Raw genomic sequence first — 115,343 nt, forward strand, 5'->3', positions numbered from 1 at the left:
CCCATGGGTCAGCGGTTCTCGTCGACCCACTGGTCGATGGCCTTGGCGGCGTCGGCCGGGCTCGCTCCGGTGTAGAGGCTCTGCGCGACCTCGGTGAACTTCGGGTTGAAGCCCGTCACGGGCAGCCGGACGTTGCCCTGTCCCTCACCGACGGCGACCAGCTCGGGGGCGTCGTTGAGGATGGCCTGGATCTGGGAGTCGACGGCGGTCTGCTCGCGGTCGGCGTCCTTGCGGAACACCCCGTCGGAGCCGAGCTGTGCCTCGATGGCCGCCGGGTCGGTGACCAGGAACTCCACCAGCTGCTTGGCGCCGTCCGCGTCGGCGGCACCCTGGTGGACCATGTAGGGGTTGGCCATGGTGGCGCCCTGCGGCCCCGGGTAGGACGTGCCGTCCGCCGCCGGCGGCGAGAACACGCCCACCTCGAAGGGGAGGTCCTTGACCTGGTTCAGCGTGGCGGCGAACCAGCTGCCGTTGGTGTACAGACCCACCTTGCCCGCGGTGAAGTTGCCGTCCGCCTGGGAGGGGCTGAGACCGACGTCGCTCTTGGTGATGTAGCCCTTGTCGATCCAGTCCGCGTACATCTGGAACGCCGGCTCGTACGCCTCACCGACCGTGAGCTTGTCGTCGGCCACCGAGGTCTGCCACTCGGGGTGCAGCTGGTTCAGTGTCGGGTGGTAGATCTGCTGGAGCTGGAGGCCGGTCTGGAAGTCCCCGGCGGTCTGCAGGGGGGTGAAGCCGGCCTGCTTCAACTTGGCCAGGCCGTCCGCGAGTTCCGCCCACGTCGTGGGGGGCTCGGCTATGCCGGCCTTCTCGAACGCGCTCTTGTTGTAGTAGATCAGCGACTGGGTCTGGGTGCCGACGCCGACCGCGTAGTGCTTGTCGCCCATGGCGTACTCGTCGAACATCGGGGTGCCCTTGGCCCAGGGCTCGTCGCTGAGGTCGACCAGCTCGGGTGCCGTGTCGTCGTCCGGGAAGATGGACTGGATGACGTCGGGCGCGGTGCCCGCGGCCAGTTGCTGGGGGAAGGACTCGGCGACGGACTTGCCGGTCGGGCCCTCGATCTTCACCTTCAGACCGGTCTTGTCCTCGAACGGCTTGACCAGCTTCTCCCAGTAGGCCTGGTCGAGGTTGTCGGTGAGATTGACCATCATCCGGATCTCGCCGTCCTCGCCACCGGCCGAGCCGGCGCCCGACGAGCAGGCGGCGACGAGCATCAGCGGGACCGCGGCGGCGAACGCGGCACCGCGCGCCCGCCTCCCTCTGTGGGCTGACATCATTGTCGTCTCTCTTTTCCTCGATCGTGTCCTCGATGGGGAAAGCCTCACAGCCGCCCCCGGTAGGGCAGGGGGCCGACGGCCGTGATGTCGGTGGGTGCCTTGCCGCGGTCGACGCGGTAGATGCCGTCGTCCGCGACGAAGAACTCGGGAACGTCCGGGTAGCGCAGCTCCTCGGGCAGCGGCTCCCGGTCGGTCCAGGCGAAGAACTCCCGGGCGAAGGTGTCCCGGTCCTTGCGGCCGTAGAGGTGCAGGTCCCCCGCGGTCAGCGGGCTGCGTACGCACCAGTGGGCACCGGACTCGGCCCAGTAGGCGCGGTCGCTGACCAGGACCGACTGCCGTTCGTAGGGCGCCGTGACCCGGTCCCAGAAGGCGTCGCCCGGGCCCAGCCTGGCCATCAGGAACATCAGGTCGTGGGCGTGCCAGGCGGTGCTGGGCGCGATGTCCGCCTCGTTGTGCCAGCCGCTCGCGGAGGCGAAGTAGCCGGCCGGCGTCTGATAGCCGGCGTAGGTGGCGAGACAGGCCTCGGTGAAGGCCTCCAACTCGGCGTCCGGACCTTCCGCCAGCACCTCGTGGATGCCGTACAGGGTCAGGCCCATGCCGGCGATCAGCATGGGTGTGTCCGTCTTGAGGGCGCGGTCGCCCCGGACGTACCAGTAGCGGTGGAAGCGGGTGGCGCCGGTGTCGTCGGTCCAGGCCGAGCGGGCCACGTGCCGGCACAGCCGCCGCGCCTCGGCGAGCAGCTCCGGGTCGCCCTGGGCGCGGTGGCCGAGCACCAGGGGGACGATCATGAGGCCGTAGTACTCGGCCGGCTCCAGGATGCCGCCCTCGGTGCGGTCCCGCACGGTGCGGAAGGTGCCGGCGCTGTCCTGGTCGGGCACACCCCGGTGGTGGAAGAGCCGGATCAGTTCGGCCAGGTCCTCGGGGATCTCGTCCGCGTAGGTCTTGTCGTCGCTCAGCTCGGTGTAGAGCTGCTTGACCCAGACGCGGGCGTACTCCTGGTTGCAGGTACCGTCCTCGCCGGGTCGCCCTCCGCCGTAGATCTCGCAGGCGTCCAGGTTGCGCCGCACGGCGGCCAGGACGCGGGCCACCTCGTCGGCGGGCAGCAGATGGCCGGCGTGGCGCACGGCGAGCAGCATGCCGAGGCTCGCGACGGCGTTGTGGATGAGGCCGTGGGTCGCGGACTCGCCGACCTGGAAGCCGATGTGACGGTACTGGCCGTCGGGCTGCGTCTCGGTGGACTGGTAGCGCAGCAGCCGGCGCAGCAGGGCGATGCCCCGCTCGTCGGGCTGCGCGGCCAGGGCCTGGGCCCAGGCGCCGACGGCCGGGCCCGCGAAGGTGGTGTGCCCGCTGGTGAAGTCCAGGAAGGTGGCCGGGTTGGTGCCCCACACGCTGTGGTTGTGGAAGCCGTTGATCGCCCCTTCGTCCGTCACCCAGCTGTGCAGCCAGCCGGCCAGCGCGGCGGTGTCGGGCGTGACGGTGTCCGGCGTGGTGGTGTGGTGTTCCATGGCGTTCGGCGTTCCTTCCGGATCGGGTCACACGGCCGTGTCGCGAGCGGCGTTCAGCAGGGTGGGGTCGATGCGGTAGAAGCGGGCGGCCGTGCCGCCGAGCACGGCGGCGCGGTCGTCGGGGTCCAGTGGGGAGAGCAGCTCCAGACAGGCCTCCCAGGTGCGTGCGTAGCCTCCGGCCAGCAGCGAGACCGGCCAGTCGCCGCCGTACATGAGCCGGTCGGGGCCGAACAGCTCCAGCGCGTCCTCGACGAACGGGCGCACCTCGTCGGTGGTCCACGAGTCGAGGGCACCGCAGGCCGAGTAGAGCCCGGACACCTTGGCGTGGACCTTGGGGTGCCGCGCGGCGGCGGCGATCAGCTTGTGCCAGTCGGCCCGGTCTCCGGGGGCGCCGCCGACCGGGGGCTTGCCGAGGTGGTCGACGACCAGGCGCAGTCCGGGGTGCCGGGCCGCCAGTTCCGGTACATGGGCCAGGGCTGCGGGCGAGGAGGTGACGTAGTCGAAGGTCAGTCCTGCCTCGGCGAGCAGGGCGAGTCCCTCGCCGACGTCGGGGCGCAGGATCCAGTCCGGGTCGGTCATCTCGTGGACGAGGGCGCGTACGCCCACCACGTGCGGGTCACGGCGCAGTACGGCGAGGCGGGCCCGGGCGCGGTCCGGGTCGTCCAGCGGGACCCAGGCGACGACAGCCACGACCTGCGGGTGTGCGGCGGCGGTGGCCAGCATGTGGTCGGTGTCCGCGTCGTGGTCGGCGGCCTGTACGAGAACCGTCGCGGTGACCCCGGCCGCGGCGAGCGCCGGGCGGACGTCGTCGAACCGCATGGCACGGTCGACGGGCGCCATCGCGGGCCCCAGCCAGTCGTACGGGGCGAGTGCGGGGTCCCAGACGTGCTGGTGGGCGTCTATGACGGTCATGACCGCTCCCCTCCGGTCCCCGACGTGGCGGGTGACGCGCAGCCGTCGGGTATCAGGCCGAGGCGGGCCAGTTCGGCCCAGAGCGCGTCGGGTACGCCGGCCGCGAGACGGCGCGCGTTCGTGCGGGCCTGGTGGGCGTCGCGGGCGCCGAGCACCACCGACCCGACCGCGGGGTGCCGCAGGGGGTAGGCGACGGCGGCTTCCGGCAGGGTGGTGCCGTGGCGCTCGCAGACCTCCGCGAGGGCGGCGGCACGGTCGGTCAGCTCGCGGGAGGCGGGTACGTAGTCGTAGGTGGCGTCGGCCAGGGGGCGGGCCGTCGCGAGCAGGCCGGAGTTGTAGACACCGGCGGCGACGACACCCACCCCGCGCTCCTGGGCGAGCGGCAGCAACTCCTCCTGCGCGGACCGGTCGAGCAGGGTGTGGCGGCCGGCCACCATGACGAGGTCGACGTCGCAGCGGCGGACGAACTCGGTGAGCATCGCGGCCTGGTTCATGCCGACGCCCACCGCCTTCACCAGCCCCTGGTCGCGCAGTTCGACGAGCGTGTCGATGCCGGTGGTGGACGCCTGTTCCCAGTGGTCGTCGGGATCGTGGAGGTAGAGGACGTCCACGTGGTCGAGGCCGAGGCGGTCGAGGCTGTCCTCGAGGGAGCGGATGATCCCGTCCCTGCCGAAGTCCCAGCTGCGGCGGAACGCGGCCGGCACCGCGAACCCCTCGTCGTCCGTGAGGTGCGCGGTCCCCGGGCTGGGCACCAGCAGCCGGCCCACCTTGGTGGACACGGTGTACTCGGCCCGCGGGCGCCGCGCGAGAGCGGCACCGAGCCGGCGTTCCGACAGTCCGAGGCCGTAGTGCGGAGCCGTGTCGAAGTAGCGCACGCCGCTGTCCCAGGCCGCGTCGACGGCACCCAGGGCGTCCTCTTCGCTGACCGGTCCGGCGAGATTGCCCAACTGGGCAGTACCCAGACCGAGTTCGGTCAGTGCGGGGGTGTGGGAGCGCATCGGTCTCACCCCACCCTCGTACCGGTACGGGCCGCCAGCGCCTCCGGGTGGGCGAACGGCCGGCCCGCCGCGAACCGCTCGACCTCTTCGGTGACGGCATCGCCGATGCGATGCAGCTCACCCCCGAGAGAACCGGCCAGGTGCGGGGTGAGCACGACGTTCTCCAGCGTCCACAGCTCACTGTCGGCCGACGGGGGCTCCGGGTCCGTGACGTCGAGCACGGCGTCGATGCGGCCGGTGCGCACCTGTGCGATCAGGGCGTCCTGGTCGACGACGGCGCCTCGCGCGGTGTTCACCAGGGTCGCGCCGTCCCGCATCAGGGCGAGCCGCCCCGCGTCGATCTGACCGCGGGTCTCGGGAGTCAGCGGCTGGTGCAGGGAGACCACCTGACTGTTCGCCATCAGTTCGTCGAGCGGTACCAGGCGCGCGCCGAGGCCGGCGGCCTGCTCCGGTGTGACCGTGGGGTCGTACAGGAGGACGTCCAGATCGAAGGGGCGCAGCAGCGCGAGCACGGCGCGGCCCACGGTGGAGGCGCCGACGATGCCCACCGTCTGACGGTAGTTGCCCTGCCCCGTGTGGGTGGTGACGTGGTCCGGGAGGGTCCTGGAGGCGCGGTAGCGCCGCTCGCCCACGAGGACCCGCTTGTTGGCGAGCAGGATCATCGCCAGGGTGTACTCGGCCACGGGCCCGGAGTTCGCGGCGCGGGCGTTGGCCGCGACCACCCCGCGCGAGGCGAGCTCCGCCGGGTCCTCCAGGCAGGTCGCGGCGACCCCGCCGGCGTAGACCACGGCCCGCAGCCGCGAGGTGTACGGCAGATGCGCGGCCCGGACGACGGGCGCGTCCCAGCCGGCGATGAGGATCTCGGCGTCGGCCAGCGCGTCCCGGGACCGCTCGGAGTCCAGTTCGCCGAGGACGAGTTCGGTGTCGATGTCGGCGGCGCGGCGCAGCCGGGCCAGCGCGTCGTCGTCGAAGAGGGCGCGGGTCAGCCGCCGGGGGTTCATGGCGAAGACGGCGCGGGGTCGCGTCACGGCGTGCTCTGCCTCTCTGTGCGCTCGCTGGTCGCAAGGCGGTCGACGGAGCCGGGGCCGTCCGGTGCGGCACCGCCGGCGGGAGACGCCCGGCCGGGCTCCGGTACGAGCCGCAGACCGGCGACTCTGGGACGTACGTGGGGACCGTCGGGGTGGGACCAGCCGGTGGCCCCGGCCAGCTCCGCGACGGCGGCCTCGTCGACCGTGATGCCGAGACCGGGGGTGTCGCCCAGGACGATGCCGCCGTCCGCGATCACCTGGTCCACGGTGAGCCCGACCGGGAACCCCGTGTCCTGTACCTCGGTGACCAGGTGGTTGGGGGTGGCGGCGGCAGCGTGCGCCAGGGGGTTGGCTTCGTAGCCGACCGGGCTGACCGGCAGGTCGTGGCCGTGGGCGAGGGTGGCGACCCGCAGGAAGTGGGTGATGCCCCAGACGCCGGCGGTCTGCACCACCTGCACGGCGTCGGCGGCCAGCAGGGGCCGGAACTGTTCGAGTCCGGTCAGGTTCTCGCCGGAGGCGACGGCGGTGCGGGACGCCCGGCCCACGGCCCGGTTGCCCTTCACGTCCCAGCGGCGCACCGGCTCCTCGATCCAGGCCAGCTCGACCCGGTCCTCGATCCGGGCGAGCAGCCGCACGGCCTGGTGCCTGCCCCAGGTCTCGTTGACGTCGAGCATCAGGGCGGGAGAGCGGGAGTTGCGGCGCAGCACCTCCGCGACCGCGCCCAGGCGCCGGACGTCGCGTTCGGTGTCCAGACCGCCCTTGATCTTGGCGCCGGTGAAGCCGCGCTCGGCCCAGCCGGAGTACAGCGTCACCAACTCCTCGTCGTCCAGTGCGATGTCGAGCCCCGAGGCGTAGCCGGGCACGAAGCGGTCCGCCGCGCCGAGGGTGCGCCACAGTGGTTCGTCGGCCATTTTCGCCTTGAGGTCCCACAGCGCCATGTCGAAGGCGCCGATGGTGCCGAAGGTCGCACCGGCGTGGCCGCTCTTGAAGGTGTGGGCCAGCATCCGGTCGTACAACGCGGTGACGGCGCGCGGGTCCTGGCCGTCGACGGCGGGAAAGATCCGGTGGGCGTCCGCGTGGGCGCCGAGGCCAACTCCGGTGAGACCGCCGTCGGTCTCGAGCAGCAGCACCGGGACCTCTGTGACTCCGCCGGCGACGAAGCCGTTGGCGTCTCCGACGGGGCGGCCCCAGTGGTGCACCGTCCGCAGGGTCCGGTAGCCGGTGATCTTCATCTGCTCCCCCTCATTGTGCTGGTGCCACCGCTTCCTGACCCCGCGCCAGGTGTTCGGGAGGCGCAGAGGGTGAGTGGGTCGGGGCGCGCGTCGTGCGGACGGGGAACGGCGCTGTGCGGCCGCCAGGGGAGGCCCCGAACCGCGCCCTCAACTAGTCGTAACGTATCATACAAGTGATGAGTTGACAGGGGTCGGCGGTAAGCGGTTGCGGCGAAAGCCAAGAGGCGCCGAGCGGACGGAGGGTCACCACTCCGCGATCCGCCCGTCGGGGTGGCGCCACTGCGCATCGGGGTGCCGCCAGCCGGTGTCCTTGTGCCGTACGGCCGCCTCGTCGACCTCGACACCGATGCCCTGCCCGGCGGGCACCGCGAGGGCCCCGTCCACGGGAACGAGCGGTGCGGGATCCAGCAGGTAGTCGGCCATCTCGCCCCGGGGCAACCCCGCGTATCCGGTGTTGTAGTGCAGGCCGAGGCTCTGCTCGTGCAGCGGCACGTTCAGACACGCGGCGGCCACCTGCAGCGAGGCGGCCAGCGAGACGGGCCCGTTGGGGCAGTGCGGGACGACGGCGACGTCGTAGGCCTCGGCGAGGTGGCAGATCTTCGCGAGTTCGCCGAGGCCGGTCACCGACACGTCGGGCTGGAGGATGTCGACCCCGCCGCGCTGCAACAGGGTGCGGAACTCCCAGCGCGAGGTGAGGCGTTCGCCCGTGGCGAGGCGGGTCGCGCCGGCCGCGCGGGCCACCTCGGGCAGCAGGTCCTCGTGGCCCGGCGACAGAGGTTCCTCGACCCACAGCAGCCGGAACTGCTCCAGCTCCCGCAGCAGCGGACGCACCATCGACCGGTGCACCCGGCCGTGGAAGTCCAGCGCGACGTCCAGGCCGGTGCCGAACTCCTCACGCAGGGCCGCGACCCGGGCGACGACCGCGTCCACCTCCGCCGCGCCCGCGATGTGGTCCAGCTCGGCCGTCGCGTTCATCTTCACCGCGGTGAACCCCTGCGCGACCCGGGCGCGGGCCCCGGCGACCACGTCGCCCGGCCGGTCACCGCCGATCCAGGCGTACACCCGGGTGCGGTCGCGCACCGGACCGCCGAGCAGTTCGTGCACGGGGACGCCGAGCGTGCGCCCCTTGATGTCCCACAGGGCCTGCTCGATCGCCGCCGCCGCGGTGGCCAGCACCGGTCCGCCGCGGAAGAAGGCTCCCCGCCGCATCCGGTGCCACAGCTCCTCGATCCGGCCGGCGGGCGCGCCGACGAGGTTGTCGGCCAGGTCCGCGACGGCACCGAGGACGGCCCGCCGCCGCTTGGACAGCAGGGCCTCGCCCCAGCCGCTGACGCCGGTGTCGGTGGTGACCCGGACCATGACCCAGCGGGGCGGCACGCTGTACGCGGTGATGTCACTGATCAGCAAGGCGTTTCCCTTCTGCCCGCAGCAGTCCGCGGACTACTTCCAGTCGGCGACGGCGTCCCGGACCTGCCGGCGGCGCGCCTCGTCGAGGGGGTGGGACGGGGGACGCACATCGCTGCGGCACAGACCGAGCTGGGCCAGCGCCTCCTTGACGACGGCGACGTTGTCCGCGGACCTGCGGTGCGCGCGGAGCTCCTCGAAGGGCCGGATCCGCTCCCACAGCGTCATGGCCGTACGGCCGTCCCCGTCCCGCAGGGCCGTGAGCAGCTCCAGGGACAGGCGCGGCGCGACGTTCACCAGACCGGAGGTGAAACCGGTCGCGCCCATCGCCCAGTAGGCGGGCGCGTACAGCTCGGCCAGGCCCGCGACCCAGACGAACCGCTCGAGCCCGGCGTCGCGGGCCACGGCGGCGAAGCGCGCGGCATCGGGCACCGCGTACTTCACCCCGACCACGTTGGGACACAGCTCGCCGAGGCGCCCGATCAACCGGGCGTCGAGCAACGGATCGCGGACATAGGGCACCACACCCAACTCCGGCACGGCCTCGGCGACCGCGCGGTGATAGGCCATCCAGCCGTCGTCGGACACGTAGGGGTGAACCGGCTGGTGCACCATGACCAGGTGGGCGCCCGCGGTGCGGGCGTGACGGGCCTGGCGTACGGCGGTCGCCACGTCGTGGCCGACGCCCGCCACGACGTGCGCGGACGTGCCGGACGCGACAGACGCGACGGACGCGGCGGTTTCCGCGACGGTCAGTTCCACGACGAGTCGGCGCTCGGACTCGTCCAGGCTGTAGAACTCGCCGGTGTTCCCGCCCGGCGTCACGGTCCGGACTCCCTCGTCCAGCATGCGTCGCACGATCCTCCGGTATGCCGCCTGATCGACCCGGTCCTGGGCGTCGAAGGGGGTCACCGGGATCGCGACGACCCCCGCAAGTGCCTGCCTGAGATCCACCTGTGCTCTGTGCATGTTCGCTCCCGCCCGGGGCTGGTCGGCCGTTTCCGTCTGCGCTGTGCTCATGCATGGCATACCAGGGGAATGCCATGCACAGGCTAGCAGCGCCCCGGCGCACGGGGCACTGGGCGGGAGCGCCTCGTCGTGCGTTCACCGCTCGCGGCCGGCCGACCGGTCAGGGCCCGAGCGGGACCAGGGAGTCGGTGGCCACGGGGGCGCCGGTGACGAACGACTCGTTGGCGGCGAGGCCGGTGACCAGAGCCAGCGCACCGTCGCGCGCGGTGGCCGGGGCGTCCGTGGACTCCGGGCCCTCCCCGGGTGGGGCGTCGGCGGGACCGTAGAGCGCCCGCAGCATGCGCTCGTCGCCGCCGCCGTGGCCCGCGTGGTCGTAGCCGGGCAGCGGGACGTCGTAGGGCTCCTGCCACAGCGGGCGCACCTGGATCCGGGGACCGCCCGCGTTCGCCATCGCCTTGTCGCCGTGGATGGCGCCCCTGCCGGAGACGGAGCGCAGGCGTGCCGGCTGCCAGCGGCTCTCCTCGACCTCCAACTCCAGGCGACCGCCGGTTCCGTTGAACATCACCCGGTATCCCTCCCACGGGGCGTAGGCGGTCAGGTGGTACGTCATGGTGGCCCCGGTGTCGTAGCGGACCAGCACGGCCATGTCGTCCTCGATGGTGATGCCGTCACCGAAGACGTTGCGGTCCCGCACATAGCCGTCGTGCTGCTCGGCGTCGAGGTAGAGGGAGCGCAGGGCCTCGTTCTCGGCGAGCCGCAGCGCGAACGGGTCGCCGGCGGCCCGGGGGTCGCCGTGCGCGCGCTCGTAGTCGCGGCGGTTGCCGTGGCGTTCGCCCGCCTCGCGGCCGTAGAAGCCCAGCCGTCCGTACCCGAAGACCTCCTCGGGCCGTGCGTCCAGCCACCAGTTGACCAGGTCGAAGTGGTGACTCGACTTGTGCACCATCAGGCCGCCGCTGGACTGCTTCTCGCGGTGCCAGCGGCGGAAGTAGTCCGCGCCGTGCCGCACGTCGAGGAGCCACTCGAAGTGCACGGAGAGGACGTCGCCGACCGCACCGCCGGCCAGCAGTTCGCGTACGCGCGCGTGCACCGGGTTGTAGCGGTAGTTGAAGGCGACGGCGAGTGCGCCGCCGGTGGCCTCGACCGTGCGCAGGATGGTGCGGCAGCGGGCCGCATCGGTCGTCATCGGCTTCTCCGTCACCACCCGGCAGCCGGCCCGGAGCGCCGGCACGATGTACGCGTCGTGCTGGGCGTCCACCGTGGTGACCACCACTTCGTCGATGCCGTCGGTGCGCAGCCGTCGCTCGAAGTCGCCGGGGCGCCAGGCCGCCGCCTCCGGCTCGCCCGCCTGGCCGAGCAGCCGCTGGTGATGGGCGATCCGCGCCGGGTTCGGGTCGCACAGGGCGGCCACCCGCAGGTGCGGACGCCTGGCCAGGGCGGTGGTGAACAACTGGGCGCGGGAGCCGGTGCCGACCACGACGGCACGGGCCGGACGGTCCGTCGTCATGCGGCACCTCCCACCGGCCGGCCGTTGACCGTCACGCGGTGCACCGACAGGTCCCCGACGGACTGGAGCAGCATGTCCTGCGCGGCGTCCCTGAAGGCGAGCCGGTCGAGGCGGATGTCGGTGACCGGTGCCTCGGGGAGCGCACGGACGCGTACCGGGTACTCGCAGCGGCCGCCCACCGACCAGCGCTCCGCCGACAGCCGGGACACCTCGGCCGGCTGATCCCCGTCCGTGCCGCCCGCGTACTGGAAGGTCACCTCGAAGGGGACGTACGTCCAGGCCGGCGCATCGACGTCCGTGACGCGGATGTCCCGTACGTAACCGCCCCGGGTGGGGGTGGACTTGACGTTGAGGACCTGGGCGACGGAGGCCTCGCCCAGGTCCGGGTCGGCCGGCAGGTACAGCCGCCGGGCGACCACGTCCGAGACGCCGCCGCTCATCTCGCTGCCGATCGCCACCGCGGCTCCGCCGCTGAGGTAGACGCAGTCCTGGATGCGGATGTGCCGGGAGGGCACCCCGACCCGTCGGCCGTCCTCGTCACGGCCGGACTTGACGGCGATGCAGTCGTCGTGGGTGGCGAAGGTGACGCGTTCGATGGTGACGTTCTCGCACGAGTCGGGGTCGCAGCCGTCGCTGTTGGGGCCCTCGCACTCGACCCGCACGTCGCGCACGGTGATGTCGCGGCTCAGCACCGGGTGGATGTTCCAGAACGGGGAGTTGCGCAGGGTGACGCCCTCGATCAGGACGTTCCGGCAGGCGTAGGGCTGGATGAAGCTCGGCCGCAGGTAGTGCCCGGCGCCCAGGACGCGTTCGGCCACCGGGACCCCCTGGGCGCCCCACTGCTCCAGGGTCGCCCAGTCCGTACGCTCGTGGGGCATGCCGGGCTTCCAGCCGTACTGACCGGAGCCCTTCCACGGCCACCAGTGCGCGTTGTCGGCGCGCGCGTCCAGGGTCCCGCGGCCGGTGACCGCGATGTCGTGCTGCCGGTAGGCGTAGATCAGGGGAGAGTAGTTGTGGACCTCGATGCCCTGCCAGCGGGTCCGCACGACCGGCAGGTAGGCGGCCGGGTCGGTGCTGAACAGCACGGTCGCGCCCTCGGCCACGTGCAGGTCGACACCGCTGAGCAGATGGATCGCGCCGGTCGCCCAGCGGCCCGCGGGGATCAGGACGTGCCCGCCGCCGGCGGCGTGGCAGGCCCGGACGGCATCCCGGATGGCGGCCGTGCAGTCGGTGGTGCCGTCGCCGACGGCCCCGTGGTCGGTGACGGGGAACCAGGCGTCGGGGAAGTGCGGGCGGCCCCGCCCGGCCGCGGCCGCGCCGGTGGCGTGGGCCAGGGGGACGGCGGCGGCCGCGAGGGCGCCGAGGCGGAGAAGCTGTCTGCGTGCCGGATCACTCATGCTGGTGCCCCTCGGTGAGGTGGTGCGCAGGTGGTGGTCGGTCGCTTCACTGCCCGGGCGGAGTGCCGGTCCCGGACTGGTCGGGCAGGTAGCGTGCTGCCTCGCCCGCGGCGTGGTCGGCGAACATCGGACCGGCGACGTCGGGGTCGCCGGAGCGCAGGACGTCCAGCAGTTCCGCGTGGTGCTCGGCCATCGCACCCCAGCCGCCGGCGTAGCGCGGGTCGCCCAGGACGTGCAGGTCCCACAGGCTGGACTCGATCATGCGCCACAGGCGGATCAGCGCCGCGTTCCGGGCAGCCTCGCACACATGGCGGTGAAATGACATGTCGGCGTCGCGGAAAGCGCCGATGTCGTCCTTGGCCGCCGCCCGGCGCAGTCGCGTCACGTCCTCGGTGAGCAGCCGGGTGTGCTCGGCGTCCAGGCGGCCGGCCACCCGGCGGGCCGCGTACTCCTCGAACATCACCCGGATGTCCCGGACGTCCTGCGCCTGCCGCTCGGAGACACGCGCGACATAGGTCCCACGATGGGGCTGGGAGATGACGAGGCCCTCGTACGCCAGCCGTTTGATCGCCTCGCGGCAGGGAGCCTGGCTGGTGCCGAAGTCCCGCGCGATCTCCGACTCCACCAGGCGCTGCCCCGGTGCGAGTTGGGCGCCGACGATCCAGTCGCGGAGCTGGGTGTACACGTGGTCGGACAGCAACTGGCGGGGCATGCGGGCGGCGCCCGGCAGGGGGCCGCCGTCGGCCCGGCCGGCCTCCTGGCGGGGTCGGCGGCTCCGCGGTTCCGGCGGCTCGGGCAGTCTGGCCCGCTGCTCCCGCCAGATCCGGGCGACCGTGGACTGCGACAGGCCCAGGGTGTCCGACAGGGCGCGGGTGGAGGGCACGGGGGAGCCGTCCCGGGCCTGTGCGAGCACGGCCGCCACGTGGGCCTCCGCCTCCTGCCGTACGTCGCTGCGCGGTCGCCCCGAGCGGGGGGCGTCGCGCAGGCCGGCGACGCCCCGGCGCAGATATCGGTCCCGCCACTTGGCCACCGTGGCGGGACTGACCCCGATTCGCTGGGCGATCTCGGCGTTGCTCAGCCCCTCGGCGCAGGCCAGGACGATGCGGCTGCGCAGCCGGAGCGCGCCGGGCGGCTGCTGCGAGAAGCCGGTCAGGGCGGCCCGGTCCTCCGCGCTCAGCCGGACGAACGCCGGGGGATCGGGAACGGTCATGCGCCGCACCTCCTGGGATGCGCGAACTTGTGACTCGGACTCTGTGGGAAACGCCGTGGCCGCCGTCATCAACTTCAGGTTCACGTTCGCGTATTGACGGCACATCGGCACGAACATATTAACTATCGTTGCTCGATCAGTGACCCACTAGACGGTGCGCACGCCCGGGGTCCACGACACGTCCGCGTCCCGCGCGGGCTCCCGAGTGACGCCGGCACCGCCGCACTCGGGCACGAGCCGGTACGTCACGTCCCCCACCTGGTACGTCCCACGTCGTCGACCGGCCCCACGGACCCCCACAACGACATCACGCATCCCGCCCGGCAAGGAGGCCTCGTGCCAACCACCCAGGTACGACCCGTGAGACGAAGGACAAGACTTCCGCTGCTGCTGGCGGCCGGAGCCCTGCTGGTCAGCGGGGCGATGCTGGACGCCCCGGACGCCAAGGCGGAGCCGGCCGGCTGCAAGGCCACCCAGATCTTCGTCTCACCCGACGGAAGCGACAAGGCCAGGGGCACCGAGAAGCAGCCCTTCAAGACCATCGAGAAAGCCCGCGACCACATCCGCGACAAGGGCCTGAACCGCCCCGGCAGGATGCGCTGCGACATCAACGTCAACCTGCGCGCGGGCGACTACCCGCTGGACCGCACCGTCGCGCTCGACGACCGGGACTCGGGCAGCGACGGACACCGGGTCGTCTACCGCTCCTACGACGGCCCCGGCAAGGCCCGCGTGATGGGTGCCAAGCCCGTGACGGGCTGGGAGGAGTACAAGGACGGCATCTACCGCGCCGACGTCGGCACCGACAGTCCCTTCTACACCCTCTTCGAGGACGGCAAGCGCGCCACCACGGCCCGCTACCCCAACCGCAAGTCCGACGACGAGTGGGCCCCGTACATGACCTCCGTGCTCAGTGAGCCCGAGAAGGAGGCCGTACGCCAGTGGCTCTACTCCAACCCCGGTGACTGGCACGCGAGCTGGGACCTCAGCAACGCCCAGGCGGTCGTCTGGTCGGGCGGCAGCTGGAGCTGGTTCACCGACACGGTCCCGATCCGGGACTGGAACGCCGCCAAGAACCAGATGACACTGAAGCACTGGACCCGCTACGCGCTCATCAACTCCCGCGGCGGCTCACGCTACTTCCTGCAGAACTCCCTGGACTTCCTGGACCAGGCGGGCGAGTACTACCTGGACTTCAAGAAGGGCCAGCTCTACTACAAGCCCCGCGGCGACATCGACGACGTCACCGTGCTGCGCCCCACGGTCAAGACGCTGTTCAACCTGGCCGGCGCCGACCCGGACCGGCGCGTGCAGGGCATCACCCTCGACGGGCTCGCCCTGCAGTACACCGACTTCGTCGACTGGTACCGCAACGGCTGGATCAGCGACGGCGACTCCGGAGACCGGCACAAGTACCCGGAGTACGACCGGCAGATCGAGATGCCGCGCAACCGCTTCGGCGCCGTCGGCGTGACCAACAGCGCGGACGTCACCCTCTCCCGGCTGCGCATGTCCGACACCGGATACCACGCCGTCTACGCGCTCGCCGCCAACGACCACCTGACGGTCCGCGACAGCCTGCTGGAGAACATCGGCGCCGACGGAATCAAGGTGGAGGGCCCCTACCCGGGGGAGGGGAACACCTCCAACGGCCACCTGCTGACCAACAACTACATCACCCACGTGGGTGAGCTGGTGCCGGGCGACGCCTCCGGCATCGAGCTGATGAACACCGGGAACAACACGGTCAGCCACAGCCACATCAAGCACAGCGCCCGCTACGGCGTGAGCCTCGAGGTGCGCCCGGAGGTGGCCATCGAGGACAACTACGCCCGCAACAACACCTTCGAGTACCTGCGCATCGACGAAGCCGGCCTGGACAGCGGCGACATGGGCGCCTTCTACACGTACGGCGTCAACAACGTCGAGCCGTACCCGATGGACAACCACGTCCGCCAGATGGTCATCGGTGACGTGATCCCGGACGGTTCGATGCCGGACAGCGGCACGCGGGGTGTCCACATGGACGCCGGTGGCTGCGGGTTCACCTTCGAGGACATCGAGGTCGGCAAGACCACCGACCAGTCGTACCAGAGCTACCAGTGCAACGACGTCAAGAACGGCAACTGGGAGGAAGGCTTCGACAAGTCGAAGATGGAGTACGACAAGATCGGCGTCAACGCCGACTTCCCGTACGAGCTGCCCGATGGCGCCACCCGGTGAGCGGATGCTGACCGACCACATCCGATGAGTTCCCCCGGGCAGTGTGGGTCACGGACCGCTGCCCGGGGACGCGGTGGGCGCGGGACGCGCCGCCGCGCGACTGCCGCACGAAGCCCGGGCGTGGGCGGGGCCCGGGCCGGACCCCGCCCATGCCCGGGCGCGAGTACCTCACAGCCCTCACGACGTACCTGGAGGCCACCCCCATGTCCGAGTTGTCCCGACGACACGTCCTGGCAGCGGCCGGAGCATCCGCGGCGGCGGTCGCGCTGGAAGCCGGTACCGCGCACGCCGCACCGGACGCGGTGGACCCCGCACCGGCCGCAGCGGGAGCCGGTCACGGCTCCCACCCGTTGCGGCTGTGGTATCGGGCCCCGGCCGAGGAGTGGCTGGAGGCGCTGCCGGTCGGCTGCGGTCGGCTCGGCGCCATGGTCTTCGGCGGAGTGGCCACCGAGCGCCTCCAGTTGAACGAGGACAGCGTGTGGGCCGGCGGACCGCACGACTACAACCCGCCGGGTGCGCTTCAGGCGCTGCCGGAGATCAGGCGGCTGGTCTTCGACGACCAGTGGGGTGCGGCGCAGCGGCTGGCCGACAAGGCTTTCATGGGCGTCCCGAGCGAACAGGCGCCCTATCAGCCGGTGGGCGACCTGCGGCTGGTGTTCCCGGGGACGGGGGAGTACACGGAATATCACCGGGAGCTGGACCTGACCACGGCGATCACTACGGTGACCTACGTCAGGGACGGGGTGCGTCACACCCGTGAGGTGTTCGCCGGCCTGCCCGACCAGGTCATCGTCATGCGGCTGAGTGCCGACCGGCGTGCCTCGGTCTCGTTCGAGGCGGAGTTCTCCAGCCCGCAGGACAGCACGACGGGATCCGCCGGCGCCGCCACCATCCGGCTCGACGGCATCAGCACCGCCTGGCAGGGACGCCCGGGCGCCGTGCGCTTCCAGGCCCGTGCCCGGGCGGAGGCCGACGGCGGAACGGTGCGCACCGAGTCAGGCCGGCTGATCGTCGACGGCGCCGACGCGGTGACCCTGCTGATCTCGATGGGGACGAGCTACCGCAGCTACCGCGACGCGGACGGCGACCAGGAGACGCCCGCGGGACGCCATCTCCAGCGCGCCTCGGCCAAACCGTACCGGGTGCTGCGCGAGGCGCACGTCAAGGACTACGCGGCGCTCTTCGGCCGGGTCGACATCGACCTCGGCACCTCCGAGGCCGCCCTGCTGCCCACCGACGAGCGCATCGCGCGCAAGCAGCCGGACACCGATCCGCAGCTGGCCGCCCTGTACTTCCAGTACGGTCGCTACCTGCTGATCTCCAGCTCGCGCAGCCCGGGGTACGCGGCGAACCTGCAGGGCATCTGGAACGACAGCCTGAACCCCGCCTGGGAGTCGAAGTACACGCTCAACATCAATCTCGAGATGAACTACTGGCCCGCCGGGCCGGCCAACCTCGCGGAGTGCTGGGACCCGCTGTTCGACCTCGTCTCCGACCTGTCCGAGACCGGAGCCGAGACCGCGCGGAAGATGTACGGCGCCAAGGGCTGGATGGTGCACCACAACACCGACGGCTGGCGCGGCACCGCGCCGGTCGACTTCGCCTTCTACGGGGTGTGGCCCACCGGTGGTGCCTGGCTGGCGGGCATCATCTGGGAGCGCTACCTCTACACCGGCGACAAGCGCACACTGCGGCAGCACTACCCGATGCTGAAGGGTGCCGTCGAGTTCTTCCTCGACACGCTGCAGGAAGACCCCAAGTCCGGCCACCTGGTGACCAATCCGTCGCACTCGCCCGAGGTGGGCCACCACGAGGTCGACGGCGAGAACGTCAGCATGTGCGCCGGCCCGACGATGGACCTGCAGATCCTGCGGCAGCTCTTCACCGCGTTCGAGGGCGCGTCCGAGGCCCTGGGCGAGGACCCGGACATGCGGCGTACCGCCGCCGTCACCCGCGGGCGGCTCGCCCCCACCCAGGTCGGTCACCTCGGTCAGATCCAGGAGTGGCTGGAGGACTACGAAGGGGACGCCGCCCTCTCGCGCAGCCGGCACATCTCGCACCTGTGGGGCCTGTTCCCCGGTGAGGAGATCAACCCGCGTACCCGTCCCGAACTGGCCGCGGCGGCACGGCGTACGCTCGAGCTGCGCGGTGAGGCCGGTGCGGGATGGTCACTCGCCTGGAAGATCAACTTCTGGGCGCGGCTGCTCGACGGCGCCGAGGCGTACAAGCGGCTGACCAACCTGCTGGTCCCGGCCCGCACCGCACCCAACATGTTCGACCTGCACCCGCCGTTCCAGATCGACGGCAACTTCGGCGGCACCTCCGGGATCACCGAGATGCTCCTGCAGAGCCATGCCGGCGAGGTCTCCCTGCTGCCCGCACTGCCCGACGCGTGGCCCGCCGGTTCGTTCCGGGGACTGCGGGCCCGCGGCGGCTTCGAGGTCGACCTGGAGTGGGCCGAGGGCCGTGTCGTACACGCCGAGGTGCGGTCCCTGCTCGGCAACCCGCTGCGGATCCGCACCCCGCACCCGGTGGACGTCGAGGGCGCCGATGCCGACCGCCCCGAGAAGGACGTGGTCTCCTTCGCCACGCGCCGGGGCGGCCGGTACCGGCTGCGCTCAGCCTCGTAGCGGCATCCACACCCGCATCGCGCCGTCGCCGCGGTTGTCCCACTGGAAGTAGGGCACCGCGGTGGCGGTGACGGGACGGCCGGTGTCCGCGGCGTGCGGGCCGCCGGCCGTGCGGTAGGGCAGCCCCGCCTCGTGCGCGCCCGTGACGGCCGCCGCCCGGGTCCGCAGCGCCACGGTGGGGCCGACGCCGTCCAGATCGGTGTGCGCGACCTCCTCGAACACGGCGTCCCGGGGGAGCGCCAGCTCGTCGACCGGGACGCCGTCCTCCTGGTCGGCCTGCTCGAAGCAGTAGACCAGCGGCCCGCGTTCGACGGCCGCGCAGCCGCGGACGGCGTCGATGCGCGGGTGCGGCAGGGTCAGCCGGGGTGTCAGGTCCAGGTGCAGTACGACGGTGTCGCCGGGCCGCCACGACCGGCGCAGCACGGCGTACCCCTGCTCGTCGGCGGTGACCGCCATGCCCTTCTCGTCCGGCGTGTCCACCCGGGTCCGCGTGCTCCACGGCGGGATGCGCAGCGCGAGCGCCCACGGCCCGGAGGGGGCCGCGGTGACGGTGATCTCCACGCGCCCCTGCCAGGGATAGTCCGTCTCCACCCGCAGCCCCAGCCGGCCGTCGGCGAAGGGGCAGGCCAGCGTGATCGAGGTGTACTGATGCAGGTGGAGCGTGGGCACACCGGCGTGCTCGGACGTGGTCGCGGCGTAGTGCTCCAGCGACCCGACCAGGCGGGTGACGGCCGGCGGGCAGCAGGCGGAGAAGAACCACTCGTCGCGGCAGCGCGGATCACCCACCGCCTCGGCGTGGTCGGGGCGCCGCTGCAACGGGTTGCCCTTGTAGTACGTCCTGCCGTCGGCGGAGCGGGCAGCGGCGAACGCGTTGTAGAGCGTGCGCTCGACGAGGTCGGCGTAGCGGGCGTCTCCGGTGGCGAGCAGCAGCCGCCAGCTCCACTGGATGCTCGCCGCCGACGCGCACGTCTCGTTGTACGACAGGTCCGGCGGCAGCTCGTACCGCTCGCCGAACACCTCGCCCACCTGGCGCGAGCCGAGGCCGCCGGTCAGCGAGGTCCTGGTGGCCACCATGTCCTGCCAGCGGCGCGCGGACGCCGCGAGGAGGGAGGCGTCGCCCGTCTCCACGGCGACGTCGACGATCCCGGCCTCGAGATAGAGCGCGCGTACGGCGTGGCCGGTGACCGCGGGCGCCTCGCGCACCGGGAGGTGGTCCTGGCGGTGCCGGGCCCCGTGCTTGTGCGGGCCGACGAGTCCCCGGCCGCGGCGCTCGATCAGGGTGGAGGCCAGCACGAGGAAGCGCTCCTCGCCGGTCACCCGGTACAGCTCGACCAGGGCCGTCTCGACCTCGGGATGGCCGTCCAGCCCCGGGCCCGCACTGTCCAGGAAGACATCGACGAGATGGTCGGCGAGGCGGCGCGCCACCGTGAGCAGCCGAGCGTCCGGGGTACTTCGGTGAGCGGCCACCGCGGCCTGGAACAGGTGGCCGGCGCAGTACAGCTCGTGGCTGTCGACCAGCTTGGTGTAGCGCCCGCCCGGATTCGCCACCTGGTAGTGGGAGTTCAGGTAACCGTCGTCCTGCTGGGCGCGCTCCAGCAGACCGGCGGTCCGGTCGACGAAGTCCGCCAGACCGGGGTCGCCGCCGTGCTGCAGCTCCCAGGCGGCGGACTCCAGCACCTTGTACACGTCCGAGTCCATGTAGACAGGCCCCCGGTACCGGCCCTCGTCCTCACCCGCGGCGATGCGGAGGTTGGCCAGGTTGCCGGCCTGCTCCAGCCACCGCTGGGCGAGCGGCAGGCTGACCGTGCGGTTGACGTCCCGCCATCGGCGCCACAGGCCGCCGGTCAGCGTGGTGTGCTCCAGGTGCAGCGGACGGTGCTCGGTGTGGGCGGTGCGGGTGGGTACCGCGGGTCCCGACATGGTCTCCCCTGGGTTCCGGGGCCGGGCCCTAGATCCTGGGCCGGGCCAGAAAGGCGATGGTCTGGTCGCGGACCCGCAGGATGTGGGCCTCCAGCAGGTCCCGGGCCGCCTGGCGGTCGCCGCGCTCCAGCGCGTCGACCACGGCGCGGTGCTCCGCGACCGCGGTGTTCAGCCTCGACGCGGTGATCGGGGCTTCCATTCCGGTGCGGGTCACATGAATGCTCAGGTGCAGGTCGTCGTGGAGCTCCAGGAGCCGTGGCAGGCCCCCCAGCTCCACCATGGCGCGGTGGAAGCGGCTGTCGTTCTCCCGGAAGTCGATGTACCGACTGTGGTCCTCGACCGACTCCCGGGCCAGCTCGTCGGCTTCGTCCACCAGCTCGCGCAGCCTGGCCGGGGGCTCCCGGTCGGTACGCTCGGCGAACAGGCGCAGCGCGTGCGACTCCAGCATCAGGCGCAGCTCGAACAGCTCGTAGATGCTGGACAGCGACGGGATGGCGACGGTGAACCCGGCCACCGGATCGTAGGCCAGCAGCCCGCGCTCGTACAGACGGCCGACGGCACTGCGCACCGGGGTACGGCTCATGCCCAGCCGCCTGGCGAACTCCCGCACGGGGACGGGCTGGCCGGGAGCGGGGTGCTCCTTCGTCAACCAGTCCACCAGCGCCTGACGCGCCCGGCTCTCCAGACTCTCCTCGGACGTCGACGAGGTCGACGACGAGGCCGGCTCCTGCCGGGCCGATGCCGCTTTCGGTGGGGTCATGCCGTCCTCCTGGCACTGAGCGACTGCTGTCCGGGCCACCGTATCGTCCGGCCACCGCGCCCGGGGACATGGTATGCCACTGGTAGGCGGATCGTCTGCGGTTCGGGCGACCCGGGTCGGAGCGGGCGGCGCAGTGAACTGGCGTCGGTGGATGAAGGGTTCACAGTGACAAGGGGGTGTTCAGTGAGTGGCTCCTGTGCTTCCATCGCTGGCATGCCATAGGTATGCCGGGATGAGGAGTCGTTCCCATGCGATCGATGTTCCATCAGCTCGTTTCCCGAGTGCGCCCGATCCTGCGCGCCGGTCCCGTCCTCGCCGTCCTGCTCGCTCCGGTGGCCGTCGTCCCCTCCGCCACGGCGGACGCGGCCGTTACCCCGGCCGGCCGGCCGGTGTCGCTCGCGCCGAACGGCACGGCGGAAGCCGTCTGCGCCGACACACCCCTCCGCCTCACCTTCGACTCGGCCGTTCAGCTCGGCACCGAAGGACGTCTGACCGTGCACCGCGCCGACGGCAGCGCCGTGGACACCGTCGACCTCGCCGACCCCGCGACGTACCAGCGCCTCATCGGCGACGCACGCTCCGACTACGGCGAACCGCACCGCTGGACCTACGAGCCGGTCGTCGTCACCGGCCGCACCGCCACCGTCCTGCTGCACCGCACCCTCGAGCCCGGACAGCGCTACCACGTCACCGTGGACCCCGGCTTCTTCCGCGGCCACCGGGGCATCACCTCACCGCACGCATGGCGCTTCCGCACCGCGGAGGCCCCGCGCCCCGGCACCCGGAACCTGCGCGTCGACGCGCGGGGCGGCGGTGACTTCTGCACCGTCCAGGGCGCCGTCGACTTCGTGCCGGAGGGAAACCGCAGCGAGGTCCGCATCGACGTGGCGCCCGGCACGTACCGGGAGATCGTCTACGTCGGTCCGTCGCGGCCCCACCTGCGGGTGCGCGGCGCCGGGGCCCGCCGCACCGTGATCGGCTACCCGAACAACAACCTGCTCAACGGCGACTCCGCCATGGCCGACGTGCCGCCCGAGCAGAGCTACTGCCCGCGCCGGGTGCTGCCGCAGCCCGACAGGTTCAACTGCTGGCGCGCCGCCTTCGGAGTCGACGCGGACGACTTCAGGCTGAGTGACCTCACCGTCCACAACCTCACCCCCAAGGGCGGCTCCCAGGCCGAGGCCTTCCGGGGGAACGGCGACCGCATCGTGCTCGACCGGGTCCGCGTGGTCAGCTTCCAGGACAGCCTCCGCATCCAGGGCCGCGCGTTCGTCACCGACTCCTACGTCGAGGGCAACGTCGACTTCTTCTGGGGGACCGGAGGCGTCTACGTCCGGGACTCCGAGCTCAAGTCCCTGGACATCGGCTACATCAGCCAGATCCGCAACCAGCCGGACGCGCCCGGCGCCGTGTTCGTCGACACCCGCCTCACCCGCGCGGACTCGGTGGCCGACGGCAGCGTGCTGCTCAGCCGGATCGACAGCCGCTTCCCCGCCAGCCAGGCCGTCTTCATCGACACCGCCATGGACTCCCACGTGGCGCCCGAGGGCTGGGGTCTGACCGGCTTCGACTGCACGACCGGGCAGCAGCTGCGCTTCTGGGAGTACGGCAGCAAGGACCTGTCCGGGGCACCGGTGGACACCGGCGAGCGGCTGTCCTGCTCGCGGCAGCTGTCCGCCGACGAAGCGCGCACGTGGCGCGACCCGGCCCGTCTGCTGGACGGCTGGGACCCGTCCGCCGAGTCCGGCCACAGCCACACCGACTGAGAGGCCCGCCATGTCAACTGTCAGCCGCAGAGCCCTGCTGGGAACCGCGGGTGCCGTCGCCGCGACCGCCGCCACGCTCGGCAGCCCCGGCCCGAACGGCACCGCGTCGGCGCAGGGGGCGTCATCCCCGAACGGACGCCCGTCCCCCCGGCCGCGGCCGGTCGCACCCGTCAATCAGGAGGTGGCCGCGGCCCACAGCCTCGACTACCGGGCCCTGCCCCAGGAAGTCGTCGGCGTCGACGTCGAGCAGCTGATGACCGTCCACACCGAGGCGGACACCGAACGCCTGCGACAGCTTCTCGTCGCCGAGGTCTGGAAGTCCGCCGACGGACGGCTGCCGGACACCCTTCCCGACGTGGAACGCGGCGTCACCGCCCCCGAACTGCCCGCCTTCACCGGCGTACGGCGCATCGACCGGCTCACCGTCAGCATGCCCTACGGCCTGCGCTCCGTCGTCCACCTGCTGCTGCCGCGCCGAGCCGGCGCCCACGGACGCTTCGCCCTCTACCACAACGGCCACGGCGAGACGCCCGAGACCATGCAGCGCACCGCCCAGGCACTCCTCGACGCCGGGTACGGCGTGCTGCTGTGCGCGATGCCGCTGTACCACTGGAACCCGAAGCAGCTGCAGAGCCCCACCGATCCGGACACGCTGGTGACCCCCGAGTCCCACAACGACCTGGGGCCCTGGGAGACCGCGACGTTCTCCACCCTCCGGTTCTTCCTGGAGCCGCTCGCGGTGGCGGTCAATCACGTCCAGCGCACCTACCGCCCCTCGTCCCTGCAGATGATCGGCCTCTCCGGAGGCGGCTGGACCGCCACCGTGTACCCGGCGCTCGACCCCCGCATCACCCGCAGCTACCCGACGGCCGGCTCCCTGCCGTTCTTCCTGCGCTCGGCACCGCCCAAGCCCCGACCGACCACCGGCGACTGGGAACAACGCCTGGACAGGCACCCGGTCTTCTACGGCATCTGCGACTTCCCGGACCTGTACGCGCTCGCGTCGGTGGGCCCTCACCGACGCCAGATGCAGATCCTCAACCGCTTCGACGACTGCTGCTTCAACGGCGTCGGGCACCGCAGCTACGCGCCGGTGGTGAGCCACCGCATCCAGGTCATCGGCAAGGGCCACTGGGAGCTCCTGGAGGACGCCACCCACGGCGACCACACCATCAGCCCGCACGCCCTCGACGTGATCCTGTGGGACCTCGATGTGAACTGCGTCGACGAGCCGTGAGCAACCCGCCGAACCACCCCCGATTCCCCCGGAGGAGAACCACGTCATGAACCCACTGAACGGCCACGACCACGGCACCGGCACCGGCATCGGCGCGGGCGCCGGGACGAGCGACGACACCGACAGACGCCTGGGACGCCGCGCCTTCGTCGTCGGCGCCGGAGCGCTGATCGGTACCGCGGCCCTGCGGATGCCGTCCGCGCAGGCCGCCGACAAGCTCGCCGCGGCCGCCGACGCCGCCGGCGGTGTCCTCGCCTTCCCCGGCGCCGAGGGCGGCGGCCGCTACGCCACGGGCGGCCGCGGCGGCTCGGTCTACGAGGTCACCACCCTCGCCGACTCCGGCCCCGGTTCCCTGCGCGACGCCGTCTCCGGCAGCGACCGCACCATCGTCTTCCGGGTCTCGGGGAACATCGAGCTCAAGGGCGGCCTGGACATCACCGGGTCCAACCTCACGATCGCGGGCCAGACCGCGCCCGGCGACGGCATCTGCGTCGTCGGCAACGAGACGAAGGCCGAGAACGTCGAGAACATCATCCTGCGGCATCTGCGGTTCCGCGGCACGGACACCCTCGGCACCCCCATCGACACCTTCGGCATGGAGCGCTGCCGCAACGTCATCGTCGACCACTGCTCGTTCAGCTGGGCGGTCGACGAGTGCTGCTCCTGCTACGGCAACGAGAACTTCACGATGCAGTGGTGCATCATCTCCGAGGGCCTGGCGATGTCCGCCCACGAGAAGGGCCGGCACGGCTACGGCGGGCTGTGGGGCGGCGACAACGCGACCTACCACCACAACCTGCTGGTCCACCAGGGCGGCCGCAACCCGCGCTTCAGCTTCGTCGAGGACGTGCCCCAGCGGGCCGACCACCGCAACAACGTCATCTACAACTACGGCTACACCTCCTGCTACGGAGGCGAGTGGGCCGACGGCGTCAACATGGTCGCCAACTACTACAAGCCGGGACCCAACACCCTCGCCGACATCGCGCCGGTCATCGTCGCCCCCAACCGCGGCGGCATCTGGCACGTCGGCGGCAATGTCATCGAGGGGCACTCCGACATCACCGCGGACAACACCCGCGGTGTCGACTTCCCCGTCGGCGGGGCCACCCTGCGCGCGAAGCCGCTCAAGGTCCGCGACCCGATCGAGGAGCAGTCGGCCAAGGACGCGTACGAGGCGGTGCTGGCGAACGCCGGTGCGACCCTGCCGCGCCGCGACGCCGTGGACGCACGCGTGGTCAACGATGCGCGGCGGGGCACCGGACGGGCGATCAACTCGCAGAAGGAGGTCGGCGGCGTTGTCCCGTTCCCCTCGGTGAAGGCACCCGAGGACAGCGACCACGACGGCATTCCCGACGCCTGGGAGGCCAAGCACGGCCTCACGGACGGCAGCGCCATCGACCCGGCCACCGGCTACAGCAACCTGGAGCTGTACCTCAACTCCCTGCGCCCCGCCGGCGCGGCGAACCCCACGGTCGAGCTGACCGCCCCGGCCGTCGACACCGTCCTCGCCTCCGCGGCCGGCACCCACGACCTCACCCTGCGCGCCGACGCCGCGGCCCAGGACGGCGCGACCATCGCCTCGGTGGCCTTCTACGCCGACGACCGGAAGGTCGGAGAGGTGACCTCGGCGCCGTACGAGGTCGTCTGGACGAACGCCCCCGAGGGCACCCACCACCTCACCGCCCGCGCCACGGACAGCACCGGCACCGCGACGACGTCCAGCATGGTGCCCGTGCACGTCAACCGCGTGACGAAACTGGGGAAGTGGCAGACCAAGGACATCGGCAAGGTGCCCGTCGAAGGCGCCTCCGCCCTGGCCGGCGGCGTGTTCACCCTGCGTGGTGCGGGCAAGCTCAAGGGCCGCAAGGACTCCTGCCGCTTCGTGTACCAGGCCATCGACGCGCCCGCGGGCGAGGTCGTGGAGCTGATCGCCCGCATCGACTCGCTCAGCGCCGTCTACCAGGACGTCCTCGCCGGCATCATGATCCGCGAGAACCTCACCCCTGACTCGCCCTTCAACGCCCTCGGCCTCTACATCGCCGAGGGAGGTTTCAAGGCCGCCGTGAAACGCATCCACGCCAACGGCACCGAGATGAGCGCGGGCACCTACCCGTACGAAGAGGACGAGATGCTCGACGACAAGCCGTACTGGCTGCGCATCACCCTGCGCGGCGACGAGTTCACCTCGGAGATCTCCCCGGACTCCCTGCAGTGGACACGCGTCGGCTACGAGCGGATCCCGATGCGCAAGAGGGTCTACGCGGGACTCTTCGTGGACGGCAACCAGGAGGCCAACGCCGTCCACCACTACGTGACCGCGAAGTTCAGCCTGGTGAGGATCAACCACTAGCCGGGCACCACGACACTCCGTCAGTTCCGACCGCCGGCGCCCTGGTATGCCGCAGGTGGGCCGGAGTTGACGCGAGCTCACATGCGACGCCCATTGCCCGTGTCGCAGGGGTTGACGGCCACCCGGGCACTCAACAGACTCATGGCATACCACCGACATGCCGCGAGGTATTCATGCCGAGACACGCGCTCCACGGGATCATCGCACCGACCGTGCTACCCATGAACGCCGAGGGCTCCCTGGACCGCTCCTCGCTCGAACGCCACCTGACCGCACTGATCGACGCCGGAGTCCACGGGCTCTGGATCAACGGGACGACCGGGGAGTTCCACGCCCTGGACGACGACGAGCGCGCGCTCGCCGTGACCGTCGCCGCCAAGACCGCCGACGGCCGGCTGCCCGTGATCGCGCATGTCGGCGACGCCGCCACCGCGTCCACCGTGCGCCATGCCCTGGCCGCGGCGGACGCCGGCGCCGACGAGATCGCCGTCATCGCCCCCTACTTCGCCGGATACGGCCGTGAGGAGCTCCGCGACCACTACCGGGCCGTGGCCCGGGCCGTGGGCTTCCCGGTCCTCGCCTACCACATGCCCCAGCTCACCCGGTCCGCCCTGACCATCGACTGCGTCCTCGAACTCACCCGTGAGGGAGTGCTCTGCGGGATCAAGGACAGCGCGGGCGACATGACCTGGCAGCGGCAGTTGCTGCGCCGGGCGGACCGGCTCGGCGTCCCCGTGCGCTGCTTCACCGGCGGCAGCAGTCTCACCGACCTGTCCCTGTACGCGGGCGCCGCCGGCGCCACCTCCTCACTCGCCAACGTGACCCCCCGCCAGCTCGTCGCCCTGTACGAGGCGGCCCGAGCGGGGGACTGGCCGCGGGCCCGGGTGCTCCAGGAGCAGCTGGAGGATCTGCTCGACCTGATGCGCGCGGCCCGCCGCGAACCCACCCTCTCCGCGATCGTCAGCACCTTCAAATTCGTCCTGGCGGCCCTGGGCCGCATCGATGACGCCCATGCCGCCGAACCGCTGGCCCGGCTCGACACCGAGGAGCGGCGCAACCTGACCGCGACCGTGGTTCCCCGGGTCCGCGAGCTGGAGGCGGCAGCTCACGCAAAGGAGCGTGGACATGACTCCTGACCGCACGCCATCCCCGTCGCAACGCGGCGTGCTCGACCGGCGCACGCTGCTGCGCGCGGGCGGCGGCCTCCTGGTGGCCACGTCGCTGGCCGGCTGCGGGTTCTTCGACACCGACCCCGACGACGGCAGCAGCGGCGGCGGGGGAGCCAAGGGCAAGGAAGCGCCGTCACTGAAGGAGCAGGCGGACGCCGGCAAGCTGCCCAAGGTCGAGGACCGTCTCCCCGCCACCCCCCTGGTGGTCAAGCCCCTCAAGGAGACCGGTGTCTACGGCGGCACCTGGCACTCCGCGATGATCACGCAGGAGGACATCGGCTGGCTGAGGTTCAGCCTGGGCTACGAGCCGCTGGTGCGCTGGGCGCCCGAGTGGGAGGGCGTCACCAAGACGGAACTCCTGCCGGGCGTCTGCGAGAAGTACGAGGTCGTCGACGGCGGCAAGGAGTTCGTCTTCCATCTGCGCAAGGGCCTGAAGTGGTCCGACGGCAAGCCGGTCACCGTGGAGGACTTCGCCTTCGCCTTCACCGACTACAACACCGACAAGCAGCTGCACCAGTACGGCATGTACGAGCTGTGGCTGTCCGCGTCCGGAAAGCCCGCCCGCTTCGAGATCGTGGACGACCTCACCGTGAAGTACGTCTTCGAGGAGCCCAAGCCGGGCTTCCTGGAGGAGATCGCGGGCACCACGGGCGTCCACATGGTGCTGCCCAAGCACTACTTCGAGAAGTTCCACATCAAGTACAACAAGGACGCGAACGCGGTGGCGAAGAAGGCCGGCTCCGCCGACTGGATCAACCACATGGAGATCATCGCCGAGCCGTGGAACAACCCGGCGATGCCCACCCTCAACGCGTGGCTCCCCAGGAACGCGGCCACCAAGGGCAGCCAGGTCGTCTGCGAGCGCAACCCCTACTACTGGAAGACCGACCCGGACGGCAGCCAGCTCCCGTACATCGACAAGGTCATCGTGCAGATCCTCGAGGAGGTGGAGGTCGAGGTCCTCAAGATCTCCAACGGCGACCTGGACATGCAGCTCTACCAGTTCGGCACGGTGCGCAACAAGCCGGTCATCTCCCGCAACCGCACCAAGGGCGGCTACCGCCTCGTCGACGTCGAGCCCGACTCCGCCAACACGATGATCATCGGGTTCAACCGGACCCACAAGGACAAGAAGAAGCGTGCCCTCTACGGGAACAAGGACTTCCGTGTCGGGCTCTCCCACGCCATCAACCGGCAGAAGATCATCGACACCGTCTTCGCCGGACAGGGCAAGCCCTGGCAGGCGGGCCCCAACGAGGGCAACGAGCTCTACAACGAGGAACTCGGCACCCAGTTCACCGAGTACTCCGTGGCCAAGGCCAACGAGTACCTGGACCGGGCCGGCCTGACCAGGCGCAACGGCGACGGCATCCGCCTCACCAAGGACGGTGACCCGGTCGCCTTCCGGGTCTTCGTCGTCTCCGAGGCGGCCGACCTGGTCGACGCCCTGGACATGGTGCGCAGCGACTGGCGCGAGGTCGGCGTGGACGCCACGATCTCGCGCATGGCCGAGACGCTGTACTGGGAACGGGTCGAGGCCGGCGAGTCCGAGGCGGCCGTCTGGGACTGCAACAACTTCGACATCCGCACCGGCACCGGCGGCAACCACTACTACCTCCCCACCAACCCGCGCGGCTCCTCCCGTTTCGGCGGCGAATGGGCCAAGTGGTACGTCAGGGAGGGCGACGACGGCGAGGAGCCGCCGGCCCGGATCAAGGAGCAGCTGGAGCTCTTCGACCGGATGCGCGCCACCTTCGACCCCGACGAGGCCCTCGGGCTCGCCCGGCAGATCCTGGAGATCACCAAGGAGGAGCTCTACTACATCGGCATCTCCACGCCGCCCAAGGACTACGGGATCGTCAGGACGCACATGGTCAACGTCCCCACGTCGTTCAACGCCAGCGGCTTCCACCAGGCGCCGGGCCCCAGCAATCCCAGCACCTACTTCTTCAAGGGCAAGGCCTGACGGCCGGACGGGAGTGACGCCGCATGCTCTCGTTCGTCACCCGCCGCCTCGGCTGGATGGTCCTCACCCTGGGGGCCATCTCGCTGGCGACGTTCTTCATCATCCAGCTGCCGCCGGGCGACTACGTCTCCACGCTCCAGGCCAACGCCGAGGAGCGCGGCGAGGTGATGGGCCCGGCCGAGGCGGCGGCACTGCGCGACCGCTACGGGCTGGACCAGCCGTTCCTGACCCAGTACTGGAAGTGGATCAGCAACATCGTCCTCCACGGCGACTTCGGGCAGGCCTTCGCGTACAACAGCCAGCCGGTCTCGGACCTGATCTGGGACCGGGTGGCGCTCTCCTTCACCCTCTCCGTCGCCACCATGCTGCTGATCTGGGCGATCGCCTACCCGATCGGCATCTACTCGGCCGTCCGGCAGTACTCCACCGGCGACTACATCGCCACGTTCTTCGGCTTCGTCGGCATGGCCGTGCCGGAGTTCATGCTGGCGCTGGTGCTGATGTGGGTCGGCATGCGCTACTTCGGGATGAGTCCCGGCGGGCTGTTCTCACCCGAGTACCAGGACGCCGCCTGGAACCTCGGCAAGGTGCTCGACCTGGCCTCGCACATCTGGCTGCCCATCGTGATCATCGCGGTGTCGGGCACCGCCGGCGCCATCCGCATCGCGCGTGCCAACCTCCTCGACGAGTTGTACAAGCCGTACGTCATGGCGGCCCGCGCCAAGGGTCTCCCCGAGTGGAAGCTGCTGCTGAAGTATCCGTTCCGGATGTCCATGAGCCCGTTCTTCTCCACCGTCGGCTGGCTGCTGCCCGGCCTGATCAGCGGCGAGACGATCATCTCGATCGTGATGAACCTGCCGACGACCGGGCCCCTGATGCTGGGCGGCGTCACCAACCAGGACATGTACCTGGTGGGCAGCTTCATCCTGATTCTGTCCACCCTCACCGTCATCGGCACCCTGATCAGCGACCTGGCCCTCGCCTGGTGGGACCCCAGGATCAGACACAGCTACGAGGGAGGGTGAGCGGCCCATGCTGACCAAGACACCGCAGCCCGAGGAGGCGGCGGCGCTCGCCGACGACGCACCCGTCGCCGGCGGGCAGGCCAGCCCCTGGCGGCTGGTGTGGCGCAGGTTCCGCAAGCACAGGCTCGCCATGGCCGGCGCGGTGATCGTGGTGATCGCCTACTTCGTGGTCGTCTTCGCCGAGATCCTCGCCCCCGGCTCGCCCAGCGCCACCGACGAGAAGCACACCTACGCGCCACCGCAGACGGTCAAGATGGACGTCAGCTGGGACGACGGCCTGCGGTTCTACACCAACGGCTACACCACCCGACGCGACCCGGAGACCTTCGAGCAGATCCACACCGTCGACCCCGACCGGCGGATCCCGCTGAAGTTCTTCGCCGAGGGCGACTCCTACGAGATGTGGGGGCTGATCTCCTGGGACCGGCACCTGTTCGGCGCGGCCGACCGGGACACCAAGGTGTACTTCCTGGGCGCCGACCGCTCCGGCCGCGACATGCTCTCCCGGATCATCCACGGGGCGCGGGTCTCGCTGTCCATCGGCCTCGTCGGGGTCGCCGTCAGCTTCTTCCTCGGACTGCTCTTCGGCGGCATCTCCGGGTACTTCGGCGGCACACCCGACCTGCTGATCCAACGCGTCATCGAGTTCCTGATGTCGATCCCGACGCTGCCGCTGTGGCTGTCGCTCTCCGCGGCCGTCCCCGACCAGTGGGGGCCACTGTCGCGGTACCTCGCCATCACCACCATCCTGTCGGTGATCGGCTGGACCGGACTGGCACGGGTGGTGCGCGGACGCTTCTTCTCCCTGCGCGAGGAGGACTTCGTCGTCGCCGCCCGCCTCGACGGCTGCGGGCGCCGGCGGATCATCTTCGGGCACATGGTGCCCTCCATGTCCAGCCATGTGATCGCCTCGCTCAGCATGGCCGTCCCCGGCATGATCCTCGGCGAGACCGCGATGAGCTTCCTCGGCCTCGGCCTGCAGTCGCCCGCCGTCAGCTGGGGCGTGCTGTTGCAGGAGGCGCAGAACGTCCGCACGGTGGAGACCGCGCCCTGGCTGCTGATCCCGGGCCTCGCGGTGTTCGTCACCGTGCTGGCCATGAACTTCGTCGGCGACGGGCTGCGGGACTCCGCAGACCCGTACAAGTAGGGGGCTTCGCGTGGACCCAGTGGACAGCGCGGGCGGCGGTCAGCGGCCCGGTCTCACCAAGGTCGGCACCTCCGTCGCCGACCGCCCGCTCCTCGAAGTGGAGGGCCTGCACACGCAGTTCCGGACGGACGACGGCCTGGTCCGGGCCGTGGACGGCGTCGACCTGACCATCCGGCGCGGCGAGGTCCTCGCCGTGGTGGGCGAGTCGGGATGCGGCAAGAGCATCATGGCCCGCTCGATCCTGCGCCTGATCGACAAGCCGGGGAGGATCACCGGCGGACACATCCGCGTGCACACGGACGACACGGTCGTCGACATGGCGACCGCCGAGGGGCCGGCCGTACGCACCGTGCGCGGCAGGAAGGTCGCCATGGTCTTCCAGGAGCCCATCGCCGCGATGAGCCCCATGCACACCCTCGGCAACCAGCTCGGCGAAGCCGTCAGGCTGCACGAGGGCGTCGACAAGAAGGAGGCGCGGAAGCGTTCCATCGAGCTGCTGCGCCGCGTCGGCATCCCCGCCCCCGAGCGGCGCGTCGACGAGTATCCGTTCCAGATGAGCGGCGGCATGCTGCAGCGTGTCATGATCGCCATGGCGCTCTCCTGCGGCCCGGAGCTGCTCATCGCCGACGAACCGACGACGGCCCTCGACGTCACCACCCAGGCCCAGATCCTCGACCTGCTCCGCTCCCTCCAGCAGGAGACCGGCATGGCGGTCATGCTCATCACCCACGACCTCGGCGTCGCCGCCCAGATGGCCGACCGGGTCGCCGTGATGTATCTGGGAAGGGTGGTCGAGGACGGTCCCCTCGACGACGTGTTCCGCGCGCCACGCCACCCGTACACCAAGGCGCTGCTGGGTTCCGTGCCCAAACTGGGCTCCGGATCGCGTGAGCGGCTCACACCCGTGCGGGGCATGGTGCCGAACGCCTACCGGCGACCGTCCGGCTGCCCCTTCCACCCGCGCTGCGACGCGTTCATGGCCGGTCGCTGCGACGTGACGGTCCCGTCACCGGTGCGGGAGCCGGACCGTCCCGGCGCGGTGAGCTGCCTGCTGTACGAGGAGGACTCCGCATGACCGCGCCACCTTCGGCCGCCCCGGCCGCGCAGGCGGCCCGCACCCAGGACCCGCTGCTGCGGACGCACGCCCTGACCAAGCACTTCCCCATCCGCCGCGGCATGCTGGGCCGCACCGTCGGACACGTGCGCGCCGTCGACGGCGTGGACCTGACCGTCCCCGCCGGCCGCACCGTGGCCCTGGTCGGCGAGTCGGGCTGCGGCAAGAGCACCCTGGGCCGCTGCCTGATGCGGGTCTTCCCGCCGACCTCCGGCGAGATCTCCTACCGCCGCACCGACGGCACCGTGGTCGACCTCGCCACGCTCGACGAACGGGCCCTCAAGCCGTACCGCAGCGAGATCCGCCTCGTCTTCCAGGACCCGTTCGCCTCGCTCAACCCGCGCATGACGCTGCTGCAGATCGTCGGCGAGCCGCTCCGCGTCAACCTGGGCCTCGGCGCCGCCGAGACCGAGGCACGCGTCGCGGAGCTGCTGCGCCGGGTCGGCCTGCGCCCGGAGTACCTGCGGCGCTACCCGAACGCCTTCAGCGGCGGCCAGCGCCAGCGCGTCGGCATCGCCCGCGCCCTGGCGCTCGAGCCGCGCCTCGTCGTCGCCGACGAGGCCGTCAGCGCCCTCGACGTGTCGGTGCGCGCCCAGATCCTCAACCTGCTGAAAGACCTCCAGGAGGAGTCCGACCTGACGTACCTGTTCATCTCGCACGACCTGGGTGTCGTGGAGTACATGGCCGACGAGATCGCGGTCATGTACGTGGGCCGGGTCGTGGAGACCGGCGCGACCGCCGACCTGTACGGGCAGCCCTTGCACCCCTACACCGAGGCGCTGCTGTCCGCCGTGCCCGACCCCGACCCGCGCGCCCGGCGCCGGGAGCGCGTGGTGCTGCGCGGCGAGGTGGCCGACGCCTCCAACGTGCCCCCGGGCTGCCCGTTCCACCCGCGCTGCGCCTACGCGCGCGACCGCTGCCGTACCGAGGTGCCGGCCCTGCGGCAGCTCGCCCCGGGCCGGACCGCGGCCTGCCACTTCGCCGGAGAACTGGATCTGAAGGGAGTCGACGGAACATGACCGGACAAGAACCCGGCAGCGGTCGGACGGAGGGCGGCCCGGCGGCACACGACCCGCGGTTCGATGGTGTCCTGCGCCCCCGCGCCGACGACCCCGCCGTCCACGAGGCGCTGCTGCCCGTCCTGCACCCGGGCGACAGCCACGCCGCGAGCCTGGTCGAGCTCGACGACGGCGACCTGCTGTGCGCCTGGTTCAACGGGCCCGAGGAGGGAGACCGCGACACCAACGTCGTCCTGTCCCGGCTGCCGCTGGGCACGGACCGCTGGACGGCTCCCGTGGCGCTGTCCGCCGACCCCGACCGCTCCGAGCAGAACCCGGTCCTCGCGCAGCGGCCAGACGGGACCGTGTGGCTCTTCCACCCCTCGAACGAGCCGCACGACCAGACGACGGCCCGGCTGGTCACCCGCACCTCGCAGGACGGCGGCCGCACCTGGAGCCCTCCGCGGGTCGCCCACGACGGGCCGGGCGTCTTCGTCCGCAACCCGCCCTTCGACCCCGGGGACGGTTCCTGGCTGCTGCCGGCCTACCGCTGCCGCCGCGGCGCAGAGCACAGCACCGTCCTGATCAGCGAGGACGAGGGCGCCGGCTGGAAGGAGTACGACGTCGCCGGCACCGATCACCTGGTCCAGCTCACCGCCGTGCCCCGCGTGGACGGCTCGCTGCTCGGCCTGCTGCGCAGCCGCGCGGCCGACCGCGTCCACGCCGTCGCGTCCACCGACGCCGGCCGCACCTGGAGCCCGGCGGTCCCCACCGAACTGCCCAACAACAACTCGGCGGTGCAGCTCACCAGGCTGCGCAGCGGCGCCCTGGCGCTGATCTACAACCACGCGAGCCTGGAACGCGGCGAGTTCCGCTGGGTGGGGCAGGGCGCAGGCCGCCGCAAGAAGGCGCTGCGCACGCCGCTCACCCTGGCGCTGTCCGACGACGACGGCCGCACCTGGCCCTGGCGCCGCGACCTGCAGACCGCCGACGAGGAGTACTGGGACACCGAGTTCGGCTACTCGTACCCGTGCATCACGCAGGGACGGCGCGACGGCGTGCTGCACGTCGCGTACTCCTACCTCCGCAAGACGATCAAGCACGTGACGGTGACCGAGGAGTGGGTCAGGCAGGGCCGCTCGTGACCCGCACCGCCACCGTGGAGCGATGGGGCACCTTCGAACTGACCCTGCGCGGCGGCCCGGGCACCGGCAACCCCTACCGGGACGTGGAGTTCGGCGCCGACTTCCGCCACGGCCACCGCGTGGTGCCCGCCGACGGCTTCCACGACGGCGACGGCGTGTACCGGGTGCGGTTGATGCCGGACCGGGAGGGCGCGTGGACGTACACCACGCGCTCCACCGCCCCCGAACTGGACGCGGTGGAGGGCGGGTTCCACTGCACGCCGCCCGGGCCCGGCAACCACGGCCCGGTCCGGGTCGCAGGGCCCCGCACCTTCCGGTACGCGGACGGCACCCCGTACCTGCCCTTCGGCACCACCTGCTACCACTGGACCCACGACGAGGACGAGAAGCTGGAGGAGGACACGCTGCGCACGCTCGCCGCGTCCCCCTTCAACAAGGTCCGCATGTGCCTGCTGCCGACCCGCGCGATGAACCCGCCCCGGCTCCCCTTCCCGGGCGCCACCCCGGGCCCGCCCCGGCCGCGGGACCTCGACACGACCCGCTTCGACCCGGCCTTCTTCGCCCACTTCGAGCGTCGGGTACGCGATCTGCGCGACCTCGGCGTCGAGGCGGACGTCATCCTCTTCCACCCCTACGACCAGGGGCACTGGGGCGTCGACGACATGAGCCGGGACGAGGACCTGTTCCTGGTCCGCCACGTCGTCGCACGCCTCGCCGCGTACCGCAACGTGTGGTGGTCGATCGCGAACGAGTACGACTTCAACACCGCCAAGACGGTCGAGGACTGGAACCGCATCGGACAGTACGTCCAGCGCTCGGACCCCTACCAGCACCTGAGGTCCATCCACAACGGCACCCGCATGTACGAGTACGAACGGATCTACGACTTCCGCACCCCCTGGACGACCCACCAGTCCATCCAGCACTGGGACGCGGAACTCGCCCCGAGGTGGCTGGAGCGGGTCGCCAAGCCGGTGGTGATCGACGAGATCGGCTACGAGGGGATCCTCGGCCGCCGCTGGGGCAACCTGACGGGCCGGGCGCTGCTGCGGCAGTTCTGGCACGGCATGGCAGCGGGCGCCTACGTCGGCCACGGCGAGTGCTATCCGGAGCAGGACGAGGACGACTCCGCCTGGATCTCCCGGGGCGGCCGGCTGCACGGCGAGAGCACGCCCCGCATCGCGTTCCTGCGCCGCCTGTGGGAGGAGTCCCCCGACGACGTGTTCGTCCACTTCGGCGACCGGCGCCACCGACACCGGGACGTGCCGCTGCCGAAGGACGGCGGTCCCTGGGCCCTCGACCTGATCGACACCTGGAACATGACGGTGACGCCGCTGCCCGGCCGGCCGAGCGGCGGTACGGCCCGGGTGCCGCTGGACCACCGTCCGGACCTGGCGCTGCGCATCCGGAAGGCGACATGACACACCAAGGCGACATGACCCACCACCCCCGGCCCCGCGACCACGGGCCCGTCCGGGTCCACGGCACCCGGTTCCGGTACGCGGACGGCACCCCGTTCCACCCCTGGACCACCAGCGTCCCGCAGGCCGACGACGACACCCTGCGCGCGCTGGCCGGCTCGCCCTTCACCAAGGTGCGCCTGCTCTCCGCCACGCTCCCGCTGGACCGGCTGGACCACCAGGTCCGGGCGCTGGGAGCCATGGGCGTGCAGGCGGAGGTCATGCTGCACGGCCGGGATATCCCCGAGACCGTCACCCGTCTCGCCGGCCACTCCAACGTGTGGTGGTGCGCCCCGCCCGACCCGGAGGCGCAGACCGACATCCAGGAACACGACCACGGCCACCACCCGCTCACCGTGCACGGCCCGCCGGACACCGACTTCGGCGCGCCCTGGATCACCCACGCCTCCGTGCGCCACCCGCAGACCCGTGCGGTGTCCGGCCTCGTCCAGGACCTGTGCAAGCCGGTCCTCGTCGACGACTGCGGTGCCGAGGGGGACGACCCCGCCGACTCCGAGCACGCGCTGCCCGGAGCCGAACTGGTCTCCCGGATCTGGGAGGCGGTGTGCCGGGGCGGCTACGCCGCACACGCCGAGTCGTGGGGCCCGCGTCCCTGGAGCGCGGGCGGCGGGCGCCTGGACGGCACCGCGGTCGCGCGTGTCGCCTTCCTGCGCGCGGTGCTGGACGCCGCCCCGCCCGACCTCGCGCACACCCCTCAGACGTACGACGCCTCGACGCTGGAGGCGCCCGGCCACGTCCTGCAGTACCTGGGCCCGCACCGCTACCCCCGCCGTCCCTTCGACCTGCCCGAAGGGACCTGGCGGGTGGAGGTCCTCGACACCTGGAACATGACGGTCCGGGCGCTGGACGACGCGTGCGCCACCGGCACCGGCACCGGCGCCGTCGTCGAGCTGCCTGCGGAGCCGTACCTCGCGATACGGCTCCGCAGGCGGTGAGTCACCAGTCGAATCCCCGCTCGACCTGCGACTTGATGTACGCCGGGATGTCGACCTTCTCGGTGACCTCCAGCGCGGACGACACCCGCAGGCCGTCCTTCAGCACGTGCTGCCGGAAGACCATGTACAGGGGAAGGTCCCAGTACTCGGTGTTCCGGTAGTCCGTGACGACGGCGTTGTCCCCCCAGAAGACGCCCGAGGTGTCGATCCCCTTCAGCTCCGGGATCGCGGCACCGAAGGCCGCCTCGACGGCGCGGGAGCGCAGCGCGGGCTTCATGCCGTGCCGGGAGAGCTCGACCTGGGCCTCCTGCGACACCAGCCACTTGAGGACCTGGAGGGCCTGCGCCTTCTTCTTCGACTGCGGGGGCAGGAACGCGGCCATGGTGTTGGGCTGGTACACGGCGTTCTCGCCCCTGCCCAGTACCGGTACCGAGGTGACGCCCAGCTCGATCTTCTTGGCCATCTCGCGCCATTCGGCGGCGTCGTCCTCCTGGAGGTACAGGGGACTGAGGGCGTAGGCGTTCAGCTTCCAGAGGCTGTCCACGGCCATCGCCACGGACCCCTTCGTGAAGTACTCGTCGACGCTGGTGAAGATGTTGTGGGGGTGCAGCAGGAAGCGCTCCATGTTGCTGCCGAGACGCTGCCAGCCCGCCGAGGTGATGTCCACCTCGATGTCCTCGGGCGCCGGGGACTCGCTCGTTCCCGGGACGAACGGGTACAGCCCCAGCTGGTTGAACTCCAGGTAGAGGTCCGGGTGCTGCAGGTAGCCCTTGTAGGCGACCAGGTCCCGCTCGAAGGTCAGCTTCTTGGCGAGGCGGAACGCCTCGTCGTACGTGACACCGTTCGCCGGCGGCCTCAGTCCCTTCATGTCGAAGATCTTCTTGTTGTGGAACAGTACGAACTCGTCGACGAACAGCGGCACACCGTACAGCCCGCCGTCCGAGCGGGCTCTGACCTGCTCGACGGCGGCCTGGTTGAGCGAGCCGAGGTCGATGCCGGCGGTGCGGATCTCGTCGGTGAGGTCGCGCAGCCAGCCGCGCGGTTCCAGGTCGCGGTCGATGCGCCGCCGGGGGTCCTCGATGATGAGGTCGGGCACGACGCCGGCTTTGTCGAGATCCTCGTAGCGGATCGGCATGTCCCAGGCCGTGGCCTTGATCTTGAGGCCGGGGAAGGCGGCGCGCAGAGCGTCCCCGACGACCTTGTCGAAGAAGCCGGGGTTCTCGAACGGCTTGTAGTTGGCCATGAAGACGAACAGTTCGTCGTCGCAGACCTCGAACGGCTCGTCGTACCTGTTGGGGATGGTGGTGCACACGGCCCCCGCCGACCGGGCCGCCGTCGCCCGCCCGGTCGCGGTGCGTGCCTGAGCGGGAGCGGGCGCGGCGAGTGACGCGCCGGTCAGTGCCGCCGCGCCCACCGCTGCCGAGGCGGCGACGAACTTCCGGCGGCTCGGGGCGGGCGACGGCTGCGGTTCGCTGTCCTTCGGGTGTGCGGTCATACGGGTGTGCCTCTCTCTCGGAGGGGGAGGATCGCCGGCTGTCGCGGGCAGGAAATCCATGACGGAACGCCACTGGTATGCCAGCCGAATGCCACAATGGTTCCGCTGACCTCTCGTGCGGTCAACACTCGCTACAGAGTTGGGAGTTGTAAATGTTCCGAATCGGTGGCGGAGACAGGTTCGCAGAGTTCACCCGGGAGGGCCGCGGCGCGCCGCGCCTGGTCCTCGGACACCACGCGCCCGAGGGCGTCACCCTCCTGCGGGTCGCACTGGACGACCTGTTCGTCGCGTCCACCGGGCGGCCCTGGGCTCCGACCCGTCCCGGCGTGCGCACCTGCTCGTTCACGCGCACCGAGGACGGCATCCGGGCGCACTGCACCCTCGCCGGCCTGCCCGGACTGGAGGTGCTCCTGGACCTGGCCTTCGCCGGGGACCTGCTGCACCTGCGGACCACCTGGCGCAACGCGGGCGGCGCCGCCCGCACCGACGCCGTGCTGGGGATCGCGCTCCCGTTGCCGGCCCGTGCCCCCGAAGCGGTCACCCTGCCCCAGGTCCTGTACCGGGGCAACCCCTCGGCCGACCCGGCACGCACCGTGCCGCGCCTCGCCGCGGGCCCGGGCGGCGGCCTCGTCGTCGAGGAGCACCGGCTGCCCGTGCCCTGCGCCCACGCGGAGTGGAGCACCGACAAGGAGCCCCGGTACGCCACCCTCTACGCCGCCCGGCCCGGACCGGGCTCCCTCGGTGCGACCCACGACACCACCGGCGTCACCCTGCTGGGCCTCAGCGGCGCGCTGCTGTTCAACGGACGACCCGACACGGCCTACGTGCACAAGGGACGCACCGCGCCCTACGCCGGGGGATACCTCGACCTCCTTCCGGGCGCCGAGTTCCGCAGCCACCACGCCCTGGACTGGGGACGCCCCGCACGCCCGGGGCACGGCTTCCGGGCGCTCGTGCACCGGGGTCTGGGCCTGTACCGGCCACGCGGCGCGAGCCCCCTGTCACTGGACGAGATCGTGCGGCTCAAGACGGCCGCCCTCGACCGGCGCCGGCACGACCGCGAGGACGTCGCCGGCTACCTGAAGTTCACCGGCACCGGCCACACCGCCGGATTCATGTACGGATGGACCGGACAGTGCCTCAAACTCGCATGGTGCGACGCGCGCATCGGCCTCGAGCACGGCGAGACCTGGCGCGTCGAACACTGCCGCCGGGCGGTCAACTTCTACCTCGCGGGCAGCACCGTCCCCAAAGCCCCCGGCCTGCGCCTGAGCTTCTACGCCACCGAGGACCGGACCTGGTCCGGTTTCACCGGGGAGGACGGGCCGTTCGTCTCGGCCCGCGCCCTCGGCGACACCCTGTGCGACCTGGCCGACGTCATCGACCTGTTCCGCGGACACGGACACGCCGTCCCGTACGGATGGGTGCGGGCGCTCGTCGAAGGAGTGAGGGCGGCCTGCGACGACGGCCCACCGCCGTTCGGCTGGCGCCTGGACGGCTCCCGCCTGGCCGGCGAGCCGGGGACGGCCGGACTGCCCTGCGTGCTGGCCGTGCTGAAGGCGTTCCGTGTTACCGGGGAGCGGGACCTGCTCCGCAGGGCCGAGGCCCTCGTGGAGGAGTACCACCAGCGGTTCGCCCACGACTACGCGACGCCCTTCGCGCGCGCCACCCTCGACGCGGCCTGCGAGGACAAGGAGGGCGGCATCGCGTACTTCCTGTGCGCGTACGAGCTCCTGCTGCTCACCGGCAAGAAGCGCTGGGCGGCCCGGGCCCAGGAAGCGGCCGACTGGCTGCTCACCTGGGTCTACCAGTGGGACCCGCCCTTCCGGGACGGCAGGTTCGCCACCACCGGCTGGCCCGGAGTCAGCGTCCAGAACCACCACGTCGACGTGTTCTTCCCGGCGTACGAGCTCGCCCGGCTCGGGGACCTGGTGGGCCGGCCCGTCTACCGCGAGCTGGGCGAGCTGGTCCTGAACGCCTTCGGGCAGGGCATCTGCACCCGTCCGGGGGAGTGGGGCTTCGCCGAAACCGGTGAGCAGGCGGAGGGGTTCTTCCCCACCAACTGGCAGGAGCGGGGAACCAGCAACACCTGGAACCCGTCCTGGGTGACGGCCCAGGTGCTGTCCCAGGCCCTGCGCATGCGGGCCGACCCGGCCGGTCAGGCGACGCCCGTGCGGGCGGGCTCGGGCCGGTGCACGCCCCGGGGGCGGTAGCCGAGCGCCTCGCCGGCCCCGAGGTGGTCGGCGAGGAGCCAGGTGACGGCCAGCCACATCTCCGTGCTCTGGAGCCCCGCGACGCGGTCCGGGCGGTCGCCCGGCTCCAGCGCGAAGGAGAACCCCGCCCCGTCCTGCCACCGGCCGAGGACCCGCTCCAGCTGTCCCCGTGCCCAGTCCCGGCCCTCGGTGAGACGGTGCTCCGTGCGCCGGGCGCACAGCCACAGCGGATGGATGACGTCGAGGACGTCACAGGCCGTGCCCCGGTCCGGGCCGAACCACGCCGGGTTCCGGCTGTGCGTGAGTACCGTGTCCACGGTCCGCTCCGGATACGGCACGGGAAGCCCGAACTGCGCGAACGAGCCGCGCACCGTCCGGTAGAAGCCGTTCACGGGCTGCCGCCAGCCCTCCTTCGCATCCGGGGCGCCCCACAGGCCGTGCCCCGGATCGGCCCGCGTCAGCAGCCATCCGAACAGCGCCTCGACCTGGGGCGAGGAGGCGGGGGAGGCGGGGGAGTCCGGCGAGTCGGCGGAGGCGAAGTGGAGCGCGGTCGCGACCCCGTCCACCCAGTGCCCGCTGCGCCACGCCCGCGTGGACCACGGCAGGCCGTCCAGGCGCTCCACCAGCTGCGCGGCCGGCAGCTCGGTGACCGCCCGCACCGGGTGCGCGAAGCGCGAGCCGAGCAGGTCGAGCGCGTAACCGACGCTGAGGATGTGGTACAGCGCGGCGTCGTCGTCGAGGCCGGGCGCCTCGCATCCGAACTCGGGCACCAGACCCGTCGCGGGGTCCTGCCACCCGCGCAGGCGCTCGACGAGTCCGGCGCCGTCCGCACCGGGCGGCGGCCCGCCCAGCAGCAGCGCCGCGATCTCCACGGCGTCGCACGTCGCGCGCACGGTGGGCGGGACACCGGGCCGGTCGGTCCACGCGTCGCCCGTGCGGCAGCGTTCGAGCACGTCGCCCGCCTGCTCGCGGGCGCGCCGTGCGAAGCGTTCGAGCCGGCCGTCGAGGCTGCCCCCCGGCCGGGGAGCGCCGCCCGGCGAGCGCTGCGGAGCCGCGTCCCGCCTGTCCTTGAGGCGGCGTGCCGGATTGCCCGCCGCCACCGACCAGGCGGGCAGGTCCTTGGTGACGACCGCGCCCGCCCCGACGACACAGTGGTCGCCGATGGTCACCCCGTCCACGACGACGACGTGGGAGCCGATCCACACGTCGTCGCCGATGACGATGCCCTTCGAGGTGAGGGGCTGGCGGTGGACCGGTTCCCCGGGCTCGAAGCCGTGGTTGAAGCCGAGCAGCGAGGTGTGGGCGCCCACGCGGACGCCGTCACCCGCCGTCACCCGGCCGCGTGCCGTGGAGAAGGGATTGAGGGTGCAGTTGCGGCCCATGCGCACCTCGTCGGTGACCACGGCGTGGGCGCCGATGTACGAGCGGTCGCCCAACAGCAGCGTGTCGGCCTGGACGCCCGCCCACGGCGACACGAACACCCGCTCCCCGAACCCGGCCGAGCCCCCGCCCGCCCGGATCTCCTCCACCAGCCCTGCCTGGTACGCCAGTTGCGCGGCACGCTGCTCCTCGTCGCTCCCGCTCCAGAACTCCCACGGGCAGTAGTCGAACCGCCCGGGCCTCGTCTCACCCTCCACCGAACCCACCGGTCACCTTCTCCCTCACGAATCCGTCCACGCACTCGACGACGTCCGCGTCCGTCAGGATGCCGAAGTGGCAGTCCTCGAGGCGCAGTTCCCGGATCGGCGCATGCGCGTACCCACGCGCCAGGACGGCCCGGCGCGCCCGGTCCACCGTGGCACGACTGACGCTGATGCCGCCCACCCGTGGCGGGAACGCGCCGGTGTCACCTTCGCCCCGGTGGAAGTCGCAGGTGATGAACTCCTTGGTCAGGTGGGTGACCGTCAGGTCCGCCAGGTGGATGTTCTCGGCGAAGCCGCCGCGCACCGAGTTGGTCTTGATGTAGAGGCCGAAGTAGAGTCCGGGGCCGCCGATGAGGCAGCGGCGCACGTACACGTTCCGGATGCCTCCGGTCATGTCGCTGCCCAGGGTGACGGCCCCGTAGCGGTGGCGCAGCGCGCAGTCCTCGATGACGATGTTCTCGCTGGGCGTCGCGACCCGGCGCCCGTCGGCCTCCCGTCCCGACTTGATGGCGATGCAGTCGTCCCCCGCGGTGATGTCGCAGCGCCGGATCACCACGTCGCGGCAGGACTCGGGGTCGATCCCGTCGTTGTTGGGCCCGATGCTGTCGATGGTGACGTCCTGGACGAGGACGTTGCTGCACAGCACCGGGTGGATCTCCCACATCGGGGAGCGGATGATCGTCACTCCCTCGACGAGGACGCCGCGGCACCGCTGGAACTCGATGAAGTTGGGGCGGAAGCGCCGGCCGTCGGCATACACCCGCCGCTCGACCGGGTCACCGTCCTCCGCCTGCCGCCACAGCTGCGGCCAGTCCTCCTCCTGGTGCCGGATACCCGGGCGCCAGCCGAACTCCGCCTGCCCGGACCACGGCCACCAGTGCTCCTCGTCGGCCTGGCCGTCCAGCACTCCGCGGCCGGTCACCGCGATGTCGCGTTCGTCGAGGGCGTAGACGAGCGGCGAGTAGCCGTAGCACTCGACGCCCTGGAAGCGGGTGAGCACGGGCGGGAGGTAGTCGGCCGGGTTCTGGCTGAAGCGCAGCGTGGCGCCCTCTTCGAGGTGCAGCTCGACATGGCTGAGCAGCCGGACGGGGCCGGTGAGGAAGATGCCCGGCGGCACGGTGACCCGCCCGCCGCCCGCCGTGTGGCAGGCGACGACGGCGCGGCGCAGGGCGAGGGTGCAGTCGGTCCGGGCGTCGCCGCGCGCCCCGAACCGGGTCACGGGGAAGGTGCGGTCGGGGAAACGGGGCGGCACGACACGGGCGACGACGGCGTCGGCCTCGCTCCAGGGATCGGCGGCCGACGCCGGGCCCGGTCTGTCCGGCGCTGCCATCAGGCCGAGACCTCCTCGCCGTTGATGGTGACGCGGCGCAGGACCAGGCCCTCGATGTTGCGCTGCTCGTTCGGGCCCGTCATGCCGTCGAAGGAGCAGTCGCTCAGCAGCACGTCGCGAATCGGGTTGGCGTCGTTGCCGATGAACGTCCAGGCACGCGGCCCCGAGCGCGTGGTGAGCCGGTGCACCTCGATGCCGCGCACGTCGGGGTAGAAGTCGCCGCTTTCCAGGCGTTCGTAGTTCAGCGCGATCTCCACGACCGCCTCTCCGACCTCGCCGACCGTGATGTCGTGGCAGAGGACGTCGCGTACGTAACCGCCGCGCATCGGACTGGACTTGATGCGGATGGCCCGGTCCAGGTTCGGGCTGTCCATGCGGCAGTGCCGGGCGACGATGTCGCGGACGCCGCCGGAGGTCTCGCTGCCGATGGTGACCCCGCCGTGTCCGTCCGCCATCTCGCACCGCTCGACCAGGGCGTGCTCCATGGGCACCCCGACGCGCCGTCCGTCCGCGTTCTTGCCCGCCTTGAACGCGATGCAGTCGTCGCCCGTGTCGAACACGCAGTCCTGGATGAGGACGTAGGAGCAGGACTCGGGGTTGCAGCCGTCGTTGTTGGGGCCGACCGGGCTGTCCACGGTGACGCCGCGGACGGTGACGTTGCGGCACAGCACCGGATGGATGTTCCACATGGGGGAGTTGCGCACGGTGACGCCTTCGATGAGCACGTCACGGCAGCGGTAGAACTGGATCATGTTCGGCCGCAGATGGTGCCCCGCGCCGAACTTCCGCTCGGCCACCGGCACGCCCGCCTCCCCCCAGGCGATCAGCTGCTGGATGTCGGGGGTCTGCGGCGCGGGTCCGCCGTCGACCCCCTTCGTCCAGTGCCACCAGTGGGTCGCGTCGGCCTGTCCGTCCAGGGTGCCGCGTCCGGTGAGCGCCACGGTGTGGCAGTCGTACGCGTACACGAAGGGCGAGTAGTTGTAGCACTCGATGCCCTCGTAGCGGGTGTGGACGGCCGGCAGATAGGCGGCCGGATCCTGGCGAAACCGCAGGGTGGCACCCTCCTCCAGGTGGAGGTCGATCCGGTCGCGCAGGTGGATGGCGCCGGTCAGCCACTCCCCGGGCGGTACGACCACATGGCCGCCGCCCGCCCGCGCACACGCCTCGACGGCCGAGCGGATGGCCTGTGTGCAGTCGTGCTCGCCGTCGCCGACGGCGCCGTGGTCGGTGATCAGGACACGGCGGCGGGGGAAGCGCGGGGCGCGCACCCCGGCGAGGATCCGGGCGGCCCGGCGCTGCGCACCGGTCACGCCGGGCTCTGCCGCGTGCGCGGCCGGGCTGCCCGCGACACCGGCCGCGGCGACGCCCGCCGCGGCGAGGAAGGCCCTGCGGCCCGGGGCGCTCACCAGGACCACTCCTCGGCGGGCACCTGAAGGGTGTGCTCGCGCAGGGGTGCCTGCGGAGCGGGGGTACGGGTCGGGTACATGGGACGGATCCTGCCTTCCGGTTCGATGCCGATGACGTCGTCGCCCCGCCAGCGCACGCGGTAGTCGCGTCCGGCGGCGCTCTCGTCCGTGACGGTTTCAGGGAGGGGGAACGTGACGGTGACACGCTCGCCGGCGCGCGGTGCGGCGACGCTCAGCGTGCCGTCCGGCGCCCACAGGCCCACCTCGCTCCCGTGGTGGGTGCGCTCGGGGCGGCCGGGGGCGGTGCGGGTGACGCGCAGGTGGGCGTACCCGGCCCACTCCGGTACGCGCAGGCGCAGCTCGCGGCAGTCCTGGCGGATGTCGAGGTCGACGCGTCCGGTGTGGGGGAGGTGGCTGAGGACGTTCACGAACCTGCTGCCACGGTTGAGCAGCAGGTTGACCCGGATGAGCCGCTCGTCGCCCGTCACCGCGAGGGTCCAGCCGGTGAACAGGCCGCGCACCCCCGAACCCACGCAGCAGGCCTGCACGTCCGCGGTGTGGCCCCGGCCCAGCACGGAGTCCGACACGTAGTCGTTGGGGGCGCCGTATCCGGCGAACGCGCCGCGGACCCGTTCGCCGACCCGGTGGCGTGTGAGCCAGCCAGGTTCGTCGGCTCCGCGGTCGGGTGCCGAGCGGACCCAGGAGACGTCCTGGAGCTGTGCGGATGTGAGGTGGCCGCGCAGGAACCGTTCCAGGACCGTCCAGTAGGCGCCGTGGCCCGCCCCGGCGAGGGTACCGGCGATGGCGATGAGGTCGACGAGGGAGCAGGTCTCGTGCTCGAACCGCTGACCGGCCAGGTCTCCCGGCGTCCAGCCGAAGGCGGTGCACTGGCCTAGCGCCCAGTCGAAGCTGCGGCGCACGAACTCGGTCAGCGCGTGGTCGCCCGAGGCCACCGCGTACTTGGCGAGCCCGTCCAGCGTGCCGAGACGGGTGTGGAAGTGCCCGCTGCGGTAGGCGAGCGCCGGGTTGAACGAGCCGTCGGGCAGGAACACACCGCTGTACTCGGTGATCAGCCGGGTGAACCAGCCGCACAGCTCCCACGCCTGTTCGTTGCCGGTCAGCCAGTGCCAGCGCAGCAGCGGCATGATGAGCCGTCCGCAGAACGAGGCCGGGTCGGGCGCCAGGTGCAACTGCACCGCGTTCGCCGACGGCCAGCCGCGGTCCGTGTACTCCGACGCGGGGAAGTACCAGACGTCGCGCTCCTTGACCGCGATCCGGTGCAGCGCGGCCACCAGCCGGTCGGCCGCCGCGCCCGCCTCCTTGTCGCCGCTGTCCTGGTACCAGCTGGTCAGGGCGAGCAGGGTGGCGCGCTGGTCGATGAGGTTGGCGTGGGGCTCCCAGTGCCCGCGCGGATGGCTCCGCCGCCGGGTGAGCCCGTCCTCGCCGATGAGGGCGAGCAGCGTCTTCTTGTACCCCGCCTCGACGTCGGTCCACGACGAGTCGCCGGTCATGTGGCGGGCCAGGACGCAGGCGTCGGTGAGCCGGCCGTGGCTCGATCCGTAGTCCCAGTCGCCGTGGCGCAGTTCGGCGGGGTCGGCGAGGAGGTCGGCGCCGAAGAAGGGGATGCCGTCGAGGTCGTCGTCGGCCAGGCCGGCGACCGCGTTCATCGCCAGCGCGGCTCGTTCTTCCAGAAGGAGGGTGGCTGGTATGCCAGTCATGTATGTCACGCCGTCTCGGAGTCCGAAGGAGCAGTGATGCGGGCGAACGACCAGAACGCTAAGCGTGGTGGTGAGGGGCGTCAAGGGGCCGCGAAAGCGCAGGAAATGGCCGTCTGTCGGGAGAGTGCGGGGTGTTGACGCGCCCGTTCGGGCGGTTCTACGGTTCCCGTCGTCCGGCTCTCTCAAGTGGCATGCCAGTATCGGCGGAGAGAGACGGGTGACGCGATCGGAGGGCTGATGCGCACGGCCGTACTGAGACAGGTCGCCAGGATCGAGATCGAGGAGTGCGCCGTTCCGCGACCCGGCGACGGTGAGGCGCTCGTCGAGATGCGCGCGGTGGGCCTGTGCGGCAGCGACGTGGCGGCATTCCGCGGTCGGCACCCCTTCCGCGCGCCCCCGGTGGTGCTCGGGCACGAAGGAGCGGGCCGGGTGGTGGAGGCCGCGGCGGACGCGGCGATCCCGGCCGGCACGAGGGTGGCCGTCCTGCCACTGGTGTCCTGTCGGGGGTGCGGACGCTGCGAGCAGGGGTTGTCGCACCTGTGCGCGCACCGGCGGCTGCCCGGCGCCGGCCTGCCCGGGCTGCTCAGCCGGTACGTGGCGGTCCCACAGCGCGCCCTGGTGCCGCTCGCCGACGGCCTGCCGTACGCGGAGGGCGCCCTGGTGGAACCCGCCGCGGTGGCCTGGCACACGGTGCGCGCGGCGGGCGTGCGCCACGGCACCCGCCTGGCCGTGCTCGGCGCCGGCCCCATCGGCCACCTCACCGCGGCGGCGGCACGGCTGCACGGGGCGGGAGAACTGCTCGTCAGCGACGTACGGGAGCAGGCCCTCGGGCTCGTCACGCGGGCGACGGGGTGCCGCACGGTGAACGCGCGGGACGGGTCGGTGCACGGAGCCGGGCGGACCGACGCCTTCGACGCGGTCGTCGTCGCGTCCGGCCACCCGTCCTGCCTGGACGAGGCGCTGGCCCTGTGCCGCCCTCGCGGCACGGTGGTCGTGCTGCCGATGTTCGCCGACGCGGTGCGGGCGGGACTGAACCCGCTGGTGCTGAAGGAGGTGCGGATCAAGGGCTCCTCCCTGTACGGCCCCGACGACTTCCGCGCGGCGGCGGACGCCGTCGCACGCCGCGTACTCGACGTCCGACCGCTGGTCGGGGAGGAGCCGGCACCGCTGGCCGCGGCCCAGTCGGCCTTCGAGGCGCTCGACAAGGGGAGCGACGTCCTGAAGTTCTTCCTGGACCCGGCGCGCTGACCCCACAGGACCCGGCAGGAGTGAGGCAGGCATGACGGACGAGCAGGTCGTGGCGGCATACGACATCGAGAGCTGGCTGCCGCCCCTGCGGGCCGCCGAGGTACTGGCGAACGAGCAGTCCACCGGCACCTTCGTACGGGTGCCCGGCGAGAGCGACGCACTGCGCAGGCGGTTCGGGGCGACGGTCGTGGAGGTGACCGAGCTGCCCGAGGGGCGCCACCCGCCGCTGCCCGGGGCGCACAGGCCAGCCGGATCCGGCGCGCGCCCGCACCGCGCGCGGGTCAGGATCGCCTTCCCGCTGCGCAACTTCGGCCCCTCGATGCCGAATCTGCTGGCCGCCGTCGCCGGCAACCTCTTCGAACTCCGCGAACTGGCCGCCGTACGCCTGGTCGACCTCGAACTGCCCGACGCGTTCGCCGAGCGCTACCCCGGCCCGGCCTTCGGCGTGGACGGCACCCGGCGCCTGATGGGCGCGCCCGACGGCGCGCTGATCGGCACGATCATCAAGCCGGGAGTCGGCCTCCACCTCGACGCGCTGCGCGGCCTGGTACGCGAACTCGCCGAAGCAGGCATCGACTTCATCAAGGACGACGAGCTCAACGGCAATCCGCCGCACGCCCCGCTGCGCGACCGCGTCGCCGCGGTCACGGAGGAACTCGACCGGGCCGCCGACCGCACCGGGCGCCGCACCATGTACGCCTTCAACATCACCGACGACATCGGCCGCCTGGAGGCCAACCACGACCTGGTGCTCGCCGCGGGCGGCACCTGCGTCATGGTGTGCGTGCAGACGGTGGGGCTCGCGGGCGTCGCGCACCTGCGCGAGCGGGCCGCGCTGCCCGTACACGGCCACCGGGCCATGAGCGGGGCGCTGCTGCGCAGCCCGCAGATCGGTCTCGGCCCGCTGGTCTTCCAGAAACTCGCCCGTCTGGCCGGCGTCGACCAGCTGCACGTCGGGGGCATCGCGAGCAAGTTCTACGAGACCGACGAGGACGTCGTCGCCTCGGTCCGCGCCCTGCGCGAGCCCTTCCTCGGCGGATACCAGGTGCTGCCGGTGCTGTCCTCGGGGCAGTGGCCGGGGCTGGCCCACCGCACCCTGGACCTGACCGGCACCACGGACCTGCTGGTCCTCGCGGGCGGAGGCATCCACGCCCACCCGGAGGGCCCCGCGGCAGGCGTCGCCGCGATGCGCGCGGCATGGCGGGCCGCCGCCGAGGGCGAGCCCCTGGCCGAACGGGCCGCCCGGGACCGGCACCTCGCCCTGGCGCTGGAACGCTTCGGCGAGGCCCGCACATGACGGGCCGGGGCATGGATGCGACGGGCTGCGGCGCGGGGTCGACGGGCCGGGGCATGGATGCGACGGGCTGCGGCGCGGGGTCCAAGGGGTCCGGCAGGGGTTCGACAGGCTCCGATGCGGCTTCGGCGGGTTCCGGCACCGGCCCGACGGGCGTGCGCACAAGCCCACCAGGCCCCGGCACGGGGCGTCCGGTGGACCCCCGCACGCGTTCCGCCGGCCCCGCCACGACGGCCCCCCGCGTGGCCTTCTACGGTGACGACGTCACCGGATCCACCGATGCCCTCGCCCAGTTCCACCGGGCCGGACTGCGCGGCCTGCTGCTGTTCGGGCAGGAGGGGCGGGCGCCGGACGACGACGGCGCCGGGACCGGGGGCGGTCACGACGTGATCGGCATGGCCGGAGTCGCCCGCTCACTGCCCACCGCGCACATGGCCGACGAGGTCGGGCCGGCGCTGGAACGGCTGCGGTCCACCGGAGCCGGGTTCGTGCAGTACAAGATGTGTTCCACCGCCGACTCGTCGCCCCACCGGGGCAGCCTGGGGTGCGCCGCGGAGCTCGGCAGGGACGTCTTCGGCACCGCGACCGTCCCGGTGCTGGCCGCCCAGCCGGACCTCGGCCGCTACACGGCCTTCGGCCACCACTTCGCCCAGGACGACGACGGCCGCGTACACCGCCTGGACCGGCAGCCCACCATGTCCCGCCACCCCGTGACCCCGATGGGCGAGTCGGACCTGCGCCTGCACCTGGCCGCACAGACCGCACTGCCCGTCACCTCCTTCGACCTGCGCGCCTACGAACTGCCCTACCAGCAGGCCCGCATGCGCTACGAACAAATGGCCGCCGCCGGACCCGGCCTCGTCGTCCTCGACGCCCTGACGCACGCACACGCGCGGTACGCGGCGCGATTGGCCCTGACCTGCGGGACCGCACCCGGGTTCGCGCTCGGCTCCGGCGGTCTCAGCCTCGCGGTCGGCCAGGTGCTCGGCGGCTCGGAAACGACGGTGCCCCACCGTCTGCCGGAGCCCGGCCGCGCGATCGTCGTGTCGGGCAGCCGCGCCGCCCGGACCGGCGCCCAGCTCCGGCACGCGGCGGCGCGGGGATGGGGGACGGTGCCCGTTCCCGTGGACCCGCACCACGGCTGCGACACCTCGCCCGCCGCGCTGACCCGGCTGCGGGACGCGGTGCTGCGCGCCCTGGACGGCCCCGCACCCGGCGTCGTCGTCCACGCCCAGCCGGCGGGCCCCCGGGACACACCCGGCGCGGACCCCCTCCACACGCTCGGCGACGCCCTCGCCCACGCCGTCCGCGCCGCCGTCGCCGGCGCCGGGGTGCGCCGCGTGGTCGTGGCGGGCGGCGACACGGCGGGCCGGGTGGTGCGCCGGCTGGGCGCCCGCAGCGCCGAGATCGACACCCTGCTCGCCCCCGGCGCGGCCCTGTGCCTCCTGAACTGCGACGACCCACTCATCGACGGCGTGTCGCTCGTCCTCAAGGGCGGGCAGGCAGGCCCGGTCGACCTCTTCGACCGGGTCACCGGACGGACCTGCGCCACCGCCGAAACCACCGACCCATCCAGGGAGCCCGGGACGTGACCACCGCACCGCACACCCTGCGCACCGCCCACCTCACCGAACCGCTCGGCATCGACGACCAGCACCCCGACCTCTCCTGGCGGCTCGGCCGCGGGAGCCAGCAGGCCTACCAGGTCCAAGCGGCCACCGGTCCCGCCCTGCTCGACTCCGGCGCGTGCGATCTGTGGGACAGCGGACGCGTGGCCGGATCCCGCAGCACCGGGATCCGCTTCGACGGCAAGCCGCCCGGCGCCCGGCAACGCGTCTGGTGGCGGGTGCGCACCTGGTGCGACGACCGGCCCTCACCCTGGAGCGCCGCCGCGACCTGGGAGACCGGCCTGCCCACGGAGTCCGACTGGGCCGGAGCCCAGTGGATCACGGCAGAGCGGACCGACCCGCCCGCCCGGCTGCCGCTGCTGGTGAAGGACTTCCACCTGCCGCACGCCCCGCTCTCGGCCCGCCTGTACGCGACGGCCCTCGGCACCTACGAGGCGACCGTCAACGGCATCGGCGCCGGCCCCGCCCTCCTCGAACCCGGCTACACCGCCTACGACAAGCGCCTGTTGTACGCCACGTACGACATCACCGAGGCACTGCGCGCGGGTGACAACACCGTGGGGGTGAGCCTGGGCAACGGCATCGCGCACGCCCCCCGGGTGCCGGGACGGTACGCCAAACTGCACCTCGACCACGGCGTGCCCCGGGCCCGCGCGCTGCTGTACGTCGTCCACGAGGACGGCACCTCCACCACGCTCGTCACCGACCCGACCTGGCGCACCGCCGAGGGCCCGATCACGCTGTCCGCCTGGTTCGGCGGCGAGGAACACGACGCCCGCCTCGAACCGCACGGCTGGGACAGCCCCGGCCACGACCGCCGGGCCTGGAGCACCGCCGTGCCCGCACCGCTCGACGGCGTGCGGCTGACCGCCCGCACCCACCCGCCCGTCGAGGTCGTCGACAGCATCACGCCGGTCTCGACGAGCGAACCGCGACCCGGCGTCCACGTCTTCGACCTCGGCGTGAACATCGCCGGCCGGCCGCGCCTGAAGGTCACCGGCCCCGCGGGAACCTCCGTCGTGATCCGCCCCGCCGAACTCCTCACCGCCGACGGCACGGTGAACCAGCGCTTCACCGGCAGCCCCTGCTACGACCGCTACACCCTGCGCGGGGATCCGGGAGGCGAGGAATGGGCCCCGGCGACGGTCTACCACGGCTTCCGCTACCTCCAGGTCGAGCACCTGCCCGGCCCGCCCGCCCCGGACACCGTGCGCGGCGAGGTGATGCGCGCCGCCAATCCCCGGGCCGGCGGCTTCAGCTGCTCCTCCGATCTGCTGAGCGGCATCCACCGGCTCATCGACCGTGCCGTGCAGGGCAACATGTTCAGCGTCCTCACCGACTGCCCGCACCGCGAGAAACTCGGCTGGCTGGAGCAGACCCACCTGGTCTTCCCCGCCGTGGCGGGCGGCTACGACGTCGCCGCCTACTACCGCAAACTCGTGCGCGACATGTCCGACGCGCAGACCGAGTCGGGACTCGTTCCGGGGACCGCCCCCGAATACAAGGTGTTCGAGGACAAGTTCCGCGACGACCCCAACTGGGGCGGCGCCCTGGTCCTCGCCTCCTGGCACCTGTACCGGACGTACGGCGACACGACGACCCTGCGCACCCACTACCAGGCCATGATGCGCTACCTCGAGCACCTGCACTCCCGTTCCGACGACGGACTGCTGCTGCGCCACGGCCTCGGCGACTGGATCACCTTCGACGACTCCACCCCCAAGGCCGTCACCGCGACCTACGCCCACCACCGCATCGCCACCGCGCTCGGCGACATCGCCGAGGCGATCGGGCGGACCGGCGACGCCGCCGCCCACCGGCGGCTCGCGCGCCGGATCGCCGAAGCCTTCCACGCGGAGTTCTTCGACCCGGACCGCCACACCTACGGCAGCGGCAGCCAGGCATGCGACGCGCTCGCCCTGGAGACGGGCGCGGTCCCGCCCGGGGAACGGCCGGCGGTGCTGGCGCATCTGATCGAGTCGATCCGCGCGGCCGGCGACCACGTCACCGTCGGCGAGATCGCCCTCCCCGCACTGCTGCGCGTCCTGTCCGCACACGGCCGCGACGACGTCGTCTGGGACCTGCTCAGCCGCACCGACAGCCCGAGCTACGGGTACCAGCTCGCCCACGGGGCTACGGCCCTGACGGAACGCTGGGACGGGCCCACCCGCGGCTCCTCGCAGAACCACTTCATGCTCGGCGCCGCCGCCGAGTGGCTCACCGCGTCCCTGGTGGGCCTGCGGCAGGCCGCGGACTCGGTCGCGTACGACCACATCGTCGTCCGGCCCGCCCCGGTGGGCGACCTCACCTGGGCGAGCGCCTGGTACGAGACACCTCGCGGCCGGGCCGGCGTGACCTGGCACCGGGGCACGGACGAGTTCCGGCTGACCGTCGCACTGCCGCCGGGGGCGCCCTCGCGGGTGGAGCTGCCCCTGCCGGACGGCGGACGCGACGTACGCGAGGTGCCGCCCGGCACCTGGGAGTTCACGGTGCCGGGCGTGTGGTCGCGTGAGGAGTGAACGGGTCGGATCAGGACGGCGCGCGGACCGGGAAGTAGACCGCGTACCGCTCGTCGGTCACCTCGTGCAGCGGGACGAACCGCAGCCCGTGCCGCTGCCCGCGGGCCCGCCAGGAGCCGCTCCAGCGAAACGGCTCGCGCTCCTCGTCCGCGGCGAGCAGCGTTTCGGGACGCCCGGCGTCCCCGGTCAGCTCGCGCTCCTCGTCGCACAGCCCCGCCAGGACCACGGGCCCGTCGAGGAACGCCACGGTGCCGGGCCGGTCGGGCAGCGGTTCGGCGCGCAGCCGTGCCGGCAGCTCGACGCGCACGGTGTTGCGGTGCCAGACGCGCCGCACCGGCAGCAGGCCCGGCCCGGTGGTGTCCGGCCCCGGCTGCGGCTCGGGCACGCCGTCGACGGTGAGCGTCACGGGCCGGGCCGCCCACTCCGGTACGCGCAGTGCCAGCGTGAACTCGACCGGCCGCTCGGCGCGCACCTCGACGTCGACGGCCCAGCGCCCGGGCCGGTGCACCGCTCCCGCACCGCCCCCCGCGGCGATGTGCGTACCGATCCCGGTGTCCGGCCGCTGCGTCAGTTCGACGGTCACGCCGTCGTGTTCGTGCCGCAGCGCGGACGGGATGTACTGGCCGATCGTGACCCCGTCCTCGGCGGTGTACCAGGCGTGGGCGGTGTGCAGCGTGTGGGCCTGGACCATCGTGCCGTGGCAGCACCAGAAGCTGTCGGTGGGCGTGCCCCACTTCTTGGCCGAGCCCGGACGCAGGGGCAGGTAGTAGGCGGGCATCCCGGTGCGCGGGTGCTGCTGGGCGAGGACGCCGTTGTACAGGTTGCGCTCGATGTAGTCGGCGTAGGTGAGGTCACCGCTCCACCGCAGCAGGGTGTGGGCGAGACGGATCATGTTGTGGACCACACAGTGTTCCTGAGTGCGCGGACCCAGACGGGCCGCGAACGCGTGCGGAGGGGTCCACACCTCCTCGCTGGTCTGCCCGCCCGTGGCGAAGTGCCCACGCTCGCTCACCGCGCACCGCCAGTACGCCTCGACGACCCGGCGCCACCGCTCCTCGCCGGTCACTTCGAACGCCCGGGCCGCACCGAGCACTTCGGGCACCGTGGTGTTCGCGTGCCGGTTGGTCAGCGGGTCGGCCCCCGCGAGCAGCGGCTCGAACAGCCGCGGCCGGTCGTAGCGGCGGACCAGCTCCAGATGGGCCTTGTCGGCGGTGACGGCGTACAGCTGTGCCCACACCTCCAGCATGCCGCCCGTCTCGTGGTCGAGGAGGTCGTCGAGCCCGGTGCGGTCGAATCCGTCCGTGAAGCGGTGGAACCACCGCGCCGCGCTCACCACCGTGTCGAGGGCGGTGTCGCTGCCCAGCCAGCGGTGCGCGTCGAGGAGCCCCATCAAGGTCTTGTGCACGGTGTAGTGCGGGGCCCACACCGGCCGGCCCGCGGCGATGCGGTGCAGGTATTTCTCGGGGATGGAGAACACCCACTCGCCGCCGTTCTCCCGCTGCAGCAGGGAGAGCCGGGTGACGACCGCCTCCGCCCGTGCGCGCAGTTCCGGGTCGCCGTCCGCGGCCGTGGCACAGATCCGTGCGGCGGCCGACAGCCAGTGCCCGAGGAAGTGGCCGCGCAGCTGCGACTCCAGCGACTCCCAGCCGCCGTGCCAGGCGGCGGACGGCACCGGTTCGCCGGGTGCGAAGACCCCGGCCTCGAAGCGGAAGGCGCGCAGCAGACACGCCGGGTCCAGGCTCATCAGATAGGCCCGGACCAGGCCGAGGCGCTGCGCGAAGGGGTTGGGGACGTCCAGGTAGTCGATCCTGCCGAGATGCGACAAGAGGTGCACGTTTTCCGCGGGTACCTCCGTGTATCGATGCATTGCACCAAGACATCCGTGTACAAACCGAATTGTCAAGAGGTGAGGGGCAGTTGACGAACCCGGACGAGACAGCGCAGCAGCCCGCGCACGGCGAGCCGCCGGAGACGGGAGGCACGGGGACGGTGCCGTACTGGGCCGACCTCGCCCCCGGCACCGGGCGCCGCCCGCCCCGCGCCCGCTTCACCTCCGGCGCGGCCCGGCTCGACCTGAACGGCACCTGGTCCTTCCGCCTGTCGCCGACCGCCGACGCGCCCCTGGACTTCCTCGGCCCCGGCGGCCCCGGCGCCGACGACGGCACCTGGTCGCCCCTGCCCGTCCCCTCGCACTGGGTCCTGCACGGCCACGGCGTCCCCCGCTACACCAACACCGCCTACCCGTTCCCCATCGACCCGCCGCACGTCCCCGACGCCAACCCGACCGGCGACCACCACCGCACCTTCCACCTGCCCGACGGCTGGCGGACGGCCGGCAGCGTGCTGCGCTTCGACGGCGTCGACTCCTGCTTCAAGGTGTGGCTCAACGGCCGCGAACTGGGCACCTCCAAGGGCAGCCGGCTGCCCGCCGAGTTCGACGCCGGCCGGGCGCTGCGCCCCGGCCGCAACGACCTCGCCGTCCGGGTCCACCGCTGGTCCTCCGGCAGCTACCTGGAGGACCAGGACATGTGGTGGCTGCCGGGCATCTTCCGCGACGTGACGCTGCTCGAAGTCCCCGACGGATCCCTGGGCGACTGCTTCGTGCACGCCTCCTACGACCACGAACGGGGGAGCGGGACCCTGCGCGTCGACACCGACGTGCCCGCGCACCTGTCCCTGCCGGAGCTCGGTGTCCACGGCCACCCCGCCGACCGCCCCCTCACCCTCCCGGGCATCGAACCGTGGAGCGCCGAGCACCCCCGCCTCTACGCCGGGCAACTCGTCCCCCTCACCGGCGCCGAGCCGGTCGGCCTGCGCATCGGCTTCCGCAGCGTGGCGATCCGGGACGGCGTCTTCACCGTCAACGGCGCCCCCGTCCTGCTGCGCGGCGTCAACCGCCACGAACACGACCCCGACCACGGGCGCGCCCTCACCGTCGACACGATGCGCCACGACCTGCTCCTGATGAAGCAGAACAACATCAACGCCGTGCGCACCGCCCACTACCCCCCGCACCCCGCCTTCCTCGACCTCTGCGACGAGCTGGGCCTGTGGGTGATCGACGAGTGCGACATCGAGACGCACGGGTTCATCCACGCCGACTGGGCGGGCAACCCCGCCGACGACCCCCGCTGGCGGCCGATGCTCCTGGACCGGATGCGCCGCATGGTCGAACGGGACAAGAACCACCCCAGCGTCGTCATCTGGTCCCTGGGCAACGAGAGCCATCACGGCGCGAACCTCGCCGCCCTCGCCGACTGGACCCGCGAGCGCGACCCGTCCCGGCCGCTGCACTACGAGCGTGACCGCACCTACCGTCACTCAGACTTCTACAGCCTCATGTATGCCTCCGTGGCCGAGGTCGACCGCATCGGCCGCCACGAGGAACCCGCCCCCGACGAGACCGCCGCCGAGCCCGACCTGGAGCGGCGCCGGCGCGGCCTGCCCTTCCTGCTGTGCGAGTACGCCCACGCCATGGGCAACGGCCCCGGCTCCCTCACCGAGTACCAGCGCACCCTGGAACGGCACCCGCGCTGCGCCGGGGCCTTCGTCTGGGAGTGGATCGACCACGGCCTGCGCCGCACCGACGACGAGGGTCGCGCGTACTTCGCGTACGGCGGCGACTTCGGGGACAGCCCGCACGGCGGCACCTTCTGCATCGACGGGCTGCTGTTCCCCGACCGCACCCCTTCGCCCGGCCTCGCGGCGTACAAGAAGGCCATCGAGCCGGTCGGCATCGGCATCGACGTCGGCGCCGGACGGATACGGGTGCACAACCGGTACGACGTGCGGGACCTGGCGCACCTGCGGTTCGCATGGACCCTCGAGACGGACGGGGTCGAGGTCGCGCGGGGCGAGGTGAAGGTGCCGCACGTGGGGGCGCGCCGGGAGACGGAGGTGGCGCTGCCCGTCCCGCCGCCCCGGCTCGCGGGGGAGACGTGGCTGACGGTCCGCGCGGTCCTGGCCGCCGACGAGCCGTGGGCACCGGCCGGGCACGAGGTGGCGTGGGCGCAGGCCCGCGTCCCGGCGAGCCCGGCCCGACAGGGTACCCGCGGGCGCCGGCCGACCCTGGCCGACGCCGTCTTCGACGCGCCCACCGGATTGCTGCGTGCCCTGGGCGGGCTCGCCCTGGACGGTCCCCACCTCGACATATGGCGTGCCCCCACCGAGAACGACCGCGGCATGGGCGACAACTCGGTACTGCGGGAGTGGCGAGCCGCGGGACTGGACCGGCTGGTCACCCGCACGGAAGGCGTCGAGCGACGGCCGGAACGGCTGGTGGTCCGGGCCCGCATGGCGCCGGACGGTCTGCCCCACGGCCTGCGCGTGCGGCACACCTGGACCCCACACGGCGACGCGCTGCTCCTGACCGTCGACATCGTCCCGGACGGCCCCTGGGACGGCCTGACCCTGCCACGGGCGGGCATACGCTTCACGCTGCCCGCCCGCCACGACCGGATCCGCTGGTACGGCAAGGGCCCGGGGGAGGCGTACCCCGACAGCGAACAGGCCGCCCGTATCGGCCTGTTCACCGCCGACGTGGCGGAGCTCCAGACCCCTTACGTCGTCCCGCAGGAGAACGGACGGCGCGCGGCGGTCCGCTGGGCCGAGCTCGTCGACCCGGCGACCGGAACGGGGCTGCGCGTCGAGGCGGCCGACCGCGGACGACCCTTCGGTCTGACGGTCCGGCCGTGGAGCACCGAGGAGCTCGAAGCGGCCGCGCACCCGCACGACCTGACAGCCGGTGACCGCCTCCACCTCCACCTGGACGCCGCCCAGTACGGCCTCGGCAGCGCCTCCTGCGGGCCGGGCCCGCTGGAGCGCCACCGGCTGCGTCCTCAGGCGTGGCGCCTCGCGCTGCTGCTGCGGTCGCTCGCGTCCGGCGAGGCAGGATGAGCACCGTCCGCGCGGAGCACCCGTACGTCCCACGCCCCCAGACCCAGCCCGTCCCCGGCGCCGAGCCGCTCCTCGCCGAGGACGTCGCGGACCGCCTCGGGAACGGCGACCCGTACCGGCTCCCACGCCCAGTTGTGCACGAACCACAGCCGCTGCCCGTGCGCGTTGCGCGCCGACGTCACGGTCACCGTCGCGGGCAGCGGCGCCCAGCGGGCCGCTGCCGTCGCGCGACCGGTGGCGTGCCGGGCCAGCGCCTCGGCGAACGCGGAGTCGGGCAGCGTCCCGACGTAGGTCACCCGGCCCCGCCCGTGGTCCCGGGCGGTCGCGGCGGGCCACCGTCCGAAGTGGGGGTGCCGGTAGTGGGCGAGCACCTGGGCGTCGTCCACTTCCACGCCGTCCGCCCACTCCAGGGCCTGCGCACCGGGGGCGAGTCGCAGCGACGACCCCGCGGTCGCCGTGACCTCCAAGGGGCCGGGCAGGTTCGCGTACTCCAGGTAGTGGATCCCGGCGGCCGCCCGCAGAGCGGCCCCCGGCGCCACCTCGGCCCGGGCCCGTGCCTCGACGTCGGCGTAACCGGTCCGGAACGTGAGCATCAGGTGCCCGCCCGCATGCGCGTACGCGTCGAGGAGGGAGAGCGTCTCGTCGTCGCAGACGTAGAGCGCGGGCACGACCAGGGTGCCGGTGAGTGCGGCGGGGTCGGCCGCGAGCCGGCGCAGAGCCGTCGCCAGCTGCCCCGGGGACATGATCCGGGCCTGTGCCCCGGCGTCGAAGAGCCCCTTGTAGAACGCCCCGAAGACACGCGCGTACGCCCTCGGGTCGGGATCGGACGTGCCCGGGCGGGACAGCGGCGGCTGGCACTGCATCGCCCAGTCGCTCTCCACCGACCGGACGAGCACGGCGTCCGCGTCCGGGACCAGGCCCGTCAGCGCCTCCCCGGCCGCCTCGAACTCCTCGGCCACCCGTCGCACCTCGCGCTGTGTCCGGCCCGGTTCGAGGGCGTGCCCGAGGATGCCGCCCCAGTAGGTTTCCGCCCCGTACGGCAGCGTGTGCCAGTGCCAGTACTGCACCAGGCGTGCCCCGCGCGCGGCCAGCGCCCAGGCGGCCTGCCGCAACTGGCCGTCGTATCCCGGCCGGTTGGTGTGCGACCCGCCGATCGAGGCGGCGTTCGTCTCCGTGACCAGGAACGGCTCCTGACGCGCGCCCCACAGCCGGTCCGCCGACTGGTACAGCTGCCACACCCCCTGGCCGAACCAGCCGCCCTCGTGCCGCCGGTCCGCGTCGGGCAGGGCGAGCTCGTCCTGCGCCACGTAGTAGACGTTGCCGGCCGTCACGTCCAGGGTGCGGGTCACCGCCTCCTCGTCGACCGCGGGGCGGGTCACCGCCAGGCAGGTGGTCACGTACTGGTCGTCACGGGCCGACTCGCGGACGATCGCCGCCTGCCAGGCGATGAACTCGGCCGTCAGATCGGCCTGGTGGCGGCGCCAGGCCAGGTCGTACGAGGGGGTGGTGTTGCCCCGAGGGGTCCACAGCTCGTCCCACGACGACAGGCGGTGCGACCAGTAGGTCAGCCCCCACGCCTCGTTGAGCGCGTCCACGTCCCCGTAGCGTTCCCGCAGCCGCGCCACGAAGCCCTCGAACACCCCCCGGTTGTGCAGCAGGAGCAGTCCGGGCTCGTTGTCGACCTGGAATCCCACCACGGCAGGATGGCCGGCGTGCGCGGAGACGATGCGGCGCACCACCCGCTCCGCGTACCGCAGGAACACCGGGTGTGTGAAGTCCACCTCCTGCCGGGCGCCCCAGGGCACCCGGCTGCCGTCCGCGCGCTCCGCGGCGATCTCCGGGTGGGCCCGTTGCAGCCAGGGCGGGACGGCGTAGGTGGGCGTGCCGAGCAGCACACCGATGCCGCGTTCGTGCGCCCCGTCCAGGACGGGGGCCGGCCAGTCCAGGTCGAAGACGCCGTCGCGCGGCTCCCAGGTGGACCACACCGATTCACCGACCCTGATCAGGGAGATCCCCGTCGCGGCCATGAGATCGAGGTCCGTCTCCAGCCGGTCCGTGGGCTGGTACTCGTGGTAGTACGCGGTTCCCACCCGGACCCGGTCGTTCGTGCCCGCCGATGTTCGCCTCAGGTAATCCGACATGCCCAGAAGGTGGCATGCCACCTGAATGCCGTCAATGGAAAGGGAGTTGCGTGAACACTCACCACGACCGGAAGGCAACCCCGTACGAGCCCGACTGGGCCTCCCTGCGCGAGCACCGCGTCCCGGACTGGTTCCGAGACGCCAAGCTCGGCATCTGGGCGCACTGGGGCCCGCAGTCCGCGGCCCGCAGGGGAGACTGGTACGCCCGCCACCTCTACGGCCCCTACGAGGGCACCGAGGGCTTCGAACGGGAGCGGACCGCCCGGCAGACGGAGCACCACCGCCGGCACTTCGGGCACCCGTCCCGCTTCGGTCACAAGGACCTGTGCCACGCCTGGCGGGCCGAGCGGTTCGACCCGGAGGCGCTGATGGACCGCTTCCGCCGCACCGGCGCCCGCTACTTCGTGTCCCTCGCCGCCCACTGCGACAACTTCGACCTGTGGGACTCCGCCCACCAGCCGTGGAACTCCGTCAACGTCGGTCCGCGCACCGACATCGTCGCCCGCTGGGCCGACGCCGCCCGCGCGGCGGGGCTCCGCTTCGGGGTGAGCATGCACGCCGGCTCCTGGACCTGGCGCTGGCTCGACGCCGCCTTCGGTCAGGACACGGACGGCCCGTACGCGGGCGTCCCGTACGACGGGCACCTCACGACCGCCGACGGGCGCGGGACCTGGTGGGAGGGGCTCGACCCGCGTGCCCTCTACGGCCGTCCGCGCCGGCCCGGCGAGAAACCGGACGTCGCCTTCGTCGACGACTTCTACGCCCGGCTGCGGGACGTCACCTTCCGCCACGACGCGGACCTCGTCTACCTGGACGACGCGCGGATGCCCTTCGACGAGGGCAGCGTGTGCCCGGCCGCCCCGCCCAGCCGCCGCGGCCTGGAGTTCCTCGCCGACTACTACGGCCGACGCCCCCAGGGAACCGTCAGCATCAAGACGATCCCCGACGAGGACCGCGGCGCCGTGCTGCTGGACGTCGAACGCGGCCAGCTCGGCGGCCTCGACCCGCACCCGTGGCAGTACGACACCAGCATCGGCGACTGGTTCTACCGGGACGGCGAACGCTACAAGACGGCCTCCGAGATCGTGCACCTGCTGATCGACACCGTCAGCAAGAACGGCTGCCTGCTGCTCAACGTCCCCCAGCTGCCCGACGGCACCATCGACGAGGAGACGGGCACCGTGCTCGACTCCCTCGGCGCCTGGACCGAGCGCTGCGGCGAGGCCGTCTTCGGCACCCGGCCCTGGACGGTGTACGGGGAGGGCCCGACCAACGTCACCGGCGACCGCGCCCGGGAGAAGGCGCTCACCTACACACCCCGCGACATCCGCTTCACCCGCTCCACCGGGGACGGCGGCGCCCTCTACGCCTTCCTCATGGCATGGCCGGACGACCGCACCGCCCGCATCCGCAGCCTGGGCACCGCACGCGGCCTCGTCACGGGACCGCCCCGCCGGGTCACCCTGCTCGGCACCGACGCCCCGGTCCGGTGGACCGCCGGCCGCGACGCCCTGGAGGTGCAGTTGCCCGACCGGCCGCCCACCCCGTACGCGCAGGTACTGCGGATCGAGCTGGACTGAGGAGGACCCACCGTGACCCCCGTGCCGTATCCCATGACGGTGACCGCCCCCGTCTTCGAGCACCACCGAGAGGCGCTCGGCATCGGCGAGCCCGCACCGCGCCTGAGCTGGCGCACTGAGACCGACGAGCCCGACTGGAGCCAGCGCGCCCACCGCGTGAGGATCACAGCCGCCGACGGCACCACGATCACCGACACCGGCCGCACCCCGGGCGCCGACAGCGTGCTGGTGCCCTGGCCGGGCCCGCCGCTCACCTCCCGCCAACGCGTCACCGTCCAGGTACGGGTGTGGGGCGCGGACGACACCCCCAGCCCGTGGTCCGAACCCGCCACCGTCGAGGCGGGTCTGCTGCACCGCGCCGACTGGTCGGCCCACCCCGTCACGCCGGACGGCGACGACGGACCGGAGGACGCCCTGCCGGTGGCCCTGCTGCGCCGCGACTTCCAGGTCGACGGCGACGTCACGTCGGCGCGCCTGTACACCACCGCCTACGGCGTGTACGAGACCGAGATCAACGGCGTCCGCGTCGGCGACGAGGTCCTGGAACCCGGCTGGACCTCCTACCGGCACCGGCTGCGCTACCGCACGCACGACGTCACCGCCCTGCTGCGCCCCGGCCCCAACACCATCGGTGCCCTGCTCGGCGAGGGCTGGTACACCGGCCGCCTCGGCTGGGACGGCGGCCGGCGCCACCACTACGGCCGCCGGCGCGCCCTGCTGGCCCAGCTGGAGATCCACCACGCCGACGGAACGATCCGGACCGTCACCAGCGACGACCACTGGCGCTGGACCACCGGACCGCTGCTGCGCTCCGAGCTCTACGACGGCGAGACCTACGACGCCCGCCGGGAGCGGGACGGCTGGTCCCGCCCGGGCCACGCCACCCACGACTGGGCACGGGTACGCGAACTGCCCGCGCCCACCGCCGAACTGACCGCACCCACCGGCCCGCCGGTGCGCCGCACCCGTACCGTCCCCGTCCAGGAGGTGCTCACCACACCCGGCGGACGCACCGTCGTCGACTTCGGGCAGAACCTGGTGGGACGCCTGCGCCTGCGGGTCACCGGACCGGCCGGACACACCCTCACGCTGCGCCATGCGGAGGCCCTGGAGAACGGCGAGCTCGCCCTGCGCCCGCTGCGTCAGGCCGCCGCCACCGACATGTACGTCCTGCGCGGCACGGGCGCACCCGAGACCTACGAGCCCCGCTTCACCTTCCACGGCTTCCGGTACGCCGAGGTCGACGGCTGGCCCGGAGTCTTCGACCCCACCGCCGTCGAGGCGGTCGTGCTCCACACCGACCTGGAGCGCACGGGCTGGTTCGACAGCTCCGACCCGCTGCTGAACCGGCTGCACGAGAACGTCGTACAGTCCCTGTGCGGCAACTTCGTCGACATCCCCACCGACTGTCCGCAACGCGACGAACGCCTCGGCTGGACCGGCGACATCGCCGTCTTCGCCCCCACGGCCGCCTTCCTCCACGACTGCTCCGGCATGCTGGGCGGCTGGCTCCGCGACCTCGCCGCCGAGCAACTGGCCCGGCCCGACGGTTCCGTCCCCCTCGTCGTCCCCGACATCCTCGACCCACCCACGGGCGACCATCCGCACGCCCTGTGGGGCGACGCCGCCGTCCTGGTGCCGTGGGCCCTGTACCGCGACAGCGGCGACCTCGGCCTGCTGCGCACCCAGTACCCGTCCATGACGGCCTGGTTGGGTCTCACGGCCGGGCTCGCCGAGGCGGACGGCGGACTCCGGCGGGACCCCGACCAGCTCGGTGACTGGCTCGACCCCGCCGCCCCGCCCGACGACCCCGCCGCCGCCCGCACCGACGCCGAACTCGTGGCCGCCGCCCACCTCGTCCACTCGGCGGACCTGCTGGCCCGGATCGCGGACCTGCTCGACGAGAAGGACGACGCCGACCGGCACCGCGCCCTCGCGGCCCGCCTGCGCACCGCCTTCGCCCGTGAGTACGTCACCCCGGCGGGCAGGCTGGCCTCCGACTCGCAGACCGCCTACGCACTGGCCCTCTGCTTCGGCCTGCTGCCGGGGGAGCGGCAACGCCGGAGGGCCGGGGAACGCCTGGCACAGCTGGTGCGCCGGGCGGGCTTCCACATCGCCACCGGCTTCGCCGGCACCCCGCTGATCTGCGACGCGCTGGACGAGGCCGGCCACGCCCGGCTCGCTCACCGCATGCTCGCCGAGCGGCACTGTCCCTCGTGGCTGTACCCCGTGACGATGGGCGCGACCACCGTGTGGGAGCGCTGGGACTCGATGCTGCCCGACGGCAGGGTCAACCCGGGCCAGATGACGTCCTTCAACCACTACGCCCTGGGTTCGGTCGCCGACTGGCTCCACCGCAGGGTCGCCGGTCTCGCCGCCGCCGAACCGGGGTGGCGACGCATCCGGGTGGCGCCGTGCCCCGGCGGCACGCTCACCCGGGCCTGGGCCGCCCATCGCACGCCCTACGGACGGGCGGAGGCGGGCTGGCGCATCGAGGGGACGCGGCTGGTGGTCGAGGTCCTGGTGCCGCCCGGCGCGGTGGCCGACATCCGTCTCCCGGGCGGCACCGCCCCGTTGACGCGAGGCGCGGGACGGCACGTCCTCGAGGCCCCGTACGCCGCCGGGGACGCGCCGGTCACGGCGCTGGGCCATCCGTTCGTGGCGAAGGACGACTGCGGGTGCGGCTGAGGCGCGCGGCAGCCTCGGACGCCCCGGGAGACGAGGTCAGCGGTGGTACGCGGGCATGGGTCCGCGCAGGTCCGCCCCCACCTCGTCGCACGCCGCCAGTACGTCGTCCGGCAGCGGACCGGCCGCGGCCGCCTCCAGGTTGGCGCGCAACTGGTCCGCGGCGGAACAGCCGATCAGCACCGCGTCGGTCGACTCGCGGTACAGCAGCCAGCGCAGCGCGAGCGCGGCGAGCGGTATCCCGGCACCGTCGGCGACGGCCCGCAGCCGGGTCACGGCGGCGAACAGGCCGTCGTGCCAGTACCGGTCCTGATAGGCGGCGGCGAGCCGCGAGGTCCCGAACCGCCCGGCGCCGGGCGCCCGCCCCTCGCGGTAGCGCCCGGTGAGCAGGCCGCCGGCCAGCGCGTTGTAGGCCATGGTGCGCAGCCCGTGGGAGGCCGGATGCGCGGCGTACCCGGTGTACTCCTCCTCGATGCGCCGGGCCAGCAGATTGTGCAGCTGCTGGGCGATCACCGGACGCGGGGCGCCCAGCTCGTCGGCGAGGCGCATGAGATCGGCGATGCGCCAGGCGGCGTGATTGGACACCCCGAGCGCCAGGATCCGCCCCTCGGCGGCGAACTCCGCCACGGCGGCCATGGTGTCCGCGGGCGGGGTGACGTGGTCGGGCTGGTGCAGATAGAAGAGATCGACGTGGTCGGTGCCGAGCCGCTTCAGGCTCCCCTCGAGGGCGGCGCGCAGCCCGGCCCGCGACAGCGGCGCGTGCTCGCCCTGGTCGGGGTGCGGGATCCCCGCCTTGGTGGCCAGGACGACGCGATCGCGCCGGGTCGGGAGCAGTCCGGCGAGCATGCGCTCCGTCTCGCCGCCCGCGTACACGTTGGCCGTGTCCACGCCCGTGACACCGGCGTCGAGGGCCATGTCCAGGAGCCCGGCGGCCTGAGCGCGGTCGACGGTGTCGCCGAAGGTCATGGTGCCGAGCACGAGGGGGGACAGCGGGACGGGGACGTTCGGTATGCCGACGGCGGCGGGTGCGGTGGCCATGGGTGATTCCCTTCCACGGAGGCGGGAGTGCGCCGGTTTCGCCGGGCCCGACGGACCTCGGGGTACAGGCTCGTGGACGCCCGCACGACGGTGGCAGGACTGCGCGGTCCGCGCAAGACTCTCGCGCGGATCGCGCAGATGCTGGCATGCTGGGGCGCCGAAGGACGCGTCCGGAGAGGGAGGGGACCGCCGCGCATGTCGCTCAACTCGCCGGAGCAACCCGTCGGTTCTTCTCTCCTGGTCATCGCGGACGACCTCTCCGGCGCCGCCGAGTGCGCGGCCGTGCTCCCCGGCTGTCGCAGGATCCTGCTCGACCCGGCCGAACAGGTGGTCCCGGGAGAGACCCAGGTGATCGACCTGGACTCGCGTCGGCGCACCCGGGCCGGCGCCGCCCGGCTCGTCGCACAGGCGGTACGGCGACACGCACCGACCGGTGCCCGGCTGCTGAAGAAGGCCGACTCCCTGCTCCGGGGCCATCTGTCCGCCGAGACACGGGAGTTCACGACCGGCGCGAGCGGTCTCGTCGTGGCGCCCGCGGTGCCCGCCGCCGGACGGACGGTACGCGACGGCGTCGTACGGCTCGACGGCGTACCCCTGCACCACACCGACGCCTGGCGTGCGGAGCCGGGGCCGGCGCCGCGTTCGGTGACCGAGGCGCTGGGCGGCGCGGCCACGACCGTCCTGGCCCTGGACCGGGTGCGGGCGGGAGCAACGCACCTGGACCGGTGCCTGCGTTCGGCCCTCGCCCGCGCGACGACCGTGGTGTGCGACGCCGAGACGGACGCGGACCTGGACGCCGTCGCGGCGGCGGTGCTTCGCCTGCCGCACACCGTACGGCTGGCGGGAGCCGGTGGCCTCGCGGCGGCGCTCGGACGACTGTCCGGGCCGGCGGCGTCCCGCACGGACCTGGGCCGGGCCCCCGCCGCGCCGCGCCCGGTCGTGGTCGTCGTCGGCACCGCGCACCCGGGCGCCCTTGCGCAGATCGCGCACCTGACGCGCCACGGCGCCCGGCACACCGCCCTGTCCGCCGAGTCGCTGCTCGGTCCCGGCGACGACGCACGTCCGACCGCCACCGTGCGTGCCGCCCTGCGAGCGGCCCCGGTCTCGGTCCTCAGCATCGCCGCGACCCGGGCCGGGGACCCGACTGCCGCGCCCCACCTGGCCCGTGCCCTCGCCCGCAGCGTCGCCGCCGTACTGCCCGAGCAGGCGGACCTCGTGCTCACCGGCGGGGAGACGGCCCGCCGCGTCCTGGACGAGCTGGCGGTCACCCGTCTGCTGCCGGTCGCCCAGGTGCATCACGGCGCCGTGCACTGCCGTACCGACGACGGCCGCGGGGTCGTCACCCGTCCCGGCGGCTTCGGCGGACCGGACTCGCTGCTGCGCATGGTGGGCGCACTGCGCACAGCCCCGGGCCGGGCACCTCAGGAACCGTACGCATCCGACGGAGGACCGCGATGAACCCCGCAGAGCACGCCCCCGACCGCCCCCGTACGACCGCGCCGCCCGCGGACCGCCGCCCGGTCGTCGCGGTGACCATGGGCGACGGCGCGGGCGTCGGCCCCGAGGTCGTCATGGCCGCACTCGCGCACCAGGACACCGCCGGGCGCTGCCGACCCCTGGTCATCGGCGACGCCCGCAGACTGCGGCAGGCCGCCGGGATCGTCGGCAGCGACGACGTCGTCGTGCCCGTGACGGGCCCCGAACGGGCCGAGTGGACACCCGGACGCGTCAACGTCGTGGACCTGGACCTGCTCCCCGACGACCTGCCCTGGGGGCGCCTGTCGGCCGCGGCGGGCGAGGCCGCCTACCGGTACGTCGAGGAGGCGGCACGACTCGCCGTGCGCGCGGACGTCGACGCCATCTGCACCGCCCCCCTCAACAAGGAGGCGCTGCGCCTCGCCGGCCACCCCTACGCCGGACACACCGAACTCCTCGCCCGGCTGACCGGCGTGGACGAGGTGTCGATGATGCTGACCACCCCCGGCCTCAAGGTCATCCACGTCACCACCCACCTCGGCCTGCTCGACGCCGTACGCCGGATCGACCCGCCGCTCGTCGAACGCACCGTGCGCCGCGGCCACGAGGCCCTGGTCCGGTCCGGGACCCCCGCCCCCGTCATCGGCGTGTGCGGCATCAACCCGCACGCGGGCGAGAACGGACTCTTCGGCCACGGCGAGGAGGAGTCGAAGATCGCCCCCGCCCTCACCGCACTGCGCGCCGACGGCATCGACGTCCACGGTCCGCTCCCCGCCGACACGGCCTTCTTCCTCGCGGCACGCGGGGACTACGACCTGATCGTGGCGATGTACCACGACCAGGGACACGCCCCCGTCAAGGTCCTCGGCATCGAGAACGGCGTCAACGTGACCGTGGGGCTCCCCGTCGTCCGCACCTCCGTCGACCACGGCACCGCCTTCGACATCGCGGGCACCGGAACCGCCCGCGCGGACAGCATGGTCGAGGCGCTCCGGCAGGCGGTGGCCCTCGCCACCGAGAGGCAGCGATGACCGGCGCCGCCGCCCGCGCCCGCCGCGAGCGCATCGTCACCCTGGCCGAGGACACCGGCCTCACCGGAGTCGACGAGCTCAGCGCACGGCTCGCGGTGAGCCCCTCCACGATCCGCCGGGACCTCGCGAAACTCACCGCCGACGGACGCCTCGCCCGCACCTACGGCGGCGCCATGGCGCTCACCACCGCACCCGCCGAGACCCCGCTCCACCGGCGCACCGCCGAGGCCGGTGACGCGAAGCGGGCCATCGCGGCCCTCGCCGCCACGCATGTCGCAGCGGGGCAGACGATCCTGCTCGACGCGGGCTCCACCGTGGCGGCACTCGCCCGCGGACTGCGTGGCACCCGGGGCGACCTGACCGTCGTGACGCCGAGCCTGACGGCGGTGGTCGAACTCGGCGGCGCCGACGGTGTGCACGTCACCTGCCTGGGCGGCGCCTACCGGCCGGTCAGCCACGCGTTCGTGGGCCCGCTCACCGAGGCCGCCCTGGAACGCATGACGTTCGACGCGGCCTTCCTCGGCACCGACGGCGTCTCGCCCGAACTCGGCATCTGCGAGGCGGGCGCGGAACAGATCAGGCTCAAGGAACTCATGGCCCGGCGAGCGCACCGGGTGTACGTGCTCGCCCACGCGGCGAAACTCGGAGCGGCCCCGTTCCACGCCTGGGCCCCCTGGCAGCCCGGCTGGACCCTGGTGACCGACGCGGCGGCGGACCTGGCCCAGGTCCGCGCCCTGCGCGCACGGGGAGTCGAGGTCCTGCTCGCCGAACCGGCCGTCCGATGACACACCGGGCCGCCACCAAACCCCCGGGGCGGGGGAGACGCCCCCTCGGGTCACTCCTCCGTGAGCAGGCGCTCCGCCGCCGCGGTGAACAGGCCCAGCGCCCGACCCGCGAGGCGGGCGGCGCACAGGGCGGAGACGTCGCGCACGGAGCGGCCAGAAAGGTGGACGAGGGCCCGAGTCGGGCCGGGTGGTGGTCAGTCGCAGATGCGGGCGGTCGTGAGGGCGCCGCCCGCATTCTCGTCGTCCGTGCCGAGGACCGCGACGCCCGTACCGGGGACGCAGTCCACGGCCTCGACCTTGTGACCCTTGAACTTCCGCAGAACGTCGGGGGACTTGGCCATCGCGAGCCGCACGCGGCCGGAGCGGTCGAGTGACACCCGGCCCGCGTCGCTCACCGCCGAGTCGAACGGTCCGTCGTCACCCTCGTCCGACGCCGAGGCGATCAGCAGCCGGCCCGCATCGGTGACGGTGAGGTCGGATGCGTGCCGGACGTTTCCTGCGGGATACGGCGCGTGGAAGACGGCCTTCGTCACAGCGCCGAACACCGACTCCCCGTACGTGTTGAACGACAGCGGTGCCGCGTAGAGTGTCGCCGGCCGGTCGTCGCCCTCGCCCCGGTCGGCCCAGACGGCCGCGAGCCTGCCGTGCCGCGAAACGAGCGTGAAGCTCTCGAAGTTGTCGCCCTCGCCGATCGCCGGGAGCGGCGAGAGGTCCCGGACCTCGACCGCGGTCCCGTCGTCGGTGACCTCGAGGTGGTGGACGAGGCCCCGGCTCGCGACGGCCAGGTACTCGTCGGAGGTGCCCGGCACCGCTTCGAGCGCCTCCAGGTCGATCGGCTCGGCACCGCCCCTCCACTCGAGTGGCCGCACGGGAGTCGTCCGCCCGGACCCGTCGGCGCGGTGGGTGAGTTGTGCGATGCGGTTCTCCCCGGGGCGCTTGTTGTCCAGGGCGATCAGGGCCTGGTAGGTGCCGCCCGAGTGCGAGGTGACGGCGAGTCCGCTGATGCCGCTGCTCATGTCGCGTCCCACCTGGTGCCATCCGGTGGCCGCGCGCGCCGGCGCGTCGCTGGTCCGGGCCGCGGTCACTCCCGGGGTGGCGGCCACGGCAGGTGCCGTACCGAGCAGGGCGATGGTGGTCAGGGCGGCCTTGCGCATGCTCATGGAGCTCTCCCTGGGACGTGACGCGCGTAGATGATCGAGTTGGCCGGGAACGTAACGGCCCGCCCGGCCTCCCGGCAAGAGGTGTGACCACATGGCCGGCCGACAGCCCGGATGACCGCAGAGCCGACGCGTAAACGATGGGCAAAGAACCTTGCCACCCGTGGGTGACGCGCGTAGACATGGTGCGACCTGGTGCGCAGGCCGTCTCCCTGCCGCCTGGTTCGTCCTGCCCGCATGGCCGTTCAGGCCGGATCCGGAGACATCACCCATGCGCAAGTCCTTCAGAGCCGCGAGCATCGCCACCGCCTGTGCCCTCGCCGGCGGAGCCCTGTGGGGCACCGGCATCGCCACCGCCGGCACCAACACCGACGCCCACGGCACGTCCGCCTCCAGGATCACCGAGGCGAGGAGCGGCAACGAACCCCACAACATCGGACAGCTCGTCGCCGAGATCGACGCCTACTACGGCATCACACAGGACGACGACGGCGTCTACCGGGCGTCCGCGGACAGCGACTACGCCGAGGACGTCGCCGACGTCCTCGCCAGGGCCAAGCGCGACATCAAGCGCCAGGCGGCCGCGCACACCAGGGCGAAGGGCGACCGGCCCGCGATCGTCCTCGACATCGACGACACGGTGCTGCTCAGCATCGACTACGAGAAGCGCACCAACTACACGTACGACAACGCCACGTGGAACGCCTATGTGGAGCGGGCCGACCGCCCGGCCGTCTTCGGCGTGCCCGAGCTGATCGACTACGCCGAGGACCACGGCGTCGAGGTCTTCTTCCTCACCGGCCTCGGCGAGGACAAGCGCGAGGCCGCGGCCGAGAACCTCGCCGAGATCGGCGTCGACACCGAACTCGACGGCGAGCACGCGTTCTTCAAGGACAAGGCCAACCCGCCGTCCTACCTGGCCCACTGTGCCACCGCCGGGAAGTGGAACTGCACCACCGTGCAGTACAAGGCGGGCACCAGGAAGTACATCGAGTCCACCGGCTACGACATCATCGGCAGCTTCGGCGACCAGTACTCCGACCTCGAGGGCGGCTACGCCGACGAGACGTACAAGCTTCCCAACCCGACGTACTTCGTCGACTGACCGCCGACGCACCCCCACGGGAGGGGCCGGGCGAGGCGGGAGCCCGGCCCCGAGTTCCCGGGGGAACCACGCCCGGGCGGTCAAGGAGCGGACGGACGCAGGACCATGAGCGAGTCCTCCAAGGTCGCCACCATGGCAAAGGGGAACCGGTCGAGCTCGAGACAGAGTGCGACGTCATCGGGATGGACGCCTTGACGCACCCCCTCCGCCAGCTCGGCGGCGGCGCGCGACCCGGCGGCGCGGCGAAGGAACCCGGCGGCATCCTTGGCGGCGTCCGTCCCCGCCTCGGTGGCTCTCCGAGCGATGTACTGGGCGCACGCCAGGTCTTCGTCGGCCTGTCCGTCCTCGCCGGTGACGACGAACGTGACGCTGTCACTCTTGCGCGTCCGCAAGAGCCGGGCCGTCGCCTCCGCCACCACGAAGCCGGCGCACAGCACCAGCGACGCCTCCTTGACCGCCAGGGCGCCGACCGTCCCTGCCGTGGTCTTCTGCACAACGGTCCGTCCGCGAAGGTCGACAGACCGCAGCAGGCCCGGCGAGTTGACCAGGTCGAACCCGGGCGCACGCGGCCCGTCCTTGAGCGCCACCCACTCCGGGTGGCGAGCCTTGAGCGCCTGCGCCTCGTCCAGCGACTCGGCAAGAACGATCTTCTCCGCCCCCTGGGCGAAGGCCCAGGCGGCCACGGTGAAAGCACGCATGACGTCGACTACGACGGCCACGGACGGTGCCTCGGTCAGATCTGCGATACCAGCGAAACGAGTGTCCATTCCGCCCATGCTCGTGCACGCCCGATCCGCGGCAGCCGGAGAGTGATCGACACCACGTCAATCGTCGCGAAGTCCGTCCGGGCCCGCGGTCGGCCCCTGTTGGTGGCCCTGTCGGTCCGCCTGCGCGGGCACAATGACCGTCTCGGCTTGCTGTACTGCAAGTAACAAGATCACAGTTGGTCTGTGCACCTCACGCGACCATTCGAGGTGGCACCTCTCCCTTTGCGCGCCCGCGATCGTGGCGCCAGGACGACCAACAGGAAGCCGAATGAACGTGTCGGATGACCGCCTTGCCCAGGCGCGCGAGGACTACGACCACCACCTGAGGACCTGCCGTCAGTGTGACGCCGACGGTGTGACGTGCCCGGTGGCCAAGCACCTGAGACGCCTGTACAACAACCTTCTCAGAGGTCGTTGAGTCACGGCGGGTGTTCTCCGGCCTGAACCGGCGACGTGTTTGACCCTCACGTGACGTCATGCCGCACAGTCCCTGGCATGGAGGAGCATCTGACCGTGGGACAGGTGGCCGGGCTGGCAGGCGTCACCGTCCGCACGCTGCACCACTACGACGAGATCGGCCTCGTGCAGCCGTCCGCCCGGACGGCGGCCGGTTACCGGGCCTACTCGGCGGGCGACGTGGAGCGGCTGCGCGAGGTGATCGCCTACCGGCGGCTGGGCTTCGGACTGCGCGAGATCGCGGACCTGGTCGACGACCCGGCCACCGACGCGGTCGCGCACCTGCGCCGGCTGCGCGGCCTGCTGCTGGAACAGCGCGATCGCGCCGCTGCCACGGTGACTGCCATAGACAGGGAACTGGAGGCACGAGCCATGGGGATCAGGACGACGCCGGAGGAACAACTGAAAATGATCGGCGCGCAGTTGTACGACACCATCGGGTCCGCCTACCCGGCGACGCGGCGCACCGAGCCGCGGATCGCCGCGAGGATCTGGGAGGCACTCGGGGACGCGCAGACGGTACTGAACGTAGGAGCCGGCACCGGCTCCTACGAGCCCCCGGACCGCGACGTGACGGCGGTGGAACCCTCGGCGGTCATGCGGGCGCAGCGTCCGGCGGGCGCGGCACCGTGCGTGGCCGCCGCGGCCGAGAGTCTCCCCTTCGAGGACCAGTCCTTCGACGCGGCGATGGCGGTCAGCACCGTGCACCACTGGCCGGACCCGGTCGCCGGACTGCGTGAGATGCGGCGCGTGGCCCGTCGCGTGGTGGTGTTCACGTACGACGCCAGTGACACCAACTGGCGGCAACGGTTCTGGCTCACGCGCGACTACCTGCCGGAATTCGCCGGCCTTCTCGTCGACTGGCCCTCGCTGGGCGACCTGGCCCGCGCGGTCGACGGCCGCGCGGAACCGGTGCTCATCCCCTGGGACTGCGCCGACGGCTTCTTCGAGGCCTACTGGCGCCGGCCCGAGGCGTACCTGGAGGACCATGTGCGCCGCGCGGTGTCGGTGTGGACCAGAGTGGGGCCGGAGGCCGAGCAGCGGGCGGTGAACAGCCTCCGCGACGACCTCGCCTCGGGCCGGTGGGCCGAGCGCAACCGCGATCTAGTCGCCCTGGACGCGGCAGAGCTCGGCCTCCGCCTTCTCGTCGCCTGAACACGCCGACCGTCCGTCCCGGACAAACCGGCGCCTTCCGCCCGGCACGGGACCCGTGTGGGCGAGTTGGTCCTATTAAGGTCGATTTTGTTCATGCATGATGCTCGTTATGCGCTTCGAGCCTCAAGAGTGGCGGGAAAGGACTGACAGCTGTGGGTGCGGGTCGGGCTGCTGAGGAGCACCGGAGGCAGGCCGCGCAGCACCCATGGCCGCCGCGCTGGCTGCTCTGGCTGCCACCCACGGTGGTCGTTGTGGCGATCGTGCTCGACCAGGTGACACCGCCGCACTACTTCTTCGGCTCGCTGCTGTCGGCCTCGATCGTGCTGGCCATCTTCACGTACCCACCGATCGGCGTGGCGGCCACCGGCGTGGCGGCCTGCGTCCTGTTGGCGCTCACCGAGTATTTCGCGGACTACGTCGGTCCGACGACCATCTCGGCCCTGATCGTGCTGGGCGCCGTCACGCTGCTCTCCGTCGTGCTGTGTACGGTGCGCCACCGGATCGAGGGCCGGTTCCGCCGCGTGCAGGCCGTGGCCGAAGCGGTTCAGCTCGCCCTGCTGCGCCCTCTTCCCGCCCGGGTCGGCCCGTTGCGGCTGGCCGGTTTCTACCGGGCCGCCGATGACGAGGCGCTCATCGGCGGGGACCTCTACAGGGTCCGCACCACCCCCTTCGGAATCCGTGTGATCGTCGGAGATGTCAAAGGCAAGGGCGTCAACGCCACGCAGACCGTGGCCACGGTGATCTCGACCTTTCAGGAGGCGGCGCTGCTCCACCACGCGCTCCCTCAGGTCGCCGACCGGATCGACGTGGCGTTGCAGCTCGACCGCGACAGCCCGCCGGTGGAGCCCGCCGACGACACCAGCGGCACGCCGGACCACGAAGGGGTTCCGGCGCCGGCGGACGAACTCTTCGTCACAGCGGTCCTGCTCGAATTCGCGCCGGACGCGAGCGAAGTACGGATCCTGGACCGCGGCCACCAGCCACTCCTCCTCGTCGGACGCCACGGCACGTCCGTCGTACCGACCGAGCACAGCCTGCCCCTCGGCATGGGCGACCTCCTGCCCGAGCCGCCGCGCACCCGCACCTGCGCGCTCGATCCCGGTGACGTTCTGGTGGCCTACTCCGACGGCATCACCGAGGCCCGCAGCAGCACCGGCTCCTTCTACCCCCTCCGTGAACGGATCCAGGCCCACTTCGGCAGCGGTACTCAACAGCCTTCCCCCACCGGCCTCGTCACCTTTCTCGAACGCGACCTCGTCCAATGGGCGCCCAATCTGTCCGACGACGTCGTCGTGATCGCCCTCCAATCCGACCCCGGACACACCCCATGACCGCGGCGGTCTCGACGGCCCCCTGCCCGGTAGTGCCACCGCGCGGGCCGCTCGGTGCATAGAATCCGGTTTCATGCCGAAGCCTGACGAGCTGATCATTGACATCGCCGCCCGTGTGGAGTCCGGGCGGAGCAGTCGGATGTCCCTGACCGTGATCACTGCTGGTGCTGTCATCACCGGTCGCCTCGCCCCCGAAGCCGTGTGGAGGCAGCGGGTGTCGGAGGTGCTGACGGACTCCGCCGACCTGGGCGAGTTCTCCGCCGTCTTCGACACCAGCGCGAAGAAGGAAGGGCCGCCCACGCATCTGCACTTCCATGTCGCCCGGATCCTGCAGGGCACGATGGGGATTCCGGAGACGGGCGGGATGTACCGCGTGGCGATCGAGGACATCAGCGCCTGGACCGTGGGTGACTTCAGCTACTCCGACCGCTGACACCTTCAAGGACCCTCGACGAGGTCGCGCAGCTGGGACCGGGCGGTGACGCCCAGCCTGGGGAAGCTGCGGTAGAGGTGCGAGCCGACCGTGCGCGGGGAGAGGAAGAGCCTCTCGCCGATCTCGCGGTTGGTCAGCCCGCGGGCGGCAAGTCTGATGATCTGCTGCTGTTGCGGGGAGAGCGCGGCGAGCGCGTCGGGGGCCGAGTCCGTGACGTCGAGGCCCGCGGCGCGCGCTTCGGTCCTGGCCCGCTCGATCCACGGGCGGGCGCCCAGGCGACGGAAGATCTCCAGCGCCTCGGTGAGCGGCCGACGCGCCTGAGCGACGCGCCGACGGCGCCGCAGCCACTCGGCGAGGTCGAGCAGGGTCTGTGCGTGTTCGAAGGGCCAGTACTCCAGTACGGGATCCGCAAGGGCCGCCCGGAAGTGCGGCTCGGCGTCCTCGGGGTCCGCCAGCAGACCACGGGCCCGGTCGATCAGCGCACGCAGACGAGGTGAAGCGTTGTCCCCCAGCACCTCGGCCGAGCGCTCGACGATCGCGACGGCCTCGGCACGGCGGCCGCAGCGCACAGCGGCGGCCGCCAGATCCGCGAGGGCCGGGTAGGACGCGTGGTAGTGCACGGGCGCGCCGTCTGCCGTGAAGACCCCGCGGAGTTGGTCGTACGCGCTCTCGTAGGCGCCTTCCGCGGCCGCCGCGGCACCGAGCGCACGACGGGCATGGACGCGGACCGAGCGGCTCTCCAACGGGTCGACCAGGGTGAGCGCGTCCTCGGCCCGGGCACGGGCGGTGGCCGCGTCACCCTGGAAGGCCAGCACGGCGGCGTCCACGGTGGCCGCACAGGCCACGGCGTGGTCGAGGCCGGCCGCCCGGCCGACCGCCGCGGTACGGGCGCAGGCCTCACGGGCCTGTTCCCACCGCCCTCGTTCCACGAAGGCCCAGGCGATCGCGCCGCCCAGACCCTCGGGCAGCGGCCCCTGGAGCTCCCAGCGGTCGAAGGCCTCGTCGAAGGCGCGGACGGCCCGGGGGGTCTCGTCCAGGAGCCATGCCATGATCCCGGCGGTGGTGAGCTGCTCCGGCCGGGCTTCCGCCTCGGCGGCCGGTTGCGGGAGCAGGGAGATCAGCCGGGCCCGGTCCTCGAAGGGGTCCGACACGACGCGCACCCAGGTACGCAGGCCCACGTGGGACGCGTCGTCGGGAAGGCGGCTCAGGACGTCCAGGATGCGGTGCCGCTGGCCGTCCTCTCCGCAGTAGAAGCGGACCACGGCGGCGCCGGCCAGGAGTTCCAGCGCCGCGGCGGGCTGGGAGAGCGCCAACTGCTCGGCGGCGCGGACCAGCCGGGAGAACACCGTGCTGTGGCGTCCGGTCAGGACCGCCAGCCGTCCGGCCTGCACGGCGGCGGAGGCCAGCAGGCTCGCGTCGTCCGTGCACGCGCGTGTCGCCGCGACCAGTTCCTCGACCCAGGCCAGGTCACCGGTGAACACGGCCGCCGAAGCGGCTTCGACCAGCAGCCGGGCGCCGTCCTCGCGCCGCGGTGCGAGTTCCGCGGCGCGCTGCAGCGCCTTGGCGGCCGCCGCATGACCGCCGCGCCGGCGGGCGCGGGTGGCGGTCCGCTCCAGCTCCGCCGACACGGCCGCGTCCGGGTACGGGCAGGCGGCGGCCAGATGCCAGGCACGCCGGTCCGGTTCGTCCCGCAGCACCTCCGCGAGCGCGAGGTGGGCATCGCGCCGGGCCTCGAAGGACACGGCGTGATACACGGCGGAGCGGACCAGCGGGTGGCGGAAACGGAGCTCCCGGCCGGACCGTCGGACCAGCCCGGCCTGCTCCGCGGACCGCCAGACAGTGTCCCCGGCACGCGGCAGTCCGGCCGAGACGGCGATCGCGGAGTCGGCGCTGTCCATGGCGGCCAGGAGCAGCAGAGCGTGCAGGGTGGGGGAGGGGAGGCCGTGCAAGCGGGCGGCGAAGATCCGCTCCAGGTGATCGGTGAGCGGAAGCGGACCAGCGGACGGCAGCCCGGCGGCCGCGTCGTGTGCCGAGGCTGCCCTGGCCAGTTCCACCAGCGCCAGCGGATTGCCGCCCGCCTGGTCGATGATCCGCCTCCTGGTGCGGATGGTGGGGCTCGTCGGTTGCAGGTCCAGGAGGCGATCGGCCTCGGATTCGCCGAGCGGCCCCAGCGTCAGTGCCGGCGTCCGACGGTCGAATCCCGGAAGGGGTTCGCCGCCACGGGCCCCGATCAGCATCGTGACCGGTTCGCCTTCCAACCGTCTGGCAGCGAAGGACAGTACATCCAGGGAAGCACGATCGAACCACTGCGCGTCGTCGAGCACCACGAGCACGGGACGCTGGTCGCCCAGGGCCGACAGCAGGCTCAGGACGGCGACCCCGGTCAGCATGAGATCGGGCCCCGACGCGGCCGAACCCGCGCCGAAGGCGTCCTGAAGCGCAGCGCGCTGCCTGTTCGGCAGCCCGTCCACCTCGGCCGGCACCGGTCGCAGCAACTGATGCAGTGCGGCGAACGCCAGGCTCGACTCCGACTCGCTCCCCACGGCACGCAGTACGCGCGTGCCGCCGGCTTCCGCCCGACGCACCGTGCGCTCCAACAGCGCGCTCTTGCCCGTGCCCATGTCACCGACCAGCATCAGCACCGGATCGGCCGACACCGAGTCCACCGCACGGAAGAGACGTGCCAATTCCGCGTCCCGGCCGACGATCGGCTCCGCCGGATCCGGCTCCGGTGCCCTGACCGCACCACGGTCGCCTGTGTGCTGGTCCACCGAGTCTCCCAAAAGTGCGGCTTTCGAACGGAGTCGCCTGCTTGGCCCAGCCAGGCTACAAGCGGCCCTCCTGGCGCCCGGGCACTGCACGCAGGTGCAGTCACGTGACGGATACCGCGCTCGGCGAGTCCCCTCGTACGGTTCCAGGGAAATCCTCCGCAATTCCCAAGGAATTCCCCATGGAACACATCACGCTCGGCAACGTCACCCTCACCCGGGTGTGGGAGTACTTCGGTTCCGTCGACATGACGCCCGAAACCTTCTTCCCGGACAGCCCGAAAGAAGTGTGGGACGACGGCGCCTCCTGGCTGACCCCGCATTTCCTGGATTCCGCGACGAATACCGTGAATTCCGCGATCCAGACCTGGCTCCTGCGCAGCGAGGGCAGGACCATCCTCGTCGACACGGGCGTGGGCAACCACAAGGACCGCCCGTACGCGCCGGTCTGGAACCGTCTCGAAACAGGCTTCCTGGCCAATCTCGCCCGGGCCGGCGTCGCGCCCGAGGACGTGGACGTCGTGATCAACACGCATCTCCACATCGACCACGTCGGCTGGAACACCTACCTGGACGGTCGGCGCTGGGTGCCCACTTTCCCCAACGCCACCTATCTGATGCCGAAGGACGACTTCGACTTCTGGAATCCGGAGAACGGTCACAAGCCGTTGCTCGGCCGCGGCAACCAGAACGTCTTCGAGGACAGTGTGGCCCCGGTGCACCAGGCCGGCCAGACACTGCTGTGGGAGCACAGCCACCGGATCGACGCCGGCCTCCGCCTGGACGCGGCCCCCGGACACACCCCCGGCTCCTCCGTGCTGACCCTCACGTCGGGGACGGACCGCGCGGTGTTCGTCGGCGACCTGCTCCACAACCCGGTGCAGATCCTCGATCCGGACTCCAACAGCTGCTTCTGCGAGGACCCCGCGGGCGCCCGCGCCACCCGTCGCAAGGTGCTGGGCTGGGCAGCCGACAACAACGCGCTCGTCATCCCCGCCCACCTCGGAGGTCACGGTGCCGCGGAAGTGGCGCGCGAGGGAGACAGGTTCGCCATCAAGGGCTGGGCCCCCTTCGCCCCGTACACCGGACAGGCCTGAGCCCTGCGGAAAGAGACACGAGACAAGAGAGCACGAGACAAGAGACACGAGACATGAGCCACCACCCCGACCTCGTCGTGACCACCGCCCAGGGGGCCGTCCGCGGCCTGCACCACGGCGACACCGCCGCCTTCCTGAACATCCCCTACGCCGCCCCGCCCCGCGGCGCCGGCCGCTTCGCGCCGCCCCGGCCACACAGCTCGTGGGACGGCGTCCGGGACGCCACCGTGCCGGGACCCAACGCACCGCAGTCCGAGCGCAGGCTCGGCAGCGTGGACATGTCCCCCTACTTCGGCACCGGTTGGAGCCGCGGGGAGGACTACCTGACCGTCAACGTCTTCACGCCCACCGCCGCCGGTGGCGACCTGCCCGTCATGGTGTTCGTGCACGGCGGCGGCTTCGTGGCCGGGTCCACGCGGTCCGCGATGTACGACGGCTCCGCCTTCGCCCGCGACGGCGTCGTCCTCGTCACCCTCAACTACCGGCTCGGTATCGCCGGGTTCCTCGACCTCCCCGGCGCGCCCGCCAACCGCGGACTGCTCGACGTCGTCGCCGCCCTGCGCTGGGTCCGGGAGAACATCGCCGCCTTCGGAGGCGACCCGCACCACGTCACCCTCTTCGGTCAGTCGGCCGGGGCGACCGTCGTCGGCGGCATCCTCGCCACCCCCGACGCCACGGGACTCTTCCACCGGGCGATCGTCCAGAGCGGCAGCGGCCTGGGAGCGTTCACCACCGAGCAGGCCGCCCGCGTCACCGAGGCGGCAGCCGAAACCCTGGGTGTCGAGCCCCATGCCGACGCCTTCGCGGACCTCTCCGACGACCTCCTGGTCGCGGCGGCCTCCCGGCTCGCGGGCCTCGACCTGAAGACCGACACGCACCACGACCCGCTGATCGGACTCAGTCCTTTCAGCCTCGTCCTCGACACGCAGCCCGCCGCATCCGTCGCCGCCGGCCTGGGCGCCGAGGTCGACCTGCTCATCGGGACCAACGCGGAGGAGGGAAACCTCTATCTCGTCCCCGTGGGCCAGTACGCCACCTCGACGGTCGGGGACGTCGAGGAAGTCGCGGAGCGCTCCCACCCGAATCCGGAGAAGCTCGTCGACGTCTATCGCAGGACGCGCTCCGAGGCGTCCAACGGCGCGCTGCGCTCGGCCATCGTGGGCGACGCGCTGTTCGGCGCGGGCACCTGGGCCCTGACCGGCGCACATGCCGGCCATTCCCGGTCCGCCACCTATGCCTACGAGTTCGCCTGGCGGTCGCAGGCCCTGGACGGGGAGCTCGGCGCCACGCACGCGGTCGAGCTGCCCTTCGTCTTCGATCTCGCGCACCTCACCCGGCTGCACGGGTCCGCCGCCCTGCTCGGCCCCGGCAAGCCCCCCGCGCGTCTCGCCGCCCGCATGCACGAGACCTGGGTCCGATTCGCCAGGACCGGCAACCCGGGCTGGGACCCGTACGACACCGATCGCAGGGCCACGATGCGCATCGACGTCGAGTGGACCCAGGTGGACGACCCCCGCGGCCAGGAACGGCAGGCCTGGAGCTGACCCCTGACGGACCTCGCAACGCACACGAGTAGAGACAATGGGAGAGACGATACGCATCGTCTTGCTATAGTGGAGGCATGCACTTCTTCTACTTTCTCTGAGTCCGGGCACGGCCGACGCCGCCGTTTCTGCTGCCCGTAGACACGTCGTACCCCCAGGGAAAGTCACATGCGCGAACGCGCCCGTAGAGCTGTCCCCGCTGCCGTGGCACAGCTGTCCGTCAAGAACGTCACCAAGTCCTATGGCACCCGGACCGTCCTCGACCAGGTCTCCTTCACCGTGCGCCCGGGGGACAGGGCCGCCGTCATCGGTGAGAACGGCTCCGGCAAGTCCACCCTGTTGCGGCTGCTCGCCGCGGCCGAGGAGCCGGACACCGGGGAGATCACCGTCGGCTTCCCCGGTGGCACCGGCCATCTCGCCCAGACCCTCGACCTCGACCCGCACCGCACCGTGCAGGACGCCGTCGACCTCGCCCTCACCGAACTGCGTGACATGGAGCGTCGGCTGCGCACGGCGGAGGAGCGGCTCGGCGAGGCAACGCAGGACGAACTCTCCGCCTACGGCGAGCTGCTGATCGCGTACGAGGAGCGCGGTGGCTACGAGGCGGACGCCCGCGTCGACGCCGCCATGCACGGGCTCGGGCTCGCCGGGATCACCCGGGACCGCGCGCTCGGCTCGCTCTCCGGCGGCGAGCAGTCGCGGCTCGCGCTCGCCTGCGTGCTGGCCGCCGCTCCCGAGCTGCTGCTCCTCGACGAGCCGACGAACCATCTCGACGCGACGGCCGTGCGCTGGCTCGAGGAACACCTGCGAGCGCACCGCGGCACCGTCGTCGCGGTCACCCACGACCGCGGCTTCCTGGAGCGCATCGCCACCACGATCCTCGAGGTCGACCGGGACGCGCGCACGGTGCACCGGTACGGCGACGGCTGGGCCGGTTACCGTGCCGCGAAGGCCTCCGCCCGGCGTCGCGCGGAGCAGGAACACGCGGACTGGCTCGACGAGGTGGCCCGCACCGAAGAGCTGCTCGAGGCCGCCGGGAAGCGGCTGGCCACCACCGGAAAGGACCCGCGGCAGGGCTTCGGCAAGCACCGACGCTCGCACGAGGCGAAGCTCGGAGGACAGGTGCGGTCCGCACGGGAGCGGCTGGCCCACCTGCGCCGCAACCCCGTGGCGGCGCCACCGGAACCCCTGCGTTTCACCGCCGCGCTGCCGGCAGCGGGCGGTGCCCGTCCGGTCGAGGGCCCTGCCCCGAGCGCTCCACCCGGACCGAGCGGGGAACACCCCCTGGCCGAGCTCGACGGTGTGGGCGTGGGTGAACGGCTGCGTCTGGACGGTCTCCTCGCCATCGCGCCGGGGCAGCGGCTTCTCGTCACGGGCGAGAACGGGGCCGGCAAGACGACGCTGCTGCGCGTCCTGGCGGGCGACCTGGAGCCCGACACCGGCGCGGTACGCCGCCCGGTCCGGATCGGGTACCTGGCGCAGGAGCTGCCCGCGCGCTCCACGAGGCTCCCGCTGCTCACCGCCTTCGCGGCCGGGTGGCCCGGGCTGCCGGAGGAGTACGCCGAACAGCTGCTGGCGCTGGGGCTGTTCCGTGCGGAGGACCTGCGCGTCCCGGTCGCGGCGCTCTCCGCGGGGCAGCAGCGGCGACTGCAGCTCGCCCGGCTGGTGACGCGGCCCGCGGACCTTCTCGTCCTCGACGAGCCGACGAACCACATCGCGCTCGATCTCGTCGAGGACCTGGAGGCGGCGCTCGCGGTGTACCCGGGAGCGGTGGTCGCGGTCTCGCACGACCGCGGCTTCCGCGAGCGCTTCCCCGGGGAGCGGCTGGAGCTGCACCGGGGCCGCAGGCGCTGACGGCAAAGGCCCGGCGCCGCCCGTTCCTGTTTCGACACTCCTCTATGTTGACGTTTCTCGATTCACGGCGGAAGCTTGTATCGAGAAACGTCAATGCAGTCCGTCGAGGAGCGAGCCATGACCGAGCAGACCGCAGACGACCTGCGCGAAACCGTCCGTCAGCGATACGCCGCCTCGGCCCTCGAGGTCGCCGAAGGCGGCACGGCCTGCTGTGGGTCCGAGCCGGTCGACGTCGACGACGACTTCGGCGGGGCGCTCTACGCCGCCGACGACCGCGACGCCCTCCCGGCCGAGGCGGTCGCCGCCTCCCTCGGCTGCGGCAACCCGATCGCCGTGGCCGATCTTCGCGAAGGTGAGCGCGTCCTCGACCTCGGCTCCGGCGGCGGCATCGACGTCCTGCTCTCCGCCCGCCGCGTCGGACCGACGGGCAAGGCGTACGGCCTGGACATGACCGAGGAGATGCTCGCCCTCGCCCTGGCCAACCGGAGGAAGGCCGGCGCCACGAACGTCGAGTTCCTCAAGGGCACCATCGAGGCCGTTCCGCTGCCCGCCGGCACGATCGACGTCGTGATCTCCAACTGCGTGATCAACCTGTCCACCGACAAGCCGGCCGTCTTCGCGGAGATGTTCCGAGTCCTGGCCCCCGGTGGCCGGATCGGCATCTCGGACGTAGTCGCCGAGGACGAACTCACCCCGGCCCACCGCGCCGAGCGTGGCGACCACGTCGGCTGCATCGCCGGTGCGCTCTCCTTCACCGAGTACCGCGACGGGCTGTCGGCGGCCGGCTTCACCGGCATCGAGCTCACCCCGACCCGCACTGTCGCCGACGGCATGCACTCCGCCGTCGTCCGAGCGGTCAAGCCGGACAGGGCCGTGCCGCGTCACGCGACAACGTGCGGCGGGCAGGGCAACCTTGTGGGCGGGTGGTGAGTCTTCTGATTGATCACTGCGTGATCGGACCCACAAGGAGACCATCATCAGCGCCATACGCAAGACCCTGACCGCCACTGCTGTAGTCGGTGCCGTCCTCGCGGGCTCCGCTGCCTGCGGTACGGCGGAGCAGCTTTCCGCCGGCCAGAAGCTCGACCAGGCCTTCGAAGAGCTCGGCAAGAAGAAGACACTCTCCTTCGAGCTCGACGTGGACACGGATGTCGCGTCGCTGAAGGCGCTGGACGCCAAGTCCGAGCCGGCGCCCGGCGAGGAGATGCCGGATGAGGCTGCCGAGCTGATCAGCGGTGCGAAGATCACGATGACCGTGCAGTCGAAGAAGCCGATCGAGGAGTCCGGAGAGCAGGACTTCGTTGGCATGGCCATGAAGATCAGCAATGCGGACGGCGACCTCGCCGAGTACCGGGTGGTCGGCGACTACACCTATGTCCGTGCCGACATCGAGACCATCGGCCAGATGATGGGGAGCCCGGTACCGGCTGCCGAGGACCTGCCCCCGGAGGCCGGGGCGTTCAAGGACGTTCTCGAGGGCAAGTGGGTGAAGTTCAGCACCAAGGAGATGGAGGAGGTCGCCGCCGAGGGCCAGGACGCCCAGGACGCTCCCGCACCCGACCCGACCCTCGACGCCAAGACGCAGAAGAAGCTCGTGGAGGCGCTCCGCTCGGTCGTCGCCCGTGAGGTGGACTTCAAGACGGCCGACGGCGAGGACGGCGCCGAGCGCGTCACCGCCACGGCGCCCTTCCGCACGCTGCTCACCGAGCTGCTCGGTGAGATCCGCCCGCTGGCCAAGGACCTGCCTCCCGGCATGGACCTGCCGACGGACCAGGACCTGAAGGACGCCCCCGACACGAAGGTGACGGCGGACTTCACGCTCAAGAACGGTGAGCTGACCGAAGTGGACCTGGACCTCGCCGCGTTGGCCGAGGACGCCAAGGTCAAGAAGCTGGGCCTGACGCTGCGGATGAGCGACGGCACCAAGCCCACCGCCCCGGCCGGCGCCGCCGAGCTGGACCTGGCGGAACTCATGGAGGGCTTCTTCGCCGGTCCGATGGTGGAGGACGACGAGTTGTCCGAGAGCGACCTCGCCGACCTGGGCCTCCCGGCTGACGAGCTCTGATCGCACCGAGCTCGCACGGAACGGGCACCGCACTCGTCCGGTGGACACCCTCACGAGTGCGGTCCGCCCGTCCCACCGCGCCCGCTTGCTGCCCGGTGGTGCAGGATCCCTCGGCATCGGACAGCGCGTTCGGCGGTCGGACGCGCTGTCAGGCGGAGGGCACGGGGCCGCCGGGCCGGAAGCGCTCCACCCCGACGATGTGCCGCACCTTGACCGGACGCACGATCACCGCGACCCGTTGCTCCCCCGGCATGATCCACTCGAAGCGTTCGCCGCCCAGGTACTTCCGGGCCAGCCGGTCCATCCGATCGTGCGCCTCCTCGCCCTCGATGAAGCGGGCCACCACACCACTGATCTGCACCCGGTCAAAGGGATCGGCGGCGTCCGCGTGCGAGAGATAGACGCGGGGGTCGCGGCGCAGGTTCTCCTCCTTCACCCGACCCACCGAGGTGTTGAACGTCAGCTCGCCCTCCCCCTCCAGATCCACCCACATCGGGCTGACCTGCGGCGCTCCGTCGGCGAACACGGTGCCGACATACCAGATGTTGGGGGCTTCCAGTCGGGCGCGGACGGCGTGGTCAAACGTCGTAGTCATCCCGGGAGGCTATCAATCATGATCGGCGGAGCGAGTTTCGATCACCGCTCGGCGACGCGGTTCGGCTGCAGCAGGAGGAGCGCGATGTCGTCGGTGTGCGGGCCGACGCGGCGCGCATGGTGGACGAGGCTGTCCACCAGTTGGTGCAGCGGAAGGCTGCTCGACCGGCCCAGGTGGTGCGCGAGGTCGGCCGTGGTGTCGGCGATGTCGAGACCGGGGGCTTCCACGAGGCCGTCGGTGTAGAGGGCGAGCAGGGACATCAGGGGCAGGGGCACGGTGGTGAGCGGGTAGGAGGGCGTGCCGACACCGAGACCGAGAGGCGGACCGGGACGGGTGTCGAGGGCATGGGTCCGGTTGTCGGGATGACGTAGCAGCGGGGGCGGATGGCCGGCGCTGGCGAGAGTCACCCGCCGGCGGGCCAGGTCGATGTGGGCGTAGAGACAGGTGACGAAACGGTCGGCGTTGAGGTCGGCGAGGTCACGGTCGGTGCGGGTGAGGACCTGGTCGGGAGTGGCTCCGGCCGTGGCGTGGGCGTGGACGGCCATGCGTACCTGGCCCATGAGGGCGGCTGCCTTCGTGTCGTGTCCCTGCACGTCACCGATGACCGCTGCGGCGGTGGTGTCGGTGAGGCGGATGAGGTCGTAGAAGTCGCCGCCGATGTCCATGCCGTGACTGGCGGGCAGATAGCGGGCGGCGACGTCGAGTCCGGTCACGCGGGGCAGAGTGCGGGGCAGGAGGGTTTGCTGGAGGGCGTGCGCGAGGCTGTGCTTGGCGTCGTAAAGGCGTGCACGGTCCAGGGCCTGGGCGATGAGACCGGCGAGGGGAGTGAGGATGGAGCGTTCGGCCGCGGTGAAAGAGTGCGGGTGGTTGTAGGCGAGGAGGAGGCAGCCGAGGGGGCGTCCGGAGCTGAGCAGCGGCAGGAACGCCCATGCCTGCTTGCCGCTGTTCTGCGGTGCCTCGGGGTAGAGGCGGGCCAATGCGCCGCGGTCGGCGAAGAAGGAAGCGGTGCCGGTGGCCAGAGTACGGCCCGCGGGGGTCAGATCGGCGTCCGCCGACAGGCCGTCCAGTTGCTCGATGACGTCGGGGGCATAGCCACGGTGTCCGATGACCCGCATCCGGCCCGCGTCGGCGGTGGACATGATCATGCCGTGGGCGCCGAAGGCGGGAAGGATCTGGTCTGCCGCCAGATCGACGACGTCCTGGACCCCGACGGTTTCGGTCAGCGCGGCGGCCAGTGCCATCAGAAGGTGGATGCGGCTCTCGGGCGGCGTGCCGGAGGAGGCCGGCCGCATGTCGAGGGGCTTGGCGGAATGCTTGGGAGTGATGAGGACGCTCGTGCCGCTGTCGTCCGCGTGAAGGCTCAGATCGAGCCACTGGTCCGGTGGCCGGAGAACGGTCAGCGCGTGGGGCTCTCGGCTGGTCAGAGCCGTGCGGTACGTGTCCATGTACGTGATGGTGTTCAGCCATGACAGAGACTGCCACGGCTGGGTTCCCAGCAGGTGCTCCGCCGGTCTGCCCAGCAGCTCGGCGGCAGTGGTGTTCACGAAGGTGATGAGCCCTCCGTGGTCGAGGGCGAGAGTGCCGAGGGGCAGGCGTTCCACCAGGTCGGCCGCCGCGCGCCCGTACTGCGACCATGGCTCCGCGCGGTGATGACGCACGAATCGTGGCCGGGTCGGAAGGGCCGGTGGGTCGGCCGATGCAGCCAGGACCCGGGCGATACGCCGGGCTCCCAACGCGACGTGCCTGCGCTCGCCGCGGCTGAGCTGGGGGGAGCGACCCGGAGCCCACATCAGCAACAACGCGCCCCGGCAGCGCCGGGCCTCGGTGAGCGGCGCCACTGCGAACGCGCATTGGTACGGGATGGCCGCCGCGACGCGCGGGTACCTGTGGGCCAGCTCTTCGAGGGAGCTCACCCAGACGAGCCGGTCGTGGCGCATGGCGTCCTGGGCCGGGCCGGGGGCAGTGGAGGAGACCCGCCAGTACGGCGCGAACGCCTCGATGGGGATCCCGCACAACGCGATCAGACCCAGCGCGGCTTCAGCCGGGTCCAGCAGATAGACACCCCCGGACCTGGCGTCCGTACGACGGACGGCCCACGCCAAGGCCTCACCGAGCGGATCACCGCCACCCGGCCTCTCATCGGCCTCGGTCCCGATCACGTAGCGCAACACCTCACGCTCATGATCAGAACGCTAACCCCGCACAAGAGGGACGGCATGTGGATCAACCCCGCGCCGCCGGCCGAGTGGCACCAGGGAACCGAGTGAGTGATGGTGGTGGAGGTGCGTACGTGAACGCCGTGCGAGAGAAGGCTTCAGAATGCAATCGTTCAAAGAAGCCGTGAAGGCAGGTCTGGCGCTGGTCGCCGTATCGGGAGCGTCGGTCATGACCACGCTGTCCGTCTCCGGGAGCGCCGAGGCGGCACCCGGCGAGTACTGCGGATCCGACAGCGTCTACGGACTCGCCGTGTTCGCCGGCGCCGACACACCGTGCTCCACCGCTCTGCAGGTCGCCGATGCCTATCAGGCGCGCAGCGGCGGCTCCTCCATGACCGTCCACGTCGGCGGGGAGGCGTGGCGCTGTCAAGAGCAGCAGGGCGACCCCAATCCTGTCGGCCGGTGCGTGGCCACCGCCGACCCGAGCCGGTGGATCGAGCTCACGTCGTAATCGTCAGCCCCTGTTGTTGGGAGATGTCCCATGGTGTCCCCAGGCCTCTTCGCCGGCGCGGCCGCGACCGCCTTGGCCTTCGCACTCCCCGCAACAGCCCACGCCGCACCGGTCGTCGTGCCGGACGACTGCGCCCAGGCCGTAGCAGTCGCGGAGATGGCGGAGCAGGACTACCAGGACACGGTGAAGTGGTACAAGGACCTCATCGCTCAAGGCGGGAACCCGGGCATCGCGGAGGAGCAGGCAGTGATCGACGCCCGAGCCGATCGCGACAGGACGGCGACCCAGGCGCAGCGCATCTGCGGTCCGTGACCCACATGTGCTCCTCCCGGATGTTCTTGCCGATGTTCGCGTAGCTGCACCTTCACTCGGGATCACTTCCTGACCGCGAGGCCGCAGACGGAGACGTCGGCCGTGTCCTCCTCGGACTGCTCGGCTTCCGGGCGCCAGGTGGCGGTGGACACGACCCCCGGCTCCACCAGATCCAGGCCGGTGAAGAAGGAGCCGATCTCCTGCGGCGACCGCAGGTGGTAGGTGTGGGCCGACTGCCCGTTGTAGACCCCGACCGCCGTGCTGAGCGCCTCGTTGGTGTTCGTGCCGTCGCTCAGGGCCAGGTAGCTGCCCGACGGCAGGGCTGACATCAACGTGCTCACCAGGTGGGCGGGGCGTTCGGCGTCGGAGATCTGCCCCATGATGCCCAGCATGGTCAGGGCGACCGGGCGGCCGAGGTCCAGGGTCTTGGCGGCCTCGGCCAGGATCCGCTCCGGGTCCCTCACGTCGGCGTCGATGTAGGCGCAGGCGCCCTCGGTGCTGCTGGTGAGCAGAGCCTGCGCGTGCACCAGGACAAGGGGGTCGTTGTCGACGTACACGATGCGACTCTCCGGCGCGATGCGCTGGGCCAGTTCGTGGGTGTTGTCGGCGGTGGGCAGTCCGGTGCCGATGTCGAGGAACTGGCGGACACCGGCCTCGCCCGCGAGGAAGCGCACGGCGCGGGCGAGGAACCTGCGTTGCAGCCGGGCGACGGCGGCGAACTCCGGGAACGTCTTGAGGATGACCTCACCGGCCTCGCTGTCGACGGGGTAGTTGTCCTTGCCTCCCAGCAGGTAGTTCCAGACACGGGCGGAGTGCGGGCGATCGGTCCCCAGCCCGGCCCTGACTTCTTCACGCGGGTGAGTCATGGGGAAAGCTTCACACGGATGCTTCGGCGAGAGCCCGCTGGGCAACTACCCCGAACTCGCCTGCACCACGCGGGACTCGCTTTCTCTGAGAATGTTCAGACTTTGTCCTTGACTGGCCGAAAGTAGGGGCTCTAGCGTCCAACTCACCGACTTCGCCGGGGTTTTCGTCCCGCCCTGCCGCACTGCGGTGGGGCGGTGGCAATACCCCCTGGTCTTTGCAGCCACGACCAGCCCAAAGGAGTTCTGAGTGCGCATCAGACGGATCGCCACCCTCGTAGGGGCGGCGGCGCTGGCAGGGACCGTCGGGCTCCTGCCCCTGTCCCCGGCCCAAGCCGCCAAACCGGAGCCCGCACCGCCCGTCCCGTCGAACTTCCAGAAGGTCACCCTCAACGACCGCCCCGGCGAGCCCATGGCCCTGGCCGTCCTGCCCGACCGCCGGGTGCTGCACACGGCGCGTACGGGCGAAGTCCGGATCCACGACCCGAAGAGCGGCGTGAACTTCCTCGCCGCCGACATGAAGCAGAGCCCCGCCGGGCTCTACCAGCACGACGAGGAAGGCGTGCAGGGCATCGCCGTCGACCCCGGCTTCGCCAAGAACCGCTGGGTCTACCTCTACTACTCGCCCCGACTCAGCACCCCCGTGGACGACCCCGCCACCCCGGGCGTCAACGAAGGCGACGCGCCGCTGACCGGCAAGCCCGAGGACTTCGCCAAGTACAAGGGCGTCACGCGGCTGTCGCGGTTCAAACTGAAGGGCAACGAGCTCGACTTCGGCACCGAGCAGAAGATCCTCGACGTCCCGGCCGACCGAGGCCTCTGCTGCCACGTCGGCGGCAAGATCGACTTCGACCGCAAGGGCAACCTGTTCCTGTCGACGGGCGACGACACCAACCCCTTCGAGTCGAACGGCTACGCCCCGCTCGACGACGGCCCCGACCGCAACCCGGCGTTCGACGCGCGGCGCACCTCCGGCAACACCAACGACCTGCGCGGAAAGGTCCTGCGCATCAAGGTGGAGCGCGACGGCGGCTACGAGATCCCGCGCGGCAACCTCTTCGCGCCCGGCACCCCGAAGACCCGCCCCGAGATCTACGCCATGGGCCTGCGCAACCCGTTCCGCTTCGGCGTGGACGACCGGACCGGCGAGGTCTACGTCGGCGACTACTCGCCCGACGCCAACCAGGCGAACCCCGACCGCGGCCCCGCCGGCCACGGCCGCTGGATGGTCATCGACCGCCCCGCCAACTACGGTTGGCCGTTCTGCGTCTCCCGTGACCTGCCCTACCAGGACTACGACTTCGCCACCAAGAAGTCGAGCGGCGCCTTCAACTGCGACAAGCCGGTCAACGACTCGCGCCACAACACCGGCCTGAGCAAGCTGCCGCCGGTGACGGACGCCGAGATCGTCTACGGCTACGGAGCCTCCGAGGAGTTCCCGGAGCTCGGCACCGGCGGCATCGGCCCCATGGGCGGCCCGGCCTACCGCTACGACAAGGGGAACAAGGCCCAGAACCGCTGGCCCGAGTACTTCGACGGCAAGCCGCTCTTCTACGAGTGGACCCGCGACCAGATGAAGGCCATCAGCCTCGGCAGGAGGAACGAGGTCACGAAGATCGAGGACGCGATCCCGTCGATCAAGACGGACGGCCCGATCGACGCCGAGTTCGGTCCCGACGGCGCCCTCTACGTCCTCGAGTACGGCACCGGCTACTTCGCGGAGCTGCCCGAGGCACAGCTCTCCCGCATCGACTACACGCGGGGCAACCGCACCCCGGAGCCCATGGCCGCCGCGGACGTGACCAACGGCACCAACCCGCTGACGGTCCAGTTCTCCAGTGCCGGCACCAAGGACGCCGACGGTGACGCCCTCCGCTACGCCTGGGACTTCGACGCCGACGGCACCGTGGACTCCCGCGAGGCCAACCCGAAGCACACGTTCACCGAGAACGCCGTCTTCGACGCCACGCTGAAGGTCACCGACAGCACCGGCCGTTCGGCCTCCGCGTCGGTTCCCGTCGTGGTCGGCAACAAGGCGCCGGTCGTCTCGCTCACGACCGACCCCGCTCCGCACGGCGGCCAGGAGTTCCACTGGGGCGACACGGTCACCTGGGAGGTCACGGTGACCGACGACCAGCCGGTGGACTGCGCGAGGGTGTCCGTGTCGTTCATCCTCGGCCACGACACGCACGGCCACCCGCTGTCGACGAGCACCGGCTGCTCCGGTTCGTTCAAGACGTTCGTGGACGGCGGTCACTCCGGTGCGGACAACCTGAGGGCGGTCTTCAACGCCAGCTACAAGGACGCTCCTCCGGACGGCCTGCCGGCCCTCTCGGGCAGCGCCGAGGTCGCACTGATCCCGGCCCACTGACCGGGGAGAAGGCATGAGGCGGGGCGCCACCCGGAGGTGGCGCCCCGCCGCTGTTCCAGCCCGCGTGCGGCCTGGTCAGGCACGCACCGGAACCTCGGTACGTGCGCGGGTGCCGGCGGCCGGGGCCACGAGGACGGCCATGGCGACGAACGCCAGCACCACCACCATCGCCGGACGCAGCCCGTAGTGATCGCCCAGGAAACCGAGCGCGGGCGGCCCCACCAGAAAGGCGATGTAACCGATCGTCGCCACGAGACTGACCCGGGCGGTCTCGTCGGGTCCGGAGTCGCCCGCCGCCGACAGGGCCACCGGAAAGCCCAGGGACGCGCCAAGACCCCAGAACAGGACGGCGGCCGCGGCCACGAAAGCGTTGTCGGAGAAGATGACCAGGGACAGGCCCACGGCTCCGGAGATCGCGCTGGCCCGCACGACAGCCGCCCGGCTGTATCGGTTGAGGAAGAACGTGCCGCCGAAACGCCCCAGGGTCATCGCCGCGGCGAAGCCCACGAAGACGAGCGAGCCGGCCGCGGCGCCGAGCCCGTGACCGTCGACCATGAGCAGCGGCAGCCAGTCGTTGGCGGCCCCCTCGGCGAGGGCCATGGCGAGGACGATGGCCCCGATCAGCAGGAGCCCACGGTCCCTCCACACCTGCGGCCGCGCCTGCTGCGCGGAGTCCGCAGCAGGCGGAGCGGTGCGGATCCCGGTCCCGGCCTGGACGGCACCGATGGCGTACGCAAAGATCGCAGCCGCCACCACGGCAACGGCCAGCAGGTGCCAGTGGGCGGGAAACGCCACCGCGGTGGCCGCCATGCCGGCCAGGCCACCGACGACGGTGCCCAGGCTGAAGTATCCGTGCAGCGTGGGCAGAACCGCCGTGCCGGTGATCCGTTCCACGTCGGCACCGTCCACGTTGATCGCCACCTCACCCGACCCGAACCCCATGCCGAGCACGCACAGTCCCGCAGTGACCAGCGGTGCGGAGGCGAGGGCGCTGCCCACCCCGACGACGGCCACGCTCGCGACGACCAGGAGGGTGGCGAGTGCCGTCACGGGCCTGGTGCCGAACCTCGACACGAAGCGGCCGGAAAACAGGATGCCGGCCATGGAGCCGACCGACAGGCCGAAGAGCACCAGTCCCATCTGCCCGGTGGACACCCCCAGGTGATCACGGATGTCCGGCGTGCGCGTGACCCAGGAGGCCATTGCCATGCCGTTGAGGAAGAAGAACAGGAACAGCGCCCGACGGCGTCGGCGTATGGCACGGTCTATCAAGAAGGGCTCCGCTGGTGTTCGACAGAATCGACGGACACAGGCAGGCAACGGGTCCGTGCACCCACCAGGTATGTACAAATGTACACACTCGCCGAGGGTACGAGAAGACAAGGCAGACCACGACGATGACAGGCAGCACCCGCGGCCCCAACGACCCCCGGCGCCGCGAACGCATCCTCGACGCCGCGCTCGACGTCATCGCCGAGCACGGTGCCATCAAAGTGACCTTTCGGAAGATCGCCGACGCGGCCGGCGTGCCGCTCGGTTCCCTCACCTACTACTTCGACGACATGCAGCACCTGCTCACCGACGCCTTCACCCGCCACGCCGAGTCCGTCTCCACGCGCTACGGCGCCCTCCTGGAGGCCGCGCGGTCACCCCAGGAAGCACAGGACGCGGTCGTCGAGATCATCTGCGGCAAGGTCTGGGGAACCGACCACAATCTCCTGCTCGGTTACGAGCTCTACGCCTTCGCCACCCGCCACCCCGAAGTGCGCGCCGTCATGCGGTCCTGGATGCAGGCCAGCCGCGACTCGCTGGCCAGACACTTCGACCCGCTCACGGCCCGGGCCCTCGACGCCCTGATCGAAGGACTCTCCATCCACAACTCCGTCGACCTCCGGCCCACCGACCGCGGGGAGGTGGCCGCCATCGTGAGCGCCGTCGTCAACCGGCACCGCTGAACGCGGCGAGGAGCAGGTCGGTGTGGGGTGTCGCCGGCAGTGATTCCTCGGCGTCACCGGGACACGGGCGCTCACCGGACAGCCGGGCTCGCGTCAGACGACGGCCCGGCGGTAGACCTGCCGTGAACCACCCTCCGGGCCCGGATCCGCGGCCTCGGCCGGGCTGAAGCCGAGACGCTCGTAGAAGTCGCGCGCGCCGCCGGCGACCGCGCCCGGGTGGTCGGCCCCGAAGGTGATCACCTCGATGCTGCCCGGCCGGCGCACGAACCTGCGTGTCGCGTCCTCCATGAGCGCGCGGCCGACGCCCTGCCCACGGTGCTTCTCGGAGATGACGAGCCAGTCGATGTGGTACTTCGGGGCCTGGCTGTCGAACAGCAGGCCGCCGAGCACATCCGGGCCCGAGACGGCGACGAGCGCCGTGGCCCGGCGAATGTGCTCCTCCACGGCGCGGTGGAAACCGGGATCCCCGACCATCGGGCCGAACCAGTGCTCGACCTGGGCCGCCAAGCCGAGGAGGCCGGGGAAATCCTGCTCTTCCGCAAGTCTGACGATCACTCGAACAGTCTGCCACGCACCAGCGCGCCATCCACTCGGTCGGCCGGTGCCCGATGCCTTGCCGGGTCCGTCACCGAAGTTCTCCAGTTGCGCGGGGGGCGTGGGCGTCGCCGTCGTTGGCGCAGCGGAAACCGAGGTTGCCGGAGGAGGACTCCGGGGTGTTGGAGGAGCGGGCGGCGACCCGGTAGCGGTTGCAGTAGGAGTCGTGGCACAGATAGGAGCCGCCGCGCAGGACCCGCGCGGTTCCGGTCTCCGGGCCGTGCGGGTCCTCGGCGGCGGACTGGGCGTAGTAGGAGGGTGAGAACCAGTCGGAGCACCACTCCCACACGTTGCCGGCGGTGTTCCACAGACCGAAGCCGTTGGGGCGGTAGGACCTGACGGGCGCGGTCGTCGGACAGCCGTCCTCGGCGGTGTTGGTGTGGGGGAAGCGGCCCTGCCAGATGTTGCAGCGCCACCGGCCGCCGGGGGTGAGTTCGTCACCCCAGGCGTAGCGGCGCCCGGAGAGCCCGCCGCGTGCGGCGTACTCCCATTCGGCCTCGGTGGGCAGGCGCTTGCCCGCCCACCGGGCGTAGGCATGCGCGTCGTTCCACGAGATGTGGACGACGGGGTGGTTCTGCCGGCCGGTGATGTCGGACCGGGCGCCTTCGGGGCGGCGCCAGTGGGCGCCCCGGACGTTGATCCACCAGGGAGTCCCGGCGGCGTGGCCGAGGATGTCGGCGGAGGGGGCGTCGACCACGAGGTGGAAGACCGCCGAGGAGCCGTAGCACTCGGCGTCGGTCACGTAGCCGGTGGCCTTGACGAAGGTGGCGAACCGGGCGTTGGTGACAGCGGTCTCGTCGATGTGGAAGGGCTTGAGGCGCACCGTGTGGACGGGGGTCTCGCCGTCGGCGCGGTAGCCCTCGTCGAAGGCGTCGCCCATGGCGAACTCGCCGCCCGACAGGCGGACCTGGCCGCGCGTCGAGCGATCGCGGGCGGCGGTGACCGGCACCGTGGGGGACCCCGCGGCGGTCTCGGTGACGGGGGAGGGCGTGGCGGCGACTGCCGGGGCGCAGCAGGGGCGGTGCTCGTCGGTCATGGAGCTACGCCCGGTACGTGGACTCGTCCAGCCCGCTCAGGGTCGGGTCGTGGCCCACCTCGCCGACGTCGTACATCGACGTCATCCAGTGGTAGAAGTTGTCGCCGCGCTCCCGCAGCACGTCGTACAGTCGGCGCGTCATCCGGGAGCGGACCTCCGCGTGCTCCGGATGGTCGTGCACGTTCTGGAGCTCGTCCGGATCGGTGTGCAGGTCGTACAGCTCGTTGACGGAGTCCGGGTTGACGACGAGCTTGTACCGGTCCTCGCGCAACATGCGCTGCGGGTACGGGAAGTGGTGGCCGTGGAACTCGCAGACGATGTCCTCGTCCCAGTCGACCGCCTCACCGCGCACGAGCGGCAGCAGGCTGCGCGAGTCGACCGCGTGCTTCGGGTCGATGCCCGCCAGGTCGAGGATGGTCGCGGTGCAGTCGAGCAGGCTGACGAACTCGGGACGCACGACGCCGGCGGGCGCGCCCGGGACGCGCAGCAGACCGGGCGTGCGGTAGATGTCCTCGTACATCGCCGGGCCCTTGTCGTGCAGCCGGTGGGAGCCGGTGAACTCGCCGTGGTCGCAGGTGAAGAACACCGCCGTGTCGTCCACCAGACCGAGCCGTTCCATGGCCGCCATGACCCGGCCGATCTGCAGGTCGATCAGCGCCACATAACCCCAGTACACCGCGATGAGCTTGCGGGTCGTCTCGATCGGCATGGTGTCGAAGGTCCAGTGCGCGCTGTAGTTGCGCTGCACCGGTGGTTTGCCGTGAAAGGTCTCCGCGACGGACCGCGGCAGTTCGACGTCTGCCGGGTCGACCAGGTCGAAGTACTCGTCGGGGAGGATGTACGGCAGGTGCGGGCCGAAGAAGTGCAGAGCGAGGAAGAAGGGCTGTTCACGCTCACGGGCGTCCTCGGCGTACCGTTCGAGCTTCTCTATCGCGCGGGTGGCCAGGTAGTGCTCGAACGTCGCCTCGACCGGCTGGTGCAGCCGGGCCGCGAGCAGGTTGCCGGGCCCGCCGTTGGGCAGGGTTCCGCGGATGCGGTCGCTGATCTCGTACGGCGGCAGACCGCGTTCGGCGAGGTGGGCGAGGTAGTCCGGGTGGTCCACCGGGTTGTGCCAGCCGGGCAGTTCGGGGCCGTCGAAGCCGTAGTCGGCCGCGGTGCGCTGGTTGCCGACGTGCCATTTACCGATGAGGCCGCAGTTGTAGCCGTTGTCGCGCAGTGCCCGGGAGAAGGTGAACCGGTCCTCGGCCAGGTCCTCGAGGTAGCCGACGTTGCGCTCGTGGTTGGCGAGCAGTTTGTGCCGGAAGGGCGCCTGGCCGGTCAGCAGGCTGGCGCGGGCCGGGGTGCAGATCGCGGTGGGGGTGTACCAGCGGTCGAAGCGGGTCCCGGTGGCGGCGAGTTCGTCCAGGGCCGGGGTGTGCGCCAGTGGGTTGCCGTAGGCGCCCAGGGTGTCGGCCCGGTGCTGGTCGGTCATGAGGAAGAGGATGTTCTTCCTGGACGCGCCGGGGGTGCCGGCCGTAGCGGAGGCGCCCTCCGTGCCGGGAGTACGTGAGGTACCACTGGGCGGGGTCACTTGCCTGCTCCCGTGAAGAGGTCGCCGGTGTAGTAGGTCTTCGGGTCGACGGGCGCCTTCAGCTTCCCCGCCTCGACGAAGTAGTCGTTCATGCCCTTCAGCCACTTGGCGATGGTGCCGTCCCGGGTCAGCGCGTCGAGTTCGTCGAGGCTGAGCAGCTTGTTGTTGGCGGCGTCCGCAGTGACCTGGTCGACGGGGACGTCCATCTTGTCGGCCGTCAGCTTGATGGCCTCCTCGGTGTGCTCCGACCGGAACGCGATGGCGTCGCGCAGCACGGCGAGGACCTTCTCGACCTTCTCCGGCCGGTCGGCCACCACCTTGTTGCCGGCCACGAACGCGGTGGGGAAGGAGACCTCGGACTCGAAGTCGGTGTTCTTCGCCAGTTCCTTCATCCCCGGGACCTGCTTCTTGATCGTGGCCGCCGCGGGGTACCAGAAGCCCGCCCCGTCGACCTGTTGGGAGGAGAAGGCGGAGACGATGGTCGACGGGTCCATGGGGACGGTCTTGACGTCGCTCTTGGTCATCCCCGCCTTCTTCAGGGCCAGCGAGAGGATCATGTCGCCGGAGGTGCCCTCGGGAACGGCCACGGTCTTGCCCTTGAGTTGCTCCATGGAGTCGATGCCCGGCTGGGCCAGGACCCGGTCGGAGTTCCCGAGCGTGTTGATCGCGACGACCTTGGCCTGCCCCGAGGCGGGGAGCCACATCGCGCCCGGGCCTATGTAGCCGAAGTCGAGATTGTTCGTTCCCAGGGCCTGGATCTGCAGCGGCCCGTTGGTGAAGACCTTGGTGTCCGCCTTCAGCCCGTGCTTCTTCCACAGGCCCTTGGCGTCGGCGACGGCGATCAGGCTCGCGCCGTTGAAGTCGTTGATGTAACCGAAGCGCACCGTGTCGCCGCTCGAGCCGCCGGAGGACGATCCGCCGCCGCACGCGGCCAGCAGTGCCGTCGCGGACAGGCCGGCGAGGGCGGCGGACAGGCGTCTGCGGGTGCTGGAGGAAGACATGTCTGTGGGTTCCTTCCGGGTCATGGCGTCGAGGAGGGGGAGACGGAAGGGGCGGCGGCGGTGCGGCCTTCCTGGTGGTAGACGGAGTGCCACACCCGGTTGCGCAGCGCGGCGAACTCCGGGCTGAGGCGGAATTCCTCGTTGCGCTCGATGGCGGGGTCGACCTCGATGACGTCGTAGACCCGCCCGGGCCGGGCCGCCATGACGATCACACGGTTGGCCAGGAAGACGGCCTCGTCGACGTCGTGCGTGATGAACAGCACCGTGCGCCGGTCCTGGCTCCATGTCTCCAGCAGCTGTTCCTGGAGCGTGACCCGGGTCAGCGCGTCGAGGGCGCCGAAGGGTTCGTCCATCAGGAGGATCGAGGGATCGACGGCGTAGGCACGGGCGATGGCACAGCGCTGGCGCATGCCCCCGGACAGCGTCTTGGGGAGCGCGTCGGCGAAGCGCTCCAGCCCCACCAGCCGGATGAAGTGCTCGGCCCGGCTGCGGCGTTCGCGCTTCGGGGCACCCGTCGTCCTCAGGCCGAACTCGACGTTCTGGCGGACCGTCAGCCAGGGGAAGAGCGCGTACTGCTGGAAGATGACGCCACGCTCCGGCCCCGGCCCGGACACGGGCGCGCCGTCCACCAGAGCACGGCCCGACGTCGGAGTCTCCAGCCCGGCGAGGATGTTCAAGAGGGTGCTCTTGCCGCAGCCCGAAGGGCCGACGACGGTGACGAACTCGTGGTCCGCGATGTCGAGCGAGACGTCGTCGAGAGCGGTGAAGGTCTCCCGGCCCAGGGCGAAGGTCTTGGTGACACCCTGGACGGAGATCTTGGCCGGCGTGCTGGTCATCGGCGTTCCTGCCATCCGGTGAGCTTGCGTTCCGCGAGAAGGAGGAGGCGGTCCATTAGGAGACCGAGGATTCCGATCGAGACGAGTCCGACGAAGATGGTCGGCAGGTCGTAGTAGAGCTGCGCGTTCTGCATGCGGTAACCGAGCCCTTGCTGGGCGGCGATGAGCTCCGCGGCGACCAGGGTGGCCCACGCCGAACCGAGTCCGACCCGCATGCCGACCAGGATGAACGGGGTCGAGGCGGGCACCACCACACGGGCGAAGATCCTCGCGTCCCCCGCTCCCAGCACCCTGGCGGCGTTGATCAGGGTGCGATCGACGTTCACCACGCCCTGGAAGGTCGAGATCACGCACGCCAGGAACGCGGCGAGGAAGATGACGAAGATCTTCGGGGTCTCGTCGATCCCCATGACGACCACGGCCAGCGGGATGATCGCCAGCGGCGGAATGGTCCGGAAGAACTGGATCCACGGCTCGACCAGACCGCGCACGACGCCGTACCAGCCCATGAGGAATCCGACCGGCACGGCCACCGCCGTGCCGAGGGCGAAGCCGATCAGTACGCGGGTCAGACTCGCGAGGGCGTCCTCGCCGAGCGTCCCGTCGCCGATCAGCGTCCAGGCCCGCGAGACGACCTCGGGCGGGGTCGGCAGCTTGAAGCCCGCTTCCGACAGGACCCACCAGATCGTGACGCCCAGCGCGACGGACACGGCGTTCAGGGCCAGGGGAAGCCCCCGCCGGCCCGACGGCGAACGCCGCGGTGCGGCGCTCTTCGCGGCGTCCGGGGCGCCGGAGCCGGCCGGATCCCCGGACGCCTTCTCGGGTACGGGGTGCCGCGGCCGGGCGCCGCGCTTGTCAAGGACGGACATGGGCGGTTCCTTCGATGAGGGAGTCACGGGCATCGGAACCGCCCTTCACATCGGCGGTTTCGGGGTACCTCGCCAGGAGCGGGGAACTGTGGAAGACCGCGGCGAGCGCGCCGATGGCGCCGTCGTCGTCCGACAGCCGGGCCGCCTCGACGACGGGACCGGCCGACGCGGTCGGGAAGAGCTCGGCGGCGAGCGTGGCGGCGACCTGCTCCACGATGACGGGCGCCAGCTGCGCGATCTCGCCGCCGATGACCACCTTCGCCGGGTTGAGCGTCATCGTCGCCGCTCCGACGACGCGCCCCAGCGCCCCGGCAGCCTCCCGCAGCACCCGCTCGGCGACGGGATGCGCACGGGCCACGGCCGCCGCCAGGTCCTGGAGGTTCTCCAGGGGGAGACCGAACTCCCAGCACGCCGCGAGGATCGCGGGCACCGAGGCCACCGTCTCCAGACAGCCCCGCTTGCCGCACCGGCACGGCCGGCCGGCCGGTTCGACGGTCACATGCCCGAGCTCACCGGCCAGCCCGGCCGAGCCGGTCACCAGATGGCCCCCGACGACGAGCCCGCCGCCCACGCCGTCCGACAGCCGTACGTACACCAGGTCGGCGACACTGTCCGCGCCGCTGATGGCCTCGGCGAGGGCCGCCAGACGCGTGTTGTTGTCGACGATCACCGGCGCGTCGAAACGCTCCGCGAAGGCCACGTCGACCCCGTCCGGCGCCGGGCGGAGCACCGTCCCCGCCGAGGTGGCGCGGGGCCAGGCGGCCCCGTCCGGAGCCGGATAGGGGCCCGGCACGCCGATGCCGATGCCCTGCAACGCCCCGTAGTGGACACCCGCCTCCGACGTCAGCCGCTCGACCAGCCCGAGGGCGAGCTCGGTCCGCGCCTGCCAGGACGCCGTGTCGTCGTACCGGGCGGACCCCGACACCATGACCTCGTGCGCCGCGTCCGCCACCACCACGTGGACGCGCCGATGACCGAAGTCGACGCCCATGAACTGCGCCGACGCCGGATCGAGCGCCAGCCGCTCGGCCGGCCGCCCGCTGCCCTCGCGCCGCGAGGCATCGGTGTCCACGACGACGATGGCGCCCCGTTGCAGAAGGCTGGCGGTGATCTCGGAGAGGGTCGTGCGGGACAGGCCCACGACCCGCGCGATCTCACCACGGCTCATGGCGCCGTTCTCTTGCAGCGCACGCAGCACGCGTTCCTCATGGGTACGCCTGACCAGTGCGTGGACTCCGGTGGGCATCTGCATGCCGGTCAACGTAGGGAGGCCCGAATATTCCGTCAACACCCCGACAGAAAAACGTCGTAAGCCTGCAACACCCCTTTCACACTGCCGCAATCACAGGAGTTATCCGGCGTCCGCCGCCTGCCGACGGCCGCGACATGGGCGCATGCGACCCCGTTACCCGATTGTGATCCGCACGCTCGCTCGACCGACCCCACACCCGACCTGCGGGATCCGGCGGCGCGCGCGACTCCGGGCGCCGCGACGGCCGCGGATTATTCATCCGCCCTGTTGACGTAAAAGAGCGGACCTTCCCATGCTGTGCCGGAGCCGGCTCCAGGACCTCGGCGGCCTGTCTCGACCGGCCCGGTACGACACGGTCGCGCAGCTCGTCACCGACGGCGCCGTCGTCGTCAGCAGACCGGACCCTGCCCGTCACGGACCCGGCCGCCCGGTGGAGCAACCGTCCGCGACCCGGGTGGTGCAGGCACCCTTCGCCCACCGCCGCACCGCTGCACCGCCGCCCCGAAGACCAAGGAGAACCCACTGATGACGACCAAGGACAACGCGGTGCCCCGGCGCTCCCTGCTGGCCGGAGCCGCCGGCCTCGGAGCGGCGGCGGCACTGCCCACGACAACGGCCCAAGCGGCCCCCGCGTCCACACCGCACGCCGGGCCGACCCGGCGGCGACACCCGTCCAACTGGCCCGACCCCGAGCCCTACGGCGTCGCCGACACCCGGCTGGACCTGTGGCCGCGCGAGGACAACTCCTTCGTCCTCCCGCTCGAACTGCGCCCCCGCGACAAGGAGCGCGGCACCGTCTGGATGCGGGACACCTACGTCAACTGCTTCGTCGTCGACGGCCGGCCGCTCTACGTCGCCACGGGCACCACCCGCGTACCCGGGCTCGCCGCGGCCGCCCCGTGGAACGACGGCATCTTCATCTGGACGTCACGCTCCCTGAAGGGCCCGTGGAGACTGGCCGACACGACCCGCGTCCGGCCCGGCGCCGAGAAGGGCAAGGTGTGGTCGCCGGAGTTCGTCGGCGAGAACCGCCCCGGACGCACGGTCGTCGCGCCGTGGCAGGAGTACTGGTACGACGACAGGTTCGGCAAGCGCGGCGAGGTGTGGGCGTCGGAGGTCCACTACTTCAAGGGCACGTGGTACATCGTCGCGTGCATGGGTGACCACTCCCTGAAGGTCGGCTCGTTCGTGCTGGTCAGCGAGGGTGGCGTCGAGGGTCCGTACCGCCTGGTCGAGGGCAACCTCGAGAAGCCCTTCGGTGACTCGTTCATCGGAGGCCCGAACTTCATCGAACCCGGCGCCTACCACCACATCGACGGCGGCCTCTACAGTGAGGGCGACGACGCCTGGCTCGTCCTGCACAACGACCTCTACGCCAAGTTCCGGGACGACATGGAGGACATCGTCACGACGACGAACCTCCCGAAGTTCCGGCAGACGCCCTACACTCCCGAGCCGTACCTCGAGGGCGCGTACGTGTTCCAGCACGGCGGCAAGTACTACCTGGTCCACGCCGCGTGGGACCGCACGTCGGTCAACGCCTACGGCAGCACGCGCAACGCCTACGACACGGGGGCGGCGGGCCGCGTGCAGTACCAGTACGACGCGATCGTCGCCGTCTCGGACCACTTCGAGGGCCCCTACTCCGAGCGCTGGACCCTGGGCGTCGGCGCCGGCCACAACAACATCTTCAGGGACCACAGGGGAGACCTCTGGGCGACGTTCTTCCGCAATCCGGCCGCCGGCTACTGGTCGGACCCCGCACGCGTCGCCGACGCCGCCGTGGCCGGGGTGGTGAAGCTGGAGTGGACGGGGCCGGCGGACAACCGGCTGTACGTCAAGCGCCGCGGCTGACCGCTGTCGGCTCACCGGTCGCCGCCGAAGGTGGGGCGGGCGTCGGCGGCGGTCGCCCGGTTCAGCCGCGCCCGCAGGGCGGTCAGACCGAAGCGGAGCCGTTGCAGCGGGGTGGGCGGCAGACTGCGGGCGGCGCCGCGCGCGTAGTGGCGCTCGACGTAGTACTGGCCGATGCTGAGCACGGTCGTGACCGCGATGTACCACAGCGTGGCGACCATCAGCAGCGGAATGACCTGATACGTCTGGTTGTAGATCAGCTGCACCGAGAACAGCAGGTCGTGCACGGCCAGCACACTGACGATGCTCGTTCCCTTGAGCGTGCCGATCAGCATGTTCCCGGCCGTCGGCACGATGGAGCGCATCGCCTGCGGTACGACGATCCTGCGCAGCGTGCGCCACCTGCCGAGGCCCAGCGCCTGCGCGGCCTCGGTCTGGCCCGCCTCCACGGACAGAATGCCGCCGCGTACGACTTCGGCGGCGTAGGCGCTCTCGTGCAGGGTGAGACCGATGACGGCGGTGAGGGTGGGACCGAGCAGGTTCACCGTCTTGACGGAGACGAACTCCGGGCCGAACGGCACGCCCAGGCCGAGGGTGGGGTAGAGGGCTCCGATGTTGAACCAGAACAGCAGCTGCACCAGCAGCGGCGTGGACCGGAAGATCCACACGAAGCCCCAGCTCAGCGTGCGCAGAACAGGGTTGGCGGACAGCCGCATCACCGCCAGTGGAATGCCGAGCAGGAAGCCGAGCGCCGTCACCGCCGCGGTGAGCCACAGGGTCAGCAGCAGCCCGTCGAGTACGGCGCTGGTGGTGAAGTACCGGCCCACCACGTCCCACTGGAAGGCGCTGTTGCGGACGACGGAGTTGACCACCATGGCGAAGAGCAGCAGCGCCACGGCTGCCGCCAGCAGCCGGCCGACATTCCGGCGCGGCACGATCCGTGGCGAGTCGGCGCCGTGCGGCTCGGGCGCCTTCCTGGGCTTCAGGGCAGGGGCGGACGTGACGTCAGAAGGCGTGACCATCGAAAGGGCTCCGGAGACAGGAGGAGGTGCGGGCATGGGTGTCGTCACGCCTGTCGCGCCCCTCAACGCGGCCGGAGCGTCCGACCGCACGATGGGTGGCCGCTCGCCACGAGATTAGGCACCGGAACGCACGAACCGTCAATCCCGGAAGGGGAGTCGCAATGCTCCGTACACGCTCCCGCAATCCGGTCTCAGCGTGTGGTACGGCATCGGTTCCGTGCTTGACGGGCAGTCGTGCGTACTGCTGAATGAAGGGCATGGCTGCCCAGGAACGCTTGGTCTCGCGCGACCACATCGACTTCGGTCGGGTGTGGTCCGCCGCGTGTTGCGCCTGACCCGGCAGCAGGCCGTCTGACCGGCCCTTCTCCCTCCCTCGGTAACCCGTTGCGGGCCGATCTCCGTCTTTGCGCGCGCTGCCGCAGCACCGTTTCCTCCGACGCCCCGCCGTCGTCACGCCCGTAGCCACTCGTCGTCGATGCGACGGCCACCGTTGTGCCTGCACAGCGGGCCATTCCGTCATGCCCGCACGCGGCTCCGTTCCGAAAGGTCCCCCATGCCCGTGGAATTCCTCGGCACTGCCGACGCGTTCGGCTTCGGTCGGTACGTGATCCCGATCGTCCGTGAGGAGGTCGCCAAGCGCGACGCCGAGCGGGCGGCGCGTGGGTCGCAGAGCCCTGCGGCGGTGGGCGAGTGAGTTCCGCCGCCCGAACACCGCTCTCCGACCTGACGGTCGTTCAGGCACTCGTCTCCGACGTGCGGGTGCAACCGCTGTTGCGCGAACTCGGCGACGAGTACTCCACCCGCTACGGCAGGGACGCGCACGCCGAACTCGCCCGCTACCCGGACGAGGAGTTCACGGCCCCGCACGGCGGGGTGCTGCTCCTGCTCCTGGAGGGCGGAGAGCCGGTCGCCGGCGGCGCCTTCCGCCGGTACGACGCGACGACGGCCGAGCTGAAGCGGATCTGGACCCACTCCGCCCACCGCCGCCGCGGTCTGGCCCGCCGCGTCGTCGCCGAACTGGAGCGCGAGGCGGCGGCACGTGGCTACCGCCGGATCCACCTGACCACCGGACCACGACAGCCCGAGGCCCGCGGCCTGTACCTGGCGACCGGCTACACGCCGCTGTTCGACACGCAGGCCGACCCGGAAACCATCGGCCCCCTGCCCTTCGAGAAGCACGTCCCCGTCGCCACCCGCACCGGAAAGGCCACCGACCTGTGAAACTCCCCGACTTCGGAAGCCGTCTGCGCCCAGTCGCGGCCGCTGCCGTGCTCCTGCCCCTGTTGGCCCTCACCGCGTGCGGCTCCGGCGACACCGCGGTGGCCGGCGCGCAGACCTCCCCCGCGCCGACCGACGACCCGGTCGCAGCCGTACGCAAGGTGGACTCCATCGCAGCCCTGCTGCCCGCCGCCGTGCGGAAGTCGGGCACCCTGCGGGTCGGCAGCTCCGCCGCCGCCCCGCCCGCGGCGTACTACCCGAACGGGTCGGACAAGCAGCCCGAAGGCCAGGACATCGACATCGCCGACGCCGTCGCCAAGATCCTCGGTATCAGGCTGGAGCGCCAGGACGCCTCCTTCGAGACGATCCTGCCCGCCCTGCGCAGCGGCAAGTACGACTTCGGTACCGGCAACTTCGGGGTCACCACCGAGCGTCTGAAGACCATCGACTTCGTCACCTACATCGACGACGGCCAGGGCTTCGCGGTGAAGAAGGGCAACACGTCGTTCGGCAAGAAGGTCACGGACCTGACCCAGCTGTGCGGGCGGACGGTGGGCATCGGCGCCGGGACCACCTTCGAGGCGACCCTGGAGGCGAACAAGGGGGTCTGCGCGAAGGCCGGCGAGAAGCCGTACGACGTGCAGGTCTACTCGGAGAACGGGGCGACCTTCACCGCGCTCCAGCAGGGCCGGATCGACGTGATCATGTCGACCATCAACGGTCTGCGGTACCAGGCGGCACAGCCCGCCGCCCACACCACCTTCCTCGGCGAGTACCACCGCCTCGACGTCGGCTTCACCTTCAAGAAGGGCTCCCCGCTGACCCGGGCGTTCCAGGCCGCCGTCAACGAGCTGATCAAGGACGGCACCTACGCCCGGATCCTCAAGAAGTGGGGCACCTCCGCCTCCGCGATCGAGACGTCGCGGATCAATCCGCCCGAACACCCGTGAGCGAGCAGGAACCTCCACCATGGAACTCACCACCGGCACCGCGCCGCCGGCCGCGGCCGTACCGCCCGGCGACCCCCACGCCCCGCCCACCCCGGACGATCCGACCTCGCTCACGGTCGTCCCCGCCCGCCACTACGCCCGCTGGGCGGCGGCCGTCGCCGTGACCGTGCTGGTCGCCCAGTTCGTGCACGGTCTGGCCACCAACCCGGTCTGGGAATGGGGGGTCTTCCGCGACTACATCCTGTCCGAGACGATCGTTCAGGCAGTCTGGGTCACCCTCCAGCTCACCGCCTACGCCACCGTGCTGGGCTTCCTGCTCGGTACCGTCCTGGCCTTCATGCGGCTCTCCCGCAGCCCCGTGCTGGGGACCGTCGCCTGGACCTACATCTGGATCTTCCGGTCCATCCCGATGATCGTCCAGCTCGTGTTCTGGTTCAACCTGAGCGCGCTGTACGAGGAGTTGGGCGTCGGAATCCCGTTCGGCCCCGTGTTCTGGTCCGTCGACAGCAACAGCCTCATCGGCACCATCGGCGCCGCCGTCATCGGGCTGACGCTGCACCAGGCCGCCTACGCCGCCGAGATCGTGCGCGGGGGTGTCCTCTCCGTCGATCACGGACAGCCGGAGGCCGCCGCGGCGCTGGGCATCCCCCGGCTGCGGCAGATCCGCCGGATCGTGCTGCCGCAGGCCATGCGCGCCATCCTGCCCACCGCCGGCAACGAGATCATCGGCCTGCTCAAGGGAACCTCGGTGGTCTACGTGATGGCCATCGGCGAGCTCTTCTACCAGGTGCAGGTCATCTACGGCCGCAACGGCCGGGTGATCCCGCTGCTGCTGGTCGCCACGGCCTGGTACGTCGTACGGACCTCGCTGCTGTCGGTCGCCCAGTACTACGTGGAACGGCACTTCGCCCGGGGCGCCAACCGCACCCCGCCACCCACGCCGCTCCAGCGTGCCCGGCGCTTCGTCCGCGAGCTGCGCGCGACCGCAGCGGAGCGCAACCAGCCCGTCATACCCCTGAAGCCCTTGGGAGACAGCCGATGAGCGAGGTGATGGTGGACGTCCACGACGTCCACAAGAGCTTCGGGCCGCTGGAGGTGCTGCGCGGCGTCGACCTCCAGGTCCGCGCCGGCGAGGTCACCGTCGTCCTCGGCCCGTCCGGCTCCGGGAAGTCCACGCTCCTGCGCACCATCAACCATCTGGAGAAGGTCAACCGCGGCTGGATCAGCATCGACGGCGAGCTCATCGGCTACCGCCGCTCCGGCGGCAAACTGCACGAGCTGAAGGAGAAGGACGTTCTGAAGCAGCGCACCCACATCGGGTTCGTGTTCCAGAACTTCAACCTCTTCCCGCACCTGACCGTGCTGGACAACCTCGTCGAGGCCCCCGTGTCCGCGCTGCGCCGCCCACGCAGGGAGGCGACCGGGACCGCTCGCCGGCTGCTGGAGCGGGTCGGCCTCGCGGACAAGGTGGACGCCTATCCACGGCAGCTCTCCGGCGGCCAGCAGCAACGCGTGGCCATCGCCCGGGCGCTCGCCCTCGAACCGAAGGTGCTGCTGTTCGACGAGCCCACCTCGGCACTCGACCCGGAGCTGGTCGGCGAGGTCCTCGACGTCATCAGGGACCTGGCCCGCACCGGCACCACCATGATCGTCGTGACCCATGAGATCGGCTTCGCCCGCGAGGTCGCCGACACCGTGGTCTTCATGGACGCCGGAGTCGTCGTGGAGCAGGGCCCGCCCGCAGCCGTCCTGGACGCCCCGCAGCACGAGCGCACCCGCGCCTTCCTCTCCAAGGTCCTCTGACCGCACCTCACCCCGTTTCCTCCCGCAAGGAGCACGACCGTGTATCCCTCGATCACCCGCCGCACCGCCGCTGCCGCGCTCGGACTCGCCTCCGCCCTCGTCCTCGCCGCCTGCGGCAACCCCTCCGACGGCGCCACCACCGAGGTCGCGGCCGCCAACGGCGCCGGTACGAAGGTGAACCTGAGTCCGGAGCAGCACCGCGTCACCACCGACAAGGTCGACTCCATAGCGGCCGGGGTCCCGGAGAGGATCCGCGCGAGAGGCACCCTGGAACTCGTCTCCTCGTCGGGCTCCGCGGCGCCGCTGACCTTCTACGCCACCGACGACAAGACCGTCATCGGCGTCGAGACCGACATCGCGTACCTGGTCGCGGACGTGCTCGGCCTCGAACCGCACATCACCACGGTCTCCTGGGAGAACGTCTTCGTCGGCCTGGACAGCGCCAAGTACGACGTCGGCTTCAGCAACATCACGGTCACCGAGGAGCGCAAGGAGAAGTACGACTTCGCCACCTACCGCGAGGACAACCTGGGCTTCGGGGCGAAGAAGGGCAGCGGCCTGAAGATCACCGGGCCCGAGGACGTGGCGGGCAGGACCGTCGCCGTGAGCAGCGGTACCAACCAGGAGAAGCTGCTGATCGAGTGGAGCAAGGAGAACGAGAAGGCCGGCCGCAAGCCCGTGGACATCAAGTACTACCAGAACGACAGCGACACCTACCTCGCCCTCCAGTCCGGCCGCATCGACCTCTACCTCGGCCCCCACCCCACCGCTGCCCACCACGCGGCCACCACCGGGAAGAGCGAGGTCGTCGGCACCTACTCCGGTGCCGGAGCCACCCTCCAGGGCCTGATCGCGGCCACCACCAAGAAGGACAGCGGCCTGGTCGAGCCGCTCGCCGAAGCGCTCGACCACGTCATCGACAACGGCACGTACGCCGAGGTGCTCCAGCGCTGGGGCCTGTCCGACGAGGCCGTGACCAAGGCGCAGATCAACCCGCCGGGCCTGCCCAGGACCAACAAGTAACGCAGCCGGGAGGACCGGTGAACCCGTTCCCGTCGCCGACCGGTTGACCGACGTCGTCGAGACCGGTGTCGCGGCCGAGGAGGCCGTCGCATCCGTGAAGGCCGAGCGACCGAAGTGCGCGCTCTTGACGCGGCCGGTGGAGCGGCTGCACACTCCAGAGTGGTATTCCTAGTGAAAAGGTAGGGATGGCATGGGCTGTTCGGCGCGGAACCTCGACGAAGGTGTCCTCGTACCGGCAGCTCTGCCCCTGCTGACCAGTCGCCGCCACATCGATCTGCTGCGCGTATGCAGCGCGTCGGCCGCGCACCGCCGAACCCCCCACGCTCCGGCAGCCCACGGCGCCTGATTCCCTCCCTCCGGACCCGGCCCCCAGACCTGCATCCGTGTCACCGGCCGACCGGCTCTTCCGATCCGCAGCAGCCCCGAGCGCACACTCGTCGACGCCGCCGTCTGTGCCCGACCGGGCACCGCACGAACGCTCCAGGGAGACGCATGCCCGCCACCTACCCGACAGTCGTTCCCTCCCTCCGAGGCAGGATCGGTCGAGACGCCCGCAGCGGCTACCACGCCGCGCCTCGCCGCTACCGGCTCCACCTGGCATCGACCTGTCCGCACTGCCTCCGGATCGCGATCACACACCGCCTCCTCGGGCTGGGCGACTCCCTTCCCGTGGTGGCACTGCCCGCCGTTCCCGACGGGCCGGACGGCGGACACCTGGCCCTGCGCCCGCTGTACGAGGCGAGTGCGCACCGTCATCCCGGACCGGCGAAGGCCCCGGTGCTCAGCGACGACTGGACCGGACGGATCGTCAGTACGCACCCTGCGGACATCCTCAGCGACCTGGTCCGGCAGTTCGGCGGCGCCCTCGGCGCCGCGCTCCACCCGCCCGGTTCGGATGCCGAGATCCACGCCGTGGGGCGGCTCTGCGATCGGAGTATCACCGCGGCCGCCCAGCTGGCCGGCCGGTCCGACACCGACTGCGCGACGCGCAAGGGGGCACTGCAGGCGCTCCACCGGGGACTGGACTCGGTCGAACGCGTTCTGACCCTCCGGCCCCATGTGCTGGGCGACGAGTTGACGGCGGCCGACGTCCACCTCTGGGTGGCGCTCCTGCAACTCGACACCGTCCATCGCCGGCACCTGGACGCCGGCGCGGTGCACCGCATCACCGACCACCCGCACCTGTGGGCATACTTCCACCGTCTCGCGGAGCATCCTGCGTTCGTCGCGCACCTCGATCCGAACGTCGCTGACGTGCGGCACCATTGACGGAGTCCGCCGCGTGGGGAAACTTCGTCGGCCGCTCGCACGGCGGCGCGCACCGGCACCTCGATGGCGACCCCGCACAGGGCCGGAGCCGCCTCGGAGCTCGAGGTGACGGTGCTGCACGGGGGAACGGCCGTCGAGGGGCTCGCCCGGCGCGGACACGGCGACCGCCCCGTACGCGCCGAAGGCGGACGTCAGCGACAGTGAATGTCGGCCACGCACAGCGCGGCCCCCCCCGATCAGAAGCGGCGGTCGCCCACACATTCCCGCAATGAAGGGTTCACGCGGCACCGGGAATCGGCGCCGTCGGACCCGGGTTGGCCCAGTCATGACTGTAGGAGTGGCCATCGACGCGGCGAACGCCGCCAACCAGATCGACGCCAGTGTGCGACTCGCCGGGGAGGCGGCAGAAGCCGGGCTGCGGTCGGTCTGGTTCGGCCAGACCTTCGGCGCCGACTCACCCCAGCTCGCCGCGCTCGTCGGACGCGAGGTACCGGACCTCCACGTGGGTACGTCCGCGATCCCCGTCTTCGGACGTCACCCGCTCACCGTCGCCGGCCAGGCCCTCACGGCTCAGGCGGCCACGCACGGCCGGTACCACCTCGGACTCGCCCTCGGCACCGCGCTGCTCACGGAGCGCGGCTTCGGCATCCCCCACGAGCGGCCCGTCCGCCGACTGCGTGAGTTCCTCACCGTCGTACGGCAGGTGACCGACACCGGCACGGCCGACTTCCACGGAGAGTTGCTCACCGCGACCACGCCGGTGCCCGCACGGGTGCCGGGAGCGGACACCGGAGTTCCGCTCCTGGTCGCAGCGATGGGGCCGCTGGCGCTGAGGGCGAGCGGCGAACTCGCGGACGGGATCCTCCCCTACCTGGCCGGCCCCCGAGCGCTCGCCGAGCACATCGTCCCGGCCGTCACCGCGGCGGCCGAGGCGGCGGGCCGTCCGGCACCGCGCATCGTCGCGCTCGTGCCCGGCGTCGTCACCGACGACGCGGCCGCGGCGCGCGAGAAGGCGGGTGAACTACTCGCCTTCTACGAGCAGTTCCCGTCCTACGCACGCGTCATCGAACTCTCCGGTGGACGGCGGGCGGTCGACATCGCGGCGATCGGCGACGAGGCGGCCGTCGCCGCCGAAGTCCAGCGATACCGGGACGCCGGGGCGACGGAGGTGGTGTTCACCACGACAGACATTGCGGGCGACGCCGACCGGCGCCGCACCTGGGAGTTCCTCGGCGGCGTGCGGTAACCGGACGTCCCGTCGGAAACGTGGTGCTCGGGTTCAGGGCCATGGGTATGCGTGCGGCGGCTCATTGTTGAGCGATCGCTGCGCACGCGTGGTGTCCGACCGCACGTTCGGCTGCCAAGACGGGTGTGTCCACCTGGTGGGCGCACCCTTGCTTGCGACGGGCCGTACGCACGAAGCTCATCCCTACTAAGTCAATAGGAAACATAGGGAATGGTGGGTGGGCGTGGGGACGCCGGAGTTCTGGATGCGTGTCGGCCGCGAACTCGGGGACGACCTCGCGACGGATGCGCTCGACCGCGACCGGGCGGGCAAGCCGCCGTACGACGAGGTGGCGCGCTTGCGCGACGCCGGCCTGCCGGCGGCCCTCGTGCCGCCCGACGCGGTCGGCGGGGGCATGGACTGGGCGGACGCCTGCGCCATCGTCCGCCGGATCGCTGCCGCGGACGGCTCGATGGGCGAACTGCTGGGCCGGCACCACGTGCTGTCCTGGAGCGCCCGGTTCTTCGCCGCCCCGGAACGCGTCACCCGGCTGGAGGCCCGCGCCGTGCGCGAACAGTGGCTGTGGGCCGGCGACACCGGCACGACCGGTGCGGCCGCGCCGTCCCGCCTCGGCGACGACGGCACCCGTCTCGTCCTCACCCCTGCCTCCGGAGGCTTCCTGCTCAACGGGGAGCGAACCCTGGCCACCGCGGTCGACGTGGCCGACCGGCTCGTCCTCGACGCGGTCTGCGCCACCACCGGCGAATCCCTCGTCGTTCTGGCCGACCCCCGCCGACCGGGCGTCGGCCGCACCTCGCTGCCCGACCGGTTCGGCCAGCGGCTCACCGGGGCGGGAACGGTCCGCTTCGACGACGTACCGATCGGCGCGGACGACGTCCTGGGGAGCGCCGCGCGCGACGAGGACGCGGCCGTACTCTTCGCCACCGTCGCTCCGCTCGCGCTCCGGCTCATGCTCGCCCATGTGGCTCTGGGCGTGGCCGAGGGAGCCCTGGCGGAGGCGCGGGACCTCAGCCGCGCGGCTTCCCACGCCCGGCCGAGAGGCAGCGAGCAGAACCTCCTCGCCACGCCTCCGGACGCCGACCTGCTGCTGGGCTTCGGCGAACTCGCCCTCGCCGTCCACAGCGCGTCGGCGGTCGTCGGTCGCGCCACTGCCGCCATGGCGGAAACCCTCCGGGCGGGCCGGGCACTGGACGCCGAACGGCGGGCGGACACCGCCGCCCTCGTGGCAGCCGCTGAAGCCGTCACCGTCAGGGCGGCCCTGCTCACCGGAGAGGGGGTGCTGGAACTGGCCGACGCCGACGGACTCGACCGGTTCTGGCGCAACATCCGGGTCCTGGCGGGCCGCGGACCCGCCGGCCCCACCCTGCGCGCGATCGGAGACCACTTCCTCCACGGCGAGGGCGCCTTGTCGGCGCGCTGGATGTGAGGCGCGGACGCCCGGCGGCACGGGACTGTCGACCCGCACCTCTCGGCCGACGAAGTCCGTTCCGGCATACGGTCACTGGTTGACGAGAGGGACGATGTACTGCTGAATTGGTCGTATGACCGCCCAGCAGCGCTTGGTGACGCGCGATCACATCGACTTCGGTCGGGTGTGGTCCGCAGCGTGTCGCGGCTGATGCGGCAGCGGGCCCTCTGACCGGCCCCTTCCTCCCTCGGTGATCTCGGTCGCGAGCTGATTTCTCCCTTCTCGCGCGCTGCCGCAGCACCACTTCCGCCGACGCCGGGCGTCGGCACACTCGCTTTCCTCGCCGTCCTGACGGCTCCTCACCCCTGCCTCGACACCGGCCATGCGAACGACCGAGGTCGCGTGCCGTCGCACACCCCGCGCTTCTTCCAGGAAGGCACTCACTCGTGTCCTCAGCCCTCTCGACCCCACTGCACCTCGCCGTCGCCCTGGACGCCACCGGTTGGCATCCGGCCTCCTGGCGGGAGCCCGCCGCCCGCCCCCGGGACCTGTTCACCGCCGGCTACTGGGCCGATCTGGTCACCGAGGCCGAGCGAGGGCTGCTCGACTTCGTGACCCTCGAGGACGGCCTCGGCCCGCAGTCCTCCCACTTCCTCGACCCGGACGACCGCACCGACCAGGTCCGCGGCCGCCTGGACGCCGTCCAGACCGCCTCCCGCGTCGCGCCCCTCACCCGGCACATCGGACTGGTCCCGACCGCGGTCGTCACCCACACGGAGCCCTTCCACCTCTCCAAGGCGATCGCCACCCTCGACCACGTCAGCAACGGCCGGGCCGGCCTGCGCGTACAGATCACCGCGCGCCCGAACGAGGCCGCGCACTTCGGCCGCCGCACCGTCCCCCGCATCGACGCCTACGACAGCCCGTCCGCGCAGAAGGTGGTGACCGACCTCTTCGACGAGGCCGCCGACTACGTGGAGGTCGTCCGTCGCCTCTGGGACAGCTGGGAGGACGACGCGGAGATCCGGGACGTCGCCACCGGCCGGTTCATCGACCGGGACAAGCTGCACTACATCGACTTCGAAGGCCGACACTTCAGCGTCAGGGGTCCGTCCATCACACCCCGCCCGCCGCAGGGCCAGCCCGTGGTCAGCGCTCTCGCCCACCAGAGCGTGCCGTACCGGCTGGTGGCCCGACAGAGCGACATCGGGTACGTCACTCCGCACGACGCCGGGCAGGCCCGCGCGATCGTCGCGGAGATCCGCGCCGAGCAGGAAGCGGCCGGCCGCGCCGGTCAGCGGCTGCACGTCTTCGCCGATCTCGTGGTCTTCCTCGACGACGACCCCGACGCCGCGGCAGCCCGGCGCGAGCGCCTCGACGCCCTCGCGGGCGAGCCGTACACCAGCGACGCCCACGTCTTCACCGGCACCCCCGCCCAACTCGCCGATCTCCTCCAGGAGTGGCGGTCGGCCGGTCTCACCGGCTACCGGCTTCGTCCCGCCGTCCTGGGCCACGACCTCCCGCTGATCACCCGGGGTCTGGTCCCCGAACTCCAGCGCCGGCGGGCCTTCCGCCTCGCCTACGAGGCCGACACCCTGCGCGGGCTGCTCGGCCTGGTCAGGCCCATCAACCGCTACGCCGCCTGATCCGGAAGGACACACCCGTCGTGAGCAAACCGTTGAAGCAGATCCACCTGGCCGCCCACTTCCCGGGCGTCAACAACACCACCGTGTGGAGCGACCCGGAGGCCGGAAGCCACATCGAGTTCAGTTCGTTCGTGCACTTCGCGCAGACCGCGGAACGCGCCAGGTTCGACTTCCTGTTCCTCGCCGAAGGGCTCAGGCTGCGCGAACAGGGCGGCAGGATCTACGACCTGGACGTCGTCGGCCGCCCCGACACCTTCACCGTCCTGGCCGCGCTCGCGGCCGTCACCGAGCACCTCGGGCTGACCGGCACCATCAACTCCACCTTCAACGAGCCCTACGAGGTCGCCCGGCAGTTCGCCACCCTCGACCACCTCTCCGGCGGCCGCTCCGCCTGGAACGTGGTCACCTCCTGGGACGCCTTCACCGGCGAGAACTTCCGTCGCGGCGGCTTCCTCAGGCAAGAGGAGCGCTACAGCCGCGCCCAGGAGTTCCTCGCCACCGCGAACGAGCTCTTCGACTCCTGGCACGGCGACGAGATCGTCGCCGACCAGGTCACCGGCACCTTCCTGCGGGACGCGAAGGCCGGTTCCTTCGTCCACACGGGCCGGCACTTCGACATCCACGGCCGGTTCAATGTCCCACGCTCCCCGCAGGGGCGCCCGGTCGTCTTCCAGGCGGGCGACTCCGAGGAGGGCCGCGAGTTCGCCGCCGCCGGCGCCGACGCGATCTTCGGCCGGCACGCCACCCTGGAGGCGGGCCAGGCGTTCTACACCGACGTCAAGGGGCGCCTCGCCAAGTACCACCGCCGCCCCGACGAGCTCCT

86 protein-coding genes and 1 pseudogene (1 of these 87 only partly in view) are annotated in these 115,343 nt (G+C 71.8%); 51 read left to right on the forward strand and 36 right to left on the reverse strand.

Annotated elements, in window-relative coordinates:
- Positions 1-8 precede the first annotated feature (8 nt).
- The 11 genes from ACIGO6_RS08515 to ACIGO6_RS08565 all read right to left on the reverse strand — a co-directional run bounded on the left by ACIGO6_RS08515 (position 9) and on the right by ACIGO6_RS08565 (position 13,436).
- A complete protein-coding gene (locus tag ACIGO6_RS08515; RefSeq protein WP_399873096.1) occupies positions 9-1,274 on the reverse strand; it encodes an ABC transporter substrate-binding protein in 1,266 nt (421 codons plus the stop codon).
- A gap of 47 nt (positions 1,275-1,321) precedes the next feature.
- The gene (locus ACIGO6_RS08520; protein ID WP_399873099.1) at positions 1,322-2,782 is read right to left on the reverse strand and encodes a hypothetical protein; all 1,461 of its coding nucleotides are present in this window, start codon (positions 2,780-2,782) and stop codon (positions 1,322-1,324) included.
- 27 nt (positions 2,783-2,809) lie between these two features.
- Entirely contained in the window at positions 2,810-3,694 is an 885-nt protein-coding gene (locus tag ACIGO6_RS08525) for an amidohydrolase family protein (protein WP_399873102.1), read from the reverse strand.
- Positions 3,691-4,692 (reverse strand): aldo/keto reductase, encoded by a 1,002-nt coding sequence (locus tag ACIGO6_RS08530; protein ID WP_399873105.1) that lies wholly within the window; start codon positions 4,690-4,692, stop codon positions 3,691-3,693. The genes ACIGO6_RS08525 and ACIGO6_RS08530 overlap by 4 nt, the downstream gene beginning before the upstream one ends.
- Before the next feature lie 5 nt (positions 4,693-4,697).
- Positions 4,698-5,720, reverse strand: a complete 1,023-nt coding sequence (locus ACIGO6_RS08535) for a hydroxyacid dehydrogenase (protein WP_399873107.1) — start codon at positions 5,718-5,720, stop codon at positions 4,698-4,700.
- A complete protein-coding gene (locus tag ACIGO6_RS08540) occupies positions 5,717-6,952 on the reverse strand; it encodes a mandelate racemase/muconate lactonizing enzyme family protein (RefSeq protein WP_399873109.1) in 1,236 nt (411 codons plus the stop codon). Before ACIGO6_RS08540 ends, ACIGO6_RS08535 begins: the two co-directional genes overlap by 4 nt.
- A gap of 243 nt (positions 6,953-7,195) precedes the next feature.
- Positions 7,196-8,359, reverse strand: coding sequence for a galactonate dehydratase (gene dgoD / locus ACIGO6_RS08545; protein ID WP_399873112.1), 1,164 nt, complete (start codon positions 8,357-8,359; stop codon positions 7,196-7,198).
- A 33-nt stretch (positions 8,360-8,392) separates the two neighbouring features.
- Entirely contained in the window at positions 8,393-9,325 is a 933-nt protein-coding gene (locus tag ACIGO6_RS08550) for a dihydrodipicolinate synthase family protein (RefSeq protein ID WP_399873115.1), read from the reverse strand.
- 160 nt (positions 9,326-9,485) lie between these two features.
- Entirely contained in the window at positions 9,486-10,829 is a 1,344-nt protein-coding gene (locus tag ACIGO6_RS08555; RefSeq protein WP_399873117.1) for a Gfo/Idh/MocA family oxidoreductase, read from the reverse strand.
- Positions 10,826-12,226 (reverse strand): glycoside hydrolase family 28 protein, encoded by a 1,401-nt coding sequence (locus tag ACIGO6_RS08560; protein ID WP_399873119.1) that lies wholly within the window; start codon positions 12,224-12,226, stop codon positions 10,826-10,828. Before ACIGO6_RS08560 ends, ACIGO6_RS08555 begins: the two co-directional genes overlap by 4 nt.
- Before the next feature lie 46 nt (positions 12,227-12,272).
- Complete coding sequence (locus ACIGO6_RS08565; protein WP_399873121.1) at positions 12,273-13,436, reverse strand: GntR family transcriptional regulator; 1,164 nt, start codon at positions 13,434-13,436, stop codon at positions 12,273-12,275.
- Positions 13,437-13,796: 360 nt separating this feature from the next.
- Here ACIGO6_RS08565 and ACIGO6_RS08570 point away from each other — a divergent pair, with 360 nt between their 5' ends.
- Complete coding sequence (locus ACIGO6_RS08570; RefSeq protein ID WP_399873124.1) at positions 13,797-15,659, forward strand: right-handed parallel beta-helix repeat-containing protein; 1,863 nt, start codon at positions 13,797-13,799, stop codon at positions 15,657-15,659.
- A 149-nt stretch (positions 15,660-15,808) separates the two neighbouring features.
- Positions 15,809-18,289: a glycosyl hydrolase family 95 catalytic domain-containing protein gene (locus ACIGO6_RS08575; RefSeq protein WP_399873126.1), complete on the forward strand. Its 2,481-nt coding sequence runs from the start codon at positions 15,809-15,811 to the stop codon at positions 18,287-18,289.
- On the opposite strand, the gene ACIGO6_RS08580 is transcribed toward ACIGO6_RS08575, so the two are convergent.
- Together ACIGO6_RS08580 and ACIGO6_RS08585 are read right to left on the reverse strand one after the other, a co-directional pair.
- Entirely contained in the window at positions 18,278-20,209 is a 1,932-nt protein-coding gene (locus ACIGO6_RS08580; RefSeq protein ID WP_399873128.1) for a glycoside hydrolase family 127 protein, read from the reverse strand. The genes ACIGO6_RS08575 and ACIGO6_RS08580 overlap by 12 nt on opposite strands.
- 28 nt (positions 20,210-20,237) lie before the next feature.
- Positions 20,238-20,969 carry a GntR family transcriptional regulator gene (locus ACIGO6_RS08585; RefSeq protein ID WP_399873130.1) on the reverse strand — a complete coding sequence of 244 codons (732 nt, stop codon included), beginning with the start codon at positions 20,967-20,969 and terminating at the stop codon, positions 20,238-20,240.
- Between the two features lie 248 nt (positions 20,970-21,217).
- Here ACIGO6_RS08585 and ACIGO6_RS08590 point away from each other — a divergent pair, with 248 nt between their 5' ends.
- The 12 genes from ACIGO6_RS08590 (at position 21,218) to ACIGO6_RS08645 (ending at position 37,305) form a co-directional block, all read left to right on the forward strand.
- A complete protein-coding gene (locus ACIGO6_RS08590; RefSeq protein WP_399873133.1) occupies positions 21,218-22,735 on the forward strand; it encodes a pectinesterase family protein in 1,518 nt (505 codons plus the stop codon).
- A 10-nt stretch (positions 22,736-22,745) separates the two neighbouring features.
- Positions 22,746-23,972, forward strand: coding sequence for a hypothetical protein (locus tag ACIGO6_RS08595; RefSeq protein WP_399873135.1), 1,227 nt, complete (start codon positions 22,746-22,748; stop codon positions 23,970-23,972).
- Between the two features lie 46 nt (positions 23,973-24,018).
- Positions 24,019-26,325 carry an Ig-like domain-containing protein gene (locus ACIGO6_RS08600; protein WP_399873136.1) on the forward strand — a complete coding sequence of 769 codons (2,307 nt, stop codon included), beginning with the start codon at positions 24,019-24,021 and terminating at the stop codon, positions 26,323-26,325.
- Between the two features lie 173 nt (positions 26,326-26,498).
- Entirely contained in the window at positions 26,499-27,461 is a 963-nt protein-coding gene (locus tag ACIGO6_RS08605; RefSeq protein ID WP_399873139.1) for a dihydrodipicolinate synthase family protein, read from the forward strand.
- Positions 27,451-29,460, forward strand: coding sequence for an ABC transporter substrate-binding protein (locus ACIGO6_RS08610; RefSeq protein ID WP_399873141.1), 2,010 nt, complete (start codon positions 27,451-27,453; stop codon positions 29,458-29,460). The genes ACIGO6_RS08605 and ACIGO6_RS08610 overlap by 11 nt, the downstream gene beginning before the upstream one ends.
- Positions 29,461-29,483: 23 nt before the next feature.
- On the forward strand, positions 29,484-30,485 hold the full coding sequence (locus tag ACIGO6_RS08615) for an ABC transporter permease (protein ID WP_399873144.1): 1,002 nt from the start codon (positions 29,484-29,486) through the stop codon (positions 30,483-30,485).
- A gap of 7 nt (positions 30,486-30,492) precedes the next feature.
- On the forward strand, positions 30,493-31,632 hold the full coding sequence (locus ACIGO6_RS08620) for an ABC transporter permease (RefSeq protein ID WP_399873147.1): 1,140 nt from the start codon (positions 30,493-30,495) through the stop codon (positions 31,630-31,632).
- Between the two features lie 10 nt (positions 31,633-31,642).
- A complete protein-coding gene (locus tag ACIGO6_RS08625) occupies positions 31,643-32,707 on the forward strand; it encodes an ABC transporter ATP-binding protein (RefSeq protein WP_399873150.1) in 1,065 nt (354 codons plus the stop codon).
- Positions 32,704-33,765, forward strand: coding sequence for an ABC transporter ATP-binding protein (locus ACIGO6_RS08630; RefSeq protein ID WP_399873153.1), 1,062 nt, complete (start codon positions 32,704-32,706; stop codon positions 33,763-33,765). Before ACIGO6_RS08625 ends, ACIGO6_RS08630 begins: the two co-directional genes overlap by 4 nt.
- Positions 33,762-34,889, forward strand: coding sequence for an exo-alpha-sialidase (locus ACIGO6_RS08635; RefSeq protein ID WP_399873156.1), 1,128 nt, complete (start codon positions 33,762-33,764; stop codon positions 34,887-34,889). Before ACIGO6_RS08630 ends, ACIGO6_RS08635 begins: the two co-directional genes overlap by 4 nt.
- Positions 34,886-36,310 (forward strand): DUF5060 domain-containing protein, encoded by a 1,425-nt coding sequence (locus tag ACIGO6_RS08640; protein ID WP_399873159.1) that lies wholly within the window; start codon positions 34,886-34,888, stop codon positions 36,308-36,310. Before ACIGO6_RS08635 ends, ACIGO6_RS08640 begins: the two co-directional genes overlap by 4 nt.
- Positions 36,311-36,324: 14 nt before the next feature.
- Positions 36,325-37,305: a DUF5605 domain-containing protein gene (locus ACIGO6_RS08645; protein ID WP_399873161.1), complete on the forward strand. Its 981-nt coding sequence runs from the start codon at positions 36,325-36,327 to the stop codon at positions 37,303-37,305.
- 1 nt (position 37,306) lies between these two features.
- Here ACIGO6_RS08645 and ACIGO6_RS08650 read toward each other — a convergent pair whose 3' ends face one another.
- Positions 37,307-38,800, reverse strand: coding sequence for an ABC transporter substrate-binding protein (locus tag ACIGO6_RS08650; RefSeq protein WP_399873164.1), 1,494 nt, complete (start codon positions 38,798-38,800; stop codon positions 37,307-37,309).
- 152 nt (positions 38,801-38,952) lie between these two features.
- Between ACIGO6_RS08650 and ACIGO6_RS08655 the strand changes: the two genes are divergently transcribed.
- Positions 38,953-41,013 (forward strand): hypothetical protein, encoded by a 2,061-nt coding sequence (locus ACIGO6_RS08655; RefSeq protein ID WP_399873166.1) that lies wholly within the window; start codon positions 38,953-38,955, stop codon positions 41,011-41,013.
- Here the strand turns inward: ACIGO6_RS08655 and ACIGO6_RS08660 are convergent.
- The 4 genes from ACIGO6_RS08660 to ACIGO6_RS08675 are packed head-to-tail and all read right to left on the reverse strand — an operon-like array spanning position 40,959 to position 47,110.
- Positions 40,959-42,659, reverse strand: a complete 1,701-nt coding sequence (locus ACIGO6_RS08660) for an acyltransferase (protein ID WP_399873169.1) — start codon at positions 42,657-42,659, stop codon at positions 40,959-40,961. The two genes, ACIGO6_RS08655 and ACIGO6_RS08660, sit on opposite strands and share 55 nt — an antisense overlap.
- Positions 42,640-43,986 (reverse strand): glycoside hydrolase family 28 protein, encoded by a 1,347-nt coding sequence (locus tag ACIGO6_RS08665; RefSeq protein ID WP_399873172.1) that lies wholly within the window; start codon positions 43,984-43,986, stop codon positions 42,640-42,642. Before ACIGO6_RS08665 ends, ACIGO6_RS08660 begins: the two co-directional genes overlap by 20 nt.
- A complete protein-coding gene (locus ACIGO6_RS08670; protein ID WP_399873175.1) occupies positions 43,986-45,392 on the reverse strand; it encodes a glycoside hydrolase family 28 protein in 1,407 nt (468 codons plus the stop codon). Before ACIGO6_RS08670 ends, ACIGO6_RS08665 begins: the two co-directional genes overlap by 1 nt.
- Complete coding sequence (locus tag ACIGO6_RS08675; RefSeq protein WP_399873178.1) at positions 45,389-47,110, reverse strand: hypothetical protein; 1,722 nt, start codon at positions 47,108-47,110, stop codon at positions 45,389-45,391. The genes ACIGO6_RS08670 and ACIGO6_RS08675 overlap by 4 nt, the downstream gene beginning before the upstream one ends.
- Before the next feature lie 237 nt (positions 47,111-47,347).
- Between ACIGO6_RS08675 and ACIGO6_RS08680 the strand changes: the two genes are divergently transcribed.
- The 4 genes from ACIGO6_RS08680 to ACIGO6_RS08695 all read left to right on the forward strand — a co-directional run bounded on the left by ACIGO6_RS08680 (position 47,348) and on the right by ACIGO6_RS08695 (position 53,799).
- The gene (locus ACIGO6_RS08680; RefSeq protein ID WP_399873181.1) at positions 47,348-48,358 is read left to right on the forward strand and encodes a zinc-binding dehydrogenase; all 1,011 of its coding nucleotides are present in this window, start codon (positions 47,348-47,350) and stop codon (positions 48,356-48,358) included.
- Between the two features lie 31 nt (positions 48,359-48,389).
- Positions 48,390-49,655: a RuBisCO large subunit C-terminal-like domain-containing protein gene (locus ACIGO6_RS08685; RefSeq protein WP_399873183.1), complete on the forward strand. Its 1,266-nt coding sequence runs from the start codon at positions 48,390-48,392 to the stop codon at positions 49,653-49,655.
- A 191-nt stretch (positions 49,656-49,846) separates the two neighbouring features.
- Positions 49,847-51,244, forward strand: a complete 1,398-nt coding sequence (locus ACIGO6_RS08690; RefSeq protein ID WP_399873185.1) for a four-carbon acid sugar kinase family protein — start codon at positions 49,847-49,849, stop codon at positions 51,242-51,244.
- On the forward strand, positions 51,241-53,799 hold the full coding sequence (locus ACIGO6_RS08695; protein ID WP_399873187.1) for a family 78 glycoside hydrolase catalytic domain: 2,559 nt from the start codon (positions 51,241-51,243) through the stop codon (positions 53,797-53,799). Before ACIGO6_RS08690 ends, ACIGO6_RS08695 begins: the two co-directional genes overlap by 4 nt.
- Before the next feature lie 10 nt (positions 53,800-53,809).
- On the opposite strand, the gene ACIGO6_RS08700 is transcribed toward ACIGO6_RS08695, so the two are convergent.
- Positions 53,810-55,624, reverse strand: a complete 1,815-nt coding sequence (locus ACIGO6_RS08700; RefSeq protein WP_399873190.1) for a beta-L-arabinofuranosidase domain-containing protein — start codon at positions 55,622-55,624, stop codon at positions 53,810-53,812.
- A 92-nt stretch (positions 55,625-55,716) separates the two neighbouring features.
- Here ACIGO6_RS08700 and ACIGO6_RS08705 point away from each other — a divergent pair, with 92 nt between their 5' ends.
- Positions 55,717-58,695 (forward strand): glycoside hydrolase family 2 TIM barrel-domain containing protein, encoded by a 2,979-nt coding sequence (locus tag ACIGO6_RS08705; protein ID WP_399873192.1) that lies wholly within the window; start codon positions 55,717-55,719, stop codon positions 58,693-58,695.
- Here ACIGO6_RS08705 and ACIGO6_RS08710 read toward each other — a convergent pair.
- Positions 58,638-60,836 carry a beta-galactosidase gene (locus ACIGO6_RS08710; protein ID WP_399873196.1) on the reverse strand — a complete coding sequence of 733 codons (2,199 nt, stop codon included), beginning with the start codon at positions 60,834-60,836 and terminating at the stop codon, positions 58,638-58,640. The genes ACIGO6_RS08705 and ACIGO6_RS08710 overlap by 58 nt on opposite strands.
- Positions 60,837-60,886: 50 nt before the next feature.
- Between ACIGO6_RS08710 and ACIGO6_RS08715 the strand changes: the two genes are divergently transcribed.
- Positions 60,887-62,416: an alpha-L-fucosidase gene (locus tag ACIGO6_RS08715; RefSeq protein WP_399873199.1), complete on the forward strand. Its 1,530-nt coding sequence runs from the start codon at positions 60,887-60,889 to the stop codon at positions 62,414-62,416.
- 12 nt (positions 62,417-62,428) lie between these two features.
- Positions 62,429-65,104: a family 78 glycoside hydrolase catalytic domain gene (locus ACIGO6_RS08720; protein ID WP_399873201.1), complete on the forward strand. Its 2,676-nt coding sequence runs from the start codon at positions 62,429-62,431 to the stop codon at positions 65,102-65,104.
- A gap of 36 nt (positions 65,105-65,140) precedes the next feature.
- On the opposite strand, the gene ACIGO6_RS08725 is transcribed toward ACIGO6_RS08720, so the two are convergent.
- The gene (locus ACIGO6_RS08725; RefSeq protein ID WP_399873203.1) at positions 65,141-66,139 is read right to left on the reverse strand and encodes an aldo/keto reductase; all 999 of its coding nucleotides are present in this window, start codon (positions 66,137-66,139) and stop codon (positions 65,141-65,143) included.
- Positions 66,140-66,334: 195 nt separating this feature from the next.
- Here ACIGO6_RS08725 and ACIGO6_RS08730 point away from each other — a divergent pair, with 195 nt between their 5' ends.
- Genes ACIGO6_RS08730 through ACIGO6_RS08740 form a run of 3 tightly spaced genes read left to right on the forward strand, consistent with a single transcriptional unit; the run spans position 66,335 to position 69,431 of the window.
- Positions 66,335-67,597, forward strand: coding sequence for a four-carbon acid sugar kinase family protein (locus ACIGO6_RS08730; RefSeq protein WP_399873205.1), 1,263 nt, complete (start codon positions 66,335-66,337; stop codon positions 67,595-67,597).
- Positions 67,594-68,646 carry a 4-hydroxythreonine-4-phosphate dehydrogenase PdxA gene (gene pdxA, locus ACIGO6_RS08735; protein WP_399873208.1) on the forward strand — a complete coding sequence of 351 codons (1,053 nt, stop codon included), beginning with the start codon at positions 67,594-67,596 and terminating at the stop codon, positions 68,644-68,646. The genes ACIGO6_RS08730 and pdxA overlap by 4 nt, the downstream gene beginning before the upstream one ends.
- A complete protein-coding gene (locus tag ACIGO6_RS08740; protein WP_399873210.1) occupies positions 68,643-69,431 on the forward strand; it encodes a DeoR/GlpR family DNA-binding transcription regulator in 789 nt (262 codons plus the stop codon). Before pdxA ends, ACIGO6_RS08740 begins: the two co-directional genes overlap by 4 nt.
- 194 nt (positions 69,432-69,625) lie before the next feature.
- Here the strand turns inward: ACIGO6_RS08740 and ACIGO6_RS08745 are convergent, their stop codons facing one another.
- Complete coding sequence (locus ACIGO6_RS08745; RefSeq protein ID WP_399873213.1) at positions 69,626-70,591, reverse strand: hypothetical protein; 966 nt, start codon at positions 70,589-70,591, stop codon at positions 69,626-69,628.
- 268 nt (positions 70,592-70,859) lie between these two features.
- On the opposite strand from ACIGO6_RS08745, the gene ACIGO6_RS08750 reads away from it, so the two are divergent.
- A complete protein-coding gene (locus ACIGO6_RS08750) occupies positions 70,860-71,693 on the forward strand; it encodes an HAD family acid phosphatase (RefSeq protein ID WP_399873216.1) in 834 nt (277 codons plus the stop codon).
- A gap of 80 nt (positions 71,694-71,773) precedes the next feature.
- Here the strand turns inward: ACIGO6_RS08750 and ACIGO6_RS08755 are convergent, their stop codons facing one another.
- On the reverse strand, positions 71,774-72,460 hold the full coding sequence (locus tag ACIGO6_RS08755; RefSeq protein ID WP_399873217.1) for a 2-phosphosulfolactate phosphatase: 687 nt from the start codon (positions 72,458-72,460) through the stop codon (positions 71,774-71,776).
- Between the two features lie 495 nt (positions 72,461-72,955).
- Between ACIGO6_RS08755 and ACIGO6_RS08760 the strand changes: the two genes are divergently transcribed.
- The 3 genes from ACIGO6_RS08760 to ACIGO6_RS08770 all read left to right on the forward strand — a co-directional run bounded on the left by ACIGO6_RS08760 (position 72,956) and on the right by ACIGO6_RS08770 (position 75,835).
- On the forward strand, positions 72,956-74,071 hold the full coding sequence (locus ACIGO6_RS08760; protein WP_399873219.1) for a MerR family transcriptional regulator: 1,116 nt from the start codon (positions 72,956-72,958) through the stop codon (positions 74,069-74,071).
- Positions 74,072-74,322: 251 nt separating this feature from the next.
- The gene (locus ACIGO6_RS08765) at positions 74,323-75,402 is read left to right on the forward strand and encodes a PP2C family protein-serine/threonine phosphatase (RefSeq protein ID WP_399873222.1); all 1,080 of its coding nucleotides are present in this window, start codon (positions 74,323-74,325) and stop codon (positions 75,400-75,402) included.
- Positions 75,403-75,475: 73 nt separating this feature from the next.
- Positions 75,476-75,835 carry a hypothetical protein gene (locus tag ACIGO6_RS08770; protein WP_399873224.1) on the forward strand — a complete coding sequence of 120 codons (360 nt, stop codon included), beginning with the start codon at positions 75,476-75,478 and terminating at the stop codon, positions 75,833-75,835.
- Positions 75,836-75,840: 5 nt separating this feature from the next.
- Here ACIGO6_RS08770 and ACIGO6_RS08775 read toward each other — a convergent pair whose 3' ends face one another.
- Positions 75,841-78,606, reverse strand: a complete 2,766-nt coding sequence (locus ACIGO6_RS08775; RefSeq protein ID WP_399873226.1) for a helix-turn-helix transcriptional regulator — start codon at positions 78,604-78,606, stop codon at positions 75,841-75,843.
- A 179-nt stretch (positions 78,607-78,785) separates the two neighbouring features.
- On the opposite strand from ACIGO6_RS08775, the gene ACIGO6_RS08780 reads away from it, so the two are divergent.
- From ACIGO6_RS08780 to ACIGO6_RS08800, 5 genes are all read left to right on the forward strand, one after another.
- Positions 78,786-79,700, forward strand: coding sequence for an MBL fold metallo-hydrolase (locus ACIGO6_RS08780; RefSeq protein ID WP_399873228.1), 915 nt, complete (start codon positions 78,786-78,788; stop codon positions 79,698-79,700).
- 53 nt (positions 79,701-79,753) lie between these two features.
- Positions 79,754-81,244: a carboxylesterase/lipase family protein gene (locus ACIGO6_RS08785; RefSeq protein WP_399873230.1), complete on the forward strand. Its 1,491-nt coding sequence runs from the start codon at positions 79,754-79,756 to the stop codon at positions 81,242-81,244.
- A gap of 168 nt (positions 81,245-81,412) precedes the next feature.
- The gene (locus ACIGO6_RS08790) at positions 81,413-83,098 is read left to right on the forward strand and encodes an ABC-F family ATP-binding cassette domain-containing protein (RefSeq protein WP_399873233.1); all 1,686 of its coding nucleotides are present in this window, start codon (positions 81,413-81,415) and stop codon (positions 83,096-83,098) included.
- Between the two features lie 117 nt (positions 83,099-83,215).
- A complete protein-coding gene (arsM, locus tag ACIGO6_RS08795; RefSeq protein ID WP_399873235.1) occupies positions 83,216-84,028 on the forward strand; it encodes an arsenite methyltransferase in 813 nt (270 codons plus the stop codon).
- A 67-nt stretch (positions 84,029-84,095) separates the two neighbouring features.
- Entirely contained in the window at positions 84,096-85,163 is a 1,068-nt protein-coding gene (locus tag ACIGO6_RS08800; RefSeq protein WP_399873626.1) for a hypothetical protein, read from the forward strand.
- Positions 85,164-85,311: 148 nt separating this feature from the next.
- Here ACIGO6_RS08800 and ACIGO6_RS08805 read toward each other — a convergent pair whose 3' ends face one another.
- Both ACIGO6_RS08805 and ACIGO6_RS08810 read right to left on the reverse strand, forming a co-directional pair.
- The gene (locus tag ACIGO6_RS08805) at positions 85,312-85,758 is read right to left on the reverse strand and encodes a TIGR03618 family F420-dependent PPOX class oxidoreductase (RefSeq protein ID WP_399873238.1); all 447 of its coding nucleotides are present in this window, start codon (positions 85,756-85,758) and stop codon (positions 85,312-85,314) included.
- Between the two features lie 41 nt (positions 85,759-85,799).
- Positions 85,800-87,917, reverse strand: coding sequence for a SpoIIE family protein phosphatase (locus ACIGO6_RS08810; protein ID WP_399873242.1), 2,118 nt, complete (start codon positions 87,915-87,917; stop codon positions 85,800-85,802).
- 226 nt (positions 87,918-88,143) lie between these two features.
- On the opposite strand from ACIGO6_RS08810, the gene ACIGO6_RS08815 reads away from it, so the two are divergent.
- The gene (locus ACIGO6_RS08815) at positions 88,144-88,425 is read left to right on the forward strand and encodes a hypothetical protein (protein ID WP_399873245.1); all 282 of its coding nucleotides are present in this window, start codon (positions 88,144-88,146) and stop codon (positions 88,423-88,425) included.
- A gap of 30 nt (positions 88,426-88,455) precedes the next feature.
- Positions 88,456-88,737 (forward strand): hypothetical protein, encoded by a 282-nt coding sequence (locus tag ACIGO6_RS08820; protein ID WP_399873246.1) that lies wholly within the window; start codon positions 88,456-88,458, stop codon positions 88,735-88,737.
- A gap of 62 nt (positions 88,738-88,799) precedes the next feature.
- Here ACIGO6_RS08820 and ACIGO6_RS08825 read toward each other — a convergent pair whose 3' ends face one another.
- Complete coding sequence (locus tag ACIGO6_RS08825; RefSeq protein ID WP_399873248.1) at positions 88,800-89,603, reverse strand: SAM-dependent methyltransferase; 804 nt, start codon at positions 89,601-89,603, stop codon at positions 88,800-88,802.
- A gap of 247 nt (positions 89,604-89,850) precedes the next feature.
- On the opposite strand from ACIGO6_RS08825, the gene ACIGO6_RS08830 reads away from it, so the two are divergent.
- Positions 89,851-91,971 carry a PQQ-dependent sugar dehydrogenase gene (locus ACIGO6_RS08830; protein ID WP_399873250.1) on the forward strand — a complete coding sequence of 707 codons (2,121 nt, stop codon included), beginning with the start codon at positions 89,851-89,853 and terminating at the stop codon, positions 91,969-91,971.
- Positions 91,972-92,046: 75 nt separating this feature from the next.
- Here ACIGO6_RS08830 and ACIGO6_RS08835 read toward each other — a convergent pair whose 3' ends face one another.
- Positions 92,047-93,243 carry an MFS transporter gene (locus ACIGO6_RS08835; RefSeq protein WP_399873253.1) on the reverse strand — a complete coding sequence of 399 codons (1,197 nt, stop codon included), beginning with the start codon at positions 93,241-93,243 and terminating at the stop codon, positions 92,047-92,049.
- A gap of 125 nt (positions 93,244-93,368) precedes the next feature.
- On the opposite strand from ACIGO6_RS08835, the gene ACIGO6_RS08840 reads away from it, so the two are divergent.
- Positions 93,369-93,926, forward strand: coding sequence for a TetR/AcrR family transcriptional regulator (locus ACIGO6_RS08840; RefSeq protein WP_399873255.1), 558 nt, complete (start codon positions 93,369-93,371; stop codon positions 93,924-93,926).
- A gap of 93 nt (positions 93,927-94,019) precedes the next feature.
- On the opposite strand, the gene ACIGO6_RS08845 is transcribed toward ACIGO6_RS08840, so the two are convergent.
- From ACIGO6_RS08845 to ACIGO6_RS08875, 7 genes are all read right to left on the reverse strand, one after another.
- Complete coding sequence (locus ACIGO6_RS08845; protein ID WP_399873258.1) at positions 94,020-94,481, reverse strand: GNAT family N-acetyltransferase; 462 nt, start codon at positions 94,479-94,481, stop codon at positions 94,020-94,022.
- 70 nt (positions 94,482-94,551) lie between these two features.
- Positions 94,552-95,556 (reverse strand): formylglycine-generating enzyme family protein, encoded by a 1,005-nt coding sequence (locus ACIGO6_RS08850; RefSeq protein WP_399873261.1) that lies wholly within the window; start codon positions 95,554-95,556, stop codon positions 94,552-94,554.
- Positions 95,557-95,560: 4 nt separating this feature from the next.
- Positions 95,561-97,039, reverse strand: coding sequence for a sulfatase-like hydrolase/transferase (locus tag ACIGO6_RS08855; protein WP_399873628.1), 1,479 nt, complete (start codon positions 97,037-97,039; stop codon positions 95,561-95,563).
- 83 nt (positions 97,040-97,122) lie between these two features.
- Positions 97,123-98,127 carry an aliphatic sulfonate ABC transporter substrate-binding protein gene (locus ACIGO6_RS08860; protein ID WP_399873264.1) on the reverse strand — a complete coding sequence of 335 codons (1,005 nt, stop codon included), beginning with the start codon at positions 98,125-98,127 and terminating at the stop codon, positions 97,123-97,125.
- Between the two features lie 20 nt (positions 98,128-98,147).
- A complete protein-coding gene (locus ACIGO6_RS08865; protein WP_399873267.1) occupies positions 98,148-98,963 on the reverse strand; it encodes an ABC transporter ATP-binding protein in 816 nt (271 codons plus the stop codon).
- A complete protein-coding gene (locus ACIGO6_RS08870) occupies positions 98,960-99,832 on the reverse strand; it encodes an ABC transporter permease (RefSeq protein ID WP_399873270.1) in 873 nt (290 codons plus the stop codon). The genes ACIGO6_RS08865 and ACIGO6_RS08870 overlap by 4 nt, the downstream gene beginning before the upstream one ends.
- Positions 99,819-101,084 carry an ROK family transcriptional regulator gene (locus ACIGO6_RS08875; protein ID WP_399873273.1) on the reverse strand — a complete coding sequence of 422 codons (1,266 nt, stop codon included), beginning with the start codon at positions 101,082-101,084 and terminating at the stop codon, positions 99,819-99,821. Before ACIGO6_RS08875 ends, ACIGO6_RS08870 begins: the two co-directional genes overlap by 14 nt.
- A 525-nt stretch (positions 101,085-101,609) precedes the next feature.
- Here ACIGO6_RS08875 and ACIGO6_RS08880 point away from each other — a divergent pair.
- Positions 101,610-102,938 (forward strand): family 43 glycosylhydrolase, encoded by a 1,329-nt coding sequence (locus ACIGO6_RS08880; RefSeq protein ID WP_399873275.1) that lies wholly within the window; start codon positions 101,610-101,612, stop codon positions 102,936-102,938.
- Between the two features lie 11 nt (positions 102,939-102,949).
- Here ACIGO6_RS08880 and ACIGO6_RS08885 read toward each other — a convergent pair whose 3' ends face one another.
- Positions 102,950-103,957: an amino acid ABC transporter permease gene (locus ACIGO6_RS08885; RefSeq protein ID WP_399873277.1), complete on the reverse strand. Its 1,008-nt coding sequence runs from the start codon at positions 103,955-103,957 to the stop codon at positions 102,950-102,952.
- 553 nt (positions 103,958-104,510) lie between these two features.
- Here ACIGO6_RS08885 and ACIGO6_RS08890 point away from each other — a divergent pair.
- The 12 genes and pseudogenes from ACIGO6_RS08890 to ACIGO6_RS08945 all read left to right on the forward strand — a co-directional run.
- Positions 104,511-104,651, forward strand: a complete 141-nt coding sequence (locus ACIGO6_RS08890) for a hypothetical protein (RefSeq protein ID WP_399873653.1) — start codon at positions 104,511-104,513, stop codon at positions 104,649-104,651.
- The gene (locus ACIGO6_RS08895; protein ID WP_399873280.1) at positions 104,648-105,178 is read left to right on the forward strand and encodes a GNAT family N-acetyltransferase; all 531 of its coding nucleotides are present in this window, start codon (positions 104,648-104,650) and stop codon (positions 105,176-105,178) included. Before ACIGO6_RS08890 ends, ACIGO6_RS08895 begins: the two co-directional genes overlap by 4 nt.
- Positions 105,175-106,125 (forward strand): ABC transporter substrate-binding protein, encoded by a 951-nt coding sequence (locus tag ACIGO6_RS08900; protein ID WP_399873283.1) that lies wholly within the window; start codon positions 105,175-105,177, stop codon positions 106,123-106,125. Before ACIGO6_RS08895 ends, ACIGO6_RS08900 begins: the two co-directional genes overlap by 4 nt.
- A 19-nt stretch (positions 106,126-106,144) precedes the next feature.
- Positions 106,145-107,167 carry an amino acid ABC transporter permease gene (locus ACIGO6_RS08905; RefSeq protein ID WP_399873285.1) on the forward strand — a complete coding sequence of 341 codons (1,023 nt, stop codon included), beginning with the start codon at positions 106,145-106,147 and terminating at the stop codon, positions 107,165-107,167.
- Entirely contained in the window at positions 107,164-107,928 is a 765-nt protein-coding gene (locus ACIGO6_RS08910; RefSeq protein ID WP_399873288.1) for an amino acid ABC transporter ATP-binding protein, read from the forward strand. The genes ACIGO6_RS08905 and ACIGO6_RS08910 overlap by 4 nt, the downstream gene beginning before the upstream one ends.
- Positions 107,929-107,967: 39 nt before the next feature.
- A complete protein-coding gene (locus tag ACIGO6_RS08915; RefSeq protein ID WP_399873291.1) occupies positions 107,968-108,951 on the forward strand; it encodes an ABC transporter substrate-binding protein in 984 nt (327 codons plus the stop codon).
- 492 nt (positions 108,952-109,443) lie between these two features.
- Positions 109,444-110,217, forward strand: a pseudogene (locus ACIGO6_RS08920) (glutathione S-transferase C-terminal domain-containing protein); the annotation flags it as partial.
- A gap of 66 nt (positions 110,218-110,283) precedes the next feature.
- Positions 110,284-110,424 (forward strand): hypothetical protein, encoded by a 141-nt coding sequence (locus tag ACIGO6_RS08925; RefSeq protein WP_399873292.1) that lies wholly within the window; start codon positions 110,284-110,286, stop codon positions 110,422-110,424.
- 121 nt (positions 110,425-110,545) lie between these two features.
- Complete coding sequence (locus tag ACIGO6_RS08930; RefSeq protein ID WP_399873294.1) at positions 110,546-111,466, forward strand: TIGR03564 family F420-dependent LLM class oxidoreductase; 921 nt, start codon at positions 110,546-110,548, stop codon at positions 111,464-111,466.
- Positions 111,467-111,689: 223 nt separating this feature from the next.
- Entirely contained in the window at positions 111,690-112,892 is a 1,203-nt protein-coding gene (locus ACIGO6_RS08935) for an acyl-CoA dehydrogenase family protein (RefSeq protein ID WP_399873296.1), read from the forward strand.
- A 428-nt stretch (positions 112,893-113,320) separates the two neighbouring features.
- Entirely contained in the window at positions 113,321-114,520 is a 1,200-nt protein-coding gene (locus ACIGO6_RS08940; protein ID WP_399873299.1) for an LLM class flavin-dependent oxidoreductase, read from the forward strand.
- Positions 114,521-114,540: 20 nt separating this feature from the next.
- Positions 114,541-115,343 carry the 5' portion of an NtaA/DmoA family FMN-dependent monooxygenase gene (locus ACIGO6_RS08945; RefSeq protein WP_399873301.1) on the forward strand. 574 nt of this gene lie beyond the right edge of the window, so the window shows 803 of its 1,377 coding nt (coding positions 1-803); its start codon is at positions 114,541-114,543; its stop codon lies beyond the right edge, outside the window.

This window comes from Streptomyces sp. NPDC053750, from assembly GCF_044544295.1.
Taxonomy (GTDB): domain Bacteria; phylum Actinomycetota; class Actinomycetes; order Streptomycetales; family Streptomycetaceae; genus Streptomyces.

What these genes read in the sequence shown, in the direction of transcription:
- ACIGO6_RS08760 (WP_399873219.1), top strand. Translation starts at nt 72,956, where the DNA reads ATGGAGGAGCATCTGACCGTGGGACAGGTGGCCGGGCTGGCAGGCGTC.
- ACIGO6_RS08580 (WP_399873128.1), bottom strand. Translation starts at nt 20,209, where the DNA reads ATGTCGGGACCCGCGGTACCCACCCGCACCGCCCACACCGAGCACCGT.
- ACIGO6_RS08555 (WP_399873117.1), bottom strand. Translation starts at nt 10,829, where the DNA reads ATGACGACGGACCGTCCGGCCCGTGCCGTCGTGGTCGGCACCGGCTCC.
- ACIGO6_RS08575 (WP_399873126.1), top strand. Translation starts at nt 15,809, where the DNA reads ATGCCCGGGCGCGAGTACCTCACAGCCCTCACGACGTACCTGGAGGCC.
- ACIGO6_RS08515 (WP_399873096.1), bottom strand. Translation starts at nt 1,274, where the DNA reads ATGTCAGCCCACAGAGGGAGGCGGGCGCGCGGTGCCGCGTTCGCCGCC.
- ACIGO6_RS08675 (WP_399873178.1), bottom strand. Translation starts at nt 47,110, where the DNA reads ATGACTGGCATACCAGCCACCCTCCTTCTGGAAGAACGAGCCGCGCTG.
- ACIGO6_RS08710 (WP_399873196.1), bottom strand. Translation starts at nt 60,836, where the DNA reads ATGTCGGATTACCTGAGGCGAACATCGGCGGGCACGAACGACCGGGTC.
- ACIGO6_RS08860 (WP_399873264.1), bottom strand. Translation starts at nt 98,127, where the DNA reads ATGTCTTCCTCCAGCACCCGCAGACGCCTGTCCGCCGCCCTCGCCGGC.
- ACIGO6_RS08930 (WP_399873294.1), top strand. Translation starts at nt 110,546, where the DNA reads ATGACTGTAGGAGTGGCCATCGACGCGGCGAACGCCGCCAACCAGATC.
- ACIGO6_RS08560 (WP_399873119.1), bottom strand. Translation starts at nt 12,226, where the DNA reads ATGAGTGATCCGGCACGCAGACAGCTTCTCCGCCTCGGCGCCCTCGCG.
- ACIGO6_RS08840 (WP_399873255.1), top strand. Translation starts at nt 93,369, where the DNA reads ATGACAGGCAGCACCCGCGGCCCCAACGACCCCCGGCGCCGCGAACGC.
- ACIGO6_RS08540 (WP_399873109.1), bottom strand. Translation starts at nt 6,952, where the DNA reads ATGAAGATCACCGGCTACCGGACCCTGCGGACGGTGCACCACTGGGGC.
- ACIGO6_RS08905 (WP_399873285.1), top strand. Translation starts at nt 106,145, where the DNA reads ATGGAACTCACCACCGGCACCGCGCCGCCGGCCGCGGCCGTACCGCCC.
- ACIGO6_RS08785 (WP_399873230.1), top strand. Translation starts at nt 79,754, where the DNA reads ATGAGCCACCACCCCGACCTCGTCGTGACCACCGCCCAGGGGGCCGTC.
- ACIGO6_RS08585 (WP_399873130.1), bottom strand. Translation starts at nt 20,969, where the DNA reads ATGACCCCACCGAAAGCGGCATCGGCCCGGCAGGAGCCGGCCTCGTCG.
- ACIGO6_RS08725 (WP_399873203.1), bottom strand. Translation starts at nt 66,139, where the DNA reads ATGGCCACCGCACCCGCCGCCGTCGGCATACCGAACGTCCCCGTCCCG.
- ACIGO6_RS08750 (WP_399873216.1), top strand. Translation starts at nt 70,860, where the DNA reads ATGCGCAAGTCCTTCAGAGCCGCGAGCATCGCCACCGCCTGTGCCCTC.
- ACIGO6_RS08780 (WP_399873228.1), top strand. Translation starts at nt 78,786, where the DNA reads ATGGAACACATCACGCTCGGCAACGTCACCCTCACCCGGGTGTGGGAG.
- ACIGO6_RS08730 (WP_399873205.1), top strand. Translation starts at nt 66,335, where the DNA reads ATGTCGCTCAACTCGCCGGAGCAACCCGTCGGTTCTTCTCTCCTGGTC.
- ACIGO6_RS08890 (WP_399873653.1), top strand. Translation starts at nt 104,511, where the DNA reads ATGCCCGTGGAATTCCTCGGCACTGCCGACGCGTTCGGCTTCGGTCGG.
- ACIGO6_RS08925 (WP_399873292.1), top strand. Translation starts at nt 110,284, where the DNA reads ATGGCGACCCCGCACAGGGCCGGAGCCGCCTCGGAGCTCGAGGTGACG.
- ACIGO6_RS08910 (WP_399873288.1), top strand. Translation starts at nt 107,164, where the DNA reads ATGAGCGAGGTGATGGTGGACGTCCACGACGTCCACAAGAGCTTCGGG.
- ACIGO6_RS08530 (WP_399873105.1), bottom strand. Translation starts at nt 4,692, where the DNA reads ATGCGCTCCCACACCCCCGCACTGACCGAACTCGGTCTGGGTACTGCC.
- ACIGO6_RS08805 (WP_399873238.1), bottom strand. Translation starts at nt 85,758, where the DNA reads ATGACTACGACGTTTGACCACGCCGTCCGCGCCCGACTGGAAGCCCCC.
- ACIGO6_RS08755 (WP_399873217.1), bottom strand. Translation starts at nt 72,460, where the DNA reads ATGGACACTCGTTTCGCTGGTATCGCAGATCTGACCGAGGCACCGTCC.
- ACIGO6_RS08605 (WP_399873139.1), top strand. Translation starts at nt 26,499, where the DNA reads ATGCCGAGACACGCGCTCCACGGGATCATCGCACCGACCGTGCTACCC.
- ACIGO6_RS08880 (WP_399873275.1), top strand. Translation starts at nt 101,610, where the DNA reads ATGACGACCAAGGACAACGCGGTGCCCCGGCGCTCCCTGCTGGCCGGA.
- arsM (WP_399873235.1), top strand. Translation starts at nt 83,216, where the DNA reads ATGACCGAGCAGACCGCAGACGACCTGCGCGAAACCGTCCGTCAGCGA.
- ACIGO6_RS08600 (WP_399873136.1), top strand. Translation starts at nt 24,019, where the DNA reads ATGAACCCACTGAACGGCCACGACCACGGCACCGGCACCGGCATCGGC.
- ACIGO6_RS08870 (WP_399873270.1), bottom strand. Translation starts at nt 99,832, where the DNA reads ATGTCCGTCCTTGACAAGCGCGGCGCCCGGCCGCGGCACCCCGTACCC.
- ACIGO6_RS08885 (WP_399873277.1), bottom strand. Translation starts at nt 103,957, where the DNA reads ATGGTCACGCCTTCTGACGTCACGTCCGCCCCTGCCCTGAAGCCCAGG.
- ACIGO6_RS08770 (WP_399873224.1), top strand. Translation starts at nt 75,476, where the DNA reads ATGCCGAAGCCTGACGAGCTGATCATTGACATCGCCGCCCGTGTGGAG.
- ACIGO6_RS08685 (WP_399873183.1), top strand. Translation starts at nt 48,390, where the DNA reads ATGACGGACGAGCAGGTCGTGGCGGCATACGACATCGAGAGCTGGCTG.
- ACIGO6_RS08745 (WP_399873213.1), bottom strand. Translation starts at nt 70,591, where the DNA reads ATGAGCATGCGCAAGGCCGCCCTGACCACCATCGCCCTGCTCGGTACG.
- ACIGO6_RS08875 (WP_399873273.1), bottom strand. Translation starts at nt 101,084, where the DNA reads ATGCAGATGCCCACCGGAGTCCACGCACTGGTCAGGCGTACCCATGAG.
- ACIGO6_RS08610 (WP_399873141.1), top strand. Translation starts at nt 27,451, where the DNA reads ATGACTCCTGACCGCACGCCATCCCCGTCGCAACGCGGCGTGCTCGAC.
- ACIGO6_RS08680 (WP_399873181.1), top strand. Translation starts at nt 47,348, where the DNA reads ATGCGCACGGCCGTACTGAGACAGGTCGCCAGGATCGAGATCGAGGAG.
- ACIGO6_RS08815 (WP_399873245.1), top strand. Translation starts at nt 88,144, where the DNA reads ATGACCACGCTGTCCGTCTCCGGGAGCGCCGAGGCGGCACCCGGCGAG.
- ACIGO6_RS08645 (WP_399873161.1), top strand. Translation starts at nt 36,325, where the DNA reads ATGACCCACCACCCCCGGCCCCGCGACCACGGGCCCGTCCGGGTCCAC.
- ACIGO6_RS08615 (WP_399873144.1), top strand. Translation starts at nt 29,484, where the DNA reads ATGCTCTCGTTCGTCACCCGCCGCCTCGGCTGGATGGTCCTCACCCTG.
- ACIGO6_RS08740 (WP_399873210.1), top strand. Translation starts at nt 68,643, where the DNA reads ATGACCGGCGCCGCCGCCCGCGCCCGCCGCGAGCGCATCGTCACCCTG.
- ACIGO6_RS08790 (WP_399873233.1), top strand. Translation starts at nt 81,413, where the DNA reads ATGCGCGAACGCGCCCGTAGAGCTGTCCCCGCTGCCGTGGCACAGCTG.
- ACIGO6_RS08595 (WP_399873135.1), top strand. Translation starts at nt 22,746, where the DNA reads ATGTCAACTGTCAGCCGCAGAGCCCTGCTGGGAACCGCGGGTGCCGTC.
- ACIGO6_RS08635 (WP_399873156.1), top strand. Translation starts at nt 33,762, where the DNA reads ATGACCGGACAAGAACCCGGCAGCGGTCGGACGGAGGGCGGCCCGGCG.
- ACIGO6_RS08865 (WP_399873267.1), bottom strand. Translation starts at nt 98,963, where the DNA reads ATGACCAGCACGCCGGCCAAGATCTCCGTCCAGGGTGTCACCAAGACC.
- pdxA (WP_399873208.1), top strand. Translation starts at nt 67,594, where the DNA reads ATGAACCCCGCAGAGCACGCCCCCGACCGCCCCCGTACGACCGCGCCG.
- ACIGO6_RS08525 (WP_399873102.1), bottom strand. Translation starts at nt 3,694, where the DNA reads ATGACCGTCATAGACGCCCACCAGCACGTCTGGGACCCCGCACTCGCC.
- ACIGO6_RS08550 (WP_399873115.1), bottom strand. Translation starts at nt 9,325, where the DNA reads ATGCACAGAGCACAGGTGGATCTCAGGCAGGCACTTGCGGGGGTCGTC.
- ACIGO6_RS08630 (WP_399873153.1), top strand. Translation starts at nt 32,704, where the DNA reads ATGACCGCGCCACCTTCGGCCGCCCCGGCCGCGCAGGCGGCCCGCACC.
- ACIGO6_RS08620 (WP_399873147.1), top strand. Translation starts at nt 30,493, where the DNA reads ATGCTGACCAAGACACCGCAGCCCGAGGAGGCGGCGGCGCTCGCCGAC.
- ACIGO6_RS08655 (WP_399873166.1), top strand. Translation starts at nt 38,953, where the DNA reads ATGTTCCGAATCGGTGGCGGAGACAGGTTCGCAGAGTTCACCCGGGAG.
- ACIGO6_RS08850 (WP_399873261.1), bottom strand. Translation starts at nt 95,556, where the DNA reads ATGACCGACGAGCACCGCCCCTGCTGCGCCCCGGCAGTCGCCGCCACG.
- ACIGO6_RS08820 (WP_399873246.1), top strand. Translation starts at nt 88,456, where the DNA reads ATGGTGTCCCCAGGCCTCTTCGCCGGCGCGGCCGCGACCGCCTTGGCC.
- ACIGO6_RS08650 (WP_399873164.1), bottom strand. Translation starts at nt 38,800, where the DNA reads ATGACCGCACACCCGAAGGACAGCGAACCGCAGCCGTCGCCCGCCCCG.
- ACIGO6_RS08590 (WP_399873133.1), top strand. Translation starts at nt 21,218, where the DNA reads ATGCGATCGATGTTCCATCAGCTCGTTTCCCGAGTGCGCCCGATCCTG.
- ACIGO6_RS08825 (WP_399873248.1), bottom strand. Translation starts at nt 89,603, where the DNA reads ATGACTCACCCGCGTGAAGAAGTCAGGGCCGGGCTGGGGACCGATCGC.
- ACIGO6_RS08520 (WP_399873099.1), bottom strand. Translation starts at nt 2,782, where the DNA reads ATGGAACACCACACCACCACGCCGGACACCGTCACGCCCGACACCGCC.
- ACIGO6_RS08565 (WP_399873121.1), bottom strand. Translation starts at nt 13,436, where the DNA reads ATGACCGTTCCCGATCCCCCGGCGTTCGTCCGGCTGAGCGCGGAGGAC.
- ACIGO6_RS08665 (WP_399873172.1), bottom strand. Translation starts at nt 43,986, where the DNA reads ATGGCAGCGCCGGACAGACCGGGCCCGGCGTCGGCCGCCGATCCCTGG.